We start from the raw sequence: 115343 nt of genomic DNA, 5'->3' as shown, positions 1-115343 counted from the left end.
ACAAATCACCTATGCTCTTAAGCTGAAAAGGTGAACCGTCTCTCTCATTCCCTCCTGGAAATACAATTCTTCCGATTGGTTTGCTTATGATTTGGCCGTTTTCCATTACTTTTGTTCCACGGACAATGGTGGCGACTGGCATTCCTGTAATTGGTGTTTGGTCATATGCGGTTACTTTGCTTTTGCTGTGGAGCTGTTCTCTTGTTATGGTGTGTTTTTTATTCATATCCACTATGGTGATATCTGCATCGGTTCCTATTTGTAAGGATCCTTTTTGTGGATAGATTCCATATTGTTTTGCTGGATTTTCAGAAAGGAGTTTACAGGCATCGACTAAAGAGATTTTCTCTTCACTCACTGCGTTTAAGACTAGTGGTGCCAGTGTTTCAACACCGCACATTCCAGCAGGGATATCCCACAAGCTACCATCCTTTTCTTCCTCCGTATGAGGAGCATGGTCGGAGCAAACTACTGTTACCGTGCCATCTCGAATCCCCCTCCAAAGCTCCTCCTGATCCTTTTTATATTTAATAGGCGGATATACCTTCATCTGCGGGCCAACTCTTTCATAATCCTCATTGGATAAAAAGAGATAGTGTGGACATGTTTCAGATGTAATATTTGTATAGCCATCTGCTTGGGCTTGCCTTATTAACTTCACACCTTCTCCTGTACTTACATGAAGAATATGCAGTCTAGTTCCGAGATTTTTCGCCAAGGCAATACCAGATTGAATCGTCATTTCTTCCGCTAAGTTCGGTCGTCCTTGGAGAAGCGCTTCGTAATCTCTTTTCCCAGAAGCTTCTACTTCCTCTGTTAGCCGTTGGATTATTTGATTATTTTCCGCATGAATAGCTAGAATTTGCCCTGTTTTTTGCACTTCTCGGAAGATACTATAGACCTCTCCATCTGAAAGCGGTGGAATGACCCCTTCATCTCCATCCTTGTAGTTATACATCAACTGATAAGTCTCTTTATTAATGGCATATCCCCAGAAAAACTTAAAGCCAATAACCCCAGCATGATGAAGCGGAACAATATCTTCTCGATTGACATCCCCTAAGCAAATTCCCCATATCGCGAAATCCACATGTGCTTTTGCCGAAAGGTTTTCCTTTTGCTTTTCAAAATTCCCAACATTATTAATAGGAGGATTGGTGTTCGGCATTTCAAAAACAGTCGTGATACCGCCAGCCGCTGCTGCTTGGGTGCTATAATAAAAATCCTCTTTATACGTTGGACCTGGATCCCTTGAATGAATATGGGTATCCATAAAGCCAGGGCAAACATATAAGCCTTCTCCATCTGTTGCTTCCAAAGCTTCTCCCGCTAACTCCTCTTTGGAGATGGCCGCAATCTTTCCATCTTTTATATAGAGATGCCCTTTTTCAAACCCATTTCCGGTATATAAATAGCCGTTTTTAATAACATGATCCCACAACATACTCTCCACTCCTTTTTTTATACGAAAAATTTATATATCAACCAATACGGTGAGGATATCAGCCATACTTTGGGGTTTATCAGCCAAAATCACATTCTTTTCTGCCAATCTCCCATCCCAACGACTACCGAACCACCACCCCACCAATGATTTCTTGTATATCCTTTATTCCATGTACCTTCATATACGCTTCGATTTCGTCTCGTATTGTTATCATTGCTTCTGGATCAATGAAGGAAGCCGTCCCAATTTGTACAGCGGACGCTCCTGCGAGCATTAACTCGATAGCATCTTCTCCATTCATGACACCACCGCATCCTATAATGGGGAGAGAAGTTGCTTGGTATACTTGGTAAACCATTCGGACAACAAGTGGCAAAATGGCTGGGCCGGAATAGCCGCCCATCACATTGCTGATCTTCGGTTTTCTTGTATGAACATCAATAGACATAGCCAAAAAAGTATTGGAAACCGTTAAAATATCGGCGCCGGATGCTTCACATGCTTTCGCAATCTCCACAATACTCGTTACATTAGGAGACAGCTTCGGAATAAGCGGTTTATTTGTCGTCTTTCGAACCTGGCTTACTAATTCATGCGAGATGGATGGATCCATGCCAAAAGCCAGACCATTATTTTTCAAATTCGGACAGGAAATATTTAATTCAATGGCGTCCACCTCATCTATAGCACCAAGCTCTTCACAAACCTCCACAAATTCTTCGATACTATCTGCTGAAACACTAGGAATAAATGGGGTGGAAAAATTGGCATAAAAGGGGATTGTCTTTTCCTTAAAATACGTTAATCCCTCACTTTGAATCCCAATCGAATTAATCATGCCACCTGCCTTTGTTTCACAAATACGCGGAGTTGGGTTGCCTGTGCGGCGATTCTTCGTAATGCTTTTTGGAATAACAGCCCCGATCTCATTTATATCGATATAATTCGTCATTTGTTCCGCAAATGTTCCAGATGCTGGCATAATAGGATTTTTCAAATGTAGCTTGCCTAATGATACTTCCAATCCACTCATGCAAAAACCACCTTTTCTAATGGGAAGACTGGTCCTTCCATGCAAATTCGAACAGGCCTTATGCTCTCCTCTTCTTCTATCTGACAAACACATCCATAGCAAGAGCCAATCCCACACCCCATATTTTCTTCCAAGGCAATTTCCGCAAACAGCTGATGTTCACAAGCTAATTCCTTCATTAATATTGATAGCCTTCTTGACCCACATGTATAGATCCCATCTATCTTTTTTTCGCTTACTAGCGTTTCTGCTAAAAATTTTACATGATGAGGATCACTCGTTCCGTCCTCATCATTTACAAAAACCGCTTCCACACCAGCTGCCTTTAACTCTGCTTCCATTAAATAGTCCTCTTTTGTTCTAGCACTAACAATGGCAAAACACGAAATATTCATCCTTTTCATCTTAAAAGCAAGGGCAGAAAGGGTGGCAATTCCAACACCTCTAGCAACAACAAGAATATTTTCGCTTCCTTCCGCTACGCTAAACCCCTTGCCTAACGGACCTAATATATCTAGCCTCTCTTCTTTCTTTCGCTCTGCTAATGCCATTGTCCCGACACCTTTTACTAGATAAAGAAACTCCAGCGTACTTTCCGCTTCATTTATGCGAAATATACTGAGTGGTCTGCGCAGCAAAGGTTTTGAACCATCACTGCATTTAATATGGAAAAATTGACCTGCTTGAACTGGGAATAGCTGTTTATTGGGGACTTTTACTTTTAGATGAAAATAGCGCTTGCTTATTTGCTTATTGAATAAAATTTCTGTCTTCACTGCCATCCTTTTTCTCCCCTTTCTTTTTATATCCCTCTTGCCTGCTGTAATACGGCTGCCTCTAGAACATCAATTCCGATTAATATATCGTCTAAATCGGTATGCTCATCTGGATGATGACTAATTCCATTTAAAGATGGAATAAAGATTAATCCCACTGGTCCTAAAGAAGTCATATTCATGGCGTCATGCCCAGCTCCACTTTGCATCCATTGATAAGGAAGATTTTTTTCCAGACAAATTTTTTCAACTTCGAGTGAAAGTTCTTTTGATAACTGTACTGGCTCTTCTTTACTTATCTCCTGTGAAAATATCTCCAATCCTCGTCTTTCCTGTATGTCCTCCATTTTTTTATAAAGGACGTCAAGTACCTTATTTCTTGAGGCAATCGAAGTGGAGCGAATATCTACTTTCATTTCTACTGTACCTGGTACGACATTCATCGCTCCCATTGGAATCGAAAGTACTCCTATTGTGGCGACGGTTCCGTTATGCTGTTCCTTTTTCGCTGCTTCTTCTAACGCGAGTGCTAATTCACTTGCCCCAAGTAATGCATCCTTACGCATATTCATAGGTGTTGTACCAGAGTGGGAAGCAGCACCTTTTACTTCAATAATCAAACGAACAGGTGCGGCAATTCCTGTTACAATCCCAATTTTCTTATTGGTATTCATCAGAATCGGACCTTGCTCAATATGTAATTCAAAGAAAGCCTGAAATCGTTCTGTCTCTCTGCTGGCCAAATCTAATTGATCAAATCGCAAGGCACAAAGTGAAAGAGCTTTTTCAAAGGTAATTCCATCCTTATCCTTGAGGTGTTGATATTTCTCTTTTTGTAGCGTTCCTACCATTGCCTTGCTTCCAACCGTAGATACACCGAACCTAGACGATTCTTCACAAGCGAATGAAATAATTTCAATCGGATGTTCCGTTTCCAGATTTTGTTCATTTAGGCGCTTTATCACTTCTAATCCTGCTGTAACTCCTACCACGCCATCGTACTTACCGCCTTGATAAACGGTATCGAGATGGGACCCTATCACCACTGGCGGCAGATTCTTCTTTCCTTCTCGTCTGGCAATAATATTGCCGCAATAGTCCATCCTAATTTCTAGTCCCTCATTTTTGCACAAACGCATAAAAGCATGACTGCATGCCTGCTCCTCATTCGTAAAGGCAACTCTTGTAATTCCTTCACTTCCTGAATTATATTGATTCATATTATTCAAAAGCTCTTCGTATCTTCTTTTTCGATCCATCTTTCTATCTCCTTGATTATGGGCCATGGAGCTCCGCCCTTCTCTTTATAAGCGAATAGAACTTAATAGATGCATAGATTTCATATGTTCACTTGCCTCTTTGGCCACTTCATTTATTTGCTTCACTAATGTTTCTTGCTGCCTCATTATATAATCACTTTCTCCAACAATGCTGATGCTGACATTTGTTTTTTTGTCGTCATAAAATATTGGCGCGGAAATAGCAGATACCCCTATTTCCAATTCTTCGATGCAAAAAGCAAGCTGAGAATGATAAATTTCTTTTAATTCCTTTTTTATATCAAGAGGATTCGTTTTGGTGTAAGGCGTGGTAGCTTCAAATGGTGTCTCTTGCACAATTTTCTCAACCATCGCTTCCTCTTGGTATGCTACAATTACCTTTGCTGCCGCTGCACTATGTATCGGCATCCTTTGTCCCACATGGACAAAATACTTGTTGCGCAAATCGGATGGCTGATGGGTATAAACACAGTAGACATCACCGCCATGATAGCGACAAATGAATGTATAGAGGTTCGTTTCATTAGATAATTTTTCCCCATATCGTCCCAATAGTTTAATTGGATCCTGCAATCTTAAAAACTGACTTCCCCACAGCATCGTTTTCGGTCCTAAATAATATTGTTTAGTGGTTTTATCCTGAATAACAAGCTGTTGTTCACACATACTTGTGAGCATTCGATGAATAGTACCCTTACTTAAATTAGTCTCTCGCGCAAGTTCGCTGACTCCCATCCCCATATTAGCATTAGAAGAGATGCAGTCCATTACAAGTGTAAATCGATTTAACCATTCCAAGCCTTTTCTCTCCTTTGAAAATGAGTTTCTCTAAGCGGAACATTGTTCCATTTTTTTAGAATAAGAGAAGGTGTCATCTAAACACCCCTCTCTTTTAAAATATAGATATAGTGAAACTGTATTTAACCTTAATTGTTAAACAATCTCTTTATCCTTCGATTCAGGAATTAAAAAGATAAACGCTAATGCAGATAAAATATAAACACCTGATAGTAAGCTAAGTGCATAGCTTAAAGAATGATTAAGAGAGATATAGCCAATAATAAATGGCGCAAATCCAGCAATCGCTCGCCCTACATTAAAAATTATATTTTCCGCAGTGGAACGAACTTCTGTATTATAATGTTCCGCTAGAAGTGCTCCATAGCCACCCATCATCCCATTTACAAAGAATCCTAATACTCCGCCAAGAAGCAATAACGCTACCGTAGATGTCACTTGGAAATAAACCCAAACAATAATTGCTGCTGCAATCAAGAAGGTAATATAAGATGGTCTGCGTCCAATTTTATCTGCCAAATAACCAAAGATTAAAATCCCTAAAATCATGCCGATAATCGTCGTTACTGTCCATAACGTTGTTTTATTAAAATCATAACCTAGTTCTGAAGCAAGCATTGTGGGCATCCAAGTCATAATGCCATAAAAGCCGAAATTTTGAACGCTTGTAGCAATGATTAAGCCAATCGTTATCTTCGTTGTGTCCTTAGAAGCAAATAATTGTCCAATTGCTATCTTATTTTTATTTTCTTCTTTTAGCTTTGTCCAAATCTCTGGTTCCTTTAAATTTTTGCGGGACCAAAATGCAAAAATAGCTGGTACAACCCCTGCAAGGAATACACCGTGCCATCCAAATTTCGGTGCAACAAATAATACTGTTAAAGTAGCAAGAACAATTCCTATTTGAAAGCCGACCGCTACAACAGATGTAGCACGAGATCGATACTTTTTCGGCCAAGTCTCACTGACAAGCGTCATCCCAATTCCAAATTCTCCCCCAAGCCCTAAACCAGCTAAAAAGCGGAAGATAGCAAATGTTTCTAAATTAGGAGCTAAAGCACACAAACCTGTAAAAACAGAAAAAATTAAAATAGTCCAAGTAAACACACGTACTCGCCCAAATTTATCGGCCATTACTCCAAACACAATTCCGCCAATTACAGCCCCAAGCAAAGTAATCGTAGAAAGACTTCCCGCCTGTGCTTGATTAATGCCAAAAAAAGCTATAATAAGCGGCAACGTATATGCCAAAATCATCATATCCAATCCATCCATGGCATACCCAATCGTTGAAGACCATAGTGTTTTCCACTGATAACCCGTTATCTTCTTTTCCGGTACCTCTGAAGTTTCATGTACTTTCATATTCACTGAAAAAATCCTCCCCTTATCAAAAATAATGAAAAAAGTTCCTATCTTTCTATCAAAAGAACCACTAACTACTTCCCTTCTCCTCTCCCCAAAATTATCTTTTATGTCTTTCTACCGCCATTCGTTTCACTGAACGGAACGATGTTTCAAAATTAAATAACATATATGAATGATACTACTAACTTTTTTGGAAATCTATAATGTTGTCAGAATATATGACAATATTTTTTATATTCTGATACTTATTTCCGAAGTACATTATACGAAATAACCTCATCTGGTATGGAGATGAGAGAAGGTATTGTCTTACTTAGCTATAAGTAATTCCATAGATAATTATGTTTGATTTAATAGTTGGTTTAGTTCTCTTGCCCAATTTGCTTAAGAATGTCTATTAACTATTAATCTTAGGCTCATCCCTAAGTTGTTTTCACCAGTATTCCAGCTTCTATAGAAGTCCAAAAGCAAAAAAAGAGCTCCCAAAAGTTTGGAAACTCTCATGATACCAGCTATCGCCATCCAATCATAAGTTTTGTCCTTCTGATATGGACAAAATCTAACAACTGTCTTTTTATGGTGCCTGTCACCTATATTCGACACTCTTTACACCGCTTAGGATAAGATAACCCCTTCATCTTATAAAACTGCTGCTCTCCTAATGTAAAAGTAAACCGGTCTCCACATTCCCAGCATTTTAAAAGAATATCTTGCGGCTCCACACCTTTTAGTGCTTTTTTGATATATTCCTTTCTTTCCTTTACAATCGAGCTATCAATCGGCTCATCACTGGTTAATACATTTATCGTTGTACGAATCTCTTCTGTTACTTTTTTATAATCCACTTTCTCCCATAATTCTAAATAAGGGATAAATGATTGATCCCCAGATTCTCTCACTTTCTCTAGTAGCAAGAGAATCATGCTTCTGTTTCGATCCTTTAAATAGCTCATATCTGGATCTTGCTTCCCTTGCTCGATCCATTCCTTCCATTCATTTAACAGCTCATCCGTATATTGATCAGATTCAATGTCCCATCCTCGCTCTGTAAAAATAATCATCGGGAGTTTTCCAGAATACTGAATATCTAGAAAATCATAATCAATCATCCAATCAATTTTCTTCATAATCTCTTCTAGTTTCTCTTTTTTAAAATAACCATAAGCCGGACACTTATCCAGCTCCAGTTGTAATACCTTCTTCTCCCGTGAGCCCTTTAGAATTTTCGCAAGAAGCGTTCTTCCTCCACTGTCAATGACCATATCCGCTGCTCTCAATATGGCTTTTATTTCTTCTTCAGATAATCGATTCGTCTTAGCATTTATCATACTGGTAAATCCTCCTCATCTACCCAACGATGATAGAAATCTCATTTTCTTTCCTATTTAATATTTATAACTACCCCTAACTACTTCCCACAACATTTCTTATACTTTTTCCCACTACCACAAGGACATGGATCGTTCCTGCCAATTTTTTCACGAGTTTGAAAGCTAATAACTTCTCCTTTTTGACTCGATAAAGGCGGTGATGCCTGCTTATCACGTCCTGATAACTCTACTGGTGTATATCCTTTTAAATACCATTGTCTTGTATTATTCATAAAAACAACAATGATATCCATTAGCCTTTTTACTTCTTCTAAGCTTTCGAGTGGTAATTCCAACTGTAAATATTGAAGAATCTGACTAGGGTGTTGGTTTAATTTCACATGTATGATACAGTCATCAATTATTGCCTTCGCTTCGTCCTTTGGAATCTGATACACCTCTGTAAATAGTTCCATAAGTTGAGAATACCCCTTTGGACGCTCCAAATAGTTCGTTTCACCAGCTTCAAGGAGCTGTTTCTTCGTAAAAGGATAATAAGCAATATTTTTTCTCAACGCTTGTTCTGCCAAAATCTCTGCAGGTTCTAGGACTTCCCAGTAAGAATAACCGTACCTGTCATAATGAACTTCTTGGTAATATTCCATTGCATCCAAAATAACACGATTAAACGCAGGAACGTTTGGATGGATCGGTATATATTTTTCCACCAACTCTATTAATTGGTTTGCAGGTATAGTTCCGTAATAATAGACTAATCCGCGCGTTATCTTAATCCATTCTGTATTTCGCTTCACATCGGTAAGAATTGCACTATCTTGAACAATTTCTTCTAAAGAAGGCAATATTTCTACAGGAATCGTTACGAATGGGTTTCGATTATGATAGACAATAAACATGAAACCCGTCTTCGGGAAATACTCCATCTCCTCTATTTCTACATCCTCTTCACTTATTATTCCATTATTAGCAATAATCCTCTTTAGTAAAAAAATTCGTCGCTCATCATACTCACTAATTATCGTTCTAAGATAATTAGGAATTTCCTCCGCTAAATAGGAAATTAATTCTGCCTTTTTTAAAGAGCTTAAATTTTTGATTCCTAGTTTTTTACCAAACTCTCGAAGGTCTGCCACTTTATATACAGTTAGCCCTTCTTTTAATGTAGCCAATCCCTTAACTTTCTCTTTTTGATTCTTTCTTTTATCTATTTTCATTCCATACCCCTTTCATCTACATCGGTCCATATATGACTTCTTATAAATTTTCTACTATTTATATAATTTTCATTGTACCACTCCACTGTATCATTTATAACCTCTAACACATATACAACTGTCCTAAAAGCGGTTCTATCAAAACTCAGACTGGATATTGATCCGATTCTTTCCCTCTTGCATGTAAAAATTGAAGATATTGCTCAGTTTTAGGCTCAGGAAAGTAAGCAAGAATCCGTTCTGAATTTACCAGACTTCCTTCCTTTGCCTCTATATAGTCGAAATAACTACTCCAATGATATTCTTCTAAGCTATCTACCATACCGGCTCGAATTGGATTCAGATGAATATACCGATTTACCTCTAATTCATATTGAGCAGACGTAATCAACTCAGATCCATAACGACTTTCAAACACATGTCCTGTAAAATCGTATTTCTTATTAACATAGATTGCGTAATTAAAATGGAGAATTCTTATAATATCACTTGGGGAATGTTGAAGGGTTTTTATTTGAAGATGAATGTGATTTGTCATCAAACAATAGGTTTGCAGAATAAAAGGCCTTTTTTCCATTGCTTCTGCCAACAATCGCAAATATTCATCTCGATCTTCCTTGTCCCAAAATAAAGAAGTTCGACGAATACCTCGACTCGTAATATGATAACTAGCACCAGGATACCAAATGCGCCTTTTTCTAGCCAACTAACTACCTCCTTTTTTATGAAATTTCATTACTACGATGAAGGATAAAATGGATAGATTTTGCCAAAGCAAAAGGGGAGGGTTATCAATGCTTCACTAAATAAATAGAAAGAATACGAAGAAAGAAAGAACATTAAATTACAACATTCTACCTAACAATCAAAATCCCTGCATTTCCCCACAAAAAAATAGGAAAGAACCAAAAAATGATTCCTTTCCCATTGTCCTTCACAGAAAGACAAAATATTCTTTTTGTCTTTTTATGGTGCCTGTCACTCTAACCAACTTATGCTTTTTGTCTTTTTATGGTGCCTGTCACTCTAACCTAACCCCCACCCCAAAATGATCAGACACAACCGGGGTCTTTCTTCCATCAAAAACCGTTTCATATGAGTCTACAGATAAATTAGCAGAAACGAAGATATAATCAATGCGAAGAAGATCACTATTGTTCTCCCAACCATCAATTTTCTTCTCAACTGTATGGCTGCCGTTTTTAACGGTGGCGTCCAGATAAGCATCCTTTAAAAGCGGATGCTTGGAAACAACGCTATAGCCTTGTTTCTCGATATGGGCAGGGTTATTAAAATCGCCCATCAACAAAATACAGCTACCTTTCTGCGCTTCCGTTTCCCATGCTTCTACTAGCTTGTTCCATTCATACAAGAAAGGATAGCTTTCTGTCTCATCCTGCCACCAAGATAGATGCAATCCGTACACAAAATAGTTTTTATCATTCGCTTGAAAACGAACTTCCAATGCTTTTCTTGTATGATAGTCAGTATAATCATCTTTGCGTGACAGCAATATCCCTCTTGTATTTGTTACTTTAAATCGAGTGAGAATGGCGATTCCTTCATCATATTGGTCGTAACCAATATGACTAGGAACCCAGCTCCAATAATATTCGAGCCCGCTTTTCTTCAGCTCCTGCTGGAGAAGAAAAGCAAAATTATCTTTTTTAATCACCGTATCTGGATTCGGGACTATGAAATAAGAATCTACCTCCGCTTCCTCTGCATCCATCGACTGATTTACCTCCTGCAAGGAAATTACATCATATGGATCAGCCAGCAATTGCTCCTTGATCGCCTCGAGTTTTTCCAAAGGTTTTTCTTCTATCCAGCTATGGGTATTTAACGTTAATAATTTCATTCCCCTTGCTCCAAATAATCATTAATGTCTGATTTCAGAATGTCCGCCTTTGGACCATAGATAGCCTGAACACCGCCATCCTTTTTAATTAAGCCCATTGCGCCAGCCGCTCTCCAGGACGATTCGTCGCCAACTTTATCTATCTCTTTTACAGATACACGCAATCTTGTCATACATGCATCCACATCTGTAATATTAGCTTTTCCACCTAATAATGCTACAATCTCTAAAACTTGGCTGTTAGTAGGTCCAGCATTCCCAGTCTCTGTATTGTTAGAATCTGCATCACTTTCATAATTACCATTACGACCTGGTGTTGAAAAATTAAATTTCTTAATCATGAAATTCGCAATGAAATAGCTCACTATAAAAAAGACAATACACACAATCACAAAGTTTAGAACATCGCCGCCCAAGCCTGCTTTAAAAGCAATTGGTAAGCGTGTGATTAGCTCTAGATTCCCAAAGGAATGCAAGCGTAAATCTACAATATCGGCAGAGGCAAAAGCTAATCCTTGTAAAATAGCATAAACAACATAAAGTAATGGTGCTGCAAACATAAACATGAATTCTAGAGGCTCTGTAACTCCTGTTAAGAATACAGCTATCGCTGCTGAAAAAATCATCGACTTATATTTTTTCTTTTTATCCATATCAACATTTCGGTATATCGCAACAGCCACACCCATTAAAATAGCAGTAGCACCAATCATTTGCCCTACTTTGAAACGTGCTGGAGTAACAGATGATAGCAATTGGTTATATGCAGCAGTGTCCCCTGCATTTTGTAGATTCACTAAATCACTTGCCCATGCTAACCAAAGTGGATCTTGTCCAAATACTTCTTTACCAGCCATCACACCAGACATAATCGTATAGGTTCCACCCAATGATGTATAGTTGATTGGAATCGTTAACATATGATGTAGACCGAATGGAATGAGAAGGCGTTCTGCCGTACCATAGATAAAAGGCGCTAGGATTGGAGCGCTTTCACTTGAGGTAGCAATCCATAATCCAAATTGATTAATTCCTGTTTGGATAGTTGGCCAAATCACTGCAAGCATTAAAGATACGATAACAGACCACAGAATAACTACAAACGGTACAAATCGTTTTCCATTAAAGAAAGCAAGTGCATCAGGCAGCTTTCTGAAATTATAATATTTATTATAGACAATTGCTCCGATAAACCCGGATATAATCCCCACGAAAACACCCATATTAAGTGCGGGCGCTTCCAATACACTTGTAAAATATCCATCTATTAAAATCTTCGTTCCAAATAAAGTATGCGTAAAAGCTCCCTCTTGGGAAAGCATATCATTTGTTACACCAAAGATAGATCCTGTAATTCTATTAATTAATAAGAAGGCAATCCCAGCAGCAAATGCTCCACCTGCTTTTTCCTTAGCCCATGAACCACCAATTGCTAATGCGAATAAAATATGTAAATTACCAATAATTCCCCAACCAATGTTCTCTACAACGCTTCCAATTGTAATAAAAACAGAAGCATCAATCATTGCAATTAACTTTCCTAAACTAATCATAATACCAGCTGCCGGCATAACAGCTACCACTACCATTAGTGCCTTTCCGAATTTTTGCCAAAATTCAAATGAAAACATCTTTTTCATTTTATTACCTCCCATTTTCAATTAAAACGTTTGCACTAAACTTATCTTTGATTATAGTAATATATCTACCATTTTACAAGAAAAAAATTCAAAATTTTAGTATTTAATGCAAAAATAACGCAAACGTTTGCATTTTAAAGAAAGAAGCAACGGAAATCGCTTCCTTCTCTCTTTAATTTATTTCCCACAACACTTCTTATACTTTTTCCCACTACCACATGGACATGGATCATTTCTTCCTACCTTATTTTCTTTACGAATAGGCTCTATAGCACTTCTATTTTGGTTTAAACTTACTTTATGTTCTAACTCTCTTTGCAGTGCAGCCTTTTTCCAATCCCCTAATTTTGGATGATTGAAACCTAAAATGGAATAATAACTGTAGGCAGTATGTTCCATATCAATAAAAAAGGAAAAGTATTCCTTCTTCATATGTTTGCTTATTTCCGGAAGTCCATCTTCTGAAAATTGATGACAAAGAGCTTCTATTACTGTGTCTTGATTTTCCAAATCGTTGAATGTGGAATAAGCTTCTCTTAACACATTAACTGCCAAATCTGTTTTAATATTTTCAACTATAGATGCGGCATAAATAACGGATTCAGACTTCTTCACATAAGGTTCTACAGCAGTCACCACTTTGTCAGATTGAAAGCTAATAAGGGCTGTGGAAACTTCCTCTAATAATGAGTCTTCTTCTCGTTCTAGCAAGCTTGCTAAAAGGGGAATATACTTTTCTATTTTTAGCAAACCAACCATATAGACATTTAGGATACCATTGAAAGAAAACCACTGATTCTCTATTTCTTCTGCGAAAACCATATCTATTTCTTCTTCTGTAATCCAGCCTTTTTTCACTATACAATTCGCGATATATTTAGCTTGCTTAAATAGAAGATACGGGAATGTACTTGCTGTCTCCATAGCATTTATAACTTCTCCATATTTCTCATAAACTTCCTCTTCTTCTCCGCCTACTAATAGTTCAAATAAGGACCAATTATCTTCGGGAATAAACCCTTTTAAGGCCTCTTTATATTTCAGCGCTAGTGCTGGTTCCACATTGTTTAATAATTTCAAAGCCAGATGAACCTTTGTTCGGTCCATGGTCGGTATCTTTTCCATCAAAATTTGTAATGCTTCTTCCGTTATTGGCTGATTTTCTATATGAATTAAAATAGAAGATAGCTTATCTTTATTTGAAAAAGCCTCCTGCAATAAATGAACCGTCCAATCAGCAGGAAGGGCAGGATAATCATTAATCGCGTATAAAATCGTTTCCTGGATTAATAAATCTGGACTGAGTAAGTGTGGTTGTATTTTTTCTAAAAAAGCCATTTATCTTGTTCCTTTCTAACACATAGTATAGAGATTGCTGCTTTTCCTTAATAAAAAGATCAATCAGATGTAACTTCAGAGGATGTACACACCTTCCCCTAAAGTAAATCTATCACCCTACGTTCTCCCAAAAACCGACTTAAAAGTCCTATCCGCAAAAACCTTATTAGGATTCCCCATGTCATATACCATCGTCCAATACAGAGCAATTTGAGCGGTACTCCATAATGGCTGATCACGGAGGACTTCTGCAACCTTGATATGGTCATGGTGGATGAATTCTATCTTGGATAATTCGTTAATGCCATGAATGCCGGATGACTTTAATTCGATAATTTGGCTGGAGGTAAGTTCTGTTTTTACCGTGCCTATGATGTTCCATTGGTAGTATTCTAAATCTACACCAAATCCGAGGAGATGGATTTGATCTGGACTAGCTACAATCCCTAATTCTTGCTTTAATCCCCTAATAGCTACTTTGTAGAGATCGATGGTTTTACGGGAATTTTGCTCTCCGTTGGAATTTTCTACTGCATCTTGATATGGATCAATTGCTTCTACTACACTAACATCCAATTCATTTGGACGAATGCCTGTATCTGCTCTTCTTCTTGTAAGAACAATTTTTTCGTCTGCGGTTACGACTGTTAAGACGATTCCAATCCCTTGGGACAAGACATCGGAAGGCACATGTAAATCCTGTATGGCTTGATCGATATATTTTTCTCTAATCGTTTCTCCACTGCTTAATTGGTAATTGTCTAGGCTTGCCACCGTTGCTTGAAAGTTATAATAATCAGATCTTTTGAAATGTAAAACTGGATATGGTTTTTCAATAATATCCGTGTTTGTTTGAAAAGCATTGGTTAAGGCTACCTGATATGTATTGTACATATGCTTTAGGCCTTGCTCTTTTTTCATTTGTTCTCTTGCTTCAATCTTGTCTCGCAGCTCTTTCAATTCTTGAGGCAATTCGAAATACTCATCATCATACCTTGTCTGGATATAATTTCGATCATAAGCAAATTCTCCAGAACCACCGCTAACGACAAAATTTGTTTTTCGGCCTGCTATCCAAAGTACCCCATCGTCTTGTTGAATGGTTTGATACCTTTTGGACTTCCCCTTTATTTTCCTTTGTAGCCATTTACTAATTCTAGTTTTAAAATGAGTGTAAGTATCCCCCAACAGCTGATCTAACAGCCACTCGACAACCTTAAACAATACTTTCCCCACTGCAACGATTAAATCACTCATGTCCTCATTCCTATCTAACTATTTTACTAATAATATTCCTTACTTTAGTTAGATTAACAAAAATTACTTTAAAATGAAATACGAGTTAGTGAAAAGGAACACTAAACGAAGTATATTTATATAAAAAATCAGAAAATTACATAAATACCCATTATACTTGGTTTTCAATTCCTATTTTTTATAGATAATAGGAGAAAAGGAGGGTTAATATTGTTAGTGAGAAAATAGAGCTAGTACTTTCACCTTTTTTCTATAATTTCATATAGGATTAATTGCTCACCATTACACATACTTTATCTCTGCTAATGAAATTCCTCCATCCCCACCTAAGATAACGGGACACGCCTCCCTACTCCATGAAAAAATCCACTTAAAAAGGAGTATCCAAAATGAAAGAAATTCTTACTACGTACAATGTGAATGAAGAAACAAATGCACTAACACCTGCTTTTCAGCTAGACTATCAGACTATCGTACTGGAGGGAAAGCGAGAATTATTTGTGAAACAAACGCCATTGGAATTAATTAAGCTAGCGGCAAAGCGAGGGGGCGCTGAGTATAATGGCAGGAGGACTTCAATGACTTATTTGACAGGCATTCATAAGAAAATTCCGATTCCCATTAATCCACAAAAAAACATCTATGCATTTCCAACTACCTCCCCAAACCAAGCTCATTGCAGTTGGATATTCTTCCATCATGTCGACGAAATTAAACCAACTAAAGGCAACTATCGTTCTATTATCCAATTTAAAAATGGCAGAGAAATAAAGATGAATGAATCCTTACATATATTAGAAAAGCAAATGTATCGAACTTGGTTATGCAAGAAGGCACTTAATGAGTAGATTGTCTTGTAAGGAATACAATTATTTATTCAGAAAACATTTTATTTGAAAATTTTCTTGTTGAATATGTAAAAATATAGAAAAACACACATTATCCTTTATGGTCATTACTTTTTTCTCTTTAGATAATGAGGAAAAAAGAGGGATAACCGTGTCTAATGAGCTTTATAAAAGCAAAACTTACATGACCGTATTAGGTAGACATATTCGAAATAGAAGAAAAATACGTGATGTAAGCATACAGAAACTTGCAGAAGATACAGGCTTTAGTATCAACCATGTCAACAATGTCGAGCTTGGCCATTCCCATCCAGCCACAGGACTATTTCATGCCATTTGTGATGTATTGCAGATTGATGCAACATCGTTTCTTATGGAAGTGAGGGACGAGGTGGACATGTTGTTTCAGGAAGAGGAAGAACAATAAGCAGTAACCTTATGTAGGTAAATGAAATATCATACGAATAGCTAATAGAGGCTTTTTCTTCTAGGGGCGTTACCATTGCCCCTAGAAGTTTGCAATAAGCTAACTTTCTTCCCTTTGCTTCTTCTATTGATGGCTACTCTGAGGATAGTATTTTACTAGTTTGACTATTCTTGCAGTGGGTTACAGCCGCGAAATATTCCTGTAAAACAAGATTATTCAGCTCATCCCTATAATCAAAAATTCAGAGCGTCTCATCTAGTTTTTGAATCATTGAGCGGGAAATTAAATAGACATTGCCTAAAATGTCGACTTTATCGTCCTTTACACGTACTGCGCAATCTTTGTTCGATGCGTAAATATTCATTTCTTCCGATAAGTGAGATAGTTCGTCTTGAACCAATGGAAGATTATTTTCAAGATCAAAATGAGACAGGACGGAAAAATCGTCCAGACCGATTCCTTCGTAAACAGAACTGGTTTCAATGTTATAGCCAAAGCTTTTCGAGCATAACCACTTAGCAGACATGTTAATTGCACCAGCGCTCGCTCCCATTACAACAGCTCTGCTTTTTTTAATAGCAACAGACAATTCATAATCCCTTAAAAACTCATTTTGTTTAATCGTATCTCCGCCCAATAAGAAAATAACGGAGGCATTTTGAATGATGCTATTGGCCTCTTCCTTCTGTACTCGATAATTTATTAAATGATATTCATCAAACATAATGCCAGCCTGGTCAAACCACGAACGCTCCGTAGCACCATCCATTTCATAAAAAAATGGATCTGAGCTAATCATCACAAGTGATTTTCTATCGGTTATATCCTCCTGTAATACCCTGCTCAACTTCGCTGGGAAAAAATTATTAAACCAGCCTAAATAATAATGAAATTTCATAAGTTCCCCCGTAGTAAAGTGTGAATGATATCCATATTCTGTGTTATTGTAACCAACATAAACTCCGTGAGCTTTTTCTTATTTTCTAATATTCAAAAGCAAAACAGCCAACCAGCCTAGCAATAGTTCAGTCGCTATTTTTTGTGCGTTAAATTTTATTGGGATAGACATTCAAAATCAAACTAATGATTTTAATAAATGACACTATAAGAAAACCGTCTTCCATCTTCTATAATTAAAAAAATCCCAATTTTATAATCAGGATTTTTTTAAACTTAGACAGGAAAAGTCTAAAATTCTCGTGAAACATGATATGCGAGGAGTTGCTGAAACCATCCCTTTATTAGTAGTTTCCTAATCCTGAAACAGGGGTTTGGATAATTACAGGATTTTTTCCTGGATCTAGCCATTTTAAGATGCTTATTACGTTTGCTTGAGATGTACCGGTGCAACCGAGAGTGTAACTACTGCTAACATGGAAGAAAATCGCACTCCCTTTATTTGGAGTTCGTGCTGTATTGTAATTAATCACAAATCCGTAATTGTAAGCTGCAATATTCATGTTTTCGGCACTGTTCCACTGGTCTTGGGTTTTGCTTTTTGATTGCCAAGTGTTGTATAGCTCTGAGTTAGGATCATCTATCCAGACATCATCACTCGTAATTTTCCGATAAGGTAATTTAGTACCAGGGTTATCATAACGCCCGAATGCTGTCCCAATTGTATATTTTCCGATTGGAGCCTTCTTCCCGCCTTCACTCATAGCGGAAGGAGTAGCGAATCCTTTTTTACCAATATAGCCTGCAATGTTAAGTAACTGGGTCCATTTTCCCTTTGAATCCTTTTCAAATGTACGAATGGTTGCGGAACTTGTACTCGATCCATTTGTTGTAACGAGAATTAGTTGTTGGTTTGCATCAATCGTTTTCAGTTGATCCGCTACGTTACCACTAGATGCAGGCGTGCTTTGAGTAGGTGTAGTGGGCTTTTTAGAATCAGAAGTTGAAGTTTCTTTAGGAGAAGTACTTTCTGTAACGACTGGTTTTTTGGTAGATAGATATTTACTAGAAACCCATCCTGTTTTATTATTCACCTTTACTTTACTCCATCCATTAGAACTTGTTTCGATTACTGTAGTTTGAATTCTTTAATAGATAATCTTTCCTCTATCCTTGATTACATTTTAGCAACTATGATTTTTCCTATTATATCTTATAAAGACAAGGATGCAGTAAAACCATCCCTTCAATTCTCTTCATAATAAATAATAAGAACTAATACAAATTTCATAAATATCCAACAATACAATCCATTAACTGGATATACCATCCATTATAATACTGTTTATGGAATAAACCTATGATAATTCAATCGTTTTTCTTCCAAGTAATTATATGGGACAAGGAATCCGGCATCTTGTCCCATATAAAAAAGAAGGTGGGACAAAACTAAATAACTAATCTTTAAAGACGAACAATCTTTAATTTATCTCTTAAATAAGGCTACTTTCTCATGATGGTTATCTATGTTTTTAAATCTAGATAAGTGTAAAAACTAAGTCGTTCCATTGCGCTACGGACGCACGATGCGCCGGGGAGGAAGCTAAGCCTCCTCGCTGCGCTGCGGGGTCTCAGCCTTTCCTCTATTTCCCGCAGGAGTCGAGCGTCCTCCGCTCCATTTCACTTCGTTTTTAAACCTTTTTCTAAAAAACAAACACGAACTATAATGTAATTTAATTACATTATAGTTCGTGTTTGTTGTTGATTGAAATACTTATGTCCCAGCCTCATTTGACAGTCCCGCAAAGGATTGTTATCTGCCCTGAAATCTTTTATAGACACTATCCGGATTATGACAGTGACCAAATCCATGAAGATAGATAACTCCATTATCTTCACGATATCGATATATGGTACGCATATCGGCTGGGTGCTTGTTTACTCTTTTACTTTGATAATGAAAAGAACGATAACCCACATAATTATCTCGGAGCAGCCCTCCGATATGGGGGTTTCTTTTAATTTGAATAATCGATCGAATAACATTGTCAGCGGCGGAATCGAAATCGAAATCGTTCGGAAAAGCATTTGCTAAATTTATAACGTCGGTAATAACATCTGTCGGTACATGTTGAATGCCCGATATGGTAGTAATTTGAGCAATCGTTTCAGCTATTTTGGAATTACTTATCATCATCTAGTGGAGACCTAAACTTTTCTGGATTAGATAAGAAAAGGGCAACCGCATCTTCTGCAGCTTCTTTTCCACCCCTAACATACTCTGCTTCTTTGCGTTTTAAACGATATCCATATAGCTGTTCCACTTCTGCTGTTTCGATTTCTACTTCTAATTCTTCTTTTTTACGTTCTAATAAGGACATATACTCGATCATCGCTTGATACACTTCCGGCTTGAGTAAAATTGCTTTTGTTTCGTTACGATCCACAACCTCCATTGCAGCTAATCGGTCCAAATCTTCACGCCATTGTGTGGATCGACCTAGCTGTGTGACTCCTACTCTGCTCCCCATTTGGAAACCATGACGGATTTTTTGTACTTCTTCGATTGCTTTGGCAGACAATTTACTCATCTCCTTTTCTTTCATAATTGTTTTCACCTCCCATTATATACTATAAATATGAAATTGTGTATTATAATGTGTATTTAAATGTGTATTATTATATGTATTAAATTACATGTGTTTATTATGTTCTATTCTGTTATTTTTTAGTCAATACATGCTGTGAAAGGCTTAAATAACAACAAAAAAGCAGCCCAACGGCCGCGCATATTTCGTTTTTTTGTGACTCTTTTAAATCCGCTTCCTTCACTCAACAATTCTGCTTATTTTTGATGTTTTTCTATAATCTTTATAAGATAGATTAGATCTTCTTCAAACCTTTTTTTCTTTTTTGGATTAGCTAAGATTATTTGGGGGTTAACTGCTCCAATAAAATGACGGAGCTTTTTATTCTTCAAAAACAGCTCTGTATGCTCTGAAAATAAATCTTTAAACCATTGTTCGTTTCTAAGTAATTTTAGATTCTGATTCTTTTGTTCCTCGGTCGGATAATAACTAATATCTTTTCCTGCCCACAGAATGATTAAAGTTTCTACTATTTCACTAAGCATCCGATCATCTCCTTAAAAAGATATATTGTTACTAATATAAAGTTTTCCGAAAGAAACCAAGAGCAAAGGGACATATCTTCAATCCACTATCAGTCTTATGTTTTATTTAGCAGGAATTGGAGCAAAAGTAATAGTATTTATACTACATTAATATATTTAGATTCTACAAGCATAAGTTTTTAACTGTTATAAGCCTTATTTTTATAAAATAAAAGAAAGAATGGGTATAAAAATGAAAAGAAATCCATGGTACACAAAAGAAAAATTTATATACTTTATATCAATAGTAGCACCTATCATTGCGTATATAATCATTCTACTAAACAAGAAGAAATGGCAACATGTTAAGTATATAGAATATTTATCATTTGCAACTATCACAACAAGTATATGGATTATCGGCTTAATACCTGGGTATTTCAGACTAGCATTCCTTTTAACTATACTAATATTTTTCTTACTTCGAAAAATATTTAGAAGACGATAATAATCACGTGGCCATTCATTATTTCACTACCAAGATAACGCAAAACTTCCTCTATGCTTTTCTCGAATAAATAATGAATTGGATTGTTATTTTAGAAATTAAATTTATATTCTAGACAGCCTTCAGAGAAACAAACTGTACTTAATCTGTTCAAGTTCAAAATGCATCACACTATCCCCCTCCCATGAAACATAATTTTTTATGGCATCTCTGTTTCCATAAATTTGTTATAATTATAACAGTCAGTCATTTCAGAATTCTACGTTAATTCCGCGTTGTCGTGATAAATATTCATATACTAGCAATAGGAATGGAGGTTTAATGAGAATGAGCATTTTCATCGTAATGGTTGTAGGTGTACTAGGCATTGCTGGCTTTCTTGCTTGTGACCTAAATTTTGACACATAGTTGAAAGCAATTGTTATAAGCTATATAATAAACGTATATAATGAAAAAGAGAAGTGCGCGAACACTTCTCCCTGCAACCTCTACCGTCAGGGTATGGTTGTCAATTAAATATTATTTTGGTCGAGAACCACCCTTTTGCTTGCGACGGCGTAGGGTGGTTTTCTTGTTTTCTAATATGTTCTTCCGAAAGAAATAGGCGCTTATCTCACGCACAATCCCCTTCAGAACTTCACGAACAAATTCAAGAAATGTTTCCATGATTATCACCTCCTTTCCTAAACGGAAAGAAGCACAACAACCAACCACCCTCACAATATTCAGTTGCTATTTCAGTTTATCACATTCACACAATCTAACTCTCTATCAATCTTCGACAAATTTCGGGCCGTCACTGTGACCAAGAGTAATGGAAATCGTTTTTTGAAAAGCTCCTTATTTGTGATCTACTTCATTTGTATCAAAACCATATTCGAAACTCACTATATTTTCTTTCCGGTGACTGTCGCCACTCTTACACAACTGGCTTCTATATTTGCCAACGGGGCATTATAAAAAACGACTTGATTCTTACTTCTTTTAGCCAGGAATTCGGCCATAGACCTTCCACAATTGCCACCCACTGTGGAAGATCCATAATCGTAAAAACCAATAACAACAAAAATTTATGGAGGGATATTTTATGGATGAAAAAAACGCAAATATTAAGGAACTTGTAGCAAAACATTGGAATAGAAGAGCAAGATTGTACGATTCTACGGGTCATCATGATATTCATAGTGCTGAACAAGAAGAAATATGGTTAAAACTTATTAAAGCAATAAGTGGCGATAAAAAACTGAATGTCTTAGATGTTGGTTGTGGAACTGGATTTCTTAGTTTACTTTTTGCAAAAGAGGGTCACAAAGTAACTGGTGTTGATATAGCTACTAATATGTTAGAAAAAGGGAAACAAAAAGCAAAAGAACGAGGGTACATAATTGATTTTCACATTGAAGATGCTGAATCTCTTTCATTTAAAGATGATTCATTTGATCTTGTTGTTAACCGCTTTCTCATTTCGAATATCTCTAATCCAAATAAAGCATTAATAGAATGGAAAAGGGTTTTAAAACCAGATGGGAAATTAGCCATCATTGAAGGTGAATGGAAGAAACGATTATATCAAAATGAATTTAGTGAGATAGATGATTCTATTCCATTTTATAAAGGTGTCTCTGGAGAAAAACTAAAATCCGTAATGGAGAAGAACTTTTTTCAACATGTTGAACTTAACTACTTACATGACTCTTTATATTGGGATGAAATACCAGAATTTGAACGATATATACTGCTTGCTAATAAATATGGAGAAATATGAAGGGAAAATTAAGATTTCTATCAACGAAATACAAACGAATTAAAGAAGAAAAATGCTCATAAAATTGTCCAAATAGTGTTTACCATTACTTTTTTCCATCTAAACACTTCTTTAGTGTTCTATATTCTTTATTTTATTATAACAATCTGTTTCCACTTTTATATCTAGTATCAAGATACATTAAATTAGCATCCCTATAATACTCATTATCTTAACAAAACCAAATTATTTATATAAAAATGAATTAATCTCAAAATTCGAGTTTTAAAGAAACGTATCTTTGAAAACAAGTTATTTGATTTTAAGTATACATTTCAATATTATTAAAAATAGAGCTATAGAAAATGTATTTTTCTGTACAAATAAATTAAAGGGAGTGTTGATTCAATGAGTAAAGTTGCAGTTATTACAGGTTCAGCTGGTGGCTTAGGTCGTGGGATTGCAGAACGATTAATTAAAGATGGTTTCAAAGTAGTATTACATGATATTAATCAAGAGTTATTGAATGCCACTCTGGAAGAATTAAAATCTCAAAACGCTGATGTAATTGGCGTTGTTGGGGATGTTTCAAATCGAAAAGATCAGTTTAATCTTGTCCAAAAAGCAGTAGAAGCATTTGGACATTTAGATGTGTTTGTAAACAACGCAGGTATTGATGCAGTTAAACCTTTCTTAGAAATCGAGGAAAATGAATTAAACCGCCTATTTAACATTAACGTAAATGGAGTTGTATTTGGTACACAAGCTGCTGCTAAACAATTTATAGAGCAAGGTTCAAAAGGTAAAGTCATTAACGCTTGCAGTATAGCAGGTCATGAATCCTATGAAATGTTAGGTACTTATTCTGCAACAAAACATGCAGTACGTTCATTTACACATACTGCAGCAAAAGAACTAGCAAAATATCAAATTACAGTTAATGCATATTGTCCAGGTATTGCGAAAACAAAAATGTGGGATCGAATTGATGAAGAAATGGTACGTTATAGTAATGGTGCTTTACAACCAGGTGAAGCATTTGCTGAGTATAGTGCAGGTATTGCATTGCAGCGTTACCAAACACCAAGAGATGTAGCGAATTTAGTTTCATTCTTAGCTTCTGATGATTCAGATTATATTACAGGTCAAGCAATCTTAACAGATGGTGGATTAGTTTACCGTTAATTTTCTAAAGTTCGGTTAGTAACTTTTTGAAGCTACTGTTTGTAAATTGCAGACAATAGCTTCAAAATTGTTTCGGAGAGTCATTATGAACAAGAATTCTGTCTATTTCACTTTTTCTCTCTTTTTACTATTATCTTCCTCAATGAGTTAAGATGAATATAACGGGTGACTTTTAACATTCCCTCTTTGTCGTCAATCCTTTTTTCATAAAACCGTTTTTCAAAGACATGGCCAGTTACGGTATTTGGCTTATAGTAATTGTCATAACGTTTATCGATCAGTGCCATTAGCATTGAAATGGGTACTCTACTAGAACGCAATTATAAATGGAAATGATTATTCATGAGGCAATAAGGAGGAGATTTCAAAGGGGTACTTTTCGTAGAGTTCTGTTTAGGATATGAAGAAAAGCTTGAAAATCACTGGCATTTCGAAATAAGGATTCACGGCGATTTCCCCGGGAAACATTATGATAAAATCGTTCTGATATATACACTCTTTTCTTATCGGGCATTATGTCTCCCTCACAATCGTCATTTGTTTATTCTGCCTCCAGCGTCTTAAGGTCACCGCTTCCCAACTGTCTTGATCCGCTTATTCTTTCTTCCCCTGCTAAATCAGAATTGGTCCTTGCGAGTATGATAATTTTAATATGAATATCAATTTCCAACCGCAATCATACATAGAGTTTGGGACAAGGAACCTGACCCCATGTCCCTTAACAGTTTGTTTGGACAATGTATATTGCCGTCCTAAAAAGAATATTTTTAGTTAAGTCACTATTTTAAGATAGGTCCCAAAAGAATGGGAATGATTTCAAAAAAGGAAGTGGTGGTGAATGAATAGTGAGATTCGGGTTCGTGATCCAGCATGGTTAACCAATCATATATTTGGTACCTTGCAATTTTATTATCCAAGATGTATTGATTATCGTAATGGTGGATACTTTCAGTGCTACTTAGATGACGGGACAATCTGCAATAATCAGACGAAACACTTAGTAGGGACATCTCGCTTTATTTACGTGTTTAGTGTTGGAGCCATGTTACGTGGTGATTCATGGTGTCTACAGGCGGCTGAGCATGGTTTATCCTACCTTCAAAATTATCATCTGGATATTAATAACGGAGGTTATTTTTGGAAGTTAAACGATAATCAGGTGTCTGTTTCTAAGAAATATGCATATGGACACGCATTTGCTTTACTTGCAGCTTCCAAAGCCTATCAGGCAGGGATACCTTGCGCTTCTCACCTAATAGACTATATTTATAACATACTCGACCAATATTTTTGGGAGCCAGATCACGGGTTATATCTAAATGAAATGAATTCAGATTGGTCCATTATAAATCCATACAGAGGGCAAAATCCGAATATGCACCTGTGCGAGGCAATGATCTCAGCCTATGAGGCAACCGGTAACCATAAGTATCTAGAGAGAGCCTATATATTAGCATATAATGTTACCTTAAATTTAGCTCAACAATCAGAAGGTTTAATATGGGAACACTATGACCCTAATTGGGTAATTGATTGGAACTATATTGAAACCAATAAAGAGATGCAGCAATTTCGGCCCCAAGGCTTTATTCCTGGTCATTCGATTGAATGGAGCAAACTACTCTTACTCTTGGAAAGATATAAATCTGAATCATGGATGATAGAGAGAGCAGTAGAATTATATAATAGCGCACTAAAGCCCGGCTTAGACACTGAATATGGGGGGATATACTATTCGATTGACCGTGAAGGAAAAGTACTAGAATCAGATAAATACTATTGGGTGATGGCAGAAGCGATTGGTGCATCAGCACTTCTTGGAACACGATTAAAAGCTTTCACATATTGGAGAAATTATGATGCTCTATTTAATTACGCTTGGAACTATTTCATAGATAAAAAACGGGGTGGTTGGTATGAAAAAGTAAATCGATTTAATCAAAAGGTAGGGAATAAGAAAAGCCCCGTAACGAAGACGGATTATCATCCAATTGCAAATTGCTATGAAACCATCCGAGCACTAACGAATCTGTGAGTAAAAGGTTTTAACGAACTTTATCTTATTTAAATGAAATAGGAAAGGGGAATGTCCTATCTATCCTGTTTATAAATTCTTAGGAAAAAAACAAAAGTGTCAAGATATAAATATTGCTTTTCCTCCTCAACACCAAGAACAACATCCAGGTCTTGAACACACTATGGAGCCAAAACCTATTTCGGAAAATCCTTATTACCAAGCAAGCGGAAAACTGAAAGACCGAGTAGCTATTATCACAGGTGGGGATAGTGGAATAGGAAGAGCCATCGCCTATGCTTATGCTAAAGAGGGAGCCGACGTAGTTATTTCCTACCTTTATGAACATCAAGATGCACAAGAAACAAAAAGTAGAATTGAACAAATCGGTAGAAAGTGCCTACTAGTTCCCGGTGATTTACAACAGGAAAAAATGTCATATACCGTCGTCCAACAGGCAGTCCATCATTTTGGAAAAATTGATATTCTGGTTAATAATCACGGAGTACAGTTTATTCAACAGAGCATATTAGATATCACAGCAGAACAATTAGACGTAACCTTCCGAACAAATATCTACTCATTTTTCTATATGACCAAAGCCTGTTTACCACATTTAAAGAAGGGCAGTTCCATTATTAATACAACTTCTCTCGCAGCCTATCAAGGAAATCAAGAATTAATTGACTACTCTGCTACTAAAGGGGCCATCCTGACTTTCACACGCTCCCTTTCACAATCTCTTCTAGACAAGGGTATTCGTGTGAATGGTGTTGCACCTGGACCTATTTGGACACCTCTCATCCCCTCTTCCTACTCAGCAGAAAAAGTAGCAACCTATGGAACCGACACATCCAAACCACCAATGAAACGTGCAGGGCAACCTTTTGAAGTGGCAACCAGCTATGTATTTCTTGCTTCTGATGACGCAAGCTACATGACTGGTCAGATTCTACATCCAAATGGTGGCACAATAGTTTAACGGTGTATTTTGAGGCGTCGCTGTGGTTGTTTGGTCACAGTGACTCCCCGAAATTTGTCGAAGATAGATAGAAAGTTAGATTTTGTGAATGTGATAGAATTTAGACATAAAGAAATGAGGTTGTAAATGATGGAAACAGAATGGAAAAAAATAAACGCTTATTTTTGAAACTTTAAGAGAATCAGAGGTATGGGCTGATTCTCTAGCTAACGAAATACATAGTAGAACAAGAACAATAAATGGATATATAACACCTGATTATAAAATAGCATATGCTCTTTCATTTTTTCTAGCTTCTAATCCTGATTTTGTTGTTCATTCAGAAAAAAGTTTCCGTATTCGTCCAGGAGTAAAGGTTGAGGATTCATTTATTTATAAAGTTTAAGTAACTATTAATAGTTACTAAATCACAAATGAAGTAAAACTATACAATGATTATCCCCCTTTCCTAAACCGAAAACAACACCTCCAATATCCAGCTACTATTTCAGTTTATCATTCACACCATCTAATTCTCTATAAATCTCCGACAAATTTCGGGACGTCACTGTGACCAAGAACTATCTCGGGGCGTCACTGTGACCAAGAATTTATTTTTCTGATAAAATTGAATGGAGAGAAAAGGGGGAGGTCCTATGTGTTATACATTACGAGAAGAAATACAAGAAAAATTAAAAAATAAGAATTATCATTGTGAAAAAGAACTGACGCTCTCTATAATTAGCGGGAAGTGGAAATTAGTTATTTTATGGCATTTAGGTGTTGAAGGCTCACACCGCTTTAGTGATCTTCAAAGACTATTTGAAAATATTTCTCATAAAACTCTTTCAAAGCAATTGAAGGAACTTATAGAAGATGGATTAATTAGTCGAAAAGTATATCCAGAGAGCCCACCAAGAGTCGAATATTCGATGACTAAACTAGGATATACAATATTGCCTATTGTTAAAATGATGTATGAGTGGGGCAAAAATCGCATCTCGCAATTAAGACAAGAAGGGTTACTATAGTGTGGTTATTTCTTCCTTAAAAAGATAAGTGGCCAGTTGTAAAAATCTGGCCACCTCACATTAGTTGTCCAATAATTTTTTTGATTCACGTATAAAAGCGGGAAGATCATCTGGAGTACGACTTGTAACAATATTATGATCAACAACAACTTCTTCATCTTTAAAAATTGCCCCTGCATTAATCAAGTCTTTACGAATTGATGTAAAGCCAGTAACGTTTACGCCCTTTAATAAATCTGTATCGATTAGGAACTGTGGTCCGTGACAGATAGCGAACACTGGTTTTTTTGCTTCAATAAAAGAGCGTGCAAAAGCAGCATTTCTTTCATCAATTCTAAGTAAGTCTGGTGAAAATCCACCAGGCACTAAAAGTGCATCGTAGGTGTCAGCCTTAACCTCATCGATTCCTTTATCAATTTTAAAATTAACCCCGTTCTTACCAGTAATATCTTTGCCTGCGCGTTCCTCGATTAAATCAACCACATGACCAGCACTTACAAAAGAATCTACTGGATCAGTCAATTCAATTTCCTCAACAAGGTTTGTCACAAGTACAGCGATTTTCTTACTCATTTAGATCAACCCTTTTTTAAAATTTTGTTACTATTTCATGATAAACCATCGTACTTCAATTTTGAAGAATGCACATTTTTGTGCGGTAGTTACTAAAAAGTTACTTTTAGTGTTTGGTCACAGTGACTCCCCGAAATTTGTCGAAGATGGATAGAAAGTTAGATTGTGAGAGAATCAGAGGTATGGGCTGATTCTCTAGCTAACAAAATACATGGTAGAACAATAAATGGATATATAACACCAGATTATAAAATAGCATATGCTCTTTCATTTTTTCTAGCTTCTAATCCGATTTTGTTGTTCATTCAGAAAAAAGTTTCAGTATTCGTCCAGGAGTAAAGGTTGAGGATTCATTTATTTATAAAGTTTGGGTATCTATTAAATCATAAATGAGGTAAAACTATATGATTAATACATACTAAAAATGTCTACATGTCAATACAAAAAAATTTAAATTTTTTCACTCATTTAATTTTGACGCTTTTACTTTTTCAACGTCGTTTACTTCACTTCATTTGAAAATACATTTTCAAAACATTAGCATTTCTTTTAATAGTCAATGCTTTTTCTTTTACAAACGAATATTTAGTTATTCAATTCCTAGAAAAAAACAATGAAAAAAATCCTACAGTTTATTGCGTAATCTGTTGGACTTTACTATGCATAGGAAACGAATTGCCGCTATGTGATACATTTATTGGCGAAGACTAGTAAAAAATATGGCAAGCGTGGTAAAATCACCTCGCCGTAATCCTTCCACGAAGAAATCTTTCTATGATTATCCCCCCTTTCCTAAGCAGAAAGCAACACCTCCAATATCCAGCTGCTATTTCAATTTATCATTCATACCATCTAATTCTCTATAAATCTCCGACAAATTTCGGGACGTCACTGTGACCAAGAACTAGGTGTATCTCTAGAGTTTGGGACAAGGAACCTGACCCCATGTCCCTATCCCTATATGTGCGGTTTTTCCTTATAAGCTTTATAATATGAGAAAGGACGGTGATAAGCATGCTAAAAGAAGAAATACAAAAGAAGTTAATTGATAAAATCATTCTAGAAACAAACCCAGCCTTCGTCATTCTATTTGGTTCATTCGCTAAAGGCACGACACATGATGCAAGTGATATCGATCTTGCTTATTTCAGTGACAAGAAGCTATCATCTTATGAACGTTTTATGCTAGCTTCTGAGCTTGCTGCAATTGCCGGTCGGGAAGTCGATTTAGTCGACATTAAACAAAGCGATACAGTATTTACAATGCAGATTTTTGAGCAAGGTAATCCGATTTATATACATGACGAGAACGAATTTACACGCCAAAAAATGCGTGCTTATAGCATGTATGCTACGTTAAGTGAGCAGCGTGCTACAATTATTAGTGCGATCAAAGAAAGAGGGAGTGTATTCGGCAATGAATGATGTTATTTTAAATAAAGCGACGACAATTGAACGTTGTGTTAAACGTATTCATGAAGTGTACGAGGACAATCCTGCAAACTTAACGGACTTTACAAAACAGGATAGTATCATTTTAAATATTCAACGTGCTTGTGAGGCGAGCATCTATTTAGCGATGCATATTGTCAGTAAACGCAAGCTTGGAGTACCAAAAGCGAGTCGTGAAGCATTTAAATTGCTACTAAATGCTGGATTAATTGAAAAAAGCTTAGCAAATACATTGATGAATATGGTCGGATTCCGAAATATTGCTGTACATGACTACCAGACGTTAGAGCTAGATATATTAGAGGCGATTCTAGAAAAACACATTAATGATTTTATAGTTTTTACGAAAGTGATTTTACAATTGGAGGAGAATCATTAATTCATGGTCACAGTGACTACACCAGAGGATGAGGAGAAATTCGCACTTTCCCTTCTACCATCTCAACCTTGCAAAATGTCTAAATGGAAAACAGCGAAAGTACGGTCCGACTATCACCTCTCTGTCGATTGATATTCCGTTCCAAATGAATATCAATCGACAAATCAAAGTGAAACATACCTGTGAAACAAGATTTTTCGGGGCGTTCCTGTGACCTCAAGAAACAGGATCTTTATTCAAGGTGCGATAGTTGAGTAATTAAGATAAAAGGTATACGCAAACATAAACATTTACGTATACCTTTTATCTTTCTTTTGCATGTTTCTCAATCCATTTAGCAACTTCCTGAATATCCATCGGTGGTTTTGTTGCCACCAATTCTACAGTAAAGTCCTCTGCCTCTTTCTGAGGGGCAACGAACTGATAGCTGTTTACCCATAAAAATTGCTTCATTGCAGCAAACGCAGTTCTTTTGTTTGCATTATGAAAAGCATGGTTTTGGGCAATGCTGCTGTATAATGCGGCAGCTTTTAACCAGATGGTAGGATAAGCTTCTTCACCAAAAGCACTTTGTTTCGGCCGGTTGATGGCACTATCCAATAGTGCTGTGTCCTTAACCCCCATTTGCTCTCCAGAACTGTATCTTTTAATTAACATAGCATTGATGAGGATGAGTTCTTTTTGATGTAAATACCTGACCATTTATTTAACGATTCACCAAATTCTTGAGCGTCTGATCGTAGTTTTCGAATAACTCCTGCATACCATCAAGGAAATCCTGGTCAATACCATCTAACGCATCGTAATTCAGTTTCTTTTGTCGTTTAAAGGATACGGTACCATCCTTCTCAAGCTGTAGCTTGATTTCATCGCCCTGTTTCACCTTCAGATGATCAAGCACTTCTTGTGGTAATGTGATACCAAGGCTATTGCCGATACGTACAATTTTACGTTCCACATTAGTCACCGCCATTTTGTTCTCCTCCTTATTATATGCAAGCATCTTACCGTTTATACAATTATTACGTAATACTGTTATAACGTAATAATATACTAATTGAAAGTACATGTATAGTGAGTTGTTTTAAGTAAACATAAACATGTACCTTTATTTGTTTGGTGCACTTCATCTAATTAGCGTAAGAACCATTTCTACTTAACCGTTACAATTGTCTACTTTTTAAATCTTGGTTCGCCATTGGAAAAGGCAAAACGCCAACAACCTCCAAAATTTATCATTCACACAATCTTATTCTCTATAAATCTCCGACAAATTTCGGGGCGTCCCTGTGCAGCGAGCCCCTATTAGTACACATGTATAAATTCGGGGAAAAGTAACCATACCTTTATTTAGAGCATTTTTTGGTTCGGTGCTTATCTTCTTTTTTTGATTCTTTAATTTGAATAAATAAGCTTTTAAAATAAACAGCAGTTTCTCTGATTTTTCTAGTACGATTTGAATATACAAAGTAGTATATAAAAAAATTGTAAATAATAAAATGAAATAATTTTCGGTCCCACTTGAATATATTGCCCAAACAAAGCAGCAAGCAACACCATTAAAGGAGGTACATATTTTGAATGCCCCCCTCCATATTACATTTAAGAAAGGCTCTTAGGTTTTCAGTGAATTACTAAAGTTATCCTACAAGAACAGTTGGCAAGTGATAAAAATTTTTGCTTGCCAACTAAACTAGGCTCCATCTAAATTAATAGGTGGGGCCTAGTTTATTGACGCTTACCTTGTAAAAAGCATGGGCAAGAGTGGTGAAATTATGTGGCTGTAATCACCTTCTGAACTTCATGAAGAAATTTAAGAAATGTTTCTATGATCATCTCTTCCTTTCCTAAAAGGAAGAAAGCTCAACAACCAACCACCCTCACACCATTCAGTTGCTATTTCAGTTCATCACACTCACACAATCTAACTCTCTATCAATCTTCGACAAATTTCGGAGCGTCCCTGTGACCAAACCTGTAGTGGTGTTTTTTAGTAAACGAAAAATTCGTTTCATAAAAAAATTGCAATTTTTAGAACTTTGTTTACTTTTTGTAATTTCTGTCATATATTTAATCTATCATAATTAGGAGGTAATATATGACAAAAATGTTTTTTAAAAAACTATTAATTTGTGCAGTCGTTTTTTTAATTATTGTTTCTAGTAATAATCTAGTAAAAGCAGAAACAAACGAAACACAAAAAGAAGGTAATGTAAATGGTGTTAGTGATGGTGTCGTTATTTCAGATACAGAGAGAAACAGATTAAAAGAGTTAGGATATATAGATGATTATATTAATAACATGACGGAAGAACAATATAATGCCACAAAAGAAGAAGCCGTTTTAGACACACAGGTTGTCACAGAATTCATAAAAACGACTGAATACTTTGAGGATGAAAATTGGGTTAACGAAGAAAACCCTGAAGTTATTGATACGGAACAAGAAATTTTAACACAAGCAGAGTTTAATGAAGAAGTATCTGAATTGAAAGAAAATACTCAAGAAATATTAGAAGATGATAGTAAAGCTGCCCAATCAATTAAACAAAAAGCTTTAAGTAATGATTCTGTTTCACTGTTTGCAGTTGCAGATGATGGAGGATTGGCTTCCAGTACAACAGGCACTAATAGTAACAGTAACTATAAAAAGTTAACTATCACTATAAAAAAATTAACAAGCAATACTTTCTTACTAACTGCTAAAATGGATTGGAAAAAGGTTCCTGCAAATAGACTAAAAGATATTATATCTGTAGCTTGGGATTCAACAGATGATTACAATTATATTTTGTCGTCACTATATGGAACACAAGTAGCAACTGGAGTAAATCCATGGAATGGTAAGAAAAAAGTAATTACATATACGTATGATAGAGTGAATGAAGCTAACCTATGGGATGTTAATAAAACAGGAATTAGTTTAGTCCAGAATTTAAAAGATGATTGGGATGTATATGAAGTACAAGATATTGTTCAAACAATGCAGGTGAAATTAGAAAAAGACACAACTTGGAATACAAAATGGTTAAATGCCGGAGCCGTTTATATGCATCAAACGAAGAATGTAAGCTTTGGCGTTGATTCTTTCTCTATTGGAGCTACTGGTGGAACAAGCGGTGTTGATGGAAGTTTAGAAATATCCTTTAAAGCTCCCGAAGTTAAAAAGAGTTTCGATACACAATTCAAAGCTTATGCACAATTACGTTTAAAGTGGTGAAAAAATGAGAAAAAAAATTAGTGTTTTTAGTGTTGTATTAGAAATACTTGGCTTATTATTGATTTTGCTGAGTCAGAAGATTGGAATGGAATTCACTATGTATTCTGAAGCTGGTGACCCGGCTGTTTTTGCAGGAAACTTGGTAATATTCTCATTAATACCAATAACAATAGGATTTTTACTTGTTTTAGCAGGTATTTTAATTCAAGTTACTAAGTTAAAATAGTATTAAAATATAGAGCTACCTTTCAAATTAATTAGAGGTGGCTTTTTTATTTAATGGAAAGGCTGAAAAATTGAATTAGAAAATATTTTTTAGATAATATCATATCTATGAGAAGAGAAGATGCTATTGCAGATGGTATTTTAGTAGATTTAACAGAAACAGCAAAAGTGAGTGGAATTAATTTTCAGTCGCTGTAAACATTACTTTATTGGCTGATGTAGTAGAATAGTAGAGCCAAATGAACTGGCAAAATCAATGGAGAATCAACTTCAGAAATAATGTGGGATGTCAAATGGAGAAAAATGTTATAGTTATGAATGCAATCAGCACATAAATTATGAACGAAAGGAAAATTGTGTAAATAGAATATAAGTTTTATCAAAAAAAAAAATGATGTTCATGTTCAAATTGATTTGCTAAGATTTTAAATCCTATTCGGGGCGGCACTATGACCTTGAGATAGTTGATTCAAAAATACAAAAAGTTCGATTTACTGATATATAGCAAGATATTTTATGCATATGTATTTACGCGATGAAGTAAGGATTGCAGCGGCAAAAAGGCTCTTTCCCTGCAAATACTGGCTCAGATGTTCGCAAACAGTTGCTCAATCCATTCGCAATACTCAACAAGATTCTTCGAGGCGTCACGGTGACCAAGAGTTCGCTTCACCTCCCCACAATATATTAATTTCTACTAATAATAGTTTCATCATCTCTTACAGTGCGAGAATAGTAAACTTTCTCGCTAGGATTGTCCTTAAATCTCACGAATGCAAAATAAGCATTTTCAGGAGCTTCAACAAAACTATATGACGGTTCAATTTCTAAGATGTCATCTTCCTTATAACCTTCTTTTTCAATCAAGTAATCATATACATCTTTTTTAGCCTCTTCTAATTTTGATTTATTCCCATTAAAGAATTCATTAATCTTGAAACCTCCAAATAACAATAAAATTATACAAATAAATGAAATTATAAACATTTTTTTACTAATTATTATGACCCCCTTTATATTTTTTTGTTATATAATCTAGTATTATAATAATACAAAAAAGGGGAAATAGTAATATAAAAGTGTAAATTTATTTTTCCTTCTAATAGTTTCGTTTAATTTTAATGGAAAAGCTGAGGCGTCTGAAACGGAAGAAAATAATGACGTTATTTCAATCGAAAAGTTTGATAGTCTTCAAGAAGAAGGAGTAATAGATCCCAATCTATCTTACGAAGAGTTTGTAGGTAGTATTGATAGCAATTTAGGTACTCTAGAAGAAGTTGAAGAAGTTGATGTAAATGACGATGAAGAACTTAGTGAATATGGGTTAACTACAACAGAAGAAGGAGAAGTAATATCTGTTCCTGCTCAGTCACCTGGTTCTTTCAGTACTATGGCAGCTGCTACACATACATATCCTGGTACTAAGATTATAGCAAAAGCAGGAGATATCTTAGTTACAAACAGTACAAGTTCAAGTGGATTTTCAGGACATGCGGGAATTGTTACATCCAACGGTATAATGTTTTCATCAATCGCAAATACTAAAGCAAACCCAAGAAATTTGAGTTTAAAAGATTGGTTTAGTAAATATAAAAATACTAAAGTAGTTCGTATAAATAGCTCTACTAAAGCAAAAACGGCAGCAAACTGGGCTACTAGTTATGTGAGAAATCATGCGAATGCTAGCTATTCAATTACAACTAATTTGAAAGGCTTAGACCCAACATATTGTTCGAAAATTGTTTGGCAAGCTTATGTCTTAGGTGGGACTGGAGTTTTTGACAACCGTAGTGTTGGTATAAAGGTTCCTTATAATCTACTATATAAAGGTTACTATAAAGGAGTTACTCCAAAAAGAGTTGCGTTAATTGGAAGTAATTTCGGGGCGAATACAAGCAGTAATTTGTAAGAATGTTTAAGTGAAAAGAAGCAAGTATATCTACAAGGGTGTATTACTTGCTTCTTTTCATTTATAACTATGTATATTCGACGACAGTTTTTCTCGTCAATAAGAAATATATCAAACTCGATTAAATCACTATTCATATCTTCTTCAGAGGCTCCAACCTCCTATATATTAGTGTTATGCTTGAACGCATACAACAAATTATACAAGAAGCCTTCATGAATTTATATTTAAGACTAATCGTTTAACTATAGAGTGGCTCATTTCATCTGCAATAATCACCCTAGTACAATCCCACAAAACACTCTTGTGAAACCTTCCTGTGAATCAAGATTTTTCGGTGGGCGTCACTGTGCAGCGAGAATGAATCTAATATCCAAAATACTTGGTCACCAGACCTTCGTAAGAACCATTTTTTGATTGCCAAATACAAACTACTATTTCAGTTTATCACTCACACAATCTAATTTTCTATCAATCTTCGACAAATTTCGGGGCGTCACTGTGACCTAGAGTTATATGATTAGTTTACTAAACTCATTTCTTAGGTATCATTAAATGCATTCTCAAAACTAAGATAAGAAATAAAAGAAAAAGGGAATTGGCAAGATATTGTTAGAAAAGTCGAATACGAGCTAGAAATAAAAGTAAAATTAGAGATATAACCATACTTACATCAATAATTCCTTCTTTTTTACACCAAATCCCAAAAAAGAGCTATAATTATCCTCTCTACTTATTCCCTTCACAGAGAAATAAATCATAACTTTGTATTATTATGAGGTTTGAACTCAAATTCACGGTCTGACCACATTACCTGGATCTAGCATAAACATACCTCCTTATCATTTATTTAATTATAATTTCCGATATGACGATATACTATTTCTTTTGAACATGAAATCCATAAAATGGTTTATTTCTTCCTTTGTTCGTCTCAGAAACACCATTTATGTTCTTTGTCCTTTTACGGTGCCTGACACCTGGATATGCGGTTTCTTTTTACCACATCTAACACAATGATCTTCGTAATAACTGTATTTATGATGTTTTTTAAAAAAGCAAAATAGTGATTTTAGCATTTCCCATTCCCCCTAAAATATAAAAATATTTCAGGCAGCACAGCCATCATAGTTTACACCTTAGATCTGTTGCTTTGTGTCCCATCCTTTTGAATGGTTTACCTTTACTGAAAATCCACTATCTATATTTTACTAAACATTTGTCCAACAGGGAAAGATGAATAGTTCGACATTATTTTACAATATTCCCAAACTACATGCTTAAGATAATCTGTATTGTATAAAGTAAATAGCAGCAGCTTCACTTAGAATCCATAAAATGAATGGTTTATTTCTTCCTTTGTTCGTCTCAGAAACACCATTTATTTTCTTTGTCCTTTTGTGGTGCCTGACACCTAGATTAGATGTGGTTCTTAAAGAAAAATTAAGCTGGCCTTGATATATTCCATACATAAACAATTACTTACTGCTCTGAAAAACATCATGTTAATAAATATATAGAACAAATTTGGAAGAAAAGGATGGAGAAAACAATGATTAAACTATTACTAGATTTATTTAGTTCTCTACAAGAAGATCAGGATATTTTAGATGAAAAATATTAATGAAAAAGGGACGGTTCATGTGAACTGACCTAGCCAAATGAGACATATATAAAACACCTATCCATATTAAATTTAACACTTTTTCATTAATTTGATATTGGTTCTTTACTGGAAATAGTTCAGGCACTTTGTCACTTTACTTGGAGCCTCTGCGGGCATAGATTCTTTAGCCAGGAAGCCAGATATCTCAAAGAGAATCTGGCTTAGCCATAATAGGCTATCATGCCCGCATCTCCAAATAAAGTGCATGTCTTTTCTACATGCAAAGTGGATAACCCCGAAATCCTTTAAGCTGCCTTTAATCCAAATTCTATTGGAGTTAAGTAGCCTAATTTTGCTTGAATCCTACCCTCGTTGTAATGATGAATGTACCCATCTATTCTAGAAATAACTTCTAAATTAGCTAGGGTATTAAACTTACAATATTGGAATTCCTCTGTCTTTAAATTTGAATGAAATGATTCAATCACCGCATTGTCCCAACAGTTCCCTCGTCTGGACATACTACCTACTAAATGATGTTCCTTCAAATAATTTTGAAAAGTATACGATGTATACACACTCCCCTGATCGGAGTGTATAATAACTCCTTCTGGCTGATTGCGTTTATCCAAAGCATCCTGCAGTGTATCAATTACTAATGTCGTTTGTTGATGATTATAAATCTTATAAGCTACGATTTCATTATTATACAAATCCATAATCGTAGACAGATATAATGTTTCGCTGCCATACTGGATATACGTAATGTCCGTTACCCACTTCTCATTTGGTTTACTTGCACTAAAATCACGATTAAGAATATTAGGTACAATGACTTCACTTTCTCCCTGCGATTTCCACTTGCGTTTTGGTTTCACCTTACACTGCAAATGATGCTTCTGCATAATGTTTTGAACTGTGTTCCTATTAAGATGAATATGATGTTCTCGCTTTAGAATAGCTCTAATTTTCCTATGACCATTTCTATATTTAGTAGCCTTACAGATTTCAATAATTAAATCTTCATGTTCATTCCGATATTCACCAAACCCTTTAGTCCAACGATAATAGCTAGCACGTGGAATCCCTAAAACTTTTAAAATGGAAGTAACGGTATATTTTTCACGAAATTGTTCAACCAATTGTACTACTAGCCCTTTATCGACTCCTTTCTCATCGCCATATACTTTTTTAGAATTTCATTCTCCATTTTTAGGTGAGTTAGTTGATTACTTATTCGCTCGTCCTTACTTAAAGAATCGGGCCCATGCCCAAATGTATATTGTTTACCAATTGGCTGATCAAACCGATACATTTCTCCATTTTTGTACCATCTCATCCAAGTTTCAATTTGAGTTTTATTTTTGATTTTGTATTTGTTCATAATTTCCCGTGTTGTTAATTTTCCTTCAAGCTTATCTCTTACTACCGCCCATTTAATCTCTTTTGTATATACAGTTTTTTTGCCCACGCAAAAACACCTCCGAATAATGTCACAATACTTATCTCAAGTATTGCCATTTTGGAGGTGTTTTATATTGTCTCACTATTTTAGGTTAGTCCAATGTGCTTCAAGAACCGTTCCCTTTTTATTATTTAGTCAAACTCCCACTGTACTGCATCTGTTTGGAGTTGCTCAAATTTCTAAAAATACTCCAACAAAGGCTGGATCACTTTCCAATTCTAAATGAGCATTAATCAATTCTTTCCCTCTGCTTCCAACTCCCTCTTCCAATCAAAAATTGGCCAATAATACTCCTCGAACTTCCCTTGAAAAAATGCATGCTTTTCTTTATTTGGAGTATATACTACTTTCTCCTCAAAGGAATTCTCCGTAACCCATCCCTGCCTGCTAGCTAATGAAAATGCTGCACCTTTCACCACGGCTTCTTTAATTGGATATGCCTGAATTTCACAACCCAATATATCTGCCTTTAACTGGAGCCATAAGGGATTATGGGCAGCTGGGCCAATCACTTTCATAACTGGTGATTCTATTTCGACTAACACTCTAAAATGGTGTAAAAGATTCTTCAATTCGAAACAGAGCCCAATGAACAATCCATAGAATAAGTCTTGGCTTGTTGTTTTGTCGGTTATTCCATACACTAATCCTTTAGATAAAGAGGAGCGGACTGGCGGACCGCTTCCTCTTAAATGAGGGATAAAAAGAAGGAACGGCAATGTTTGAAAATGATTTCGATAGGTTTCCTCCAAGTCAGAAAGCATTCCGGTAAATTCGTTTTCTTCTTCCATCTTCACTATTTTCCTTAACCATTCAATCGCATACCCAGCAGCAGGTAAAGAGGAAAAATAACTATACAAAGGGTTCTGCACATAATGGCCATTACTTATCTTGTATTGAAAGGACTCGTCAGAAAGAATGGGATTCTTATGTGTAAATAATAATCCTTCTGTTGTTCCAGTCGAATTTAATAGTTCCGATGACTCTTTTAAATCAACAGCAAGGGAGCCTACCATATGGTCATGCCCTGCAACGGTAACTACCGTGCTTTGATCTAACCCTAAATCAATTGCAGCCTCCTCAGTTAATTGCCCAATAATGTCCCCAGATTCATGCACTTCGGGAAAAATAGCAGGATCTACATGAAAGGTTGATAGGATTTCTTTTGACCATTCTTTTCTTTGAATATTGTAAGCAAGTGTCCTAGAAGCAAGAGAAGCCTCCATCCCTCTATTTCCCGTTAGTAGAAAACCGAAATAGTTAGCTAAACTTAGCCATTGGACTTCTTTATCATTTGCTTCCTTATATTTATTTTTGATATACAAGATCTTCGCGAGACTATAATTAGTATGGGGAGGGATTCCTGTAATCCTGTACGTTTCATATGCAAGGTCCTTAAGTAAAAGGGGCTGAAGAAATTCTTCTCCCCTTTTATCAAACCAAGCGATGGAAGGTCCAATCACTTTTCCTTCATTATTAACAAGCACTCCGGATTCTCCAACACTCGCTATCGAGATTCCCTTAACTAGCTCTTTATTCCATAAATTACTTGTTACATTATTTATCCCAGTTTGAATCAAGCTCCAAATTGCCTTTGTATCAAAATCTGTTTCATCCGTATCTGATACTATTTTAGGAGTTGGTGCTCTATATAGGTGTGTAAGTGTTAAGGAAGGTAATTCAAATAATGCTACCTTACAGTTAGTGGTTCCAAGATCTATGCCAATAATATAGATTTTCCTTACCTCCTTCTAAAGCCGTACTTATTGTTTTTAAGAATGATAGACTTTATCTTTGGTTGTTTTATATAGCCAGTAAAGAATGCCAGCTATAATCGGAACAAGAAGGAGGGCAAATAGATTAAGCTCTGAAATCTTCATCAGCCAATAGCGGAATGGATTTCCTCCGTCCAAGAAACTTGATACTAGACCAGATGCACCTTCTGGAAATGAGAAGTTAACATCTTTCGCTAGATTAGTAATCCTTGGTGCCAATGCAGAAGCTACCAATAAATCACCAATGATAATGGGAATCCCAATTAATACAGATCTAAATACATTTCCTCTCGTAGCGAGTACGACCATGGAAATCATAACGGCAATATTGGCTAAATCACCTAGAGGCAATGTCTTATTCCCTGGCAGAATAAACGCCAGAATAACAGCTATAGGCGTTAATACTAGTGCTGAAGAAATGATTGCTGGGTTGCCCACTGCTACTGCTATATCTAGCCCGATATAAAGGTCCTTTCTTCCAGGGTATTTATTATTCAAGAATTTCTTTACAGCATCTGATATAGGAAGCAGCCCTTCCATAAGAATGCGTACCATTCTAGGGAGAATAAACATAACAGCTCCGATATTAATCCCCAATGTCAGAATGTCCTTGAATTCATATCTAGCAATAATCCCCAAAAGAATACCTAATATAATACCAACCATCATTGGTTCTCCGAATACGCCGAATCGTTTCTGAATCTTCTCTGGACTGATATTTATCTTATTTATAAATGGAACTTTGTCGATAATTTTGTCTGCTAATAGTCCAATTGGAAAAAATATAACCGAAGAAAGAGTGGGCAATGAAATGCCTTGCAGATTCAAATGCTTCTGTACCATTGGAGCAGACCAGTCTGCTAGTTTCAAAATTATAATACAAGCAATACCTGCACCAACTAATCCCAATAAGAAACTGCCTGTTGCATAGTATACTAATGTTCCAGCTAGTGCAAAATGCCAATAATTCCATAAATCGATATCCACTGTTTTCGTCTTATTGATGGCAAGCAAGCCAATAGTAATCAAGATAGTCAACGGAATAACAAATGGTGCAATTGGCGATGCCCATGTAATTGCTGCAAGCGGCGGCCACCCAAGATCTACTACTGGTAAATCAATTCCTGCATTTTCAACCATTGCTTGTGCAGCAGGGCCAACATTGCCTGTTAATATGTTAAAAATAGCATAAATCCCGACAAAACCTATCCCAATTGTTAAAGAAGATCTAAGCGCCTTTGTAAATTTGACGCGAAAACACAGGGCAAGAATAAAAGCAACAATTGGCAGCATAACAGTTGGCCCAAAGTCCAATACATATTGAACAGCTTCTAGCAGCTTTTCCCCCATCTCATTCACATCCCTTTAAGATTGTCACGATTTTCTCTAGCACCTCGTCTTCACCAATCCCTGTAATTAACGGCAATCCATAAATAACAGGGACATCAAGCTCATATGGCACATTGGTTGTAGAAATAATTAGGTCGGCATCTTTTGCAAAAGAAGGCACGGAAGCTACATTAATTTGCTGATAGTGAAAGGTTATCCCATTTTCAGAACAATGCTCTACCACCTTTTCTGTTACTGCAGTGGATGTAGCAATCCCAGTAGCACACACAAACAAGACATTTTTTGCCATCTATATTTTCCTCCTACTATTTTCGTTTTTTTGTGAAGGTTATTTCTTTATCTTTTGATAAAATATGGTTAATATAGGAAAGAGAAGGTGTTGCCTTTCAATCGCTTCCCAGGCAGATTGTTATTGAAACAGTTCGTTGACGATATGATAAAGTTCCTCTTTATCACTGGCCAACATACTTTGCAATACCTTCTCGTTTCGAAAGACACTCATTAGTTTTTGGAGAATGCTTAAATGCTTCTCTGCTTGATTCAAGGCCAACAAGAACACAAGTTGAACCTGCACCTCTTCCTCTGGGTTTCCCATCATTTTGAATGAAACGGGCTGTTTTAACACCCCTATACTGATAGCGTTTTCAATTACATGAATAGCATCTGTATGCGGCATGGCGACACCGATAGAACTAGTTGGTATGCCTGTTGGAAATTGAAGTTCCCGCTGGTACACATTTTCCGCAAATTCTGGACGGACATAATTATTTTCTAATAGCGGAGCAGACAATGCTTCAAAAAGTTCCTTAATAGAATCTACCTGCAAATTATTCTGAACAGCATCCCTTCCTATTTTCAAATCGATCACCTCCTAATCATTGATCTCTCTTGTTTTTGCCGCAACAGAGCTTGTAACTGATTCCTTTGCAGCCATTAGCACTTTAATCAGATTATGCTCATTGTTATTTTTCTCGTAGAATCTTCCGATCGTTTGAATAAACGTTCTTCTCAGATCACTCGCAATATTGATTTTGACGACATTATACTTAGGCATTTCTCTAAGCAGACTGTTCGGAATTCCAGAACCACCATGCAGAACAAGAGGAACAGGGCTTTCTTCTTTGATCTTTTCTAGCAGTTCGAAATCAATGGAGGGCTCACTCCCCAAACCATGGACATTTCCAATAGACACAGCTAATAAATCACAGCCGCTTTCTTTCACAAATTCCTTGACTAGAGTAGGATCTGTTTTGATATCCTCTTCATTCACTTGATCATCTTCTTTACCAGCAAGTGCTCCGAGTTCTGCCTCAACCGGAATGTTAAAGAAACGGCAATACTCAACACATCTACGCGTTAGCTTGATATTATCTTCGAAATCCAACTCTGCCCCATCAATCATGACAGAATCGAAGCCTGCTTCTACTGCCATTTTGATATCCTCAAATCCCTTCCCATGATCTAAATGGAGACTCATGGGAGTTTCATAAATATTGCTCGATCGTTTCACAATTTCACTAATATAGCTGTATCCAGATAACTTCACATTGGTTGGAGCAATCTGGATAATGCCCGGATACTTGCTTTGTTCAATCCCATCCATAATGGCAAGTGTTGTCTCTAAATTAGTTGTATTAAAGGCAGGAGCGATAGTTTTTCTTGCTTGCACCACATTCAGCAAATCCCTCATCCCTACAATTGGCATTGCTTTTCACATCCTCTTTTGTGTCATCTTTGCAGAATAGAGCCAACCATATAACGATTTGATTTCAGCCAGACATTTCCCCATTCGACCGCTATATCGTTCTCCAAGTAAACGATTTGCTCTAAATGCAGAACAGGAGCATTTTCATTCGTTTCAAAAAACTTTGCTCGCTCTTTTCCGATTACTCTTGCAGCAAAACGAGACTGAGCATACTTGATTTGCTTCCCGGAAAGTTCTTCCATTTTGGAAAACAAAGTGTGACGTTCAAAATCAATTGTTTCAATCCCTTTACATGCATCCATATTAATTCTGTTCTCTATTACCATAATTGGTTCCTTATCCACATACCGGACACGTTCTAAATACAGAATAGAAGCTTCTTCCGGCAGTGACAGCTTCTCTCGAACAGATTTAACAGCCGGTTCTATTCGATGGGCAATCACTTTAGTTTCGAATTCCAAACCTTGTTGATAAAGAGACTCTGCAAAGGAAACTAAGCCTTTATTAAAAGAATGAGAGACGGTAGAAGAAGCAACAAAAGTACCCTTTCCTTGTATTTGAATTAATAAGCCTTCCTTGATTAAAACGGAAATCCCTTTTTTCAGAGTCCCCCTGCTTACATCCAATTGTTTCATCAACACATGCTCTGTAGGTATTTGCTGATCTGCCTCCCATTCTTTTGAATAAATTCTCTCTCGAATCCAATCTGCAACTTGGCTATATAAAGGCGTCGAATTCAACTTATCAATATCTTTCATACACTCCTCTCCTTATCCACCATTCAATTGTCTATAGTTGTCTATAGTCAACTGTATATATCTATAACTATTAGCGTGGTGGGAGAAATATTCCTGGGAGGGTTAGAAAGAGTTGTGACAAATTTCTCATTGGTCATTTACTTAGGTAGTGAAAAATAAGTAAAAAGCAAAAATAAAGGAAGCATAGGGACTATCCCCATGCTTCCTTTTTCTTTACTATCTCTACTATTACTCTCGATAACCATAAGCAGACTAAAATGATGTGTTTTAGTCTGCTTATTTTTATGCTATTTTTAGAAATAAGCTAAACTGCTTACCAATTACCTATAATTGGTTATTCGAAAGTCAGATTGATTATATTTGGATAGCCTTGTCTTTTTAAGGTGCCTGACACCTTTTTTCTTTTGATCGGATGGAGATAGATTCACAACCACCTTCTTATCCGTCAAGGCCAATCAAAATGATTAATCGACGTGAAACATTACTGTGAAACAAGAAAACTCGGGAAGTCACTGTGACCTAAACTAATAGTATTCGTACGTTTTAGAACCAACAACTTTCTTAGTTCTTAGCCCTTCTTCGTCATATTCATATTTTGCCACTAAACTACCTGACACCGTGGAAATACTAGATAAGACGCTCATATCATTATACATATAAGTATAACTGTCATCTTTTGTTAAATTGCCATCCTCGTCATAAGTAAAAGCTATAGAATTATTCTTAGTCTCCACCTGGTTCGCTTCATTATAAGTATAACTACTTATTTCTTGTCCATTTTGTTTAAAGCTTACTCTATTTCCTACTTTATCATAACTATATTCGTTTACAGCACCATTAGCCAAAACTTCTTTTACTAGTTGGTTATTTCCATCATAGGCATAAGTTGATGTACCATCTTTATTGGTTTCTGATTTAACATTACCAGATTTATCATAGCTATAAGAATACGACAAGAAAGATTGAGAGTTCTTTAGATACGCTATCTTGGTTAAGTTGTTACTGCCATCATATTGGTAATCACTATTCATTAATCCGTTATGATAACTCACAGCTGCTTTATTCTGTTTCAAGTTATACGTATAATCCAGGGACATTTTATTGGATTCAGAATCCATTTCAGAAACAACTTTCTTCATTTTCCCTTCATCAGTATAATCGTAATCTTGTTTTATACTGATAGGATCTATACTTTCATTATACTTTAATGTTTGATTATCTACTCTATTCAAAGAATCATATACATAATCTATAACATATTTTCCTTGAGTATAAGTTTTCACTAAGTTATCTGCTGTATATCCATAACTTTTTGTAATGGATCTGTTTCCTGCTATATCTTTAAATGTTAATGTTTCTAATTGTCCCGCATCATCATAAGTTTGGTTCCACTCAAAGGTTGAGATACCGTTCTTATTTTTTACAGTCACCTGTTTCAGTAAATCAACTTCGTCATATTGATAACTCTCCGTAATCCCTGAATGTTGCGTTACTTTTTGTACATTTCCATTTTCATCATATTCACTACTAATATTTATTTTGCTAGTTCCTTTTTTCGGAAAACTAGATGTTAGTAATTCATCATTTCCATTATAGGTATATGTTTTCTTACGACCTAAAGCATCTATCAAAGAAGTCATATTACCGTTATCATCATACTCATAAGTAGTTTTACTTCCGTTACCATCCGTAACCGATGTCTTTAAATCTGGATATAATACATCAAATGTATAACTCTGACTTCTATTTTCACCGTCTACATCCTTCACTACTTGTCCATAATCATTATAATAGGAACTACTTGTAACACCCTTAGCATCGGTAACAGTAATACGTTTATTCGCTTCGTCATATACAGTTTGAGTGTATGTGTTATTAGGATTTGTTACTTTTGTAACTCTACCAATGCCATCGTACTCATAGGACGTAACTTCCTCACCAACAGTTGTACTTGTTAAATTGTATCCGTTATATACATTTACCGTTTTTATACCATCAGGATCGACTTTTTCAAGTAGTTGGTTCTTATCATCGTATTTTACATACTGAGTTTGCTTTCCGTCTTTTTCTATTTCATATTTGACATTACCATTTTCATAATAAGCAGTACTTTCTGTTTTTCCGTTTTCATCTGTTACTGTTAACTCATTATAGTTACTATCATAAGTACTCTTACTGGAAGTACCATCACTATTTATGGTGTCTGTTACAGCAAAAGTTTTGTTCGAGATATCCCTTTTGTAAGTTGTTTCTTTTCCTGAAGTATCTAATACAGTATATTCATTTTTGTCATTATTAAATTGGTACGTTGTTTCAACAGACTCTTTTCCATCTGCTTGAGGTGTTAAAATATTAATTTCATTTGTTGAATAGCTTATTGAATTTTCATTATCTTTGGCATCAATGTATTCCGTCAACAATCCAGATACCCCATCATATCCCAATGAATTAGTGATTGTTTTTGTAGTACCAGTTGCCTTAATAATCGTATCACTAAGTTGATTTTCTTCGTTATACAGATACTCAACTGTTCTATCTACGTAATTAGTTTGAAATAGCATTCCATTTTTATAAACCAAACTAATAGATCTACGTATAGTAGTATTATTACTATCAACTTCAGCTATCTCTCTTAATTGATTATCTGCATACTTAAATAGTATTTGATTGTTATTTCCATCTCGATATGAATATAATCGATACTTATTAGCAGTAGTAGGATCTGTTTCAAATACTTTTATAAATCCTGATTTGTCGGTTAAAGCGAATGCCGCTCGATTATTTAAAGTCGTATCCTGTAATGTTAAATACTTTCCTTTAGGTGAAGTAAAGGTATTAGTAGTGGAATTATAAACAAATTCATGCCTAGTTCCATCTTCATCCCATAGGTAAAAGTTATTATTAGTTGGGGATTTGATTAAATATTCGCTCCCCTCAAAGGACCATCCTTTTCCTAGTACAGAAGCTTGAGTTTATTTAGAATTATAATATCTAGTAAAATCAAACCCTAAATCTCCCTTTGTAAATAAAGAATGATCTGTTTGACTAAGAGTTAAATTACCAGTTGTGACGTTAACAGACACTTCTGTCGTTCCGATTAAATGAGTTCCATAAGTGAAATAATCTTCTAAACCAACTAAGGAACCATTAGTAGAAATGGTTGCATAAACATCTGAAGACTTTGCACTTAAACCCCTGGGTCCTACTAATTTCTCTTTTTCTACATTGTCGGGAGAACCAGCGTCGTTATGGTAATAAGCCTGTACATTGACCAAATATGCTTTTTTATTCAATACATTTGTGTTGGTAGTTCCCAATTTTTGATATATATTAGTTGGATCTACTGGCAGATTTTCTCCAATACTTTCAAATAACTCAATACCTTTTGTACTCCACTGAGTTACATTACCTACATCGTAACTATCAAAATCTTCTCCATTAAAGATATTTACTATATATCCTCCTGCATCTTTCACAGTATCCCATTGAATGTTTAAAGCTCCTAAGTTATTCACATCGTCTACTATTTCTGTGCTAGAAACTTTTACATTTTTAGGTTTCTCTAATGGTAAATATCCATATTGTGAATCGGAATATGGAGTTACTCCTAAACTTGATTCTGCCTTTATACGTATCGAATAACGCTTAAAGATTCCATAACCACCTGAGTTAAGGTAAACAGGATTTGGGTTTACTGCTAATTCTACCCCTGTTTTGTCATGATGAAGAGCAAATTTACCAGCTGCTATTTCGGCGTCAGTTGGCCATAGTTTTTGCCCCTTAGTTGACCACTTTGTTACATTACCCACTGAAAATTCCTCATAGTTTTTCCCATTTAGAATTAAAACTCTATAGTTTGTTGCATTCGGTACAGGATCCCATGAAATGTCAAGCCATCCTCTACCTTTGTTGGTCGCATCTGTTTCGGCATATGCATAACCTTTTACTTCAGGAATATCTGGTGTTTCCACTAAATTAGCTGGTATTGCTTTTTTCACTTCAGAAGATGCAGGACTATTCCCACTACTATATTTAGCGATTACTCTAAATCCGTATTCTTTTCTTGTTGTAGAGGTACCACTTTTGGTAGAATAGTATGCACTTGGATCAACCGGTAACTCTACTCCGCTGTTATCCGTTTTAAAAGTGCTGCTCGTTGAGTATGGGGTTTTAGGGAACCTCTTTTTATCTTTTGAAGTCCAGGAGGTACCTGTACCAGAATACACTGTTTCGAAACTCTTTCCATTAAACATCTGAAGTTCATATCCTTCAGTTGCACCGTATACAGATGGCCATGATACATTTACATATCCAGTTGTTGAACCTGTTGCTGTTTGAGTAGCTTTAACAATTGGATTCTTCATCGTTGGATAGTGATAACTAATTACTATTTTGGCTTTGTTTGAACTTTCTCCAGCAGTGATCTTTTTCCAATACGATTGACCATTCCCATTCGTATGAAACTTGAATCCCTCATTAGCATACTTTGTATCTACCCAATCCTGAACGGTTTGCCTAACATTAAAGCTAGCCCATTGATCTCTTGCTACAGTAGTACTAGCAATATTAGTAGAGCTTGGTTTGTTATTCCATGTTAACTGATCTGCATTCCAATAAGCATTAGCTTTATCTACCCATAATCCTGTTTTTTGCGTTGCGTAGTAAGAATGGGTAAGATATACTTTCAAATCCGCAGAATCTATAATTGCCCCTTTTAAATCTCCAACTATTGCAAATTTAATAAACGCATAGTTTGTTCCTGTAGTACTATCGTATTTCCCTACTTTTAGGACGTATTCTCCCTGTGATGAAACCCATTCTTTATTATAATTAGTTGTAGGATATGCACTAGAAATGAATGTATCTCCTAACATGTTAATCGTAACAGATGGATCAACATAAACAGGAAATACTCGATCTTCGGACTCTAACCATGTCTTTTCAACTACGAGCTTAATTGAATATTGATCTTCACTTGTTTTCTCGAGTTCATAGGCTAAAGCATCAGACTTTTCACCATTTCCTAGACCACTATTAAAATTGGAATCTTCCATCATTGGAGTAGGAAGAGAAAATATTTTCTTTTTAGAATTTTCCTTTTCGTAGAAACTAACGGAACCATCTTCTTCTAACTTCGCAAATAGATCTGTATTTATTACGTAATTGAATTGATTAATCCCTTGATAATCATTAATAATCCAATCTTCTTTAACTTCACTGTTTAACGATATATGACGTAAATCAATACCTGGTAGTACGCCTTCATACGTAATTTTATTATCTTCGTATGTAGTTGTAGCATCCTTTTTAAATTCATATTCCTCTGTCCCATTAGATCCTGTAATGTTAGTAAATTCTAAACTATGATCTCCAAATGTATAAGTAATTTCTTGATTTGAAGATATTTTTGAAGGGTACGCAGCCTGTAATTCTGTAGTTTCTGTTTCTAATTGACCATCTTGTTTATTTAAACTTAGATCGGTGGAAATTTCCTCCCACTCACCATCTACTTCTGTATGAATAGGGTCTGCATAAATTTCCTTTGTAAATTGACCTTGTTCGTCCACATAAGTTTTAGAATAGGCATCTCTTTCACTTTCTACCTCATCTAAGTTATCTAAAGTCATGGTCTCTGTATTCTCTATATCAACCTGACTTTTCTCGACATCATCTCCTACTTCTGCCGATGCAAAAGCTGGCATTATAGAGATTAATAGAGTAATACAAAGAATTAAAGATATAATCTTCTTAAGCAATAGAATTCCCCCTAATATATTAAAATTCAATTAATTATAGCCTGATAGAATTTAAACAGATAGAAAAGTATTTCGACATATAACGACCAAAAAATCAATAATTTCACCACTAGATTATTCTTTAAAACTATATAATTAGTCATGTAAAGATTTGCTTTCCATATATTTGGATATTTTTAATGGGTAATCATTGTCGCAGCTCTATTAACTATCGTCGAAATAAGTCGAATATTCTCGTGTTAATATGGGTTATAATGGCAAAATATCCAATAAACAGTACCTATAACAAGCATTTATTTTATTTGCAAACTTATAATTTTATAAAAAAATCCTTCAATTAGAGAAGGATGTTTACAGATATTTATAATTTTTATTTTCTTGCTGAAAGATATATTTGGATTTATATGGAATAAAGAGAAGTTTTATAAAAACGATGCTGTTGTTCTTAATTGAGGTTATAATTTTTAGGAATACACTCAATGAATCCTGTATCTTTGACAGAACATGATGTACAGCAATCAATATACGATAAACCAATCGTAATATTTAGAAGACTAACTGGTTCCTAGCAATCTGGCAGTACATATGATATGGGTTTAGGCGTTGGTCCTACCTACTAATACTTTTTGTAATGATTCCTGGATACCGCACCATATTTTATACATGAGTGAAGTTATTGTACCTTGTATTCCCCCTCTATTACTAGCTAAATAGAAGAAGGATAGATAGTATTTAATGAAAAGCATCTACATGAACAAAAATAATCATACAAAAAGACAATCATTAGTTATTTTTATATTTATGAACGCCTTGTTCTTCTTATCCAAAATTATTCATAGTTCAACAAACAATAACGACATCGGGGCGTCACTGTGACCAGCAGTTGTATTTAAATAAAAAAATTGTAGAGAAAATGGTACTTTCTCTACAATTTTTTTATAATTCGAGCTTATAGTATAAACATGGAAGGGAGGGTGAAATCGGGTTCCGTAATCAAACGCAACAAACAACCACCCTTACTTACAATATTCAGTTGCTATTTCAATTTATCACATTCACACATTCTAACTCCCTCTCAATCTTCGACAAATTTCGAGGTGTCACTGTGACCAAGAGTTTTATATCATTTAAAGGTTATGCTACTACAATACTTTTCCCGTTTCTGTGTCGATGTTCCTTCATAATAATCTAGTAAAAAATTCACATTCATAAAACAAGGTACTGTCGAATTCTTCTTATAATATTGATAGCTACTCCAAGGATAGTATTCTGCGAGCTTAACCATCCTCGCCTCAACTGGGTTAAGGTGTATATAACGGCTAACTTCTAACATACCTTCTTTGTTCTCAATAATTTTGTCATAAAAACGTTTTTCAAAGACATGGCCGGTTAAACGGTATTTGGTGTTATAGTAATTGGCATAACGTTTATTGATCAGTGCCATTAGCTTTGAAATGGGTACTTCACTAGAACGCAATTGGAAATGGAAATGATTATTCATAAGGCAATAGGAGGCGATTTCAAAGGGGTACTTTTCGTAGAGTTGTGTTAGGATATGAAGAAATGCTTGAAAATCACTGGCATTCCGAAACAAAGGGTCACGTCGATTTCCTCTGGAAACAATATGATAAAATCGCTCTGGTGTATACACTCGTTTCTTATAGGGCATTATTTCTCCCTCGCAATCGTCGTTTGTTTATTCTGCCCCCAGCGTCTTAAGGTCATCGCTTCCCAAATGGCTTGATCAGCTATTCTTTCTTCCCCTGCTAAATCAGAAATGGTCCTTGCGAGTCTGATAATTTTTATCTGAACACGGTTGCTCCAGTTTTGCTTAGAAGAAATTTGGGTGAGTGTCTTTTTCTGTTCTGTTGTCAAGGCACTCGTTTCCACCAAAATGTCAAACGGAACCTTCGCATTGGATACTTCTTGTTGATACCGTTCATACTGGCGCACGCGCGCTTTTTCCACTCTTTTACGAATATCATTAGAAGATTCTTGCGTCGTGGAGGACCGGTTAACATTAACTGACTGTAAGGATAAAAGGATGTCCATTCGGTCATAGATAGGACCGGACAACCGATTTCGGTAGGCTTGAATTTGCTTTTGGGAACAGGTGCAATAATGATGAAGAGAACCGAGGTATCCACATGGACAAGGGTTCATAGCACCTATTAGGATAAAAGAAGCTGGATACGTCACTGTAGAATGCGCTCTGCTAATGGTTACTTCACCTGTTTCGAGTGGTTGACGGAGCATATCAAGCGTTTTTTTGGAGAATTCTGCAATCTCATCGAGAAAAAGAATCCCATGGTGAGCCATCGAAATTTCACCTGGTCGCGGGTTCGATCCACCACCAATAATGGCGACAGCAGAAGCAGAATGGTGGGGATGTCTGAAAGGAACAGATGGAACATGGATGCGTTTTTCACGAGCAAGCTGATACAAACTCATCACTTCGAGTTGTGCTTGATTTGTTAATGAAGGTAGGATGGAAGGAAAAGATTCAGCTAACAAGCTCTTTCCACAACCAGGAGGACCATTCATCAGCAAATTATGCTCACCAGCTGCAGCAATTTCTAATGCTCTTTTTGCTTTCTCATGTCCAATCACATGACAGAAGTCCTTTTGATGTGTGGCAATCTCTGGTGTTAGATGATTCTCTGAGGAAAAAGAAGGTTGAGACAGCATGCTTTCTTGCCCTTCCAAATGCTGAACGACTTCCTCGATATGAGACACAACTATACATTCAATATCCTGTAGCATATGGAGTGGCAGCACCGAATCATAAGGTAAATACACTCGTTTGATCCCAAGTCCCCTTGCCGCAATAACTGCAGGTAGTATCCCTTCTCCACTCACAACCGAACCATCAAGGGATAATGCCCCAATGAACGCCGTATCTGTGGGAATCTCACGCTTCACCTCCCCCAGTTCCTTCAAAGCAGCAATTGCGATAGCCAGATCAAATAGCGAACCATTTTTCTTTTGATCAGGCGGAGATAGATTCACAACTACCTTCTTATCCGTCACATCCAAATCAAAATGAGCAATCGACGCCAACACCCTCTCTCGAGACTCCTTAACAGAAGCATCAGGCAACCCAACAATCACCATAGACTCCGTGTCCTGCGATATCCGCACCTCCACCTGAACACGGTACCCCTCTAATCCTTTCAAACCAATACTTGAAACCTTTACGGTCATACAAAACCCTCCAAACTATTTCGTTTTATAGTCGATGAATGAAAATAATTGAGAAAGAAACAATTCAAGAAAGAATAAAATAGGAAGATAAATCAATCGAGGTTAAAATAGAAGGAATTCTTTTTAGAACAAGAACAACTAACAGAGGGAAAGATATAATCTACCACTTCAATATTCTACAAAATAATCAAATTTCCTGCCAAAAATGAAAATAAAAAGAAAGAAGACAACAATATAACTGCTGTACTTCTCTTTGACAAATTCCATCGGCAATCCCACAAAACACTCTTGTAAAACTTTCCTGTGAAACAAGATTATTCGGGATTTCACTGTGACCTAAACTTTTCTACAATAGTCATTGAGTCAACCTAGATTTATATATCTCTTTATTAACTACCGAGTTCTCATTACTCTGGCTAAATTTAATTTGTTTTTGTTGAATGTTCTTGGAAAATTCCCATAATAACCAATGTCTTTTTTTGCATGTTTCATATTTGATATACCAGCTAATAAGTCATCGAAGTAGGAAAGATGTTCATATACTGCATTCTCTGTATGTTCACTTAAAATTTCATACTCTTGATATAACCTGTGTGCGTACTGCCTAGTTATTTCTTTAGTCGCTTTAGCATCTTTGTTTTCAATTTCTCGTCTATAGTCATCCATAATATTAATAAAAGGCTCATTTTTAATTGGGGTCCAGTGCGGCATAGTATCACTCCATAATTTTTTACTTACTATTTCAATACAAGAGAGAAAAATTCCTGTCGAACTAACTATTCTCTACAGAGAAAAAAGGATTATATTTAACTATTCAAATATAGCACTACTGCTGTACTTCTCCTTTAGCAATTTCACACAAATTCTCTCGTAGAACTTCCTGTGAAACAAGATTTTTCAGTGCCTCACTGTGCAGCAAGAATTTATTATCGGTTCGCCATTGGAAAGGGAAAAACGCCACCCCCCTCCAATATCCAACTACTATTTAAGTTTATCATTCACTCAATCTAATTCTCTACCAATCTTCGACATATTTCGGGGCGTCACTGTGACCAAGAATTCAGTGGTTGACGGAGCATATCAAGCGTTTTTTTGGAGAATTCTGCAATCTCATCGAGAAAAAGAATCCCATGGTGAGCCATCGAAATTTCACCTGGTCGCGGGTTCGATCCACCACCAATAATGGCGACAGCAGAAGCAGAATGGTGGGGATGTCTGAAAGGAACAGATGGAACATGGATGCGTTTTTCACGAGCAAGCTGATACAAACTCATCACTTCGAGTTGTGCTTGATTTGTTAATGAAGGTAGGATGGAAGGAAAAGATTCAGCTAACAAGCTCTTTCCACAACCAGGAGGACCATTCATCAGCAAATTATGCTCACCAGCTGCAGCAATTTCTAATGCTCTTTTTGCTTTCTCATGTCCAATCACATGACAGAAGTCCTTTTGATGTGTGGCAATCTCTGGTGTTAGATGATTCTCTGAGGAAAAAGAAGGTTGAGACAGCATGCTTTCTTGCCCTTCCAAATGCTGAACGACTTCCTCGATATGAGACACAACTATACATTCAATATCCTGTAGCATATGGAGTGGCAGCACCGAATCATAAGGTAAATACACTCGTTTGATCCCAAGTCCCCTTGCCGCAATAACTGCAGGTAGTATCCCTTCTCCACTCACAACCGAACCATCAAGGGATAATGCCCCAATGAACGCCGTATCTGTGGGAATCTCACGCTTCACCTCCCCCAGTTCCTTCAAAGCAGCAATTGCGATAGCCAGATCAAATAGCGAACCATTTTTCTTTTGATCAGGCGGAGATAGATTCACAACTACCTTCTTATCCGTCACATCCAAATCAAAATGAGCAATCGACGCCAACACCCTCTCTCGAGACTCCTTAACAGAAGCATCAGGCAACCCAACAATCACCATAGACTCCGTGTCCTGCGATATCCGCACCTCCACCTGCACACGGTAGCCCTCCAAACCTTTCAAACCAATACTTGAAACTTTTGAAGTCATACAACTCCCTCCAAACTATTTATTTTTATAGTACAATGAATGAAAATTAACCGGGAAAGAAACAATTCAAGAAAGATTAAAATAGGAAGATAAATCAATCGAGGTTAATATAGAAGAAAATCTTTTTTAGAACAAGAACAACTGAACAACTAACAGAGGGAAAGATATAATCTACCACTTCAATATTCTACAAAATAATCAAATTTCCTGCCAAAATGAAAATAAAAAGAAAGAAGTACAACAATACACTTGCTGTACTTCTTCTTTAACAATATCTATAACCATCACAAATAAAACGTCCGTGAAACTTTCCTGTGAAACAAGATTATTCGAGGCTCACTGTGCACCATACATGAAGAAATTCAAGAAATGTTTCTATGATCATCTCCTCCTTTCCTAAACGGAAAAAAGCGCAACAACCAACCATCCTCACAACATTCAGTTGCTATTTCAGTTCGTCACATTCACACAATCTAATTCTCTATCAATCTTCGACAAATTTTGGGGCGTCACAGTGACCATAAGTTCATTCCTAGCGGATACAATTTTAGAGGTTTTACTTTATAAAAAAGGACAAAAACTTGACTCAATCTTTAGCATGACACATAGTTGAAAGCAATTGTTATAAGCTATATAATAAACGTATATAATGAAAAAGAGAAGTGCGCGAACACTTCTCTCTGCAACCTCTACCGTCAGGGTGTGGTTGTCAATTAAATATTATTTTGGTTGAGAACCACCCTTTTTTGCTTGCGACGGCGTTGGGTGGTTTTCTTGTTTTCTAATATGTTCATCCGAAAGAAATAGGCGCTTATCTCACGCACAATCCCCTTCAGAACTTCACGAAGAAATTCAAGAAATGTTTCCATGATTATCACCTCCTTTCCTAAACCGGAAAGAAGCACAACAACCAACCACCCTCACAATATTCAGTTGCTATTTCAGTTTATCACATTCACACAATCTAACTCTCTATCAATCTTCGACAAATTTCGGGCCGTCACTGTGACCAAGAGTTCTTTATCGGGGATATCTTACACCTCTTACTAAATGTGTCTTTTATGTGAATTTTTTACTTACCATCACCTTTTCTTGATTTTATGGTAATATTTACATAATAATAGAAAGGAGTGAAAATATGAGATTACATTCATTAAGTATTAAGGGTTTTAAAAGACACTATAATAGTGAGTTCGTATTTTCGGATGCAACTTTTTTGATAGGTTCAAATAATGCAGGAAAAAGTACCGTTTTTAAGGCATTAAACTACCTTTTGAGCGATAAGAGGAAAATGGAAGAAGGAGATTTTCTACATTTTCTAAATGAGAGTAATGAAAATGAAAGAGTTGCTAATGAAATTGAGTTTACTGCAATATTTCGAAATGTACCTGAACACGCAAAGACTTGGAGAGGGTTTAATAGTCATCGGTTATTTACATATAATGATAAAGAAATTGCTGACGAGTCTAGTTTACAAATTGAGTATAGAAAAACTTATACTTTTAGTAGTGATTGTAAAGTTGAAATAAAACAAAAAAAATTAACATTAAAAGAAAAATACCTTGAATGCAAAAAAATAAGTGATTTTCTTAAGGCTGGATTATCCCAAGACATAAAAAATTTAGCTTTCGGTGACAAAAATGAAAATACTAAAATAAATGAAAAGTTAATAAAAGAATTGCAAGAATTAGATATAGAAGTGTTAGAAGAATTTTTTGATGTAGATAATTCCGAAGTAATTTGGTTTGAGAACCCTGGTGGAATAGCAGGAAATGTAATATCAAAGCTACCAAAATTTTTATTAATTCCCGATATTGCAAACGCTGATGAATTATCAGGAAAAAAAGGAGCCTTGGTTAATACGCTGACAAGTTTATTTGATGATGTTAGAGAATCATCAAGAAATTTTGAACAAGCTCAGTTTTATTTAAATGAGTTAGCGAAAGAATTAGATCCAGATGATGAAAACAGTGAATTTCATAAGTTACTTAACGAGTTAAATAAGGTTGTAGGAGATGTTTTTCCTCAAACAAGTTTTCTAGCAAAGGCAAATTTATCGGATGCTAACCAAGTTATTGTGCCGACATTTGATATAAGCTTAGGAAGTAATATTAGTACTGATGTAAGTAATCAAGGTACTGGTGTTATTCGTTCGGCTATTTTTGCTTTGCTACGTTATCGAAGTATTAGAGAGAATAGAATTAAAAAAGCCTCAAGTGAATATGTTCGTCCTTTAATAATAGGTTTTGAAGAACCTGAAATTTATTTACATCCAAAGGCTGCAATCCAAATGAGGGACACTATTTATGAATTAGCATGTGAAAATAACAATCAAATTATTGCTACAACACACTCACCGTATATGATAGATCTTTCAAAAAAATCTTCACAGGTATTGAATTGTTTTAGTCTTGAAGCTGTCAAAGCAGAAATAAATAATAGAATTGTAGAGTTTGAGCAGGTTAAGGTTCGACCATTGAATGTTACTGAAGCATTTAAAAAATTACAAGCAGAGGAAAAGTCATTCCTAAAAATGCTAATAAAAATTGATGATAGTATAGCAAAAATTTTCTTTGCAAAAAATGTGCTTATAGTAGAAGGAGATACAGAGGAAGTAGTATTAAAAGAATCAATCGCAAGACTGCCAGAGGAGATAAGAAAAGAAATAACTTATAATTGGGAAATTGTTAAGGCAAGAGGTAAAGCAGTTATTATTTCATTAGTAAAATATTTGAAAATTTTAGGTATACATCCCTGGGTTATTCATGACAAGGACAGCAATACTCCAAAAGCAGCTCAGTATAATAATCCGATATTAATGGCTCTAGGGGATCCTAGTAAAAGATTTATGCTTGAAAATTGTATTGAAGATGTTTTAGGATATAAAGCTCCATCTTACGAAAAACCGTATAAAGCTTATGAGTATATAAAAAATAGTTGGACTAATGAATGGGACAGCATTTCTCCAGTTTGGAAAGAGCTACTAGAAACAATTTTTGACTTAGAAGGTTATGTTACTAACCTTGAAGCAGCTGCTACAAAAGAATAGAATTCCCAAATAAACTCACAAAAAAGATTAAGAATCATTAAACAACTTAATCTTTTTTGTTATAATATTATTTAAAATTTCAAATGAATTTTCATTTGAAATTGATACCTTCCTTTCCAATTTTCTGGATAGAGAAATTCCTCAATCCATTTATCTTGTTAGTTGTTGTTACGCTTTTTTCCGATTAGGAAAGGAGATGATAGACATAGAATCATTTCTTGAATAATTCCTGCCACTGAAATGTACCACCCCAGACATAGTTTTTACCATTGAATGACATGTAATGTACCAGTATACGCCATGCTTTTACTACTTCATACCTTTGTATAATTAATGAGCATACCTGCGGGGGTGACATTTTTTATATGGATGTATTTTTTATGATTCATTATCAAAAGATACTAAAGTTACACGATGAGAGAATCATTCTTAGCGGCATCGCTGCAAGTACTGGTAACTCTCGTCAAAAAGTAACAGAGATGATTCATCTTGCTGAAAAGAAGGGATTAGTCTATCCGCTAGACGAAAAAATGACAGATAACAAACTTGCTGTACTTCCTCTTTCACAAACATCAATAACAATTCTTACACACAACCTCCCGTGAAACATCCCTGTGAAACAAGATTATTCGAAGTGTCACTGTGACCAAGAATTTCAGGTGGTTATGTTAATAGCTTATTGAGTTCTCTTTCATTAAACGACCAATCTCAAAAACAGCTGCAATTTCAGCATTTTTAACCGGTGAAATTATAAGCCCATCTTCTTTACGAGAATAATTGATTCCATCACAATGCACATAATCATATACGTCACTTATATCATAAATAGCTTCTGGTTTAATGCTTCCCTTCCCTTGAATGATACCGACTGATATAGAGTGATTTCCTCCATGGACCCATGCAATTCCCATTGGTAACCATAAGTCCACACAATGATTGTAATCTTGTCGCCAAGGCCCATCTTCTCTTCCTTCACCAATGCGAGCAATACAATCAACAATCCTCGTCTTTCTCCAGGACCACGGTAATACTAAATCACGATTTAATAAAATAGTTTTTTCCTCTTTTAACTCTCTAACTACATCATAAAATTCCTTTCCATCCTGCGACAGTATTGCTCGTAAATCAAAAAGAACCTCTTCTGGAAACAGGCTAGGTAAGTCTGACTCATAATTTACATAAAGTAAATTGGTTAAATATTGCGTTTGAATTTTTCTACCAATAAGTCGTATAACATCAACTAACGGATGCTCTGCTTCTTTATTTAGAGGACCGTTAACTTCTTCTAATTTATTTGTCTGATCCAAAACTGATTTAGCAAACTTCATTATACTATCAAAATCTTCTTTATTCCTTTTTTTATTAATTCTTCTGTGCATTTCATTTAACTGTTCTTTTGCGCTTTTCTCCCGCTTCTTTCTTATTTTATGGAACAAATAACCGCCCCCCTTCAAATGATACATATGAATTAAATAGGCAAAAAAGACTTAACATTTCATACAAAAACCATAGGAAAAACACATGATTTGTAATACTAAAGAATACTAGAATACTAGCTATTCTTCAATAATATACATAATTAACTATGAAAAATTGAGGGGCATCATAAACATGGGGATGAAATTAATTTAAATATCAAAAAATGAGGATATCTATGAACAGGATGCACTATTGGCTAAAACAAGAGTTCTTATATTAGAAAATGTGAGTATACGATTTTCAGAATGGGCTTAGATAATTCAATCGAGGTTAAAAAAGAAGGAATTCTTTATAGAACAAGAACATCTATCAGAGGGAAAGAAACATACCACTCCAATATTCTACAAAATAATCAAATTTCCTGCCAAAATGAAAATAAAAAAAGAAGACAACAATACACTTGCTGTACTTCTTCTTTAATAAATTCCATCAACAATCACGCACAAAGCCTCCCGTGAAACTTTCCTGTGAAACAAGATTATTCGGGATTTCACTGTGACCTATAGTTCTTAGTTACTTGACTTTTTTCACTACTAGCGAATACCACTGTTTGATATATTCAATTTGTAAAAAGTCCGGATATTTTTCAACATAGTTCAAGAACCAATGTACCAAGCCATCCCACTCATCTAAATTACCTTGTGGTTGAATCTCCCATCCCAATTGTTTTAGGGTAAAGTTCGATTTGGCACTATTTCGTATCATGGAAGTACAGATAAGATTACTGTCATCATTCGTGCCACCCTGAGCTATTGGCTTAATATGATCGATTGTGGGCATCAGCTCCCAATATGCAATATGGCACTCACTCATTTTCCAGTTCTTGTGAAAAGGAAAACTGTCAGGAAATTTGATTGATAAAAGTCGAAGCACCGGAGGGAAAATTAGCTTATAGCCACTATAACGATCTATAAAACCATCACGCAAAAATATTTCCAGCATTTTTGATTTTGTATAGGAGCGATTTAAATGTTCGATATTTTGAAAGGGATATTGCCTATTAATTATCTCTTCTGCTTTGTTTTCGTTATTTGAGTCTAGTAAATTGCATACCTGTTTTAACACATCTGCTTCCATTACAGTTCCCTCTCTTTATTGTAATATAAGATTTCAACTTGATACTAGTACATAATGATTCTAAAAAGTATAAGTGGAACATTTGAAAAGCATCATTTTTTTCACCCAATCCTATTCGAAATGTCAGGTGTTAGTATTTCTTACTTTTCACTTCTTATTAAACAATCTTGGGAACTTGGAAAATTAAATAGAGAAATATACGAATTAAAATGTCGTCTAGAAATTAATCCATTATAATCATAAAAATCCCCTACCTGAAGAGCCAAGGGAGGGGATTTTCAATCTAATTATGAAGATAAAAGGGGGGGATGAATTGTCACCAATGAGTACATTTCTGTCCTTACTAAGAAAGTGCTCTATTGCTTAACCTAATTAGATTCATTAAACTGATCCGAATTTATATTGTCTACTTTTTAGATCTCGATGCACTGTGACCAAGAATTTGTTTTTCCGAAGACATAAGCGCAACAAACAACCACCATCGTACTATTCAGTTGCTATTTCAGTTAATCACACACATAATCTAACTCTCTATCAACCTTCGACAAATCTCGGGTTGTCACTGTGACCTTACCTTCAAGGAACATCCAGACATGTCTGGAGCACAGATTTTTGATTGGCTGGAGGAAAAATTAAAAGTAGATTCCGTTACCGAGGGAACAGTAAGAAACTATGTAAATGAGTTGCGGGAGGCTTACCATATTCCTAAAGTAGTATCTGAAAGGGAGTTTAGCGTAGTCCCTGAACTTCCTATGGGGCAGCAGATTCAAGTCGATTTCGGTCAAAAAAGGATACCGACAACAGATGGAAAGTACAAAAGGCTTTATTTCATTGGGTTTATACTAGCCTGCTCAAGATACAAATACGTGGAGTGGCTGGACCATCCTTTTCAAGCAAGAGATCTTATCAGAATGCATGAGAACGCCTTTCGTTATTTTGGAGGAATGTCTATTGAAATGGTTTACGACCAAGATCGTTTATTAGCAGTTAGCGAGAATGCGGGTGATCTTATTATGACAGCGGAATTCACTAAGTATCAACAGACAAGGAAGTTCAAAGTTTATCTCTGTAGGAAATCAGACCCTCAGTCAAAGGGTAAAATTGAACAGGTAGTGAAATATGTAAAAAATAATTTTGCGAAGAATCGTACTTATGATAATTTAATAGATTGGCAGGATTCCTGTGCAAGATGGTTAAAGCGCACCGGTAACTATAAGGTTCACCATAATACAAAAAAGAGACCCATTGATGTGCACGCCCTGGAAAAGCAACACTTACAAAAGGTCTCCGGTACTTATATCTTTGAAGATATCTTTGTTTCCAGTATAACAAGAAATATCCATAAGGACAATGTTGTTCGTGTGGATGGGAATAGGTATAGTGTACCTCTAGGTACCTATCGGAAAGATGCCCCCAATATTGCTTACGTAGAAAAAGATGCGGAGCATTTATACATACGTCTGCAGCAAAATGGCCAAGTCTTGGCAAAGCATAAAATCGCAGAAGGAAGAGGACTTATCATATCAGATCCTTCACACAGGAAACGCAATCAAACAAAACGCGACCTGTTAATACAGCAGACTGAAGGGATGTTGGAGGATAAAGAAACAGCAAAGTGGCTTATCGACATATTAGCTGAACAATATCCGCGTCATTTGATTGATCAATTAAAAGTGGTTCAATCTGTCATCTTAAAGTATCCATCTTTCGTGAAGGAAGCCATTCATGAAATGAGACGTCTACGGCTGACAAGTGCTAATGACTTACGAGATATCGCGCAATCTATAGACATCCAAAGTAGAAAGAATAAGCAGGTCACAGGAGTCTTGAATGAGAAATATAAGGACCTCATTGCCCCTGCGCGAAAAGAGGACATATATTTTAGTATTCTTCAAGGAGGTGGAGATCGTTGAGTCAACCATATGAAATCCTTCAAGATAAGTGCCGAACCTTACGACTGGCTGAAACAGCTAAAGAGTTACCTAACCTTTTGAGAGAAGCTGAAGCAAGGGGGTGGACCTATTATGAGTTCATCCATGAGATTCTTAGTCATGAAATGGCCTGTAGAGAAAGAAAGAATAGCGAAAAACTGATGAAGTGGGCCGAGTTTCCAGAAGTTCTAACATTTGATAACTTTCGACTAGAAGAACAGACAGCAATTGGAGAGAAACAACTGAATATATTAAAGCAGTTGTCATGGGTTGATGAATGTTTCACCCTAATCATGATGGGGCCAACAGGTGTCGGCAAGACTCATCTATCAACAGCCCTTGGCATTCACGCCATCGAGCATGGATACCAGGTCTCCTTTATATCCATGGATCGCTTAATCTATGTGTTAAAGTCGAAAGAGTATGTCGGAAAGTCCCGAACGAGATATAAACGTATCACTCAATCTGATTTAATCATTATTGATGATGTCATGTATATGGCCTATGAACCGCAGGACGCTCATCTGTTCTTTCAATTTATTTATGAAATGTACGATAAGGCAGCGTTCATCCTTACATCCAACAAAGGTCCTGGAGAATGGGGAAAGTTTCTAGGAGATACAACGTTAACTACAGCGATATTAGACCGTCTTCTCCACCGAAGTGAGATTTTAACCTTTAGCGAAGAGCAGGATAGTATCAGAATGAAATATCGAAAAGCATTATTCGAAATTCAGAAGGAAGAATTATAAAAGGGAGATAAAAAAATGAGTGGAATAAATGCAGAAGAAGCGATTCGTTTCTTTAGTTCATATGGATTAAGAGTGGATGAAAAGTCGGTAAAGGAATGGGTCAAAGAAAACAATAAGAAGGCAAATTGCAGTGACCGTCGTCCAATCGTTGAGGAGGATCTGCATAGATATAATGATTGGTGTTTGGTAAAAGGAACTGCCTATGAGGAAGGCATAGATGACACAACAAAAATCGCTAGATTGTTAGAGGAAAATTCCCTTCTTAAAAAGGAAGTTGAGAAGTTAATAAATGAGAAATTTCAATTAGAAAATTCACTTGGACTGAATGACTGGATTTGATAGGTAATATGAAATCCCCCTGCCTTTATGGCGGGGGAATGATCAAAGTGTTGAATCTTAATTGATGAAAACTGTTTAAAATTATTTTATAAAAACTGTTTAATTCTACTTGACGGTTACACCGTGCTACCTCGAGCGAGGTAGACACTCTCAATCGTTGATGCATTTAGCATATGGATTGAAGTGTCCTTACCACATCTACAAGCAGCTGGGGATCAAAGCCTTGTTTGACCTCTAACGCTACGTGACCAACATGAACAACTATGTTAGATTGAGAGTCTGTCATTGTTTCATCCATTTCTAATGTAATCCATTGTGAAGGGGTATTTGACGTGTCTTCGGTTGTTTTAAGCTTCTTCTTCCAATACCAGAATTGATGAATACTGACCTCGTTGGCTGCACACCAATTTGAAGCACTTAGTCCGCTTGTCATATAGTTAGCAATCCGTTTTTCCCATTCAACTCTAAGATCGGATCTCTTCATATAGCAAAACCTCCATTATGTGTAATCTCTAGGAGATTATCGCATATAAAAAAGCGTCAAACCATGTGGGTATAGTTTGACGCTTACTTATAAGCTATATAATAAACGTATATAATGAAAAAGAGAAGTGCGCGAACACTTCTCTCTGCAACCTCTACCGTCAGGGTGTGGTTGTCAATTAAATATTATTTTGGTTGAGAACCACCCTTTTGCTTGCGACGGCGTAGGGTGGTTTTCTTGTTTTCTAATATGTTCTTCCGAAAGAAATAGGCGCTTATCTCACGCACAATCCCCTTCAGAACTTCACGAAGAAATTCAAGAAATGTTTCCATGATTATCACCTCCTTTCCTAAACGGAAAGAAGCACAACAACCAACCACCCTCACAATATTCAGTTGCTATTTCAGTTTATCACATTCACACAATCTAACTCTCTATCAATCTTCGACAAATTTCGGGTCGTCACTGTGACCAAGAGTTTAAACTCATCACTTCGAGTTGTGCTTGATTTGTTAATGAAGGTAGGATGGAAGGAAAAGATTCAGCTAACAAGCTCTTTCCACAACCAGGAGGACCATTCATCAGCAAATTATGCTCACCAGCTGCAGCAATTTCTAATGCTCTTTTTGCTTTCTCATGTCCAATCACATGACAGAAGTCCTTTTGATGTGTGGCAATCTCTGGTGTTAGATGATTCTCTGAGGAAAAAGAAGGTTGAGACAGCATGCTTTCTTGCCCTTCCAAATGCTGAACGACTTCCTCGATATGAGACACAACTATACATTCAATATCCTGTAGCATATGGAGTGGCAGCACCGAATCATAAGGTAAATACACTCGTTTGATCCCAAGTCCCCTTGCCGCAATAACTGCAGGTAGTATCCCTTCTCCACTCACAACCGAACCATCAAGGGATAATGCCCCAATGAACGCCGTATCTGTGGGAATCTCACGCTTCACCTCCCCCAGTTCCTTCAAAGCAGCAATTGCGATAGCCAGATCAAATAGCGAACCATTTTTCTTTTGATCAGGCGGAGATAGATTCACAACTACCTTCTTATCCGTCACATCCAAATCAAAATGAGCAATCGACGCCAACACCCTCTCTCGAGACTCCTTAACAGAAGCATCAGGCAACCCAACAATCACCATAGACTCCGTGTCCTGCGATATCCGCACCTCCACCTGAACACGGTACCCCTCTAATCCTTTCAAACCAATACTTGAAACCTTTACGGTCATACAAAACCCTCCAAACTATTTCGTTTTATAGTCGATGAATGAAAATAATTGAGAAAGAAACAATTCAAGAAAGAATAAAATAGGAAGATAAATCAATCGAGGTTAAAATAGAAGGAATTCTTTTTAGAACAAGAACAACTAACAGAGGGAAAGATATAATCTACCACTTCAATATTCTACAAAATAATCAAATTTCCTGCCAAAAATGAAAATAAAAAGAAAGAAGACAACAATATAACTGCTGTACTTCTCTTTGACAAATTCCATCGGCAATCCCACAAAACACTCTTGTAAAACTTTCCTGTGAAACAAGATTATTCGGGATTTCACTGTGACCTAAACTTTTCTACAATAGTCATTGAGTCAACCTAGATTTATATATCTCTTTATTAACTACCGAGTTCTCATTACTCTGGCTAAATTTAATTTGTTTTTGTTGAATGTTCTTGGAAAATTCCCATAATAACCAATGTCTTTTTTTGCATGTTTCATATTTGATATACCAGCTAATAAGTCATCGAAGTAGGAAAGATGTTCATATACTGCATTCTCTGTATGTTCACTTAAAATTTCATACTCTTGATATAACCTGTGTGCGTACTGCCTAGTTATTTCTTTAGTCGCTTTAGCATCTTTGTTTTCAATTTCTCGTCTATAGTCATCCATAATATTAATAAAAGGCTCATTTTTAATTGGGGTCCAGTGCGGCATAGTATCACTCCATAATTTTTTACTTACTATTTCAATACAAGAGAGAAAAATTCCTGTCGAACTAACTATTCTCTACAGAGAAAAAAGGATTATATTTAACTATTCAAATATAGCACTACTGCTGTACTTCTCCTTTAGCAATTTCACACAAATTCTCTCGTAGAACTTCCTGTGAAACAAGATTTTTCAGTGCCTCACTGTGCAGCAAGAATTTATTATCGGTTCGCCATTGGAAAGGGAAAAACGCCACCCCCCTCCAATATCCAACTACTATTTAAGTTTATCATTCACTCAATCTAATTCTCTACCAATCTTCGACATATTTCGGGGCGTCACTGTGACCAAGAATTCTAACCTTTTTTATTGAACACAATGAAGCCAAAGACAAACACCTTCCATTCACAGTATATTGGAAAGTACGTAACCGTGGAGATGAAGCAATAAAAAGAAAACAGCTAAGAGGGGAAATAGTTCGAGGCACTGACCAAAAAGTAGAAAGAACCTCCTTTAAAGGAGGACATTATGTAGAATGCTACATCATTCATAATGGTGTATGCGTAGCCAGAGACTTCCTTGATGTACCTATTTCATATAGTTTCAACAGTGCAATTGCCTCTTACTAAAATGAATTCTTGATTGTTTAATAAGCTCCATAATGAACATGAATCAATGAGTTCAAATGGAGCTAATATTTTTATTATTTCAGTAATCGAGGAACAGTTCCATCTCTCCAGACGATAATTGACTCGGCTTTAAACCTTTTTTCTGACAAAAATCCCACAAGGCTCTAACTTTTACTTTTGGTTCTCCTGTCCTACAACTTATAGCAAAAATTCCGTCTGGGAATGAATCATCAAATTTAATCATTTCTTCAATCATCCTTTTCTTATCAAACATATTCCCACCAACTTTTAAATATTATATCAATTTCCCACTTAGATTTTCACCCCCTTAACGCTTCCCCCTATATAGTTCAAAATCACTTTAGATTTCACTTCAAAAAACTCCTGCCTTCTATGTAGTCAAATTAAGTTCTCCCCCCCTTCTCTCAAACCTTGCCATTCCGGCCTTTCTCCTCTTTTCCCGATTTTTGGAAGTGGATGAGTTCTTCCTTAACTCATTCCTTTTTTTCCTGATTTTTGTCGGAATCATAAAAAATCAGTAAAATTAATCGTGCCGTTTTATGTATTTTTTACTTACCAAATACACCTGGAACATTCCGTATCATTTAGTGATAAATACTATGTCAGGGGTGGTACAAATCACTAGCTCCTGTGAAACATTTCTGTAAAAAACAAGGTTTTTCGAGGAGTCCTTGTGACCTCGAGTTTAAAAAAATGATTAGAGAGTATTTTAAAAATAATTCTAATTAGCAACAGTCTGTAAAAGAAAAGAGCCCTACAGTTTATTAAGCTAGTAATCTGTAGGGTTTTATTATGCTTGGTAAACGAATTGGCATTGTGTGGTACGTTTATTGGCGAAGACTGGTAAAAAACATGGCAAGGGTGGTAAAATCACCTGGCCGTAAACAATTCCGCAAAGGGCGGCTCTTTTCTCCGCAATGACTGGCTCAAAACTCCGCATAAGTGGCTCATTTCATCTGCAATAATCATTGCTATTTAAGTTTATCATTCACACAATCTAATTCCCTATCAATCTTCGACAAATTTCGGGTCGTCACTGTGACCATGAGTTCTTCAATATTCATCAATCGGGCGCGATTGCGGAAAACCATAAGCTTAATTCCTCAGTAAAAATAAGGAGGAATTAGGCTTTTTCACTTTCCAAAGCCTTGACGTTACCTCATTGGTAAACGCGTTGGCAGCACGTGGTAAATTTCATGGCAACCGCTGGTAAAAAACATGGCAGAAGCGGTACATTCTTATGGCTGTAATCACATTCCTAGCGGATACAATTTTAGAGGTTTTACTTTATAAAAAATGGAGCTAAAAAAACTCCCACAAAAACTTGACTCAATCTTAGCATGACACATAGTTGAAAGCAATTGTTATAAGCTATATAATAAACGTATATAATGAAAAAGAGAAGTGCGCGAACACTTCTCTCTGCAACCTCTACCGTCAGGGTGTGGTTGTCAATTAAATATTATTTTGGTTGAGAACCACCCTTTTGCTTGCGACGGCGTAGGGTGGTTTTCTTGTTTTCTAATATGTTCTTCCGAAAGAAATAGGCGCTTATCTCACGCACAATCCCCTTCAGAACTTCACGAAGAAATTCAAGAAATGTTTCCATGATTATCACCTCCTTTCCTAAACGGAAAGAAGCACAACAACCAACCACCCTCACAATATTCAGTTGCTATTTCAGTTTATCACATTCACACAATCTAACTCTCTATCAATCTTCGACAAATTTCGGGCCGTCACTGTGACCAAGAGTTAAGCCTTCTCTTCCAGTATCCAAATTGATGATAACTAACCCTATTGTCCTCACACCATTTAGCTTGGGATTGACCACTCGCTTTGTAGTCAGAAATTCTCTGTTCCCATTCTTTGCGTAATTCTAAATTGGGTTTTTTAGTCATGAAAAAACCTCCTCTAATATTTATTTGAAGAGATTATCTCAAAGATTCTTCTATTTGAATATGTGGGAGGAGTTTGACGCTTACCATTCAGTGGTAAAAATTATGTCAGAGGTGGTACATTTCGTTGGCCGTAATCATCTGTCTATTCGCAATACTCAACTATTTCAGTTTATCATTCACTCAATCTAATTCTCTATCAATCTTCGACAAACTTCGGGGCGTCACTGTGACCATGAGTTAATTCTCTATCAATCTTCGACAAACTTCGGGGCGTCACTGTGACCTAGAGTTTAATTCATTGGCGAACACTGGTAAAAACATGGCAAGGGTGGTAAAATCATGTGGCTGTAATCAAAGTGCTCTATTGCTTAACCTAATTAGATTCATTAAACCATTCGAATTTATATTGTCTACTTTTTAGATCCCGCTGCACTGTGACCGTCCCTTCTGGCTCAGATGTCCGCAAATAGTGGCTCAAAACTCCGTACTGACGGCTCAATCTATTCGCAATACTCAGCGGGTATTCATTAATATTTGACAATTTTATTTACGGTTATTAATAAATATACGGAGCAAAGTATAGTAAACAAATCACTATCCTTATCAAATTTATATTATTCTAAAAGTAAATTACCCTCATCTAAATTTAGATGAGGGTATCGATAAACTTTAAAATATTATACAGTATTATATCAATCAATCTCTACTAAACAAATCTCTAGTATAAACTTTCTCTTTAACATCTGCTAAATCACTAGATAATCGATTAGCAACGATAACATCAGAGATTTCTTTAAATTGATCAAAATCATTAATAACTCTAGAATTAAAGAATGTTTCTTCATCCAATGCTGGTTCATAAACAACAACTTCAATACCTTTTGCTTTAATGCGTTTCATAACACCTTGTATTGCAGATTGTCTGAAATTATCTGAATCCATCTTCATGGTTAATCGATAAATACCAACAACTTTTGGATTCTGTTTAATAATCATGTCTGCTACATGATCTTTTCTCGTTCTATTAGCATCAACAATTGCTGTCATGATATTATTAGGAACATCTTCATAGTTAGCTAATAGCTGTTTTGTATCTTTAGGTAAGCAGTAACCACCATATCCGAAAGAAGGATTATTATAATGAGTTCCGATTCTTGGGTCTAATCCAACCCCATCAATAATTTGCTTAGCATCTAATCCTCTTACTTCTGCATAGGAATCAAGTTCGTTAAAGAACGCTACCCTCATTGCTAAATATGTATTAGCAAATAGTTTAATAGCTTCTGCTTCAGTTGAGTTTGTAAATAATACATCAATATCTTCTTTTTCTGCACCCTGGACTAATAAATCTGCAAATACTTTTGCCCTTTCTGATTGTTCTCCTAATACAATGCGAGAAGGATATAAATTATCATATAACGCTTTTCCTTCTCTTAAAAATTCAGGAGAAAAGATTATATTATCCGTTTCAAACTTCTCTTTTATTTTCTCTGTATAACCCACTGGAACAGTAGATTTGATGATCATTATAACATCTGGATTAATTGAAAGGACATTAGCAATTACAGCTTCAACTGTTCTAGTATTAAAATAATTTTTTTCTGGATCATAATTTGTTGGTGTAGATATAATTACATATTCTGCATCTTTAAAGGCTTTGTAATTATCTGTTGTTGCTATCAAATTTAAATCCTTTGTTGCTAAATATTCCTCAATTTCACTATCAATAATTGGTGATTTTTTATTGTTAATTAAGTTTACCTTTTCTTGAATTATATCGAGGGCTATAACTTCATTATGTTGTGCTAAAAGAATAGCATTAGACAAACCCACATAGCCAGTGCCTGCAACTGTTATTTTCATTAATTATACCTCTCCTTTGATAAACAGCATTCAAGCAAAAAATTATTAATTCTTTAAGCTATACTGCTTCTCAAAATAATTTTGATATTCTCCGCTGATGATTTGCTCCCACCATTCTTTGTTATCTAGATACCATTGAATCGTTTGGGCAATTCCAGATTCGAAGGTGTAGGTTGGTTTCCAGCCTAATGCTTCCAGTTTAGTTGGATCAATCGCGTAACGCTTGTCATGACCTAAGCGATCGGTTACGAATTCGATTAAGTCTTCTGACTTGCCTAGTGTGCTAATGATTGTTTTTACTACTTCTAGGTTTGTACGCTCGTTATGACCACCAACATTGTACACTTCGCCATTTGCGCCTTCATGAAGCACTAAATCAATTGCCGCACAATGATCCAATACATGCAACCAATCACGAATGTTTTTTCCGTCTCCATAAACAGGAATCTTTTGATCATTTAACACACGAGAAATCGTTAATGGAATTAATTTCTCTGGGAAATGATAAGGTCCGTAGTTATTGGAACAACGAGTAATGTTGATTGGCAAGCCAAATGTTTCATGGTAAGCACGAACCAACATATCCGAAGATGCTTTACTTGCACTATATGGGCTATTTGGTTGTAATGGTGTATCTTCTGTGAAGAAGGTTGTTGGATCGAAATCTAATTCTCCATACACTTCATCTGTCGATACATGAACAAATTTCGTTACGCCAATCGCTTTTGCCGCATCCAGTAATACCTGTGTACCAAGCACATTTGTCACCACAAAGATTTCTGGGTCTGTAATCGAACGGTCCACATGGCTTTCTGCTGCGAAATGAGTGACATAATCAAACTTTTCTTTTTCAAAAAGCGCAAAAATAGCGTCTCGATCTGCAATATCGGCCTTTACGAAATGATAGTTATCCTTCTTTTCAATCTCCTTATGCTTCGTTAGATCTCCTGCATAGGTTAATAAATCTAAATTATAAATATCGTAATCTGGATATTTATTGACCATATATTGCACAAAGTTTCCACCGATAAAACCTGCTCCACCTGTTACTAACACTTTCTTTCTTGCCACCTTAGTTCACCTCTTCTTGTAATTCCGCGATATATCGCTTTAATGCATCCTGCCAATCAGGAAGACGGGTAAAGTCATTCTGCTCTAGCTTGTCCTTCGACATGCGAGAGTTCTTTGGTCGAACTGCTTTAGTCGGATATTCTTCGGTTGTAATGCTATTTACTTTCACCTTTTTTCCCGCTACTTCAAAAATTTCTTTCGCGAAGTCTGCCCATGTAATAAAACCCTCATTTGATGCATGATACACGCCGTACTTCTCTGTTTCTACCATATCTAACAAAAGCTTCGCTAAATCAAAGGTATACGTAGGGGAACCATATTGATCTCCTACCACATTTAATTCGTCTCTTGTTTCCGCCAGACGAAGCATCGTTTTAATAAAGTTATTGCCATTGATGCCAAATACCCAAGAGATACGAACAATGAAGTATTTATCCAAAAGGGACTGAACAGCTTTTTCGCCTTCATACTTTGTCAATCCATAGTAACCAACCGGTTTCGCTGCATCTTCTTCTGTAAAAGGCTCGGTACCTGTGCCTTCAAACACATAATCTGTGCTAATATAAATAAATTTAGCATCTACACGTTTCGCCGCAGCTGCCAAATACTTTGTCCCATTCACATTGACATCGAAGCAAGTTTCTTTATCGTCCTCTGCGTTATCCACCGCCGTATAAGCAGCACAATGAATAATCGCATCTGGCTTCACTTTATGTACATAGCTTTCCACTTGTTCTTCCTGCGCGATATCCAGTTCCTTGTGACCGACACCAATCATTTCAAAACCACGTTTTTTTCCTTCTAAAACAACATCATAGCCTAATTGCCCAGAATAGCCTGTCACTAAAATCTTCATTTATTTTCACCAAAAATAAAATTGTTGTCTGCGTCTTTTAGTAATGGCGCTTTTTCATCTTTTTCTGAAAGAACAGGTTTTATGTCTAGCGGCCACTCAATACCAATAGTAGGATCATTCCAAAGAATGCCTCGATCACAATCTGGGGCATATAGGTTGTCTACTTTATACTGCACTTCTACATCATCCGTAATCGTCATAAAGCCATGCGCAAACCCCTGTGGGATTAATAGCTGCTTTTTATTTTCAGCAGAAAGCTCGATCCCAAACCATTTTCCAAATGTTGGACTATTTTTACGAATATCTACTGCCACATCATAAATAGCCCCTTTGGTACAACGGACTAATTTTGTTTGTGCTTTTGGATTTAATTGATAATGCAAGCCGCGAAGTGTTCCTTTCGTTGCCGAAAAGGATTGATTATCCTGTACAAATTTAATGGCAATCCCAGCTTTTTGAAACATCTCTTCATTGTATGTTTCCATGAACCAACCGCGATGGTCTCCAAATACCTTTGGTTCCACTACTTTTAGCCCTTCGATAAATGTTTCTGTTATTTGCATCCTAAAGCACCTCAAATTTACTTAATATTTAATATCGCCTTTTGCCACTTTTAATAAATATTGACCGTATCCTGTTTTGGAATAGAGATTACCTTGTTCGATTAGAGAATCATTCGTAATCCAGCCATTAATATAGCCAATTTCCTCTGGTGCAGCAATTTTAATTCCTTGGTGATCTTCAACTGTACGAACAAAATTAGATGCCTCTAATAAACTTTGATGGGTTCCCGTATCTAACCAAGTGAATCCTCTACCAAGTAATTCTACTTCTAATTCTCCAAGTCGCAAATAAGCTTCATTAATAGACGTAATCTCTAACTCCCCACGATGGGAAGGCTCCACATTTTTTGCAATCTCTACCACACGATTGTCATAGAAATACAACCCTGTTATTGCGTAATTAGACTTAGGCGCTTCCGGTTTTTCTTCCACACTCAAGACTTTTCCATCTGCATTAAATTCCACTACCCCAAAACGCTCTGGATCTTGAACATGGTAGCCAAATACCGTTGCCCCTCTCTCTTTTTGAGCGGCATGTTGCAGAATTTTTCTCATTCCACTACCATAATAGATATTATCTCCTAATATCATTGCAACAGAATCATTCCCGATGAATTCTTCTCCAATAATAAAAGCCTGTGCAAGCCCTTCTGGCTTTGGCTGAGCTTTATATTGCAAGTTAATCCCGAATTGGGAGCCATCACCAAACAATGCTTCAAATCGAGGCGTATCCTCTGGTGTAGATATAATCAAGATGTCTTTAATTCCCGCTAACATTAATGTAGAGAGTGGATAATAAATCATTGGTTTGTCATTTATAGGAAGTAATTGTTTACTTGTCACTAAAGTCAATGGATATAGTCTAGTACCACTTCCACCTGCTAAAATTATGCCTTTCATAATTTCATTCCTTTCAAATTCTAATTTGTTTAATCTGTTTCTTTTAAAAATGTATTTCCTATTGAGTAAAACTGTTTTACTTTTGGATCAACATAAATATACTCTTTATTAGCGTTACTAAACTGGCATCCTATTATAGAAATACCTTGCCCCTTATTAAGTTCAACTAATATATTTGGAGCATCTTTATTACCTACATTCTGCTCATTATTTATTGTAGGTGAATATACATCCCACATTACCGTATTATCATATATATTATCTGTTGTTATAAAATTGGGTTCTTTTGTACCACTAACGCCTGTATTTTTTGCTATATATATATAACCATTTCTATTAGATGGTATTATGAAATCACCTTTTTTATATTTTGTTTTAGCTTGCCAAACATAGCCTATAGTTCTGTCGCCTAAAAAAAATGTATTGGATATTGAAATACCTTTCGCAAAATCATCCACGGTCTGTATATGAGGAGCATTTCCACCATAAAAAAATGAATTTATAATCTCTACTCCTCTCACTTTGCCTATCTCTAACAACGGTTTACTCTTGATTATACCTCCTGTATCATCTGTAGATTCAAAATGAGCACCGGAGAAAAAAATAAATTCTGCATAATCAAACTCATCATCGCTAGTAGCGATTGAAACATCAGTTCCAAAATTTCGTTCAAAATGATTATTGTTTATATTAACAGTATTACTAACCCCATTCTGATTTCCACCTAAATATAAGACAGGAGCGTAATCCGATCCAGATTTATTAAAATGATTATCCTCGATTGTTGCATTTTGTAACGAATAACCTTTAATTGCATAACCCTGTATATTATAAAAATGACAATTTTTTATTCTTAATTCGAATCCACGTTCTATAATTAATCCATTACCTCTAGAACCTTTACCATCAAAGACAATATTTTCTATAGTTAAACCACGGCCCTCAGCAAGAATTAAATCATGATTGGTATTTTTCTTTCTCGTAAGCGTTACACTTCTAGTATCTTTGGTATCAATCCCATAATAGGAGTTATTTGCACTAAGCCCTAATAATTTTACTGCTTTTTGCTCTGGGTGAATTATATTCAATGTTTTATTAATTAAATATTCACCAGGGGGAAAAACAACAATTCCTCCCTTAGTTGAGGCCTCATCAATAGCCTTTTGGATAGAACTCGAACTATCTTTTTTTCCTGTTGGATCTGCACCGTAATTAATTACATTTAATAAAAAATCAGAATTATTATCATCAAAAGATATATACTTGTAAAAAGTAAACACTGCGAAAATTAGCAATAGAAGAATTATTATAAATTGATACCGACTAACACTTTTTTTGAAATTATATCCACTCATAAATTCTCCCATTCTTAAATTATTGCATTCTACTTAATTTAACTCTCTAATTCTTTTTGCAGGCACCCCTGCATATAAACCATTAGGAGAACAGTTTTTTGTAACAACTGAACCCGCAGCTATTACACACCCTTTACCAATTGTTACTCCTGGTTGAATTATTACTCTCGCACCAATCCAACAACCATCCTCAATTCTTATATCTTTTCCATATGTCTGTCCAGCTCTTCGAACTGAATTACCAATTTCATGAGTTGAAGTTATCATAGATACCTGCATTGCAATATCACAATTTTCGCCTATTTCTATTAATCCATTATTATCAAAAAAGCACTGATAATTTACAGTAGTACCTCTACCTATTTTAATGTTATTTCCACCAAGAAAACATTTTGCTTGAATATATTTCGTATTTATTTCTACTCCATAAATTCTATATATTTGCGATCGGATAGTTCTAGGCACTAGAACGGAAGACGCTATTGTATTAATAAATAAATCTCTAAAAATTACAAGTTTAATTCTATTGATAACTTTTGTTAACATTAACTTCAATCCTTGTTTTATATTTTTTCTTTTACTACCTTATAAAATGCAGATTCGTATCTTTTAATAATGTCATCCCAAGAATAATCATCGATAATTCTCTTTTTAGCTTTTTTAGATAGAGTTTCAACATCATCCGAGGATACCCCTTCCAAATTATTCAATACTTCACAAAAATCGCCTTCCTTTTTAGTGAAATAAATGGCAGCCTCCTCCCCTACTTCACGATTAAAATTAACATTTAGCAACAAATTTATGTCAGTACTTGCTAATGCTTCGAGTAAAGAGGGGTTTGTCCCTCCTACTTCATGGCCATGAAGATATCCAAATGCATTTTCTCTTATCTTTTTAAGTAACTCATCATTATAAATTGTACCAACAAACTTTATTCTATTATCATTTTTAAAATTGGTACTTTGAACTAATTCTTTGTAATATTTATTTTCTTCCACATTAGTAATTATTACTAAATCTTTAGTAGTATTAGATTTAATAAATTCTTTAATCATAAGTTCATAGTTATTTTCTGAACAAATCGTCCGACTATTAAATAATACTCTTTTAACCTGATATTATTTTTATTATAAAACGACAATAATTCCTTAGAATCATTTTTAAGAATGGAGGGTTTAATATCAGCTCCATAAGGAATAAATTCAGTATTCGGATTGAATTTACTATATTCCTTTTTTATATATTTCTCTATACTTTTTGAATCGCAAATTACATAATCAACGTATTTTATAGTATTTTTTTCAGAATTTTTCCAATATTTCTTGATTAATGCGTTCCACTTACTTCTTTTCCATTCATTCCCATCAGGGTTTGTAACCAATTTTATTCCCAAATCTTCTATTTGTTTTTTAAACAATTTCAAAAAAGGACCTATTCTACAAGTTAATATATATATTATTGTATTTTCTAGTCTGTTCATTCTAATGTATTTAATCGCTTCTCTTAGACTTAGTAAATCATACAAAACTGCACCAGCACTTCCTATATTCGGTACACGCACGTTAAAACAACGTGAATTATTGTAATAAAATTCCTTATTACTTTCATTACTTAAACAAGATATATGATATCGTATGTCTTCATTTACTCTTTTACTTGTTAAATTTTCAACAAACGTTTCAAATCCGCCATATTTAGCAGGAATTCCTTTTGACCCAATAACAAATACATTATACAAAATTAAATCACCCTACTTATTTAATAATTTTTTTAAAGGTTTGTACAGTTTATCCATTTCATTTTTACTAAACTCTTTTAGAACAGTAATCAAAACAATATATAGTATTATAAAACAAACAAAACCAACTATTAGAACGAAGTACAAATTATGTAAATTCGTTACATCAATAGTTTGAATAGTTAGTAAAGCACTAAGTATGGAAGCAAGCAAAATTTTAAATAAAGATTTCCAAGGTATTCTCCATAATATTAATTTATATGAGGAAATATAAATTGCAATTGGATATGCTATATAACCTAGGAATGTGGCAATTGACGCTCCAATATATCCATACTTAGGTATAAGAAGAATATTAAATGCAATATTAACTATTACAGCTACAACCACATACCAAACCATTTGTTTTGTTTTACCATGTATTTCATGAACCTTATGACCATACAATGAAAAATGCCATATTAAAAAACCAAATAATATAATTGGAATAATAAATGCTCCACTTCTATAATCTTCCCCTAATAATACTGTAGCTATTTCTACTCGAAATATGGAAATAAAAAATGCTAAAGGCATCATAGTAAGCAAAAATAATCTTGAAAAATTACTTATAGTACTTTGAAAAACCTCTTTATTTATCCCATTTTCACTTACCGCATTCATTATGATAGGGTGTGCAGCGTTTAATAACGGACCACTAAGTAGACCCACCCCAAAAAATACAATTGATGTATTTGCTGAATAAATTCCAACTTCAATATTACCTCTATAGTATCCAATCATATATTTATCTACTAAATTTAATAAAGAAGTTCCTAAAAACCAACCGATCATGGGAAAACCATATTTGAAGAAATCTTTAAAAAAATCTTTAAAATTTTGGTTTAAATACTTTATAGTATTTTTAGATTGAATAATACCTGTCTCTTTAAAAATAGGATAAATGATTAGAATAATAGAAATAATTGTTCCAATAAAAATACTAATAATGTCTTTAAACACAAAGAATATTAGTATTAAAGACATACCAAACTTAATTATTGAGTTAATTAATTGATAATATCGAAACTTATTAACCTTCAACTCTGATTGGAACAACACTAAACCAATTTTTAAAAGCCCTTGCAATATTACTAAAAATACAGAAATCCAAAATATAGTACTGAACCTCTCTATAGGCATGTGGTTAAAAAAAAGATTAATTATAAAATATATTAAAATTGAAAAAGCTATTATTATCACTGAAACCAAAATTAACATTTGATATAAATTAGCATTAAAATAAGAAATCATATTGTTATGAACATACTTTGGTCGATAATATTGAATTGATTGCATTATCCATTGGGACATAACCATAGATAATAATTGAGTAGTTGTTAATACTAAATTATAGAGTCCAAAATCAGCAGTAGAAAATAAACGTGTAAAAATCATTACTGATAAAACATTCATGATAGCTGGAATTAAGATTGCAGGTAAATATGTAAGTGCATCTCTACTATACCTATTCGTCATTTTATCTACTAGATTTGTACTACTCATCGGTCAATCCCAGCCCTTTTTTTATTTCTCCTAATTTGCCTTCTTCTCCTAGTTTAATCGCTTTAATAATCAGATCTCTTCTAGTTGAATTTTTATAAATTATCGCTAGTATAGAGATAATTAAAAGGAAGAAAATTTTATTGAGAATATAAATGAATTTATTATTCACCAAATCTTTCTTTTCAAAATAAACCCTGTTTCTAATACTATAAAATATTCTAAAATCTGATTTACTCTTAAATAGAGATAATAAGAAACCACTATTGTCTTTATTAAACCAAGTTTTATCAATATCAGATATTTTACTTTCAGGTACAAGGAATATTTTTCCTCGCCGTTTAGTTACTCTATAACTAAATTCATAATCATCAGAATACAAATAAAATTCTTTATTTGGCAAACCGATTTCATCTACAAGGTCTTTATGGAAGAAAAAACCACCATATGGAGCTAAAGGAACATCTACTATATTTAAGTGTTCTTTTTCTACAAATACATTCTTTTTATGAATTCTATTTATTACTTTCTTGATTAAATCTTTAAAATGAATGCCTAAAAAACTATTATTCGATGGAAAATATTTACTCGAATCTCTAAATTTTGAAGCAAGTATATATTCTTTCCTATCTTCTCTTAAAGAAAGTAACGAAAATTCATTTTTTTATACTTTTCCTTAAAATCATTATAATAAGATATTAATAATTCTAAAGCATTATTCTCTGGTTTATTATCGTCGTCTAATAACCAAATATATTCACAGTTTGAATTTGCTCTAGCCATTTCTATTCCAACATTAAACCCATTAGCAGAACCAGTATTATTTAACAAATCAACAACCCTTACTTTTGAATTTGTCTCAAAATACTTTTTTAAGTCTGTCGATGAACCATTATTTATAACAATTATTTCATTTATATAATTGTCACTTCTCAATACAGAAATCACTTCATCCAGAAGGTTAATACGATTTCCGTAAGTTACAGTTACAACAATAACGTTACCACCTTGTTCCATAGCTAACCCCTATCTCAATAATTGTTTTTCTACATGTTTTAGCATCTCAGATAATCTAATATTCCAGTCTTCATTTTTAACTGAATTCATTATTTCCTCTTTGCTAAATTTCAAATATGGTGTTTTAATACATTCAGATATTTTTTTTGAAAATTCTTTTTTATCATCACTAATATGGATAACATTTTTAAAATCAGAAGAAGGAGGTACTGACGTAGTAATTACTTCTTTTCCTGCAGCCAAATATTCATATAGTTTTAATGGGTTCATTGATTTCGTAAACTTGTTAACTTTATGTGGAATTAAACAAATATCGAAATGGATTAAATACTTAGGAATATGCGAATGATGTTTAGCGCCCAAGAAATATACATTTTGGTAATGCTTAATTGGCTGAAAATATTTTTTTGATAATATCGGTCCCACAAATACGAAATTTATTAAAGGGTTCTTTTCAATACATTCTTTTAAAATATCAATATTTACTCTCTCTTGCATTAAACCTATATACCCTACCAATGGACCATTTGGTAAATCACTTGGTCTGTAATAATCGCTTTTATGATGAATTTCTTGATACTCTCTAATATTTATTGCATTAGGAATATAATAAGCATTATTATGATTTATGAACAGTTTATTTCTCAAATCCTTCGAAACTGTAAAGATAAGTTGTGCATTATCATTAGCTGTTTTATACATATGCGCTAAATATTTTGTATCACTTTTGTTTTGATCATGTTCAAGTAAATTATCAATCGCATCGAAAATCAAAAGTTTATTTTTGAAGTGATTAGCAATTTCTATTCTGGTTAAATCAAAACACCAGGTCAAGTAATTATCAAGACTTAAAAAATTCAAAGCTTTCTCTATTTGTTTTTGTAATTTTCTTCCAAAAAACGGAATCTTTCCAATCTGTTTCCCTTGGGATTAGGCAAATGATAATCAATATCTAAGATATATAATTTCTCACTTATTTTTATCATTTTTGAAAAATGGTTACTATATATAATTTCCTCTTTATTTTCTGAATAAGATGGTGCATCATAAGCACCTCCATTTTTCAAATTTATTAAACCTTTAATATAGGAAGGAACCTTAGATCTATTTACACATAAAATTTTATCTATGTTTGGATTATCTATCATTGCTTTCAATAAATTTGCTTCCCTGGTTCTAAATCCCTCTCTTTTCATAGAATTCCAGTCTCTCCAAGGGAAAAACAATATATTATATCCCATTTCAAACTCCTTCCTTTTTCACACTATTTATACTTGTACTTTCATATCCAACAAGTATCCAATACAATATTGAAATTTGTTCCCAATAATATAAATCAAAAGTAAAACCAATAATACTCCATGCAATAATTATATAGTTAAAAATACTTATATTCCGTCTTGCAAAAATAATTTTTTTTAAAATAAAAAATAATAAGATAATACCTATAATGCCCATCTCTACCATAAATGTTAAAAATGTATTATCCACAACTAAAAAATAGTCTGGAGGCGGGTTATTAATCAATAATTTTTCTGTACTTCCAATTCCATTTCCAAATAGAAAAGTCCATGGATTCCTGGTTATTTCTTCAAATGACCAATAATACATATACATCCTATGAGAAACTGAACCATCTGATGTATTAGATAATGAAGATACTCTCTCAATTAATTTCATCCCGAAAGGAGTAACTGACAAGATTATCAAAGAACAGAACATTATTATCCATGTTTTCATTTTTCTCAAGTGATTTTTTTTATATAACAAATAAATCATTACTATAAAAATTGCTATCCATGATCCTCTTGAAAAAGTTATTATGATACAATAAAGTGTACTAAAGAAAACAATAAGGTATAAAATTTTAAGTGACTTCTTCTTTTCATTAATTAAAGCTGCAAACCAACATAGTAAAGAAGGTACTAGAACAGCCCCTAAAACAACTGGATGCCCAATAGTTCCTGCAGCGCGAATAGAACTAGATGATTCAATCTTATTACTTAGTGATTTGAAAACATCTCTTCCTTCAATCGCAGTAAAATCAAATGGATTAATATACATTGAATATAAAACCAATACTACTTGTATAATCCCTGCAACTTTAATAGCATTAATTAAAACAACTTTTTTATCTAACAATTTCAATATTCTACCTACTATATAACCACCAATTATTATTAAACAAAAATAAAAAGCACTAGATAGTTGACTATAGTTAACAACTACTAAAATTAAAAAGAAATACATAATAATATCTGATTTGTTCAAATAAATACTATTTGAATATTTAACAATTAATATTAAACTTGTTATTAAAGAAACTAGTAATAAGAATCTTGGTATAGAAATTATTCCTATTGGCGTATCGACCAATTTAAAGATTGGTGTAGCTTCAATTGGTGGTACATTACTAATAAATAATATTAAAACTACTATTAATAAACCTAATATTATATTCTTATTGGAAATACCCTCAAAACGTTTGATTTTCTTTCTACTCCTTTATATAAAAAACTGTACTAGATAATTAGTACGCATCTTTCGATCCAAATAATACCAATACGGTTTTCAACATAATCTTACAATCAAAAAATATCGATCTTTCCTTAATATAATACAAATCTAATTCTACCATTTCTTCAAATCCTATATTACTTCTTCCACTCACCTGCCAAAGCCCTGTACAACCCGGAGTTACTAATAACCTTTGTTTGTCATAAGCTGAATACTCTTCAACTTCTCTTGGAAGAGGTGGTCGTGGTCCAACTAAACTCATATCTCCTTTTAAGACATTAAACAACTGTGGCAATTCATCAATACTAGTTTTCCTAATAAATTTCCCCACTTTTGTTACTCTTGGATCATCCTTCATCTTAAACATAGCACCAGAAACTTCGTTAAGTACTAATAATTCTTTCAGTCGCTCTTCTGCATCTGAGGCCATTGATCGGAATTTATACATGTAAAATTTTCTTCCATTTTTCCCAACTCTTAATTGTTTAAAAAATACTTTCCCTTTCGGATCCTCAATTTTGATAAGAAAAGCAATAATAACAAAACAGAAGCTTAATACAACCAATCCACAAAATGAACCAATGATGTCTATCGCTCTTTTCATTACAAGGTAACTACGAGCTGTATTTACAGATATATTCTTTTTCTTTTCCAAATACAGAGATTGATCCTTATAAAACTCAGACATCACCATACCACCTATCTTCCCTTAATTTTTCAAGTCTACTTATTTTCTATCTATATGTATCCTTCAGATAACTAACGATAAAATATATTGATTATTACATTCTATCGTTAGTTATCTAGTAAACTACCTTATTAGAATATCCCTAAAAACTTCTTTCTCTGTATCCGTTCAGGAATTTCCTTCATCACATTCTTATCTTCCAAAAGCAACTCTGCATTCTCTTTAAAAAGATAAACATAATCCACTCCAAAGTTCTCTTCCACTATATCTAATCCTTCCATCATTTTAAAACTACGATTATGGACATTATGAGCATCTGAGGCTAAGAAGTGAGTCAAATTACTCTCAATCAACTGCTCCGAAAACTTCTTTACATTCTTCCCGAAATAACCAGCCACACTAGAAGCCGTCACTTGTGTCAAGGCTCCATTTTTCACAAACTGATAAAGAAGATCAGGTTTCTCCTGCAATTCTTTATTTCTCTCTGGATGAACAATAATTGGAATGATTCCCTCTGTTTGCAGTTCATACAGCAATCTCTCTGCATATCGTGGTACAGAGGAAGAGGGAAACTCAATGAAAAGGTATTTTGTATGATTAAGTGTGAGAATTTCTTCCTTAAAATAATCTTCTAACACTTCTCCATAAATTCTTACTTCCTGTCCTGGAAGTATCGTAAGAGGAATATTTTCTTGTTTTAAAACGGTGTTTAAGTCATTTACTTTTGTAAGAATAGAAGATTTCGGATTACTGAACTGGTTATTCTTATGATGAGGTGTAGCAATTATTGTTGTTATTCCTTCTTGAACAGCCGCTCTTGCCATCACTACGCTATCTTCTATTGTCGCTGCTCCATCATCAACCCCAGGTAATATATGACAGTGAATATCAATCATCAAGCTACACCTCTCTATTTTTAGTAATCTATTATTATTTTCCGATAACACTTCAAAAATAGTAACATTGAACTATTGATTCGTAAATAGCGAAGATTGTCGAATCTCGTCTACTTACTTGTTAATTTGTTCCATAGTAATAATAGTCACCTTTTTTGTCCGCTTTTTTATTATTAAGGACAACTCCTAATACTTTCCCTGAAGTTGCTGAAAGCTTTTCTTTTGTTTTCAAAACCTCTTCTTTATCCGTTTTTCCACTACTAACTACTAATATACTTCCATGACAAAGATTAGCGAGCACTTGTGCATCTGTAACGGCTAATACTGGTGGTGTATCAAATAGAATAATATCAAACTCTTCTAGTGCTCTCTCTAAGAAATGATTCATCGCACGGGATCCCAATAGCTCAGAAGGATTTGGTGGGATTGGACCACTAGGTAAAACATACAGATTCTTCTCTTCATTTTCATGAACAGCTTCCATTAACCCTAACTGATTAGTTAAGACTGATGTTAAACCTGATGTATTATTCAAGTTAAATGTGTAATGAACAGTTGGTTTACGTAAATCAGCATCAACAAGCAGAACTGTTTTTCCTTGTTGAGCAAAAACAATCGCTAAGTTGGCTGTCGTTGTCGATTTTCCTTCTCCTGGTCCAGAAGATGTCACTAAGATAGATCGTATCTCTTCATCAATACTTGAATAAAGAATGTTTGTACGGATTGTTCGATATTGCTCAGAAATAGGAGATCTCGGATCATACTTTGTAATAAGTTTTCTTCTATTTAAGGCTAAACCGCCTTTTTTGCTTCTCTTACTTGCTGCCAAGTAAATCCCCCCTACTTCTTCCTTTTTGACTGCCTCTTAGCTTCGCTTCATGGCTTTCATCAATGGTTGTAATGGCGCCTAATACTGGTAAATCTAGTAGTTTCTCAATATCTTGTTCTGTTTTCACTGTATTATCTAAGTATTCTAGTAAAAAGGCTAAACCGACTCCAATCATTAACCCTACTACCGCTGCAATCGCAATGTTAAGTGGTGGATTTGGACTGATTGGTGCTTGATTTTCTTGATCCTCTGCAAGTGGCAATACTGTCACATTGTCAATGGACATAATATTTTTAATTTCTTTTTCGAACACTTCTGCCGTTTTATTGGCAATTTGCAAAGCTACTGTTGGATCAGGGTCCGTAACAGATAGAGTCATTACCTGCGAATTTTGCGCACTTTCCACGGAAATTTTTTCATTTAATTCTGGAACACTCATATCTAAATTCAATTCTTCTTTTACAATATTTAAGATAGCCGCACTTTTTAGAATCACACTATATGTGCTAATCATTTGCACGTTTGCCTGTACTTCACCTGAATTAATAACAGCTGATGATTCCTCTTTCTTTTGGTTGACAAGAATTTGTGTTGAAGATTTATACTCCGGTGTAATGATGAAATAACTTACTATCCCACTTACAATCATTGCGATTAAAGTGATGGAGATAATAAGGGCAAATCGTTTCTTAAGTGTGTCGAATAATTCTTTTAGACTAATCGTTTCTTCCATGACTTCCTCCTAGAAAAATATAAAAAACTAAAAATATTATATCATATATCATTGCATATATTGTCATTTCTTGTCATAATTTTAATAGATTTGAATTACTACGTTTATTACTATACCAATTAATTGACATTTTTCCTATCTCTTTTTTATAAAAGGGAGAAGTTACCTACATACCTGTAAATTATCGGTATACTTAAATAAAACGATTATACTGAATTCCTGGAGGTTGAAATGAAAGCAGCTATTCTATCTATTCTTTCTATTGTTCTTGTTGTGGTTCTTATTATTGGAAATATTCATTGGAATATTCGGGGAGATAGTCCTTTATCACCGATTCACGATACACATGATTCAACGGTTTCCCAAGAAAAAAGTTCTAATTCAGAGAGCTACTTTAGCCTTGATTACTATATGGGCTTTGCTAAATCTTGGCCAGAACAAGCGCAACAAGTATTAGAAGCGAAATTATCAGACAAAAAGTCCTTTCATATTTTACTAGTCGGCTCAGATGCGATTGGCGATCAAGAGTCTGGTTTACTTACTCCTTTAAAAGAAGCATTGGCTAGTAAGTATGATCAATATGTAACCATCGACAGTATTGCTTATGACGGAACAACATCCGATTATGTAAATGACGAAGAGTATGAATCTCTAATTGACAAGAAACCAGATATGGTTATCTTTGAGCCATTCTTATTACATGATAATGACAAAGCAGTAAATATTTCTACAACATTAACAAATATCAATAAGGTCATTAAAGAAACCAAGGATTCGTTGCCTGATGTTACGTTCGTTTTAATGCCAGCACATCCATTATATGAAGCCAACCTTTATCCTATGCAAGTCAGTGATTTAGAGAAATATGCCGAAGCTGAAGAAATTCCCTATTGGAACCATTGGGAAGCTTGGCCAGATCATAAGGATGAAAAGGTTAAAGATTATTACAAGGAACTAGATGGCGATAAATCGATTGCGAATGAACAAGGGTTTGAAGTTTGGAGCGAATATTTAGCTGATAAGCTCATTTCACAGTAAGTATGTATATAATGTCCTAAATAAGCGAGTAGTACTCGCTTATTTTTTTGTTTAGTCGTTCTATATAACGTACGATTATCTTATCATATTTACTGAATATTCGTAAATACGATTTTTCGATGTGTTTTTATGTAAGCGTTACCTAGTTTCTTCTATTATATATAGTTGAATAATAAAAAGGTAAAGGCATTCCTTTTTTCAACTGTTTTATCACTTTATTTGTTTGATTTGCCTAATTCTCTTTGTCTTCGGGAATCAAATTTCCCATATTATGCAATTTAATCGATAGGTCTTTTTTCTTATTTATACATTTATAATTAAAAATTACCATAATTTAGTAGGAAAATAGTACTTTTTTCTGCCAGAATTATGCTAGAATAGTAGTGTTATACAGATATATTCTGCAAAAAAATGAAGAAGGGTTTTGGTGATGAGGAATAAAGTTTTATTATTAATTGCTGTAATGGTATTTAGTTTGGTGTTTCCTACTAACTTAAATGTCGGCTATGCCACGGAAAACGGGGATACCGATGAGTTAGATATTGCTCCGAGTTATTATTTCATCTACTATAATGGCGAAAAACAAGATATTAGTCTAAATAAGGATGTGGTTTTACACCTAAATGGCTGGACAGATGACACACAGACATCCGTTCAAGGTTATCTATCAGATAGATTAGGTGATCATGAAGTTTTTTCCATGAATGTTGGAGAAGAGCGGGAACAGCTTTCGATTTCTGATGAAGATAGTATTCTTTATCGAATAGCACCCTCTGAATCCTATAAAGCGGAACAAGTAGAACCGGTTACATTCACAGATCAAACTACTGTGGTGACTGAAAATGATAATGGTACTTCTATAGAAGAAATAAAGACAGTGGATGAATATGGTACAATCGTTCACAATCAAGGTTTAACCTACTATTCTACTGACGAAAATCAGCAAAAAACGGTGATTACGAAGGAAGAATATGATGCTTTAAACCTTGTAACAGACCCTTCTTCTTCTGAAGATGCAGAAGAAACGGCGACTCCTAGTGAAGAAGTTTCTGAAGAACTGCCAACAGAAGATAAGGTGGAACAAGAGAAAGATCAAGATGCTTCCTTAGAAAAGGCGGAAACAGAGGAGAGCAAATCGAAAGAGGAACCGACTACTGTCATGCCAAAAGCAGAAGCTTCTCGTGCTCTGAAAGCAGCTGTCGTGAATCCTTCTATTAACTATTCAAGCTATGTAGAAGGAATCAAATGGCAACTTCCCGTTAAAGACGGAGAACTGTCTGGAACAAGCGGACAAGCGAAGCGATTAGAAGCAGTGAAAATTTTCATCGAAAATGCAACTTACTCTGGTGGCGTAACCTATAAGACGCATGTTCAAGGCTATGGCTGGATGGCAGAGGAGAAGGATGGCGCAATCAGCGGTGCACCTGGTGAGAATAAGCGGATGGAAGCTATCCAGATAGAGCTAACAGGTGAGATGGCGAAACATTATGATATTTATTATCGCCTACATGTACAAACATTTGGCTGGCTTGGATGGGCAAAAAATGGCGCATCTGCTGGTACGGAAGGTCTTTCCAAACAAGTAGAAGCTGTTGAGATTAAATTAGTAGAAAAAGGCGCAAAGGCTCCTGGTTCTACCGATAAATCCTTTATTACCAAACCATCTGTTACATATTCCACACATGTTCAAACAATCGGCTGGCAGCCTAATGTTGCAGATGGAGAAATGAGCGGAACTTCTGAGCAATCAAAACGACTAGAAGGCATTAAAATAGATTTAGAAAATAAGCCATACAGTGGAAATATCGAGTATTCCACCCATGTGCAAAACATCGGCTGGCAAAATGCTGTATCAAACGGTCAGCTATCTGGAACTTCTGGACAAAGCAAGCGTCTGGAAGGTATCCGTATAAATCTAACTGGCGATATGGCGAAACACTATGATATTTACTACCGTGTTCATGCCCAAAGCTACGGATGGCTTGGATGGGCGAAAAACGGCGCATCTGCTGGTACGGAAGGTCTTTCGAAGCGTCTCGAAGCGATTGAGATTGTCTTAGTGGAGAAAGGGGCAAAGGCTCCTGGTTCGACAAGTACATCCTTCGTGAAGAAGCCAACTGTCACATACAGTACGCATGTACAAAGCAAAGGATGGCTATCTAATGTCACAAATGGTGCTTCAAGTGGCACAACAGGACAATCAAAGCGATTAGAAGCGATTAAAATTGATTTAGCGAATACCGCATTTAGCGGAGATATTGTTTACTCTACTCATATACAAGGCACAGGGTGGGTAACGAACTCTTCTAACGGAGATATCTCTGGTACGGTTGGAAAAAGTAAACGAATGGAAGCAATAAAAATTAGTTTAACTGGTGATATGGCGAAATATTTCGATGTTTACTACCGTGTTCATGCCCAAAGCTATGGCTGGCTTGGATGGGCGAAAAATGGAATGAAAGCTGGAACAGAAGGATTGTCTAAGCGATTAGAAGCCATTCAAATCAAGCTTGTTCCAAAAGGTAGTGGCTCATCTGTGAGTGCAACAAAAGCATTTAAAAAGGCAAAATCTGTTTTCTTAGATCCAGGACATGGCGGATCTGATCCAGGTGCAATGGCTGGTGGGTATACAGAAGCTGGCTTGAATTTAGCAGTTGCGAAGAAAGTGGAAAAGTTATTGAAAGACCGTGGCTATATTGTCTATATGTCTCGAACATCTGACACCTATCTTTCTTTACTAGACCGTTCCAAAAAAGCCAATGAGCTTAATCCAGACATCTTTGTGAGCATCCATCATAATTCAACTGGATCTGGTTCGACAACAGCGTCTGGAATCGAATCGTATTACTACAAATATAATCCAGCCTATCCTTCTGTCATCAATAGCGATAAGCATAATGATCCAAACCGCGTGATGAAAAGCACATTGCTAGCGGATTTGATACAGAATGAAATGATTAGCGCAACAGATGCCACTAATCGTGGCATTGATGGTGAAACACTTGCTGTTTTACGAGAAACAGCAGTACCAGCTACTTTACTGGAGCTTGGATTTATTAATAATACGGCTGAGCGTAAAAAGCTTGTAACGAGCAGCTATCAGAATAAATTAGCAAAAGCAATTGCAGATGGCATCGAAGAGTATTTTGAAAGATTTTAACTTTAATCAAGGATTAGCAGGAATGCTGATCCTTTTTTCTATGGATAGGCTTGTCATATTACATTTTATTTACTCTTTTTGTGAGTTGCTTGGGTTTGCCCATTCCTATGCTATAATGTTTTTCGAGGTGATTTAGATGGGGGATTTACAAGTATGGTCGCAATGGGAGCGATTTATCGCTGCTTTTGAGCGGTTTAACTGGATGGATATTGGGATTGCCTTGCTAATCTTTCTTGTTTTTTTAGGGTTTAGAAAGCTATTTACGACCTATATTTTCAAGTTAGTGTTAGGAATGGTAAAGAAATTACCAGTAGCTACGGTTTCCAAAGTATTATTAGCGTTTGAAAAACCACTTCGTTGGTTCTGGGTCATTATCGGAACTTACTTGGCTTTAACTTATTTGCCATTTCCGATTACTACTTTCTACTTTGTGCAACAGATATATAAGTCCTTTATTATCGGATTAATCGGCTGGGGAATCTTTCAGTATTTTTCCAATCAATCGAATCCTTTTGAACGACTGGTGTCGCGAACAAAGCTAGATGCTGATAGCATGCTGATTCCTTTCTTAGGGAAGGTATTCCGGATGCTTGTTGTTATCTTTACTGCTGTTAGCATATTGGACATTTGGGATATTCAAATTGGTGCCTTCGTTGCTGGTCTCGGGGTTGCTGGTCTTGCCTTCTCCTTAGCAGCACAGGATACTGTGGCTAACTTCTTCGGCGGTGTTGTAATTATTACGGAAAAGCCATTTTCCAAGGGAGACTGGATTCAATCTCCTTCAGTGGAAGGAACAGTCGAGGATATCACATTCCGCAGTACGCAAATCCGCACATTTGCTGATTCGATTGTGACCGTTCCTAACTCAAAGCTTTCCAATGAAGCGATCACAAACTGGTCTAAAATGGCGAAGCGACAAATCAGCTATGAATTAGCGCTCTCCTATCGCACGCCAAATGAGAAATTACGGGTCGCTTTAAGAGAAATAGAAGAAATGCTTCATGCACACCAAGGTGTACATAAAGATGTCATCATGGTGCGATTCACGGAATTCCGAGATTACAGTTTAGGTGTCTTCATCTATTTCTTCTCGAAAACTACCGTTTGGTCAGAGTTTTTAGAAGTGAAGGAAGATACGAATTTACAAATATTAAATATTTTAGAGAAACACGGAATAGAAATCGCATTGCCTAGTCAGCAGATTTATTTGCCAGAGAAAGAGGAAGGGAAAAAGCTGATGGCTGGGGAATGATGGTTTGGTTTTGGGAGCAGAAGACAAGGCGCTGGTGTGCCTTGTCTTTTTTTGGTTTGTGGGTGGGTGTTTGGCTGATATATTTGTGGTTTGGCTGATTTCCTTTCCTGTTTGGCTGATATATTTGTGGTTGGGATCATTTCATTTACCTTCTTTGTTTGGATCATTATTTGCAATTCGGCTTATTTTCCATGTTTTTTTCTGATTCACTTTCTGCATCCACTTCTCATTCTACTAATTTTAGCTAATCTACCGCGATGCTATCGTTTATTTGTTATTTTTCTGTTTTTGCATCGGGTTGTTGCGACATAGGTAGAAGGAATTTAAGGAAATTCCATATAAACTGTCCTTCCCAAATGTACTTTTCTTAAAGTTTGTCTTTTTATGGTGCCTGACACCGATATTGACAGACACCGTTATTGACACCGATATTCCTTCGGCGACACCCCATAATACTTCCGAAACGCCTTCGAAAAGGCAAGGGAATCTGCATAGCCAACGGATCTGGCGATGATTTTCATTTGATAATTGGTATGTAATAGGAAATCTGCTGCTTTTGCCATGCGTACTTTCATTAAATATTCCTTTGGTGTGGTGCTTGTATGCTTTTTAAATAGTGCTGTTAAGTAATTGGGATGAAGGCCGAGCTTGTTTGCGATTGTGGCTATTTGGATTGGTTGGGCGAAATTTTTGTTGATATAGGTTTGGGCTTGGTAGATATAAGCTTCTGCTGTTGTTTGTTGTGCAAGTGGCTTTGCTGTCTCCACTAAGGCTGCGAGGAGATGGTACATATAGCCTTGGATAATAAAGTGGTTCTTTAGCGAAATGCCGCTTTCGCCAATGTCTACCATTGTTTGAATTGTTTCTTGAAAGGCAGATAGATCCTCGATATCAAGAATGACAGGTGTTTCTCTCGTGTTCATGATTTGATAAATATACTCCCTTGCTTTGATTCCCATAAAGCCGAACCAGTAATATTTCCATGGATTTGTCTTGGATGCTTCGTATTTGGCTACTTTATTGGCGGGAATGAGGAAAGCTTGATTTTTGCCTACTGAATAGGTGATATGATCAATGGTGAGTGTCCCCTCTCCCTCTGTAACGAAATGAATGATATGAAAATCTCTGGATAGAGGTCCGAAATAATGTCCTTTCTGACAGTCTTCTAATCCGCAATTATATAAGACAAGATCTTCGCCTTCTTTTTGATGGTTGCTGCCAAATGTATGGATATATTCTCGCAACTTTCTTTCTTCCCCTCGTTTTTAAAATCATTTGTTTTTGCTATAGATAGCTTTGATTTTGCCATGTTTTATCTTGGCAGTCTCTTGTACGATGTATAGACGTAAGCGCTTATCTTTATTGTATGGGGTATTGGGATTTCTGTAAATAACCTTTCAAAAGGCTATTCGCCTGTGTCCCCTCTGCCCCATTTCCCAAGTAAAGAGAATCTTCGCTAATGACATAGAAATGATATGAAGAAGGAGTGTGGGAAAAGGCATGTCTATTTTTTTCCATGAAAAAGAAAAGGCTTTTCATTTATGTAATGATTATATTAGTTATTTGTTTCGGGTGATGGAGAATGGGCAGCTGGAGCAGTTGTATTATGGGAAGCGTGTGGTGCTTGCTGATTCGGTGGAGCGGTTTGTGGAGCGGAGTTATCGGCCCCTTTCTGTTTGTGAGTTTGAGGATGAGTGGGATCATTCGCTGGAGTTAATTAAGCAGGAGTTGCCGGTGTCTGGGTCGGGGGATTTCCGGGAGGCGATGCTGGAGGTGGCTTTCGGGGATGGTTCGTATGTGGTGGAACTTACATATGTATCCCATGATGTGTTGGATGGGAAGCCGAAACGTCGGGGGATGCCTGCTACCTTTGCGGAGAAGGGTGCGGCGGAAACGTTGGTGGTCCGGTTAGAGGATGATGATTGTGGGCTGCAGGTGGTGCTGTATTATACGATTTTTGAGCATTTGCCTGTTGTTACTCGATCTGTGCGGGTCGTAAATGGTGGGGAGCAATCGGTTGTGTTGGAGCGGCTGTTGAGTGCGAGTGTTGATTTGCCTGGGGATGGGTATGAGATGCTCCATCTATCAGGTGCTTGGGCGAAGGAGCGTCATGTCTATCGGGGGATGACTCGACCTGGTGTGCAGGCGGTCAAGTCGGTGCGGGGTGCGAGTAGTGCGATGCATAATCCGTTTATGGCATTGCTTTCGAATGACACGACAGAGCATGGTGGGGAAGTTTATGGAATGAATTTAGTGTATAGCGGCAATTTCCTGGCACAGGTGGAGGTTGACAATTATGGGATGTCGCGGATGATGATTGGGATTCATCCAGAGCGTTTTCAATGGAATTTGCCGTCTGGGGAGGCATTTTGGTCGCCGGAAGCGGTGTTGGTGTATTCAGATAGTGGCTTAAATGGGATGAGTCAGGCGTTTCATGATTTGTATCACGGGCATTTAATCAATCCTCGGTGGGCAAAAATGGCGCGTCCTGTCGTTATGAATAATTGGGAAGGTACATACTTTGACTTTGATGAAGAGAAGATTGTCGAGATGGTATCTGCTGCGAGCAAGCTTGGCGTCGAATTATTTGTGTTGGATGATGGCTGGTTTGGTAAGCGAGATGATGACCGTTCATCGCTTGGGGACTGGGTTGCATATAAGGAAAAGTTGCCGAATGGGATTAAAGGTCTTGCAGATCGTGTCCGGGAACTAGGGATGCAATTCGGCTTGTGGTTTGAGCCAGAGATGGTCAATGAGGATTCTGATTTGTTCCGGGCACATCCAGATTGGGTTATGGGGACACCTGGCAGAAAACGCAAGCATGGGAGGTTCCAGTATGTGCTTGATTTTGCTAATCCGGAAGTAGTCGATTATGTGTTTACGATGATGGATAAGGTAATTGGCGAGGCAGACATTGCCTATGTAAAATGGGATATGAATCGCAATATTAATGATGCGTATTCGGTCTATTTGGATGGGGCTTGTCAGGGGGAAGTGCTGCATCGATATATCCTCGGTGTGTATGCCCTATACGCGAAGTTGCTTCATAAGTATCCTGACCTTTTGATTGAGTCTTGTGCGTCTGGTGGCGGGCGCTTTGATCCTGGGATGCTGTATTATGCACCACAAACATGGACGAGTGACAATAGTGATGCGGTGGAACGTTTAAAGATTCAATATGGAACATCCCTCGTCTATCCTGTTAGTTCGATGGGTGCCCATGTCTCTGCATCGCCGAATCATCAAGTCGGCCGAGTTACTTCTCTTGGGATGCGTGCAGCTGTTGCCTATTTCGGCGCCTTTGGATATGAGCTCGATCCACGCACGTTTTCAGAAGAGGAAGCTAAATTAGTGAAAGAGCAAATCAGCTTTTATAAGGAAAAGCGCCAGTTGTTGTTGTATGGGAAGTTTATCCGTTTGGCTGACCCTTTTGCGGGATCCACTACCGAGAGTCGTCTTAGTGGCTTAGGCGAGGCTGGAAGTGGAACGGCTTGGATGGTCGTGAAAGAGGATCAGTCGGAGGCAATTGTTGGCTGGTATCAAGTTCTTGCTCGTCCAAATGATCGCTATAAGCGCTTGCGATTAAAAGGATTGGACCGGACAGCGCGTTATCTCGTAAAAGAATTGGATACTGTCTACTCAGGAAGTGAATTGATGGAAATGGGTCTATTCTTATCGGAAACATTATATTCCAAACGGCAAAAAGGGCATGGGCGGAGTGTATGTAAGAATGGTGTTGGCGAGCCTGTGCGAGGAGATTATCAAGCTAGGGTGTTTCAGTTGCAGAAATTAGATTGAGTTTTGAAGTAGGAGTGAGCTAATGTTCACTTCTTTTTTTAATAAGCGAGTAGTAAATTGATGTATTATTCCATGTTGTATTTCGGGCTTTTCCTACTATTTTTCTAATAAGTGGTTAGAATAACTGTTATCAAGGGTAAAGTGGACTTGTCATTATCGAGGAGTGTTTCTACATGGAAAACGAGAAATTTGTTAAAGGCTTCACGATTGGATTAGGCATCAGTATTCCATTATGGACTTCTTTCTTTGGATGGATAAAGATTCTGTTACATGTGTTGGGGAAATAAGGATTGAGTGGTGAATGGAAGAAAATAACGGATGACTGGGAGAAGTGTCTTTTGTTTTGTTTTGCATTCTTTTGCTCGCGTTTTTTGGATATGAACAATCGTTTTTCTGTTTCCTACAAGATAAACACTTTCAACCTAAGTTGGTGTATTCGGCTGAGAACCCTTATTGTCTTCATTCAGTGTCCTTCTCATATGTACAATTCATGCAGTTTGTCTTTTTGTGGTGCCTGTCACCGAAAAACGTCACCGAAAAAAGCTTAATAAATATTTCATATTTGCTAAACATATCGTTCATAATACTTTTATAAAATAAAGGTATAGGGTATATGCGTATTATACTAACGAAATGAGGTGCTTTAAAATGTTGGGAAAATGGATTAATTCTATCATCGAAAAACCTTTAATAAGTGCCGAAGATAATTTAGAGTATGAACATTTGCTAGAAATGGAATTTGAAGATAGTGACATAGAGATAATTAATATAGTATAGGGCGCCTTTTTAGGTGCCTTTTGTTTTGCTCTATAAAGGGATATTTATTTAATGGAAGTCTGCCTTTTCTTATCTATAGAATGTATCGGAAATAAAGTATAACATCCATTAATTTAACAGATAATACCTTCAAGTTGAGGAGGTGTAAGAATGGCATGGAATGGGGCAAAAAAAATAATCTGGTTTTTACTAGCAAGTACCCTTTTATCCAGTTTATTTAGTGGATTTATGATTTATTTAAGTATGAAGATAGATAAGGATGTATCCTTTTTAAGAAGAAAATTAAGTAATTCAGGTGACAATACGATAAGATTTCAAAAGTATCGGCAACCATAGGAAGTCTTGTTAGCTATTCATTCTATTCATCAGTCGGAATAATATTTCCTATCAAAACACCCCTAAATAGTTAGGCCCCCCCCACCTACCTTTCTTTATCGGCGGGGGATTGCCCTTCCTTCCAAGTACAAGCTTAATTAATTCTACAAGTATTTCTACCTAACAATTTATTGATGCCACACTTTTGTGTAAGTCCAGTGATTAGTAAAGGAAGGGAGATTAGGCCAAATAGCTTCCAATACCCTGGTAAAAAATAAAATAGTGATAAAAGGGCAATTCCTAATATGATGCGAAAACCTCTATCAAATCCTCCGACATTTTTCATTGTTAATTCCTCCTTTCAAGATATTTCTATCTTAGCAGGAGGAAGAGCATGAACTCCGTAACTAAGTTACATAACGAATAAAAGCAAAAAAAATTCTTTAACATGTCGTTATTCTACTAATTCTTCTAAGCCTGCTCGGTCTAAAATCATGATTTTCCCTCGCGTCAATGCGATATATTGATCTTTTTCTAGTTGTTTTAGTGTGCGACTAATTACTTCGCGAACAGATCCTAGTTCGATTGCTAATGTATCATGAGTTGTTTTGATAACATTTCCTTCCGCTTGTTCTAACAAATATTCTACTACTCGGCTGCGAATGGATTTGAAATTAATGTTATCGAGTAATTTAGAAAGGGTGAGGATTCTTCCGCAAATCGATTGAAAGATAAATTGGCGGAAGCTCTTATATGTATCAAACCACTCCCGAAAGATTGGTGTCGGAATGAAAAGCGCCAGGCTGTGGGTTTCCACACTAACGGATGCTTCATATTCTGTTCCCCCTAAAATGCTCGAGCTCATTAAAGGACAACACTCTCCATCACTTATTCGGTATAGCGTTATTTCGCGCCCACTTTCACTTACTTTGTACATTCTCACCCTTCCATCTAAAATAAAAACAGCATAATCTAGAATAATTCCTTCTGGTATCGTTTAAGCTGGTTCCAGTTTCTTTACATCAATTCCAGCTTTACGCCATTCTTCTTCTGGCAAATCACTAAATCAGGGAAAATAGAAACAATTTTTGGTAAATGGTCCTGTACGTTATTACTCATCGATTATTCTCCTTTCACCTTCTTCTTATTTATTTCATAGGATAGGATTTATTTGTTAATTCTATATTATAGCATTCGTTATATCTTTTCCTTTTTTTCCAATCAAAACAAATCAGGCTTTAAACATGACAACATGCTGTCAACTTTCCTATGTTATTTTTAGTAAGTGAAGCAGATGGTGGAATCCTCATTCCATCATCTAACAACATTATTAGGAGGATCCTTTACATGAATTTTAAAGAAGCAGTAAAACGCTCTCTTCAAATTAGACAGGCTTATCATCAATTAGAAAAACAATACCATGGTTCAGAGTGGTCTGTTGCGGAAGATGCACTTGCTTTTCTTACAGATGCTGCATTGGTTGGGCGATTATCAATGGCGCAGCAAGAGAGATGGCCAACTGGTGATAATCCAGAGGCAGAGCTTACGCATAAAATTGGCGAATCCATCTGGTGGCTCATTATTTTAGCGGAAAGAATGGGGATTGATAGTAACGAAGCATTGGAACAGTTTTTAGCAAGTAAGGAAAAACAATTTTTTTAAGTAAATAAGCATTCTCGACAGGCCAAAGCCATGTTAACTAGGCGTTGAACATGGCTTCCCTTTTCTTTTACTTTTTCTTCTCTTTTGGCAAAAATAGCACTTCAAAATCTTCTAAGCTCTCGATTCCATCTGCTTCCATCTTCTCGCCCACTGCTGCTACCAATAGCCTTATTCCTTCTTCAACAGTCGCTTGCTCGCTTGGCTGCAAATTATCTAATACCGCACCCATTATTTGCTGAATCGGCTTTGGTGAGGTTTCTTCGATTATTTTTACCATTTCTTCTGTTAACATAATCTGAACAGATCGCTTGTCTTGTGGATTCGGCTTCTTGATGAGAATCCCTTTTTCCGTTAGTCTTTCTACAATATCTGAAACCGTACTCTGTGTCATGCGAAGATTTTGGGTTAGCTCCTTGACACTTATTTTTTTATTAATAAAGACCTCTAGAATGACGCGTACTTGCGGGGCAGTCATTCCATGTTCTTCTGCATGTCTCTGGAGACTCTTCATGATAAAACGATTCAAGAAATCGATGGATTCCCAAATATACGTGGCCCTATCTAGCATTTGTTAACTCCTTTCTTCAAAAGTTATTATGAAGAAAAACTCTTAAAGCCAAACTGCGAGTCTTTCTTGGCTTAGGTAAAATTTAAGACGCTTCTTCAAACTGACTATTATAAAGCTCTGCATAGAAACCATTATTCTCCATTAGTTCCTTATGTGTTCCTGCTTCAATAATATCTCCTTCTTTCATTACGAGAATTAAGTCAGCATTTTTTATCGTTGACAATCTATGTGCAATAACGAAAGAAGTTTTTCCTTCTGTCAGCATATCCATTGCTTGTTGAATCAGCAATTCTGTGCGTGTATCTACAGAGCTAGTCGCTTCATCTAAAATGAGCAATGGTGCCATTTTTACCATCGCACGGGCAATGGTGATAAGCTGCTTTTGCCCTGCCGATAAGCTCGTCTTGTCATCTAAAATTGTATCATACCCGTTTGGCAATGTTTGAATAAAGTGATGCAAGCCAACTGATTTGCAAGCTGCTTCTACTTCTTCATCAGATACGTCTTCTCTGGAATAAACAATATTATCACGGATAGAGCCTTCAAATATCCATGTATCCTGAAGAACCATGCAGAACAGGTCATGAAGAGATTCTCGTGTCATTTGGTTAGTCGGGACACCATCAATCATAATTTCTCCGCCATTCACTTCATAAAAACGCATAAGCAAGTTGATTAATGTTGTTTTTCCAGCGCCAGTTGGTCCAACGATTGCTACTTTCTGACCAGCTTTTACTTTTACGGAAAAATCCTTGATAACTGCTTTATCTTCACTGTATCCAAAGCGTACATGCTTAAATTCCACATCGCCTTTGACATTTTGCAGTTTTTCTTTCTTTTCGTCTTCTTTTACAAGCTCTTTCTCTGCTAAGAATTCAAAAACACGACCACTTGCCGCTGCTGTTTGCTGTAGATTTGTCGCTGCTTGCGCAATTTGCTGCAGGGGCTGTGTAAATAAGCGAATGTACAGCATAAAGGCAACGATGACTCCAAATGAAATATGGCCATTAACAGCAAGCACAGCACCAACAATACATACAACGACATAGCCAAAGTTTCCGATAAACATCATTAATGGCATCATTAATCCTGACATAAATTGCGATTTCCACGCACTTTCAAATAGGCGTGAATTAATGGCAGAGAAAGCATCCTTTGCTTGTTGCTCTCCATTATATGCCTTCACAACATTATGACCGGAATAGATTTCTTCGATATGGCCATTTAGTTTTCCAAGTTCTTGTTGCTGTTGGGCAAAGTATTTCTGTGATTTCGAAATGATCATACCCATAGACGCAAAGCCGATAAATGTAGATAAAATAGCGGCAATAGCCATAATCCAATTTGTATAGAACATCATGATTAACGAACCGATGAACATCGTAATAGCCGTAATTAAGCTACTAACACTCTGGTTCATTGTCTGTCCAACCATATCGACATCATTTGTTACACGGCTAAGGACATCCCCTGTTGTTGTATTATCAAAATAGCTTAAAGGCAATCGATTAATTTTTCCCGAAATATCTCTTCTTAATTGCTTAGAAATCCTTTGAGTGACGGTAGCCATAATAAAACCTTGAACATAGTTGAAAATATAGCCTAAACCATAAAGGAATACGAGAAAAATAGCGACATCATAGACAGCATCCAGGTTAATTTCTCCCATTAAGCCTTCTGTAATATAATCCGTCATTTTGCTAAGCTGGTCAGGACCAATAATGCTAAAGATAGAGGCTGTCATCGCAAGGATTAAAGCAAGTAAAATGATTGGAAAATACGCCTTACAGTAAACCGCTAGTTCCTTCAAGCTAGAAAATTTCATGCCTTTTGCATTTGGAGGAATCGATTTTGTTGATTGATTTTTCGTTTCTTTAACATCCTTTTTCTTAGCCAATTTCGAGCTCCTCCTTTGATAATTGTGATAAGGCAATTTCTTGATAAACATCGCAAGTAACCATCAGCTCATCATGTGTCCCTATTCCGACTACTTCTCCTTTATCTAATACAAGAATTCGGTCTGCATCCTTAATGGTTCCAATGCGCTGTGCAACAATAATGTTTGTAGCATCGTTTATTTCCTCTTTAAGCTTGGAGCGGAGGACACGGTCTGTTTTATAGTCCAATGCGGAAAAAGAATCGTCAAATAAATAGATTTCTGGATCTTTGTAAATAGCACGGGCAATCGATAATCGCTGTTTCTGACCACCAGAAAGATTGGTTCCACCTTGCGAAATAGTTCCCTCATATTGCTGATCCATTTTTTCGATAAAATCCTTCCCTTGGGCAATTTCTACGGCTCGTTTTACTTTATCTTCTGATTGCTTAATCTCCCCACCGAAAGCAATATTGGATGTAACCGAACCACTGAACATAACAGCTTTTTGGGATACATAGCCTATTTTATCTCGCAAAGCTTCCAACTTATAATTTTTCACATTTTGACCATCCACTAAAATTTCCCCGTCTGTAGCATCCATAAAGCGTGGAATCAGGTTGAGAAGGGTACTTTTTCCACTACCAGTTGAACCAATAATGGCTACTGTCTCTCCCTTGGATGCAGTGAAGCTAATATCTCGGAGAATGTAATCACTCGCACCAGGATATTTAAAGCTTACATGGCGGAATTCGATTTCCCCTTTGCTGTCCCCTTCTGTCTTCGTGCCACTCTTTATTTTCACATCTGTATCGAGCACTTCGTTGATTCTTCTTACAGAAACAGCCGCACGAGGAAGCATGACGAATGCAACAGAAACCATCATAAAGGCCATGATGATTTGCATGGCATAGGAAGAGAATACAACCATATCAGAGAATAAAGGCAATCTATCTGCCATAGGAGCATTGTTGATGATCACCGCTCCAATCCAATAGATAGCAAGACTCATTCCAGACATAATAAGGGTAATCGTTGGCATCATAACAGCCATTGTTCTTGTTGTAAAAAGATTCGTATCTGTCAGTTCCTTATTCGCTTTCTCAAACTTATCCTCGTGGTAACGAGTTGCATTATACGCATGAACCACACGGATTCCTGATAAATTCTCTCTTGTTACCATATTAAGATTATCCGTTAACTTCTGGATTACTTTAAATTTAGGCAGGGCCACAAAAACTAGGATGGCGATTAATACTAATAATATAGCGATTGCTACACCTGTAGCAGCAGTCCATTCCCAGCTTTTTCCCATAATCTTAAAAATGCCCCAAATGGCAATAATCGGAGCCTTTATCACAATTTGCAAGCTTAGGATAATTAGAATTTGCACTTGCATAATATCATTGGTAGAACGAGTAATTAAGCTCGCTGTCGAAAAACTAGACAGTTCTTCCATGGAAAAAGATAAAGTTTTATCAAACACTTTTTTACGCAGTCGATTGGAAAAACCAGCAGCAACCTTTGCCGCAAAAAATACAGTTATAATCGAAGCGGCCATACTTCCCACTGCACAAAGCATCATAAAGGCACCTTGTTTGAGAACATCACTTAACTCACTACCTTCTGTCTGTACAAGTCTAGTGATTTCCGCCATATAATCTGGAAGTTTTAAATCAAGCCATACCTGCCCAAAGATAAAAATAAGGGCAAATGTGATAAACATCCAGTCACTTTTTTGAAAATTTTTCAAGATTTTTAACATGGAATCTATTCCTCCTCCTCCTGCAGCAAAACACATTTATTTTTTCGCTGTAAATCCTCTCTGCTATTCTGGACCCTATTTACAAATAATTATCAAACAAAAATTAATCGAATAAGATGTATCGCATCCGATATATCGTATGCGATTATATTAATGATTTTATCGCTAAATGTCAAACGAAAATAATTCCATCTCGTGGGTAAAGAAAAAAACAGCCCCATCGTTGGGAGCTGTTTTTCCTTTATTTTATGATTTCTTTTAACGTACTCTTAAAGCTATTGTACACATATGTCCAAATTGCCGGATCCGTTCGGTACGTTTTTTGTAATTGCATATAAAATTCCTTTTGCTTTTCCGCAAATGCTGGGTCCTCTTTTACTGGAAGCTTAGCTCGACCTTCTGTCACCATCTCTTGTACCTCTGGCGCCCTCGGTCCCCACTTGCCGACTAACTCTCCTTGTTCATTTAAAACAAGGACCATCGGAATAGCTCTGCCGCCGTTTGTTAAATGTCTGTCAATTAAATCCGTGTCCGCGTCCCTAAGTGCCACATGCATCTGAAGATCAGCCGCTTCCACTAATTTGCGAAGAATCGGATTAATCACCATTGCATCTCCACACCAATCCTCTGTTATGGTTAAAAAGTGGAGGTTGTGCTGCTTTAATTCTGCTGCAAAACCATCTTCAGGCAATGTAAAGTTTTGATACACCTCATAGCTTTCCTCTTTTAATGTACTCATATTGTCCATATACGCTTGAATAGTAGAACCTTCTTCGAAATACTGTTGCTCTGTCTTCATTTATATACCTCTCCTTTTTATGTATGCCTTGTCTATTATTTTACTATTTAACTGTTTTTCATTCTATTTTTCAGATTTGGGATAAATTTCTTTTTTTGATAGATGATTGTATAAACGTCTGATACAATTATTTTAGATTAATCAGGGATAGGAGTTATGGCATGAAGAAATTTCTTTCTACACTTGTAATGGTTGTGATTGGCGCTGTATTTGGTGGTGCGCTTTCGCTTCTTATTTTATCAGGGGATGTAAATGTTACTAGTATTATCACTAGCTTGATTTGTTTGATTGTATTTTATATTGTACATATTATTTTGCATGAAGCAGGACATCTTATTTTCGGAAAATTAACTGGCTATTCTCTCGTATCCTTTCGCGTCTTTTCGTGGATGGTTGTTTCGACAAAGAACGGCTTAGAGCGCAAAAAGCTGCATGTCCCAGGAACGCTTGGACAATGCTTAATGGCTCCGCCGCCATATGTTGCGGGCAAGTTTCCATTTAAGCTGTATTTATGTGGTGGAGTCATCATGAATTTTCTTGCGAGTGCTGTCGTTGGGTTGATTGCCTGGATTGCAGGAGAATTCCCTTTAGTTGCTAGTATTTTTATCCTTCTCGGGTTGCTCATCGGGTTAACGAATATTATTCCCGCTGGCTTTAATGATGGCATGACGCTAAAAATGGCTTGGAAGAAGGAAAGCAAGCAGTGGCAGCTTTTTTCCCAGTTTTATATTAACGCCCAAACGTCCAACGGTGTCACTTATCAGGAGCTGCCAGAGGAATTATTTGCATTGCCCCCAGACGATGATGGGAAGGACTATTTTTCACAGTGGACTCTCTGCATCCAGCAAGCACTGGCAATGGACCGCCTTGATTTTGAAGAGGCAAAAAGGATTAATGATATGCTGTGGAAAAGAAAAGAACAGCTTATTTCCCTTTTCAGAGTCGAGATTGCAAAAGAACGATTGTTTTTATTAGCTGTATTAGAGGGCGATAAGGAAGAAGCACGTTCCATCTTTGCTTTGAAGGAAGTTAAACGGTTTTTAGCAATTAAACAGATGAGCAATAAACGAATCTCAGCTGCCTATGAGCTTTACGTGAATGGAGACCGAGATAAGGCGGTTGCCCTTTCTGAAGAGGGTGTTGGGCTGGAGGCTAATAATCCAAATGCGGCGGATGTTGTGTTGGAGAGGAAGATGATGGGGGTTTTGTTGGGGGATTGAGGTTTGGGTGGAGTTGATTATGTTGGTTTGGATCATATATTTAATTTTTGGATCATATCCTCTCCGCTTTGGACAATATATTTCTATTTTGAATCATATCTGTTCACCTTTGGATCATTTATTTAATTTTTGGATCATATCCGCATTTTTTCCTTTCTAATTTAGGCTAACTCTAATATTAAATAGATGAAGTTAATAATTTCCACCTGAAAAAGAGTCATTTTTATTCCATTGTTTTTCGTAAAGATTAAGAATGGGGAAAAATGACTCTTTTTTTATTCAAATGTTGCTTTCGTACAACTTTGGATCATATATCCGTTTTTTGGATCATATCCTCCCTGCTTTGGACAATATATTTCTATTTTGGATCATATCTGTTCACCTTTGGATTATTTATTTAATTTTTGGATCATATCCGCATTTTTTCACAAATCTTCACTCCATTCTCTTCTTGAAAAATCATGGTTTGTAATAAACTCTGCCTTTATTTTCTCCTTTACTTGGTAAATTCATCTTTACTAGCATTTTGGAGGCGATTCCACGTGAGGTAAGCTGGGAGAATTCACGAAACTCCTTATTTGTAATGGTGGATTTTATCAATAAAAAGTAATCCATTACCGCCTTTTGATGGGCAGCTGCATCATATGTCTCACAATGAGGACAGCACCATTTCCGTTTTTGGCGAATCATTGCAAATTTCGCGCATGCTGGGCATTGCACTCCTGTAATTAGATCATTTGGTTGAATTCCATACTGTTTTAATAAATTTAAGGTTTCGGGAGTGTTATTTTTTAAGAGGTTTTTGGATATTTTGCGGAGAATCTTCCAATCAATCGCAATCATTTTATATTTTACAGAGAGTAATTCCCATTTTTCTAAAAAGCTGTGGCTGTGTATGACTTTGTCTTTAATTGCGGGATTTCCTTTTATGATGGTAGATGGCTTGCTGAAAATGACTAAGAAATCGATGGGAATTGGTGGGAAGTTGTGCAGCTTGAAGTATGTTTGCAATTGGTGCTGATGCCTTTTGGCTTGGGATATAGGATCAGAAAATCCCTCTTCCTTTTCATCAACTTTGCGAATCATTTGATTAAACTTAGCATCAAAGTAAACCTCTCCGTAATAATTTTTGCATTCAACAATGAGGCAAAACCGCTGGTTGAGAATGAGATAGTCTATCTGAAAATATGTTTTTCCATCATAAAGGCGGAGATTATGAATGATAAGACACTCTTTTTCCGGCAAAAATTGCAGATAATACTTCATTTCTTTCTCGCCGCGATAACCAGCTAAAAGTTTCCTTAAATCTTCCATTACATTCGGTCTAAGTTTATAAGTTTCTTTTAACCTTCCTACTAGCACCTCTGTTGATCTCAGTCTATCACTCTTGCAAATTTCATTTAAGAACAATTTTCCACTTCCTTTCTTTTTTTCTAGATTAGTTATTCTACTTGATTGCTTGAAAATCCTTTTTGATAATGTGGCGGAATGTGGTTTGGATCATATATTTGTTTTTTGGATCATATCTGCTTTGCTTTGAATCATATATTCGTTTTTTGGATCATATCTGCTTTGCTTTGGATCATATATTTGTTTTTTGGATCATATCTGCTTTGCTTTGGATCATATATTCGTTTTTTGGATCATATCTGCTTTGCTTTGGATCATATATTTGTTTTTTTGGACCATTTCCACTGCTTTCGATTATATATCCACATTTCCGACCATCTCCACCCCACTCCAACCAACAAAAAAATCCCTTATCGCTCAACACAATAAGGGATTCTAACCTCAAAACTCCTCATAAACAGCTGGATCTTGATCCGCAATCCGCCCATCAACACGCGTTAGCCCAGAAATTTGCTGCATTTGTTCTTCTGTTAATTGAAAATCGAATATTTCTAGGTTTTCTTTTTGTCTTTGTGGGGAGCTTGATTTTGGAATTGGCAAGGCTCCTAGTTGGGTATGCCATCTTAGGATGACTTGGGATATTGTTTTGCCGTGTGCTTTTGCTATTTGTTGAATCGTTTCGTTTTCTAGGACATTATTTGCTCGGCCGAGTGGGCTCCATGATTCGGTTACGATTCCGTTCTCTTTGTCATAGGCTAGTTGCTCTTTTTGTGAAAAAAATGGATGTAGTTCTACTTGATTTATGCTCGGCAATACGCCGGTTTCTTTTTTCAAGCGATCGAGATGCTCTGGTAAGAAGTTGCAGACACCGATGGAGCGAATGAGTCCCCATTTTTTGGCGTCAATTAACGCTTGCCAGGCTTCTACGTATAAATCTGTTTTGGGATTTGGCCAGTGAATTAGGAATAAATCGTAATAATCTAGTTTTGTGCGGTAGAGTGATTCTTGGATAGTATAGATGGCTTTGTCGTATTGATGGTGTCTTCCTGGAAGTTTGGATGTAAGGAATAATTGATCTCTGCTAACAGCACTGCGGCGAACGGCCTCACCGACTGCTCCTTCATTTTCGTAATTAAATGCAGAGTCGAGTAAGCGATAGCCCATATCAATTGCTGACGTCATCGCTTGAACACCAGACGCGCCTCGCAAATCATATGTACCAAATCCAATGGCTGGAATCACAAGGCCATCATTTAGCGTTATTTGTGGAATTGTTGTATGCATGATTGATATCCTCCTTCTATAAATTAGAAAAGGTTTCCTCTCTTTAAAAGTATAGACGATACTAGATAACAAATTCTACTGATATGCTTCATCTCTTTCATTAAATTATCTTTACTTCAAAACATTATTCTTTCAATACTTAGCCAATATGTTAAAATATAGTATATATATTAAAAAATGTATCGGAGGGATAAGGGATGAAAAGTACTGGAATTGTTCGGAAAGTGGATGAATTAGGTCGTATTGTTATTCCAAGAGAATTGAGAAGAACATTGGGAATTGAAATTAAAGATCCATTAGAGATTTTCGTAGAAGGGGAAAAAATCGTCTTCCAGAAGTATAAAGCCTTTGAGGAGTGTGCGATTACTGGGGAAGTCTCACCTGATAATATCACCATTGGCAACGGAAAGATTGTGTTAAGTAAAGAAGGCGCCGAAATACTAATGAAAGAATTAGAATCCGTTTTTGCGAATGATTCTCAGAAGTAAGCTTTCAAATTCCATTTATGATAGGACAATTCCCTCTCCATTCACTCGATAGACGGAATTGTCTTTTTTGATTATTTTATTGTCTCGGTGCAAACAGCATCACACCTACTCCTATTAGGCAAATACCTGCACCTATCCAGTCATACAAATCAGGTGTTTTTCGATCAATCCCCCATCCCCATAAAACAGAGAGGATGATAAAGATACCTCCATATGCAGCATATACTCTTCCAAACGACATAAACGATTGAAAGGTTGCAATAATACCATATAAAACAAGAGATACTCCGCCAAATATCCCCCAATAATAAGGCTTGCCCTCTCGAAGCCATTGCCAAATGAGATAGCCCCCACCGATTTCAGCTATACCAGCCAAAATAAAAATGATAATTGTCATCAAAAATCACCCTACTATCCATTTTCCATTCATTATACCAAATAACTAGGGTAATTAATCACTTCTTTCCCGTCTACTTCTTTCAATCATTCTCACTGTTAATTTGTGAAAAAGCATCAAAAAAACATATAGAACTAGATAGGTAAAAATGGAGTAAAATTGCTTCCAGCCATTTAAATAAAAGGTTCCTGTATAGATAAAGAAGGTTTCGTATACCATTGCAATGACTCCCCAAGTGAAAATATAGACTATCTTTTTATGAAGACCACTTTTATACGGAAAGTAATTTAGAAAGATGACGTTAATCGCTGGATAGATTCCCCCAATCTAAATCAAACTTTCCCAATCTACCCCTATTCTAAAATAACCATATAAATCATATTTCAAATCGAGAAAGGTATCAGTTACTAGTTGAAGAAATGTGGCAAACAATGTCGTTGTCAACAATTCAATAGCTGTTAAGCGTTTTGGAATAAAATAAGCAATTGCATTAAATAAAATTACCATCAAGATAAGAACATAAAATAACTCCTGTCTATATTGGCTTGTCCGTTCTTTTTTCCTGCAACTTCATAAATAATCTTGTTATTAGATACCCACCAATATAGAGGAACCAATAAATCAGAAAAATATAGAAGAAATTAATCCATTTATAGGGTTCAAATAACCCGATAGCTGTCAAAAGTGGTTTAAAACCAAAGCCAAAAATAACTGCTAATATGGTTGCATTAAGATAGAAGTTTTTATTATGCTTTAACGTCCATTGAAATACGAGCATAATAGCCACTGGAATAATCGCCCCATCCAGTGAGAAGCTTGGTAAGAATGGCAGAAACTGATACGGGTAGGCCCATAAACCAAAGCGAATACCCGTTGCATCTACATAGGAAAATAACATATGCACAGCAAAACCAAAGAAACCAATAATGAATATATGCTTTCGATCAATAGAAAAAAATATGACAATTAGTGGAATAACTAACATCAGCACTCCCACCCAAAACTGCCATGTATCCAAACCAGAATACTTACTCCAATACTCTATTGCCTCTTTTGTATAATTCTCTTGTATAGAAACTAATCGATCAAAAAAAGATCGTTGTTGGTCATTCATCTGATCACCTCAGGGATTATTTCATTTTTTTAGTATGAACTATTTACTAGAAAATATTTCACTTACTCATCGCTCATTAAATAAAAAGAATGGGGCAGACTTCAATTATTAGAAACTTCTTTCGATTAATAGTAACTAGATGAACACTGGGGGTACTTTATGTATCATCGAATATGGAATAATGCTACTTATTTCCGATATTTTTTCTTTATTCTTTTATTTATTAGTATCATATTGAATCTCTGTATTTTTGAAAATCACGAAAACTATTTTATCTTCTATATTCTATGTTCCATTTTTCTAGGAATCGGCTTTTATCAAAGTCCCTTTTGGGTAATTTTCTTACTTACTTTCTTGGTAGTTTCCTGTAGATTTTTTTTCATCAAAGATCAATCACTCACTATGTCTACCTTTATTACCTATTTATTGACCTATTTACTAATCAGCCTTATTTCGGTTGGCCTTATGTCTAGAGTTCAAAGAGTGCTTGAAGATAACTTAGCGTTAACAAAGGTGCTTTCCAATGCACTAGATTCTAGAGATTCTTATACGATGAACCACTCTAAAAATGTTGCTAAATATGCAATGGAAATTGCAATGGAAATGAATTTACCTTCTTCCTTATGCGATGTTATTCATATTGGAGGACTACTTCATGATATTGGGAAAATTGGTATACCAGAATGTTTATTAACTAAGCCTGGAAAATTGACAGAGGAAGAATATGAATTAATAAAAACGCATCCGATAAAGGGATACGAAATCATTAAACATGTTAAGCAATATAAAAACAATGGCATACTGGATATTGTCCTTCATCACCATGAGCGGTTTGATGGGAAGGGATATCCAAATGGGTTAAAAGGAGAAGAAATTCCATTAGTCGCCCGCATCGTTGCAGTAGCTGACAGCTTTGACGCAATGTCCTCCAAGCGCGTCTATCGAAAGGAACTCCAATTAGACCAAATTCTCGAAGAAATAAAATGCAACAAAGGAAAACAGTTCGATCCACTCGTAGTCGATGCGTTTCTATCTTTAATCGAAGACAAGGATAATCCATTTAAGAATAGAAGAAACTAAGATAGCGAAAATATTTTTCCAGCGTTAAATCGTTCGACCGCCTTTTGGTACAAAATGCTATAGCCTATATAACGAAAGCCAACCCAAATAACTCCTCTTAAGAAAACAATTGACTAAAGTAAAAATATATGCGACAATCCAATAGTTCGTATACGAACAGTTTTAATAAAAACAATAGAAAGGGAGAATTTTCAGATGAACGGGTCGTTAAATAACGAATTAATTCGCTCTTATTCCCGGATTCATAAAGCCTATAACCACCTTGTCCAGCTAGATGCGAACAAATTGGACTTAACAGCCGTACAGCTTAAAACACTGTACAGAATCTACTTCCAACCTGATATCGGAATCGGAGAACTAGCGACAAAGCTCTCTTTAACGAAAAGCACCGTTAGCGGAATTATCGATCGACTATCCCAACGACAATTAATTGAACGAACCATTCCTGAAGACAATCGTCGAGCGGTAAATATCCAACTAACGGAAGAAGGACACAGCATTATGAAACAATACTTTGCTGGAACATCTACTCTATCAAAAAAAGTTAAAGAAGTGATGGAGCTTCCTGAAGAAGAAATAAACAAAATACTAGAACTAAATGGGAAAATATTAGCCATTTTAAGTGAAATTGAGGAGGAACAACTATGAATAGTAAACGCATGATTTTATTAAATATTATCCTTTTAATCGTTTTAGTAGGAGGAGGATTTGCCGGTTATTACTTCTACGACCAATCAATCTCCTATATTAAAACAGACAATGCCCAAATCGCCGGACAACAAATTAGCATCGCATCACCAGCTACAGGGAAACTAACAGAATGGAAAGGCGAAACAGGTACTTCTTTTAATAAAAACCAAAAAATTGGTACTGTAGAAGTTGTAACAGAATCAGGCACAACTGATATGGATATTACCGTTCCAGAAAATAGCACCATCGTTCAATCAAGCGCCGTACCAAATACTTATATTGCAGCAGGAACATCCCTAGCAAAAAGCTATGATTTAGATAATCTTTGGGTTACAGCAAACATCGACGAAACAGACATCAATAAAGTAAAAGTCGGCCAAGAAGTAGACTTATACGTAGACTCCTATCCAGATACAGTTCTAACAGGTAAAGTAGACAGCCTAGGACTTGCAACAGCAGGAACCTTCTCCCTACTGCCAAGCAACAACAGCTCAGGAAACTACACAAAAGAAACACAAGTCATACCCGTAACCATCTCCATCGATAATTACGGCGGCCTAAAACTAATTCCAGGTATGAACGTTTCCGTAAGAATTCATAAGTAGGTGATGGATATGACCACTTACATCACAAGCTATATTATCGGAAGCATTCTCCTGCTCCTAATCATCAATCTTTTTTTACGAAAAAAGAAAATAGTGGCGAAACCAGAAAACGTCCTAGATGATGCAAAGAGGAATAATGACATTCAGCCATCCCTTGAAAAATCGGATCTAGCTAAACCTGTAGAAGCGTCTAAGGAAGCGGATGTGGGAGAAACTCATGAGGAACAAATAGAGTTAATTGAAGAGAAACGGGAGAATGAAAGTGCTGCTGAATCCTCTGTTGAGTTCCATGAGAAAGCTTCAGTAGAGTCGAAAGAGGAAGAGGAACTCTCACAAACGAAGGAAGCGAATAAGGAGAAAGCTCCTTATAAACCACTTGACACTGGCGAAGAAATAAACCGCGGCAAAGTAATTGTTGCCCTGATGCTTGGCGCATTTGTGGCGATTCTTAACCAGACCTTATTAAATGTGGCCATTCCACATATTATGAATGATTTAAATGTATCTACAAGCACCGTCCAATGGCTATCCACTGGATATATGCTAACAAATGGTGTGTTTATCCCAATCACTCCATTTTTGATAAATAAATTTGGAACAAGGAAATTACTTATTGGAGCGATTTCTGCTTTTACCATTGGTTCGGTTGTGTGTGCAACCTCTGTTGGTTTTTCCATGCTCTTAATAGGACGCATCATCCAAGCAGCAGGAGCAGGCTTATTAATGCCACTGTTGATGACCGTTTTCTTAATCATTTTCCCACCAGAAAAACGCGGAACAGCGATGGGCATTATGGGTGTTGTAATGATTTTCGCCCCTGCCATCGGTCCGACTTTATCTGGCTGGTTAATCGGCCATTACTCTTGGAGAGTATTATTCGAGCTAGTTATCCCTATCGGCATTCTCGATTTAATTATTGCCATTATTTGGATGAAGGATGTCACTAAAGTTTCGAATCCAGTCTTTGATACCATCGGCTTTATTACTTGTACTGTTGGCCTAGGATCCTTGCTATACGGATTCAGTGAGGCTGGGAACAACGGCTGGGATAGTAAAGTAGTTGTTCTTTCCCTTGTGATTGGTGTTATTTTCTTATGCCTATTCATATGGAGAGAACTTACAACGGAAGCACCTATGATTGATTTGCGTGTATTCAAATATAGTATCTTTACTTTAACAACCTTAATAAGCATGATTGTAAATATGGCCATGTTTGCAGCAATGCTGCTTCTGCCTATATACTTACAAAATATTCGTGGCTTTACCGCATTGGATTCTGGATTATTAATGTTACCAGGTGCCATCATCATGGGAATCATGTCTCCAATTGCCGGAAAGCTATTTGACCGCTTTGGTGCAAGACCACTTGCAGTCATCGGTTTAATTATCACTGTTTTAACGACATGGGGATTCACCCAATTAACCATGCAGACATCTTATTCACATTTGATGATGCTCTATATTTTCCGGATGTTTGGAATGTCCTTTATTATGATGACCGTTATGACAGAAGGAATGAATCAGCTTCCCTTAAACTTAACAAGCTACGGTACAGCTGTATCCAATACAGCAAGAACCGTTGCCGGAAGTATCGGAACTGCTTTCTTAATCACCGTCATGACAAATCGTACAGCATTTCATTTAGATAACTATAACAACATCATCTCTTCTGCCAATCCGTTTATCGCAGAAAAGTTTGCACAGTTGGGTCAAGGGTTAGCAAGCCTAACTGGACTTCCAGTAGGAGCAGGTCAAACACTTGCCATCTCCACCATCTACGGAAAAGCAGCACAAGCATCTACCATCAGCGGAATAAACGACGCCTTTCTCGTCGCAACCATTATTGCCAGCATCGCCTTAGTTCTTTCCCTGTTTATACGTAGAGCCACAAGCAGTTCTAAAGATAGTTAATAAAGGCAGTGTTTCCATCCCAGAGCATAGTAGTTGCTCTGGGATTTTTTTGGTGGGATGGGGAATGTGGGGTTCATTTCTTCTATAATCTCTGTTTCCATCTTTCTTGCTTTCGGGCTCAGAGACGGCTTCTCTGTTACCTTTTCCTCTACTTTTTCTTGCTTTTGGGCTCAGAGACGGCTTCTCTGTTACCTTTTCCTCTGCTTTTTCTTGCTTTTGGGCTCAGAGACGGCTCCTCTGTTACCTTTTCCTTTGCTTTTTCTTGCTTTTGGGCTCAGAGACGGCTTCTCTGTTACCTTTTCCTCTGCTTTTCCTTGCTTTTGGGCTCAGAGACGGCTTCTCTGTTACCTTCTCCTTTGCTTTTTCTTGCTTTTGGGCTCAGAGACGGCTTCTCTGTTACCTTTTCCTCTGCTTTTCCTTGCTTTTGGGCTCAGAGACGGCTTCTCTGTTACCTTCTCCTCTACTTTTTCTTGCTTTCGGGCACAGAGACGGCTTCTCTGTTACCTTTTCCTCTACTTTTTCTTGCTTTCGGGCTCAGAGACGGCTTCTCTGTTACCTTCTCCTCTACTTTTTCTTGTTTTTGGGCTCAGAGACGGCTCCTCTGTTACCTTTTCCTCTGCTTTTTCTTGCTTTTGGGCTCAGAGACGGCTTCTCTGTTACCTTCTCCTCTGTTTTTTCTTGCTTTTGGGCTCAGAGACGGCTTCTCTGTTACCTTTTCCTCTACTTTTTCTTGCTTTCGGGCACAGAGACCGCTTCTCTGTTACCTTTTCCTCTGCTTTTTCTTGCTTTCGGGCACAGAGACGGCTTCTCTGTTACCTTTTCCTCTGCTTTTCCTTGCTTTCGGGCACAGAGACGGCTTCTCTGTTACCTTTCCCTCTACTTTTTCTTGTTTTTGGGCTCAGAGACGGCTCCTCCTCAAACCGGTCCATCAAAACAAAATCCCATCTTAATCTGGTTTTCAAATTCCTCTAATAACTTCAGCAGTTCTTCCCCCATACACTTTCACACTTCCTCCCACCAAAAAAAGAAACACTCCCCAAAAGAAATGTTTCTCTCCCCGTTTTATTATTGATAATACCCTTTTATCAGCTGGTCCATTACCCAATTCGTTCTTGCTCCACTAACACCTGTGCTTGGGCTAGTTCCTTTTCCTGTTAATTCATCCACCATCAATTGAATCAGATGCTGTTGGATGTGGCGAGGATTTTCGATTACCCACTCTTCTTTTGATTCTGGAGTCGTGAAGGTAATTGGGCCGTTGCCAAAGGTTGCGAAAGTAAGTTTGCCTTTGCTGCCGACGATTTCGTTTTCGTCGATATGGTCATGGGCGCTGAAACACCAAGTGCCTGTCCCGTGAACGCCTGACTCAAATAGATTAGGTGCCGGTTACGATATCTTCCGCTTGGTAGCTGCCATTTTGATTGGATGCGAATCCTTTTGCTTCTTTAATGGGACCAAACAGAAAATCAAGAATATCTAATGTATGACTTGCTAAATCAAGGAAAAGGCCGCCGCCAGCAAGCTCGGGCTGCACTCTCCATGCTTGATCATCTTTTAACGCTGGCTGATATTGGATTGTTCGCACAAATCGAATATCCCCTAATACGCCGCTGTCGATGATTTCTTTTATTTTCAAAAAACGAGGAAGTGCTCGTCGATAATAGGCTACAAATAAAGGTACCTCTGCTTGTTTACATGCTTCAATCATGTCTTGACATTCCTGATAATTTCTTGCCATTGGTTTTTCTACATACACTGGTTTGCCTGCTTTAGCTGCAAGAATCGTGTATTCTTTATGAAAACCTGGAGGGGTAGCGATATAAACAGCATCAACCTCTGGATCATTAATCAAAGCTTTTGCATCGTCATACCATTTAGGAACATGATGACGCTCTGCATAATCTTTTGCCAATTCGCCATTCCGCCTCATTACAGCGACTAGCTTAGAATTTTCAGCGAGCTGAAACCCTGGTCCGCTTTTAACCTCTGTTACGTCTCCACAGCCAATAATTCCCCATCGAACTTCTTTCTCAAATGATTTCATCTTTTTATTCACCTCATTTATTCATTCGCTATCCTCTCTTGAAAACCCTTTATTAATATCATAATTTGTCTAGTCAAATTATATTTTTATTACCTGGCCCACATAGATAAGGTTAATATTCTTAATCTGCGGATTCTTTGCTTGAATCGCTTGAATGGTGGTGCTATAGGTTTTCGCGATTTTCGTTAACGTTTCCCCACTTGACACAATATGAATCGTTTCATGATGGGGATTGATCCAAGATCCCGGCTTGCCCTCCACTTTCGTAACATTTATCATTCCTTGGGAGGTATTAAAAATTGCATAGGTTCCCGGCTTGACGGTCCCTTTTTTATTTTTCCCAGATTTGGCATCAGCAGCTGTCAGAAAAGCGCCCGTTTCCTGTTGAACAGTATACTTACTGGTCTGCACAGCTTCCGCCGCTCCCCAATGTCCTGGACTTTGCATAATTCGATTTCGATCGATATTGACCCCTTCGATGATAATATTATTCTCGTGC

At 36.1% G+C, this 115343-nt stretch carries 114 protein-coding genes, 2 pseudogenes and 1 riboswitch (2 of these 117 cut by a window edge); of the genes and pseudogenes, 34 read left to right on the top strand and 82 right to left on the bottom strand.

Going from position 1 to position 115343, the window contains the following annotated elements; all coding sequences use genetic code 11:
- The 13 genes from ACWNMZ_RS18520 to ACWNMZ_RS18460 all read right to left on the bottom strand — a co-directional run.
- On the bottom strand, nt 1–1444 hold the 5' portion of the coding sequence (locus tag ACWNMZ_RS18520; protein WP_349205243.1) for a dihydroorotase. Its footprint begins 2 nt before the window's first position; 1444 of the gene's 1446 nt are visible here — the first part of the coding sequence; it begins with the start codon at nt 1442–1444; only part of the stop codon is in view: it crosses the left edge, with 1 base visible at nt 1.
- A 124-nt stretch (nt 1445–1568) separates the two neighbouring features.
- Entirely contained in the window at nt 1569–2480 is a 912-nt protein-coding gene (locus tag ACWNMZ_RS18515; protein ID WP_349205242.1) for a dihydroorotate dehydrogenase, read from the bottom strand.
- Nucleotides 2477–3262, bottom strand: a complete 786-nt coding sequence (locus ACWNMZ_RS18510; RefSeq protein WP_284561602.1) for a dihydroorotate dehydrogenase electron transfer subunit — start codon at nt 3260–3262, stop codon at nt 2477–2479. Before ACWNMZ_RS18510 ends, ACWNMZ_RS18515 begins: the two co-directional genes overlap by 4 nt.
- A gap of 20 nt (nt 3263–3282) precedes the next feature.
- A complete protein-coding gene (locus ACWNMZ_RS18505) occupies nt 3283–4542 on the bottom strand; it encodes a M20 family metallo-hydrolase (protein WP_235251935.1) in 1260 nt (419 codons plus the stop codon).
- Nucleotides 4543–4560: 18 nt separating this feature from the next.
- A complete protein-coding gene (locus ACWNMZ_RS18500; protein ID WP_235251936.1) occupies nt 4561–5334 on the bottom strand; it encodes an IclR family transcriptional regulator in 774 nt (257 codons plus the stop codon).
- 135 nt (nt 5335–5469) lie between these two features.
- Nucleotides 5470–6699, bottom strand: coding sequence for an MFS transporter (locus ACWNMZ_RS18495; RefSeq protein WP_349205247.1), 1230 nt, complete (start codon nt 6697–6699; stop codon nt 5470–5472).
- Nucleotides 6700–7292: 593 nt separating this feature from the next.
- Nucleotides 7293–8030: an RQC-minor-1 family DNA-binding protein gene (locus ACWNMZ_RS18490; RefSeq protein ID WP_449598764.1), complete on the bottom strand. Its 738-nt coding sequence runs from the start codon at nt 8028–8030 to the stop codon at nt 7293–7295.
- Between the two features lie 80 nt (nt 8031–8110).
- Nucleotides 8111–9247: an SEC-C metal-binding domain-containing protein gene (locus ACWNMZ_RS18485; protein WP_449598763.1), complete on the bottom strand. Its 1137-nt coding sequence runs from the start codon at nt 9245–9247 to the stop codon at nt 8111–8113.
- A 145-nt stretch (nt 9248–9392) separates the two neighbouring features.
- Entirely contained in the window at nt 9393–9953 is a 561-nt protein-coding gene (locus ACWNMZ_RS18480) for a transposase (protein ID WP_449598762.1), read from the bottom strand.
- Nucleotides 9954–10268: 315 nt separating this feature from the next.
- Nucleotides 10269–11108, bottom strand: a complete 840-nt coding sequence (locus ACWNMZ_RS18475) for an endonuclease/exonuclease/phosphatase family protein (protein ID WP_031538595.1) — start codon at nt 11106–11108, stop codon at nt 10269–10271.
- Nucleotides 11105–12748 (bottom strand): PTS transporter subunit IIBC, encoded by a 1644-nt coding sequence (locus ACWNMZ_RS18470; RefSeq protein ID WP_449598761.1) that lies wholly within the window; start codon nt 12746–12748, stop codon nt 11105–11107. Before ACWNMZ_RS18470 ends, ACWNMZ_RS18475 begins: the two co-directional genes overlap by 4 nt.
- 177 nt (nt 12749–12925) lie before the next feature.
- Nucleotides 12926–14086 (bottom strand): YecA family protein, encoded by a 1161-nt coding sequence (locus tag ACWNMZ_RS18465; protein ID WP_449598760.1) that lies wholly within the window; start codon nt 14084–14086, stop codon nt 12926–12928.
- Nucleotides 14087–14203: 117 nt separating this feature from the next.
- Nucleotides 14204–15343: a hypothetical protein gene (locus ACWNMZ_RS18460; RefSeq protein ID WP_048716973.1), complete on the bottom strand. Its 1140-nt coding sequence runs from the start codon at nt 15341–15343 to the stop codon at nt 14204–14206.
- A gap of 389 nt (nt 15344–15732) precedes the next feature.
- Between ACWNMZ_RS18460 and ACWNMZ_RS18455 the strand changes: the two genes are divergently transcribed.
- Complete coding sequence (locus ACWNMZ_RS18455) at nt 15733–16191, top strand: competence protein ComK (protein WP_031538587.1); 459 nt, start codon at nt 15733–15735, stop codon at nt 16189–16191.
- Nucleotides 16192–16291: 100 nt separating this feature from the next.
- A complete protein-coding gene (locus ACWNMZ_RS18450) occupies nt 16292–16618 on the top strand; it encodes a helix-turn-helix domain-containing protein (protein WP_109768541.1) in 327 nt (108 codons plus the stop codon).
- Between the two features lie 241 nt (nt 16619–16859).
- Here the strand turns inward: ACWNMZ_RS18450 and ACWNMZ_RS18445 are convergent, their stop codons facing one another.
- From ACWNMZ_RS18445 to ACWNMZ_RS18415, 7 genes are all read right to left on the bottom strand, one after another.
- Nucleotides 16860–17516: a Type 1 glutamine amidotransferase-like domain-containing protein gene (locus ACWNMZ_RS18445; protein WP_349205238.1), complete on the bottom strand. Its 657-nt coding sequence runs from the start codon at nt 17514–17516 to the stop codon at nt 16860–16862.
- 343 nt (nt 17517–17859) lie between these two features.
- Nucleotides 17860–18609, bottom strand: a complete 750-nt coding sequence (locus tag ACWNMZ_RS18440) for a L,D-transpeptidase family protein (RefSeq protein ID WP_065429048.1) — start codon at nt 18607–18609, stop codon at nt 17860–17862.
- 719 nt (nt 18610–19328) lie between these two features.
- Nucleotides 19329–19712, bottom strand: a complete 384-nt coding sequence (locus ACWNMZ_RS18435) for a hypothetical protein (protein WP_031540317.1) — start codon at nt 19710–19712, stop codon at nt 19329–19331.
- On the bottom strand, nt 19699–20121 hold the full coding sequence (locus tag ACWNMZ_RS18430; protein WP_031540316.1) for a hypothetical protein: 423 nt from the start codon (nt 20119–20121) through the stop codon (nt 19699–19701). Before ACWNMZ_RS18430 ends, ACWNMZ_RS18435 begins: the two co-directional genes overlap by 14 nt.
- A 239-nt stretch (nt 20122–20360) precedes the next feature.
- Complete coding sequence (locus ACWNMZ_RS18425; RefSeq protein ID WP_031540315.1) at nt 20361–20648, bottom strand: hypothetical protein; 288 nt, start codon at nt 20646–20648, stop codon at nt 20361–20363.
- A gap of 738 nt (nt 20649–21386) precedes the next feature.
- Entirely contained in the window at nt 21387–21539 is a 153-nt protein-coding gene (locus ACWNMZ_RS18420; protein WP_449598759.1) for a hypothetical protein, read from the bottom strand.
- A gap of 115 nt (nt 21540–21654) precedes the next feature.
- A complete protein-coding gene (locus ACWNMZ_RS18415) occupies nt 21655–21801 on the bottom strand; it encodes a hypothetical protein (protein ID WP_192840943.1) in 147 nt (48 codons plus the stop codon).
- 421 nt (nt 21802–22222) lie between these two features.
- Here ACWNMZ_RS18415 and ACWNMZ_RS18410 point away from each other — a divergent pair, with 421 nt between their 5' ends.
- Complete coding sequence (locus ACWNMZ_RS18410) at nt 22223–22900, top strand: class I SAM-dependent methyltransferase (RefSeq protein WP_031540104.1); 678 nt, start codon at nt 22223–22225, stop codon at nt 22898–22900.
- 387 nt (nt 22901–23287) lie between these two features.
- Entirely contained in the window at nt 23288–24064 is a 777-nt protein-coding gene (locus ACWNMZ_RS18405; protein WP_031540103.1) for an acetoin reductase, read from the top strand.
- A 107-nt stretch (nt 24065–24171) separates the two neighbouring features.
- Here the strand turns inward: ACWNMZ_RS18405 and ACWNMZ_RS18400 are convergent, their stop codons facing one another.
- Complete coding sequence (locus ACWNMZ_RS18400; RefSeq protein WP_449598758.1) at nt 24172–24384, bottom strand: hypothetical protein; 213 nt, start codon at nt 24382–24384, stop codon at nt 24172–24174.
- A 518-nt stretch (nt 24385–24902) separates the two neighbouring features.
- Between ACWNMZ_RS18400 and ACWNMZ_RS18395 the strand changes: the two genes are divergently transcribed.
- From ACWNMZ_RS18395 to ACWNMZ_RS18380, 4 genes are all read left to right on the top strand, one after another.
- Entirely contained in the window at nt 24903–26099 is a 1197-nt protein-coding gene (locus tag ACWNMZ_RS18395; protein WP_449598757.1) for an AGE family epimerase/isomerase, read from the top strand.
- Between the two features lie 58 nt (nt 26100–26157).
- Nucleotides 26158–27060 carry an SDR family oxidoreductase gene (locus ACWNMZ_RS18390; RefSeq protein WP_449598776.1) on the top strand — a complete coding sequence of 301 codons (903 nt, stop codon included), beginning with the start codon at nt 26158–26160 and terminating at the stop codon, nt 27058–27060.
- Nucleotides 27061–27220: 160 nt separating this feature from the next.
- Nucleotides 27221–27445, top strand: coding sequence for a hypothetical protein (locus ACWNMZ_RS18385; RefSeq protein ID WP_109769444.1), 225 nt, complete (start codon nt 27221–27223; stop codon nt 27443–27445).
- Between the two features lie 250 nt (nt 27446–27695).
- Nucleotides 27696–28070, top strand: coding sequence for a winged helix-turn-helix transcriptional regulator (locus ACWNMZ_RS18380; protein ID WP_048717726.1), 375 nt, complete (start codon nt 27696–27698; stop codon nt 28068–28070).
- A 60-nt stretch (nt 28071–28130) separates the two neighbouring features.
- On the opposite strand, the gene ACWNMZ_RS18375 is transcribed toward ACWNMZ_RS18380, so the two are convergent.
- Nucleotides 28131–28643 (bottom strand): type 1 glutamine amidotransferase domain-containing protein, encoded by a 513-nt coding sequence (locus tag ACWNMZ_RS18375; RefSeq protein WP_048717727.1) that lies wholly within the window; start codon nt 28641–28643, stop codon nt 28131–28133.
- A gap of 162 nt (nt 28644–28805) precedes the next feature.
- On the opposite strand from ACWNMZ_RS18375, the pseudogene ACWNMZ_RS18370 reads away from it, so the two are divergent.
- The 3 genes and pseudogenes from ACWNMZ_RS18370 (at nt 28806) to hepT (ending at nt 30474) form a co-directional block, all read left to right on the top strand.
- Nucleotides 28806–29032: pseudogene (locus tag ACWNMZ_RS18370) on the top strand (hypothetical protein).
- 625 nt (nt 29033–29657) lie between these two features.
- Nucleotides 29658–30068, top strand: coding sequence for a type VII toxin-antitoxin system MntA family adenylyltransferase antitoxin (gene mntA, locus ACWNMZ_RS18365; protein WP_449598775.1), 411 nt, complete (start codon nt 29658–29660; stop codon nt 30066–30068).
- On the top strand, nt 30061–30474 hold the full coding sequence (gene hepT, locus ACWNMZ_RS18360) for a type VII toxin-antitoxin system HepT family RNase toxin (RefSeq protein ID WP_048717671.1): 414 nt from the start codon (nt 30061–30063) through the stop codon (nt 30472–30474). The genes mntA and hepT overlap by 8 nt, the downstream gene beginning before the upstream one ends.
- 303 nt (nt 30475–30777) lie before the next feature.
- On the opposite strand, the gene ACWNMZ_RS18355 is transcribed toward hepT, so the two are convergent.
- Together ACWNMZ_RS18355 and ACWNMZ_RS18350 are read right to left on the bottom strand one after the other, a co-directional pair.
- On the bottom strand, nt 30778–31176 hold the full coding sequence (locus ACWNMZ_RS18355) for a type II toxin-antitoxin system death-on-curing family toxin (RefSeq protein ID WP_441993839.1): 399 nt from the start codon (nt 31174–31176) through the stop codon (nt 30778–30780).
- Nucleotides 31177–31180: 4 nt separating this feature from the next.
- Nucleotides 31181–31447 (bottom strand): AbrB/MazE/SpoVT family DNA-binding domain-containing protein, encoded by a 267-nt coding sequence (locus ACWNMZ_RS18350; RefSeq protein ID WP_048717668.1) that lies wholly within the window; start codon nt 31445–31447, stop codon nt 31181–31183.
- A 1125-nt stretch (nt 31448–32572) separates the two neighbouring features.
- Between ACWNMZ_RS18350 and ACWNMZ_RS18345 the strand changes: the two genes are divergently transcribed.
- Together ACWNMZ_RS18345 and ACWNMZ_RS18340 are read left to right on the top strand one after the other, a co-directional pair.
- Entirely contained in the window at nt 32573–33694 is a 1122-nt protein-coding gene (locus ACWNMZ_RS18345; RefSeq protein WP_449598756.1) for a hypothetical protein, read from the top strand.
- Nucleotides 33695–33698: 4 nt separating this feature from the next.
- Nucleotides 33699–33920 (top strand): hypothetical protein, encoded by a 222-nt coding sequence (locus ACWNMZ_RS18340; protein WP_016205457.1) that lies wholly within the window; start codon nt 33699–33701, stop codon nt 33918–33920.
- A 686-nt stretch (nt 33921–34606) separates the two neighbouring features.
- Here ACWNMZ_RS18340 and ACWNMZ_RS18335 read toward each other — a convergent pair.
- Nucleotides 34607–34906 carry a DUF3139 domain-containing protein gene (locus ACWNMZ_RS18335; RefSeq protein WP_449598755.1) on the bottom strand — a complete coding sequence of 100 codons (300 nt, stop codon included), beginning with the start codon at nt 34904–34906 and terminating at the stop codon, nt 34607–34609.
- 403 nt (nt 34907–35309) lie between these two features.
- Between ACWNMZ_RS18335 and ACWNMZ_RS18330 the strand changes: the two genes are divergently transcribed.
- On the top strand, nt 35310–35828 hold the full coding sequence (locus ACWNMZ_RS18330; RefSeq protein ID WP_449598754.1) for a YiiX/YebB-like N1pC/P60 family cysteine hydrolase: 519 nt from the start codon (nt 35310–35312) through the stop codon (nt 35826–35828).
- A gap of 1109 nt (nt 35829–36937) precedes the next feature.
- Nucleotides 36938–37020: riboswitch (cyclic di-GMP riboswitch) on the bottom strand.
- Nucleotides 37021–37739: 719 nt separating this feature from the next.
- On the opposite strand, the gene ACWNMZ_RS18325 is transcribed toward ACWNMZ_RS18330, so the two are convergent.
- The 8 genes from ACWNMZ_RS18325 to ACWNMZ_RS18290 form a co-directional block, all read right to left on the bottom strand.
- Nucleotides 37740–38905, bottom strand: a protein-coding gene (locus tag ACWNMZ_RS18325; protein ID WP_109769520.1) for an IS3 family transposase whose coding sequence is annotated in 2 segments (ribosomal slippage) — nt 37740–38590 and nt 38590–38905 — 1167 coding nt in all. Because the reading frame shifts where the segments join, the coding sequence is not laid out codon by codon here.
- 227 nt (nt 38906–39132) lie between these two features.
- A complete protein-coding gene (locus ACWNMZ_RS18320) occupies nt 39133–40620 on the bottom strand; it encodes an FGGY-family carbohydrate kinase (protein WP_449598774.1) in 1488 nt (495 codons plus the stop codon).
- 51 nt (nt 40621–40671) lie between these two features.
- A complete protein-coding gene (locus ACWNMZ_RS18315; RefSeq protein ID WP_449598753.1) occupies nt 40672–42024 on the bottom strand; it encodes a PTS galactitol transporter subunit IIC in 1353 nt (450 codons plus the stop codon).
- A 1-nt stretch (nt 42025) separates the two neighbouring features.
- Complete coding sequence (locus tag ACWNMZ_RS18310) at nt 42026–42313, bottom strand: PTS sugar transporter subunit IIB (RefSeq protein WP_441131389.1); 288 nt, start codon at nt 42311–42313, stop codon at nt 42026–42028.
- Nucleotides 42314–42433: 120 nt separating this feature from the next.
- The gene (locus tag ACWNMZ_RS18305) at nt 42434–42883 is read right to left on the bottom strand and encodes a PTS sugar transporter subunit IIA (RefSeq protein WP_441131388.1); all 450 of its coding nucleotides are present in this window, start codon (nt 42881–42883) and stop codon (nt 42434–42436) included.
- A 12-nt stretch (nt 42884–42895) separates the two neighbouring features.
- Nucleotides 42896–43729, bottom strand: coding sequence for a class II aldolase (locus ACWNMZ_RS18300; protein ID WP_441131387.1), 834 nt, complete (start codon nt 43727–43729; stop codon nt 42896–42898).
- 23 nt (nt 43730–43752) lie between these two features.
- Nucleotides 43753–44487 (bottom strand): UTRA domain-containing protein, encoded by a 735-nt coding sequence (locus ACWNMZ_RS18295; protein WP_441131386.1) that lies wholly within the window; start codon nt 44485–44487, stop codon nt 43753–43755.
- Between the two features lie 524 nt (nt 44488–45011).
- On the bottom strand, nt 45012–46907 hold the full coding sequence (locus ACWNMZ_RS18290) for a hypothetical protein (protein WP_449598752.1): 1896 nt from the start codon (nt 46905–46907) through the stop codon (nt 45012–45014).
- Nucleotides 46908–47154: 247 nt separating this feature from the next.
- On the opposite strand from ACWNMZ_RS18290, the gene ACWNMZ_RS18285 reads away from it, so the two are divergent.
- Entirely contained in the window at nt 47155–47340 is a 186-nt protein-coding gene (locus ACWNMZ_RS18285; RefSeq protein WP_449598751.1) for a hypothetical protein, read from the top strand.
- Nucleotides 47341–47459: 119 nt separating this feature from the next.
- Here the strand turns inward: ACWNMZ_RS18285 and ACWNMZ_RS18280 are convergent, their stop codons facing one another.
- The 6 genes from ACWNMZ_RS18280 to ACWNMZ_RS18255 form a co-directional block, all read right to left on the bottom strand.
- Nucleotides 47460–50243, bottom strand: coding sequence for a DNRLRE domain-containing protein (locus ACWNMZ_RS18280; RefSeq protein ID WP_449598750.1), 2784 nt, complete (start codon nt 50241–50243; stop codon nt 47460–47462).
- A gap of 1123 nt (nt 50244–51366) precedes the next feature.
- Nucleotides 51367–51912, bottom strand: coding sequence for a transposase (locus ACWNMZ_RS18275; protein WP_449598749.1), 546 nt, complete (start codon nt 51910–51912; stop codon nt 51367–51369).
- On the bottom strand, nt 51912–53447 hold the full coding sequence (locus tag ACWNMZ_RS18270) for a YifB family Mg chelatase-like AAA ATPase (RefSeq protein WP_441993847.1): 1536 nt from the start codon (nt 53445–53447) through the stop codon (nt 51912–51914). The genes ACWNMZ_RS18275 and ACWNMZ_RS18270 overlap by 1 nt, the downstream gene beginning before the upstream one ends.
- Before the next feature lie 393 nt (nt 53448–53840).
- Nucleotides 53841–54158 (bottom strand): hypothetical protein, encoded by a 318-nt coding sequence (locus tag ACWNMZ_RS18265; RefSeq protein WP_449598738.1) that lies wholly within the window; start codon nt 54156–54158, stop codon nt 53841–53843.
- A 332-nt stretch (nt 54159–54490) separates the two neighbouring features.
- Nucleotides 54491–55423, bottom strand: a complete 933-nt coding sequence (locus tag ACWNMZ_RS18260) for an ATP-binding protein (RefSeq protein WP_449598748.1) — start codon at nt 55421–55423, stop codon at nt 54491–54493.
- Between the two features lie 764 nt (nt 55424–56187).
- Complete coding sequence (locus tag ACWNMZ_RS18255) at nt 56188–56343, bottom strand: hypothetical protein (protein ID WP_449598747.1); 156 nt, start codon at nt 56341–56343, stop codon at nt 56188–56190.
- Between the two features lie 269 nt (nt 56344–56612).
- Between ACWNMZ_RS18255 and ACWNMZ_RS18250 the strand changes: the two genes are divergently transcribed.
- Both ACWNMZ_RS18250 and ACWNMZ_RS18245 read left to right on the top strand, forming a co-directional pair.
- Nucleotides 56613–58523 carry an AAA family ATPase gene (locus tag ACWNMZ_RS18250; RefSeq protein ID WP_449598746.1) on the top strand — a complete coding sequence of 637 codons (1911 nt, stop codon included), beginning with the start codon at nt 56613–56615 and terminating at the stop codon, nt 58521–58523.
- A gap of 380 nt (nt 58524–58903) precedes the next feature.
- On the top strand, nt 58904–59128 hold the full coding sequence (locus tag ACWNMZ_RS18245; RefSeq protein ID WP_449598745.1) for an integrase: 225 nt from the start codon (nt 58904–58906) through the stop codon (nt 59126–59128).
- A gap of 63 nt (nt 59129–59191) precedes the next feature.
- Here ACWNMZ_RS18245 and ACWNMZ_RS18240 read toward each other — a convergent pair whose 3' ends face one another.
- Nucleotides 59192–59959, bottom strand: a complete 768-nt coding sequence (locus tag ACWNMZ_RS18240; RefSeq protein WP_449598744.1) for a DUF6710 family protein — start codon at nt 59957–59959, stop codon at nt 59192–59194.
- 556 nt (nt 59960–60515) lie between these two features.
- Entirely contained in the window at nt 60516–61079 is a 564-nt protein-coding gene (locus ACWNMZ_RS18235) for an HNH endonuclease (RefSeq protein WP_449598743.1), read from the bottom strand.
- A gap of 54 nt (nt 61080–61133) precedes the next feature.
- Between ACWNMZ_RS18235 and ACWNMZ_RS18230 the strand changes: the two genes are divergently transcribed.
- From ACWNMZ_RS18230 to ACWNMZ_RS18215, 4 genes are all read left to right on the top strand, one after another.
- A complete protein-coding gene (locus ACWNMZ_RS18230; protein ID WP_235251879.1) occupies nt 61134–61316 on the top strand; it encodes a hypothetical protein in 183 nt (60 codons plus the stop codon).
- Nucleotides 61317–61672: 356 nt separating this feature from the next.
- Nucleotides 61673–62992, top strand: coding sequence for an IS21/IS408/IS1162 family transposase (locus ACWNMZ_RS18225; RefSeq protein WP_449598742.1), 1320 nt, complete (start codon nt 61673–61675; stop codon nt 62990–62992).
- Nucleotides 62989–63762 (top strand): IS21-like element helper ATPase IstB, encoded by a 774-nt coding sequence (istB, locus tag ACWNMZ_RS18220; RefSeq protein WP_449598741.1) that lies wholly within the window; start codon nt 62989–62991, stop codon nt 63760–63762. The genes ACWNMZ_RS18225 and istB overlap by 4 nt, the downstream gene beginning before the upstream one ends.
- Before the next feature lie 15 nt (nt 63763–63777).
- Nucleotides 63778–64101 (top strand): hypothetical protein, encoded by a 324-nt coding sequence (locus ACWNMZ_RS18215; RefSeq protein WP_449598740.1) that lies wholly within the window; start codon nt 63778–63780, stop codon nt 64099–64101.
- 166 nt (nt 64102–64267) lie between these two features.
- Here ACWNMZ_RS18215 and tnpA (ACWNMZ_RS18210) read toward each other — a convergent pair whose 3' ends face one another.
- The 4 genes from tnpA (ACWNMZ_RS18210) to ACWNMZ_RS18195 form a co-directional block, all read right to left on the bottom strand.
- Nucleotides 64268–64585 carry an IS66 family insertion sequence element accessory protein TnpA gene (tnpA, locus tag ACWNMZ_RS18210; protein WP_031540353.1) on the bottom strand — a complete coding sequence of 106 codons (318 nt, stop codon included), beginning with the start codon at nt 64583–64585 and terminating at the stop codon, nt 64268–64270.
- A 185-nt stretch (nt 64586–64770) separates the two neighbouring features.
- Nucleotides 64771–64917, bottom strand: a complete 147-nt coding sequence (locus ACWNMZ_RS18205; RefSeq protein ID WP_235252859.1) for a hypothetical protein — start codon at nt 64915–64917, stop codon at nt 64771–64773.
- Nucleotides 64918–65047: 130 nt separating this feature from the next.
- Nucleotides 65048–65827 carry a magnesium chelatase domain-containing protein gene (locus ACWNMZ_RS18200; RefSeq protein ID WP_449598739.1) on the bottom strand — a complete coding sequence of 260 codons (780 nt, stop codon included), beginning with the start codon at nt 65825–65827 and terminating at the stop codon, nt 65048–65050.
- A gap of 393 nt (nt 65828–66220) precedes the next feature.
- Entirely contained in the window at nt 66221–66538 is a 318-nt protein-coding gene (locus tag ACWNMZ_RS18195; protein WP_449598738.1) for a hypothetical protein, read from the bottom strand.
- A gap of 347 nt (nt 66539–66885) precedes the next feature.
- On the opposite strand from ACWNMZ_RS18195, the gene ACWNMZ_RS18190 reads away from it, so the two are divergent.
- Nucleotides 66886–67161: a nucleotide-binding domain-containing protein gene (locus tag ACWNMZ_RS18190; protein ID WP_449598773.1), complete on the top strand. Its 276-nt coding sequence runs from the start codon at nt 66886–66888 to the stop codon at nt 67159–67161.
- A gap of 79 nt (nt 67162–67240) precedes the next feature.
- Here the strand turns inward: ACWNMZ_RS18190 and ACWNMZ_RS18185 are convergent, their stop codons facing one another.
- The 22 genes from ACWNMZ_RS18185 to ACWNMZ_RS18080 all read right to left on the bottom strand — a co-directional run bounded on the left by ACWNMZ_RS18185 (nt 67241) and on the right by ACWNMZ_RS18080 (nt 85651).
- Nucleotides 67241–67435, bottom strand: a complete 195-nt coding sequence (locus ACWNMZ_RS18185) for a hypothetical protein (RefSeq protein ID WP_449598737.1) — start codon at nt 67433–67435, stop codon at nt 67241–67243.
- 1209 nt (nt 67436–68644) lie between these two features.
- Complete coding sequence (locus tag ACWNMZ_RS18180; protein WP_235252859.1) at nt 68645–68791, bottom strand: hypothetical protein; 147 nt, start codon at nt 68789–68791, stop codon at nt 68645–68647.
- Nucleotides 68792–68921: 130 nt separating this feature from the next.
- On the bottom strand, nt 68922–69083 hold the full coding sequence (gene tnpA, locus ACWNMZ_RS18175; RefSeq protein WP_449598736.1) for an IS66 family insertion sequence element accessory protein TnpA: 162 nt from the start codon (nt 69081–69083) through the stop codon (nt 68922–68924).
- A gap of 696 nt (nt 69084–69779) precedes the next feature.
- A complete protein-coding gene (locus ACWNMZ_RS18170) occupies nt 69780–70946 on the bottom strand; it encodes a nucleotide sugar dehydrogenase (protein ID WP_449598735.1) in 1167 nt (388 codons plus the stop codon).
- A 45-nt stretch (nt 70947–70991) separates the two neighbouring features.
- Entirely contained in the window at nt 70992–72017 is a 1026-nt protein-coding gene (gene rfbB, locus ACWNMZ_RS18165; RefSeq protein ID WP_449598734.1) for a dTDP-glucose 4,6-dehydratase, read from the bottom strand.
- A gap of 1 nt (nt 72018) precedes the next feature.
- Nucleotides 72019–72873, bottom strand: coding sequence for a dTDP-4-dehydrorhamnose reductase (gene rfbD, locus ACWNMZ_RS18160; RefSeq protein WP_449598733.1), 855 nt, complete (start codon nt 72871–72873; stop codon nt 72019–72021).
- On the bottom strand, nt 72870–73436 hold the full coding sequence (gene rfbC / locus ACWNMZ_RS18155) for a dTDP-4-dehydrorhamnose 3,5-epimerase (RefSeq protein WP_449598732.1): 567 nt from the start codon (nt 73434–73436) through the stop codon (nt 72870–72872). Before rfbC ends, rfbD begins: the two co-directional genes overlap by 4 nt.
- Nucleotides 73437–73457: 21 nt before the next feature.
- Complete coding sequence (rfbA, locus tag ACWNMZ_RS18150; protein ID WP_449598731.1) at nt 73458–74336, bottom strand: glucose-1-phosphate thymidylyltransferase RfbA; 879 nt, start codon at nt 74334–74336, stop codon at nt 73458–73460.
- 29 nt (nt 74337–74365) lie between these two features.
- Nucleotides 74366–75691 (bottom strand): glycosyl hydrolase family 28-related protein, encoded by a 1326-nt coding sequence (locus tag ACWNMZ_RS18145; RefSeq protein WP_449598730.1) that lies wholly within the window; start codon nt 75689–75691, stop codon nt 74366–74368.
- Between the two features lie 33 nt (nt 75692–75724).
- Complete coding sequence (locus ACWNMZ_RS18140) at nt 75725–76237, bottom strand: acyltransferase (RefSeq protein WP_449598729.1); 513 nt, start codon at nt 76235–76237, stop codon at nt 75725–75727.
- 17 nt (nt 76238–76254) lie between these two features.
- Nucleotides 76255–76746: a hypothetical protein gene (locus ACWNMZ_RS18135; protein WP_449598728.1), complete on the bottom strand. Its 492-nt coding sequence runs from the start codon at nt 76744–76746 to the stop codon at nt 76255–76257.
- Nucleotides 76743–77429, bottom strand: coding sequence for a DUF1972 domain-containing protein (locus tag ACWNMZ_RS18130; protein WP_449598727.1), 687 nt, complete (start codon nt 77427–77429; stop codon nt 76743–76745). Before ACWNMZ_RS18130 ends, ACWNMZ_RS18135 begins: the two co-directional genes overlap by 4 nt.
- A 12-nt stretch (nt 77430–77441) precedes the next feature.
- Nucleotides 77442–78974 (bottom strand): oligosaccharide flippase family protein, encoded by a 1533-nt coding sequence (locus ACWNMZ_RS18125; protein ID WP_449598726.1) that lies wholly within the window; start codon nt 78972–78974, stop codon nt 77442–77444.
- Nucleotides 78967–79374 carry a hypothetical protein gene (locus ACWNMZ_RS18120; protein WP_449598725.1) on the bottom strand — a complete coding sequence of 136 codons (408 nt, stop codon included), beginning with the start codon at nt 79372–79374 and terminating at the stop codon, nt 78967–78969. The genes ACWNMZ_RS18125 and ACWNMZ_RS18120 overlap by 8 nt, the downstream gene beginning before the upstream one ends.
- Before the next feature lie 233 nt (nt 79375–79607).
- A complete protein-coding gene (locus ACWNMZ_RS18115; protein WP_449598724.1) occupies nt 79608–79988 on the bottom strand; it encodes a glycosyltransferase in 381 nt (126 codons plus the stop codon).
- Between the two features lie 9 nt (nt 79989–79997).
- Nucleotides 79998–80849, bottom strand: coding sequence for a glycosyltransferase (locus ACWNMZ_RS18110; protein WP_449598723.1), 852 nt, complete (start codon nt 80847–80849; stop codon nt 79998–80000).
- A gap of 8 nt (nt 80850–80857) precedes the next feature.
- Nucleotides 80858–81229: a hypothetical protein gene (locus ACWNMZ_RS18105; protein WP_449598722.1), complete on the bottom strand. Its 372-nt coding sequence runs from the start codon at nt 81227–81229 to the stop codon at nt 80858–80860.
- 1 nt (nt 81230) lies between these two features.
- Nucleotides 81231–82364, bottom strand: coding sequence for an O-antigen ligase family protein (locus ACWNMZ_RS18100; protein ID WP_449598721.1), 1134 nt, complete (start codon nt 82362–82364; stop codon nt 81231–81233).
- 154 nt (nt 82365–82518) lie between these two features.
- Nucleotides 82519–83193, bottom strand: coding sequence for a sugar transferase (locus ACWNMZ_RS18095; RefSeq protein ID WP_449598720.1), 675 nt, complete (start codon nt 83191–83193; stop codon nt 82519–82521).
- 131 nt (nt 83194–83324) lie between these two features.
- Nucleotides 83325–84089, bottom strand: coding sequence for a tyrosine-protein phosphatase (locus ACWNMZ_RS18090; protein WP_449598719.1), 765 nt, complete (start codon nt 84087–84089; stop codon nt 83325–83327).
- Between the two features lie 121 nt (nt 84090–84210).
- Nucleotides 84211–84918, bottom strand: coding sequence for a CpsD/CapB family tyrosine-protein kinase (locus ACWNMZ_RS18085; protein WP_449598718.1), 708 nt, complete (start codon nt 84916–84918; stop codon nt 84211–84213).
- A complete protein-coding gene (locus ACWNMZ_RS18080; protein ID WP_449598717.1) occupies nt 84905–85651 on the bottom strand; it encodes a YveK family protein in 747 nt (248 codons plus the stop codon). Before ACWNMZ_RS18080 ends, ACWNMZ_RS18085 begins: the two co-directional genes overlap by 14 nt.
- 231 nt (nt 85652–85882) lie before the next feature.
- Here ACWNMZ_RS18080 and ACWNMZ_RS18075 point away from each other — a divergent pair, with 231 nt between their 5' ends.
- From ACWNMZ_RS18075 to ACWNMZ_RS18065, 3 genes are all read left to right on the top strand, one after another.
- Nucleotides 85883–86689: a hypothetical protein gene (locus ACWNMZ_RS18075; RefSeq protein ID WP_449598716.1), complete on the top strand. Its 807-nt coding sequence runs from the start codon at nt 85883–85885 to the stop codon at nt 86687–86689.
- 430 nt (nt 86690–87119) lie between these two features.
- Nucleotides 87120–89849, top strand: a complete 2730-nt coding sequence (locus ACWNMZ_RS18070; protein ID WP_449598715.1) for an N-acetylmuramoyl-L-alanine amidase — start codon at nt 87120–87122, stop codon at nt 89847–89849.
- Nucleotides 89850–89985: 136 nt separating this feature from the next.
- The gene (locus ACWNMZ_RS18065; RefSeq protein ID WP_449598714.1) at nt 89986–91101 is read left to right on the top strand and encodes a mechanosensitive ion channel family protein; all 1116 of its coding nucleotides are present in this window, start codon (nt 89986–89988) and stop codon (nt 91099–91101) included.
- A gap of 416 nt (nt 91102–91517) precedes the next feature.
- Here the strand turns inward: ACWNMZ_RS18065 and ACWNMZ_RS18060 are convergent, their stop codons facing one another.
- Nucleotides 91518–92345: an AraC family transcriptional regulator gene (locus tag ACWNMZ_RS18060; protein ID WP_449598713.1), complete on the bottom strand. Its 828-nt coding sequence runs from the start codon at nt 92343–92345 to the stop codon at nt 91518–91520.
- A gap of 256 nt (nt 92346–92601) precedes the next feature.
- Between ACWNMZ_RS18060 and ACWNMZ_RS18055 the strand changes: the two genes are divergently transcribed.
- Entirely contained in the window at nt 92602–94899 is a 2298-nt protein-coding gene (locus ACWNMZ_RS18055) for an alpha-galactosidase (protein WP_449598772.1), read from the top strand.
- Between the two features lie 927 nt (nt 94900–95826).
- Nucleotides 95827–96012: a hypothetical protein gene (locus ACWNMZ_RS18050; RefSeq protein WP_349204297.1), complete on the top strand. Its 186-nt coding sequence runs from the start codon at nt 95827–95829 to the stop codon at nt 96010–96012.
- A 133-nt stretch (nt 96013–96145) separates the two neighbouring features.
- On the opposite strand, the gene ACWNMZ_RS18045 is transcribed toward ACWNMZ_RS18050, so the two are convergent.
- Both ACWNMZ_RS18045 and ACWNMZ_RS18040 read right to left on the bottom strand, forming a co-directional pair.
- A complete protein-coding gene (locus ACWNMZ_RS18045) occupies nt 96146–96337 on the bottom strand; it encodes a YgaP family membrane protein (RefSeq protein ID WP_031536171.1) in 192 nt (63 codons plus the stop codon).
- Between the two features lie 108 nt (nt 96338–96445).
- The gene (locus tag ACWNMZ_RS18040; protein WP_435406657.1) at nt 96446–96928 is read right to left on the bottom strand and encodes a helix-turn-helix domain-containing protein; all 483 of its coding nucleotides are present in this window, start codon (nt 96926–96928) and stop codon (nt 96446–96448) included.
- A gap of 410 nt (nt 96929–97338) precedes the next feature.
- Between ACWNMZ_RS18040 and ACWNMZ_RS18035 the strand changes: the two genes are divergently transcribed.
- Nucleotides 97339–97653: a nucleoside triphosphate pyrophosphohydrolase family protein gene (locus ACWNMZ_RS18035; RefSeq protein ID WP_349204298.1), complete on the top strand. Its 315-nt coding sequence runs from the start codon at nt 97339–97341 to the stop codon at nt 97651–97653.
- Nucleotides 97654–97720: 67 nt separating this feature from the next.
- Here ACWNMZ_RS18035 and ACWNMZ_RS18030 read toward each other — a convergent pair whose 3' ends face one another.
- The 4 genes from ACWNMZ_RS18030 to ACWNMZ_RS18015 form a co-directional block, all read right to left on the bottom strand.
- On the bottom strand, nt 97721–98221 hold the full coding sequence (locus tag ACWNMZ_RS18030) for a MarR family winged helix-turn-helix transcriptional regulator (protein ID WP_251629187.1): 501 nt from the start codon (nt 98219–98221) through the stop codon (nt 97721–97723).
- Between the two features lie 82 nt (nt 98222–98303).
- Nucleotides 98304–100067, bottom strand: coding sequence for an ABC transporter ATP-binding protein (locus ACWNMZ_RS18025; protein ID WP_349204322.1), 1764 nt, complete (start codon nt 100065–100067; stop codon nt 98304–98306).
- Between the two features lie 43 nt (nt 100068–100110).
- The gene (locus ACWNMZ_RS18020; protein ID WP_349204299.1) at nt 100111–101862 is read right to left on the bottom strand and encodes an ABC transporter ATP-binding protein; all 1752 of its coding nucleotides are present in this window, start codon (nt 101860–101862) and stop codon (nt 100111–100113) included.
- Nucleotides 101863–102103: 241 nt separating this feature from the next.
- A complete protein-coding gene (locus ACWNMZ_RS18015; protein ID WP_031536165.1) occupies nt 102104–102661 on the bottom strand; it encodes a thioredoxin family protein in 558 nt (185 codons plus the stop codon).
- Nucleotides 102662–102822: 161 nt separating this feature from the next.
- Between ACWNMZ_RS18015 and ACWNMZ_RS18010 the strand changes: the two genes are divergently transcribed.
- Nucleotides 102823–103881 (top strand): hypothetical protein, encoded by a 1059-nt coding sequence (locus ACWNMZ_RS18010; RefSeq protein WP_235252679.1) that lies wholly within the window; start codon nt 102823–102825, stop codon nt 103879–103881.
- 459 nt (nt 103882–104340) lie between these two features.
- On the opposite strand, the gene ACWNMZ_RS18005 is transcribed toward ACWNMZ_RS18010, so the two are convergent.
- Nucleotides 104341–105291: a nuclease-related domain-containing protein gene (locus ACWNMZ_RS18005; RefSeq protein WP_048717868.1), complete on the bottom strand. Its 951-nt coding sequence runs from the start codon at nt 105289–105291 to the stop codon at nt 104341–104343.
- 381 nt (nt 105292–105672) lie between these two features.
- Nucleotides 105673–106515, bottom strand: coding sequence for an aldo/keto reductase (locus tag ACWNMZ_RS18000; RefSeq protein ID WP_349204301.1), 843 nt, complete (start codon nt 106513–106515; stop codon nt 105673–105675).
- 197 nt (nt 106516–106712) lie between these two features.
- On the opposite strand from ACWNMZ_RS18000, the gene ACWNMZ_RS17995 reads away from it, so the two are divergent.
- Entirely contained in the window at nt 106713–107003 is a 291-nt protein-coding gene (locus ACWNMZ_RS17995) for an AbrB/MazE/SpoVT family DNA-binding domain-containing protein (RefSeq protein ID WP_031536161.1), read from the top strand.
- A 76-nt stretch (nt 107004–107079) separates the two neighbouring features.
- Here ACWNMZ_RS17995 and ACWNMZ_RS17990 read toward each other — a convergent pair whose 3' ends face one another.
- The 4 genes from ACWNMZ_RS17990 to ACWNMZ_RS17975 are packed head-to-tail and all read right to left on the bottom strand — an operon-like array spanning nt 107080 to nt 108514.
- Nucleotides 107080–107400 carry a YnfA family protein gene (locus ACWNMZ_RS17990; protein WP_031536160.1) on the bottom strand — a complete coding sequence of 107 codons (321 nt, stop codon included), beginning with the start codon at nt 107398–107400 and terminating at the stop codon, nt 107080–107082.
- A gap of 54 nt (nt 107401–107454) precedes the next feature.
- The gene (locus ACWNMZ_RS17985; RefSeq protein WP_331280219.1) at nt 107455–107706 is read right to left on the bottom strand and encodes a hypothetical protein; all 252 of its coding nucleotides are present in this window, start codon (nt 107704–107706) and stop codon (nt 107455–107457) included.
- A 21-nt stretch (nt 107707–107727) separates the two neighbouring features.
- On the bottom strand, nt 107728–107907 hold the full coding sequence (locus ACWNMZ_RS17980) for a hypothetical protein (RefSeq protein WP_231512515.1): 180 nt from the start codon (nt 107905–107907) through the stop codon (nt 107728–107730).
- A 28-nt stretch (nt 107908–107935) separates the two neighbouring features.
- Nucleotides 107936–108514 (bottom strand): hypothetical protein, encoded by a 579-nt coding sequence (locus ACWNMZ_RS17975; RefSeq protein ID WP_349204302.1) that lies wholly within the window; start codon nt 108512–108514, stop codon nt 107936–107938.
- 402 nt (nt 108515–108916) lie between these two features.
- Here ACWNMZ_RS17975 and ACWNMZ_RS17970 point away from each other — a divergent pair, with 402 nt between their 5' ends.
- The 4 genes from ACWNMZ_RS17970 (at nt 108917) to ACWNMZ_RS17955 (ending at nt 112800) form a co-directional block, all read left to right on the top strand.
- A complete protein-coding gene (locus tag ACWNMZ_RS17970) occupies nt 108917–109594 on the top strand; it encodes an HD-GYP domain-containing protein (protein ID WP_449598712.1) in 678 nt (225 codons plus the stop codon).
- Between the two features lie 195 nt (nt 109595–109789).
- The gene (locus ACWNMZ_RS17965) at nt 109790–110242 is read left to right on the top strand and encodes a MarR family winged helix-turn-helix transcriptional regulator (RefSeq protein ID WP_031536157.1); all 453 of its coding nucleotides are present in this window, start codon (nt 109790–109792) and stop codon (nt 110240–110242) included.
- Nucleotides 110239–110889, top strand: coding sequence for an HlyD family secretion protein (locus ACWNMZ_RS17960; RefSeq protein ID WP_031536156.1), 651 nt, complete (start codon nt 110239–110241; stop codon nt 110887–110889). The genes ACWNMZ_RS17965 and ACWNMZ_RS17960 overlap by 4 nt, the downstream gene beginning before the upstream one ends.
- A gap of 9 nt (nt 110890–110898) precedes the next feature.
- Complete coding sequence (locus ACWNMZ_RS17955; RefSeq protein WP_349204306.1) at nt 110899–112800, top strand: DHA2 family efflux MFS transporter permease subunit; 1902 nt, start codon at nt 110899–110901, stop codon at nt 112798–112800.
- A 1065-nt stretch (nt 112801–113865) separates the two neighbouring features.
- On the opposite strand, the pseudogene ACWNMZ_RS17950 reads toward ACWNMZ_RS17955, so the two are convergent.
- Together ACWNMZ_RS17950 and ACWNMZ_RS17945 are read right to left on the bottom strand one after the other, a co-directional pair.
- Nucleotides 113866–114844 (bottom strand): annotated as a pseudogene (locus ACWNMZ_RS17950) (Gfo/Idh/MocA family protein).
- Nucleotides 114845–114922: 78 nt separating this feature from the next.
- On the bottom strand, nt 114923–115343 hold the final stretch of the coding sequence (locus ACWNMZ_RS17945) for a glycoside hydrolase domain-containing protein (RefSeq protein WP_048717698.1). Its footprint extends 491 nt past the window's final position; only the last 421 of its 912 coding nucleotides appear in the window; its start codon lies beyond the right edge, outside the window — the gene reads right to left on this strand; it ends in the stop codon at nt 114923–114925.

This window comes from Niallia sp. Marseille-Q9988 (assembly GCF_976954375.1).
The sequence above is the reverse complement of the archived record's forward strand: the minus strand, read 5'-3'. Positions and strand labels throughout refer to the sequence as shown.

What these genes read in the sequence shown, in the direction of transcription:
- ACWNMZ_RS18515 (WP_349205242.1), bottom strand. Translation starts at nt 2,480, where the DNA reads ATGAGTGGATTGGAAGTATCATTAGGCAAGCTACATTTGAAAAATCCT.
- ACWNMZ_RS18510 (WP_284561602.1), bottom strand. Translation starts at nt 3,262, where the DNA reads ATGGCAGTGAAGACAGAAATTTTATTCAATAAGCAAATAAGCAAGCGC.
- ACWNMZ_RS18505 (WP_235251935.1), bottom strand. Translation starts at nt 4,542, where the DNA reads ATGGCCCATAATCAAGGAGATAGAAAGATGGATCGAAAAAGAAGATAC.
- ACWNMZ_RS18495 (WP_349205247.1), bottom strand. Translation starts at nt 6,699, where the DNA reads ATGAAAGTACATGAAACTTCAGAGGTACCGGAAAAGAAGATAACGGGT.
- ACWNMZ_RS18490 (WP_449598764.1), bottom strand. Translation starts at nt 8,030, where the DNA reads ATGATAAATGCTAAGACGAATCGATTATCTGAAGAAGAAATAAAAGCC.
- ACWNMZ_RS18485 (WP_449598763.1), bottom strand. Translation starts at nt 9,247, where the DNA reads ATGAAAATAGATAAAAGAAAGAATCAAAAAGAGAAAGTTAAGGGATTG.
- ACWNMZ_RS18475 (WP_031538595.1), bottom strand. Translation starts at nt 11,108, where the DNA reads ATGAAATTATTAACGTTAAATACCCATAGCTGGATAGAAGAAAAACCT.
- ACWNMZ_RS18470 (WP_449598761.1), bottom strand. Translation starts at nt 12,748, where the DNA reads ATGAAAAAGATGTTTTCATTTGAATTTTGGCAAAAATTCGGAAAGGCA.
- ACWNMZ_RS18465 (WP_449598760.1), bottom strand. Translation starts at nt 14,086, where the DNA reads ATGGCTTTTTTAGAAAAAATACAACCACACTTACTCAGTCCAGATTTA.
- ACWNMZ_RS18460 (WP_048716973.1), bottom strand. Translation starts at nt 15,343, where the DNA reads ATGAGTGATTTAATCGTTGCAGTGGGGAAAGTATTGTTTAAGGTTGTC.
- ACWNMZ_RS18455 (WP_031538587.1), top strand. Translation starts at nt 15,733, where the DNA reads ATGAAAGAAATTCTTACTACGTACAATGTGAATGAAGAAACAAATGCA.
- ACWNMZ_RS18450 (WP_109768541.1), top strand. Translation starts at nt 16,292, where the DNA reads ATGGTCATTACTTTTTTCTCTTTAGATAATGAGGAAAAAAGAGGGATA.
- ACWNMZ_RS18445 (WP_349205238.1), bottom strand. Translation starts at nt 17,516, where the DNA reads ATGAAATTTCATTATTATTTAGGCTGGTTTAATAATTTTTTCCCAGCG.
- ACWNMZ_RS18435 (WP_031540317.1), bottom strand. Translation starts at nt 19,712, where the DNA reads ATGATGATAAGTAATTCCAAAATAGCTGAAACGATTGCTCAAATTACT.
- ACWNMZ_RS18430 (WP_031540316.1), bottom strand. Translation starts at nt 20,121, where the DNA reads ATGAAAGAAAAGGAGATGAGTAAATTGTCTGCCAAAGCAATCGAAGAA.
- ACWNMZ_RS18425 (WP_031540315.1), bottom strand. Translation starts at nt 20,648, where the DNA reads ATGCTTAGTGAAATAGTAGAAACTTTAATCATTCTGTGGGCAGGAAAA.
- ACWNMZ_RS18415 (WP_192840943.1), bottom strand. Translation starts at nt 21,801, where the DNA reads ATGGAAACATTTCTTGAATTTGTTCGTGAAGTTCTGAAGGGGATTGTG.
- ACWNMZ_RS18410 (WP_031540104.1), top strand. Translation starts at nt 22,223, where the DNA reads ATGGATGAAAAAAACGCAAATATTAAGGAACTTGTAGCAAAACATTGG.
- ACWNMZ_RS18405 (WP_031540103.1), top strand. Translation starts at nt 23,288, where the DNA reads ATGAGTAAAGTTGCAGTTATTACAGGTTCAGCTGGTGGCTTAGGTCGT.
- ACWNMZ_RS18395 (WP_449598757.1), top strand. Translation starts at nt 24,903, where the DNA reads ATGAATAGTGAGATTCGGGTTCGTGATCCAGCATGGTTAACCAATCAT.
- ACWNMZ_RS18380 (WP_048717726.1), top strand. Translation starts at nt 27,696, where the DNA reads ATGTGTTATACATTACGAGAAGAAATACAAGAAAAATTAAAAAATAAG.
- ACWNMZ_RS18375 (WP_048717727.1), bottom strand. Translation starts at nt 28,643, where the DNA reads ATGAGTAAGAAAATCGCTGTACTTGTGACAAACCTTGTTGAGGAAATT.
- mntA (WP_449598775.1), top strand. Translation starts at nt 29,658, where the DNA reads ATGCTAAAAGAAGAAATACAAAAGAAGTTAATTGATAAAATCATTCTA.
- hepT (WP_048717671.1), top strand. Translation starts at nt 30,061, where the DNA reads ATGAATGATGTTATTTTAAATAAAGCGACGACAATTGAACGTTGTGTT.
- ACWNMZ_RS18355 (WP_441993839.1), bottom strand. Translation starts at nt 31,176, where the DNA reads ATGGTCAGGTATTTACATCAAAAAGAACTCATCCTCATCAATGCTATG.
- ACWNMZ_RS18350 (WP_048717668.1), bottom strand. Translation starts at nt 31,447, where the DNA reads ATGGCGGTGACTAATGTGGAACGTAAAATTGTACGTATCGGCAATAGC.
- ACWNMZ_RS18345 (WP_449598756.1), top strand. Translation starts at nt 32,573, where the DNA reads ATGACAAAAATGTTTTTTAAAAAACTATTAATTTGTGCAGTCGTTTTT.
- ACWNMZ_RS18340 (WP_016205457.1), top strand. Translation starts at nt 33,699, where the DNA reads ATGAGAAAAAAAATTAGTGTTTTTAGTGTTGTATTAGAAATACTTGGC.
- ACWNMZ_RS18335 (WP_449598755.1), bottom strand. Translation starts at nt 34,906, where the DNA reads ATGTTTATAATTTCATTTATTTGTATAATTTTATTGTTATTTGGAGGT.
- ACWNMZ_RS18330 (WP_449598754.1), top strand. Translation starts at nt 35,310, where the DNA reads ATGGCAGCTGCTACACATACATATCCTGGTACTAAGATTATAGCAAAA.
- ACWNMZ_RS18315 (WP_449598753.1), bottom strand. Translation starts at nt 42,024, where the DNA reads ATGGGGGAAAAGCTGCTAGAAGCTGTTCAATATGTATTGGACTTTGGG.
- ACWNMZ_RS18310 (WP_441131389.1), bottom strand. Translation starts at nt 42,313, where the DNA reads ATGGCAAAAAATGTCTTGTTTGTGTGTGCTACTGGGATTGCTACATCC.
- ACWNMZ_RS18300 (WP_441131387.1), bottom strand. Translation starts at nt 43,729, where the DNA reads ATGCCAATTGTAGGGATGAGGGATTTGCTGAATGTGGTGCAAGCAAGA.
- ACWNMZ_RS18295 (WP_441131386.1), bottom strand. Translation starts at nt 44,487, where the DNA reads ATGAAAGATATTGATAAGTTGAATTCGACGCCTTTATATAGCCAAGTT.
- ACWNMZ_RS18275 (WP_449598749.1), bottom strand. Translation starts at nt 51,912, where the DNA reads ATGCCCTATAAGAAACGAGTGTATACACCAGAGCGATTTTATCATATT.
- ACWNMZ_RS18270 (WP_441993847.1), bottom strand. Translation starts at nt 53,447, where the DNA reads ATGACCGTAAAGGTTTCAAGTATTGGTTTGAAAGGATTAGAGGGGTAC.
- ACWNMZ_RS18265 (WP_449598738.1), bottom strand. Translation starts at nt 54,158, where the DNA reads ATGCCGCACTGGACCCCAATTAAAAATGAGCCTTTTATTAATATTATG.
- ACWNMZ_RS18255 (WP_449598747.1), bottom strand. Translation starts at nt 56,343, where the DNA reads ATGGAAACATTTCTTGAATTTCTTCGTGAAGTTCTGAAGGGGATTGTG.
- ACWNMZ_RS18250 (WP_449598746.1), top strand. Translation starts at nt 56,613, where the DNA reads ATGAGATTACATTCATTAAGTATTAAGGGTTTTAAAAGACACTATAAT.
- ACWNMZ_RS18245 (WP_449598745.1), top strand. Translation starts at nt 58,904, where the DNA reads ATGATTCATTATCAAAAGATACTAAAGTTACACGATGAGAGAATCATT.
- ACWNMZ_RS18235 (WP_449598743.1), bottom strand. Translation starts at nt 61,079, where the DNA reads ATGGAAGCAGATGTGTTAAAACAGGTATGCAATTTACTAGACTCAAAT.
- ACWNMZ_RS18230 (WP_235251879.1), top strand. Translation starts at nt 61,134, where the DNA reads ATGATTCTAAAAAGTATAAGTGGAACATTTGAAAAGCATCATTTTTTT.
- ACWNMZ_RS18225 (WP_449598742.1), top strand. Translation starts at nt 61,673, where the DNA reads ATGTCTGGAGCACAGATTTTTGATTGGCTGGAGGAAAAATTAAAAGTA.
- ACWNMZ_RS18215 (WP_449598740.1), top strand. Translation starts at nt 63,778, where the DNA reads ATGAGTGGAATAAATGCAGAAGAAGCGATTCGTTTCTTTAGTTCATAT.
- tnpA (WP_031540353.1), bottom strand. Translation starts at nt 64,585, where the DNA reads ATGAAGAGATCCGATCTTAGAGTTGAATGGGAAAAACGGATTGCTAAC.
- ACWNMZ_RS18205 (WP_235252859.1), bottom strand. Translation starts at nt 64,917, where the DNA reads ATGGAAACATTTCTTGAATTTCTTCGTGAAGTTCTGAAGGGGATTGTG.
- ACWNMZ_RS18200 (WP_449598739.1), bottom strand. Translation starts at nt 65,827, where the DNA reads ATGACCGTAAAGGTTTCAAGTATTGGTTTGAAAGGATTAGAGGGGTAC.
- ACWNMZ_RS18195 (WP_449598738.1), bottom strand. Translation starts at nt 66,538, where the DNA reads ATGCCGCACTGGACCCCAATTAAAAATGAGCCTTTTATTAATATTATG.
- ACWNMZ_RS18185 (WP_449598737.1), bottom strand. Translation starts at nt 67,435, where the DNA reads ATGTTTGATAAGAAAAGGATGATTGAAGAAATGATTAAATTTGATGAT.
- ACWNMZ_RS18180 (WP_235252859.1), bottom strand. Translation starts at nt 68,791, where the DNA reads ATGGAAACATTTCTTGAATTTCTTCGTGAAGTTCTGAAGGGGATTGTG.
- tnpA (WP_449598736.1), bottom strand. Translation starts at nt 69,083, where the DNA reads ATGACTAAAAAACCCAATTTAGAATTACGCAAAGAATGGGAACAGAGA.
- ACWNMZ_RS18170 (WP_449598735.1), bottom strand. Translation starts at nt 70,946, where the DNA reads ATGAAAATAACAGTTGCAGGCACTGGCTATGTGGGTTTGTCTAATGCT.
- rfbD (WP_449598733.1), bottom strand. Translation starts at nt 72,873, where the DNA reads ATGAAGATTTTAGTGACAGGCTATTCTGGGCAATTAGGCTATGATGTT.
- rfbC (WP_449598732.1), bottom strand. Translation starts at nt 73,436, where the DNA reads ATGCAAATAACAGAAACATTTATCGAAGGGCTAAAAGTAGTGGAACCA.
- rfbA (WP_449598731.1), bottom strand. Translation starts at nt 74,336, where the DNA reads ATGAAAGGCATAATTTTAGCAGGTGGAAGTGGTACTAGACTATATCCA.
- ACWNMZ_RS18145 (WP_449598730.1), bottom strand. Translation starts at nt 75,691, where the DNA reads ATGAGTGGATATAATTTCAAAAAAAGTGTTAGTCGGTATCAATTTATA.
- ACWNMZ_RS18140 (WP_449598729.1), bottom strand. Translation starts at nt 76,237, where the DNA reads ATGTTAACAAAAGTTATCAATAGAATTAAACTTGTAATTTTTAGAGAT.
- ACWNMZ_RS18135 (WP_449598728.1), bottom strand. Translation starts at nt 76,746, where the DNA reads ATGATTAAAGAATTTATTAAATCTAATACTACTAAAGATTTAGTAATA.
- ACWNMZ_RS18125 (WP_449598726.1), bottom strand. Translation starts at nt 78,974, where the DNA reads ATGAGTAGTACAAATCTAGTAGATAAAATGACGAATAGGTATAGTAGA.
- ACWNMZ_RS18115 (WP_449598724.1), bottom strand. Translation starts at nt 79,988, where the DNA reads ATGGAACAAGGTGGTAACGTTATTGTTGTAACTGTAACTTACGGAAAT.
- ACWNMZ_RS18105 (WP_449598722.1), bottom strand. Translation starts at nt 81,229, where the DNA reads ATGGGATATAATATATTGTTTTTCCCTTGGAGAGACTGGAATTCTATG.
- ACWNMZ_RS18095 (WP_449598720.1), bottom strand. Translation starts at nt 83,193, where the DNA reads ATGTCTGAGTTTTATAAGGATCAATCTCTGTATTTGGAAAAGAAAAAG.
- ACWNMZ_RS18090 (WP_449598719.1), bottom strand. Translation starts at nt 84,089, where the DNA reads ATGATTGATATTCACTGTCATATATTACCTGGGGTTGATGATGGAGCA.
- ACWNMZ_RS18080 (WP_449598717.1), bottom strand. Translation starts at nt 85,651, where the DNA reads ATGGAAGAAACGATTAGTCTAAAAGAATTATTCGACACACTTAAGAAA.
- ACWNMZ_RS18075 (WP_449598716.1), top strand. Translation starts at nt 85,883, where the DNA reads ATGAAAGCAGCTATTCTATCTATTCTTTCTATTGTTCTTGTTGTGGTT.
- ACWNMZ_RS18070 (WP_449598715.1), top strand. Translation starts at nt 87,120, where the DNA reads ATGAGGAATAAAGTTTTATTATTAATTGCTGTAATGGTATTTAGTTTG.
- ACWNMZ_RS18065 (WP_449598714.1), top strand. Translation starts at nt 89,986, where the DNA reads ATGGGGGATTTACAAGTATGGTCGCAATGGGAGCGATTTATCGCTGCT.
- ACWNMZ_RS18055 (WP_449598772.1), top strand. Translation starts at nt 92,602, where the DNA reads ATGTCTATTTTTTTCCATGAAAAAGAAAAGGCTTTTCATTTATGTAAT.
- ACWNMZ_RS18050 (WP_349204297.1), top strand. Translation starts at nt 95,827, where the DNA reads ATGGCATGGAATGGGGCAAAAAAAATAATCTGGTTTTTACTAGCAAGT.
- ACWNMZ_RS18045 (WP_031536171.1), bottom strand. Translation starts at nt 96,337, where the DNA reads ATGAAAAATGTCGGAGGATTTGATAGAGGTTTTCGCATCATATTAGGA.
- ACWNMZ_RS18040 (WP_435406657.1), bottom strand. Translation starts at nt 96,928, where the DNA reads ATGTACAAAGTAAGTGAAAGTGGGCGCGAAATAACGCTATACCGAATA.
- ACWNMZ_RS18035 (WP_349204298.1), top strand. Translation starts at nt 97,339, where the DNA reads ATGAATTTTAAAGAAGCAGTAAAACGCTCTCTTCAAATTAGACAGGCT.
- ACWNMZ_RS18030 (WP_251629187.1), bottom strand. Translation starts at nt 98,221, where the DNA reads ATGCTAGATAGGGCCACGTATATTTGGGAATCCATCGATTTCTTGAAT.
- ACWNMZ_RS18020 (WP_349204299.1), bottom strand. Translation starts at nt 101,862, where the DNA reads ATGTTAAAAATCTTGAAAAATTTTCAAAAAAGTGACTGGATGTTTATC.
- ACWNMZ_RS18015 (WP_031536165.1), bottom strand. Translation starts at nt 102,661, where the DNA reads ATGAAGACAGAGCAACAGTATTTCGAAGAAGGTTCTACTATTCAAGCG.
- ACWNMZ_RS18010 (WP_235252679.1), top strand. Translation starts at nt 102,823, where the DNA reads ATGAAGAAATTTCTTTCTACACTTGTAATGGTTGTGATTGGCGCTGTA.
- ACWNMZ_RS18000 (WP_349204301.1), bottom strand. Translation starts at nt 106,515, where the DNA reads ATGCATACAACAATTCCACAAATAACGCTAAATGATGGCCTTGTGATT.
- ACWNMZ_RS17995 (WP_031536161.1), top strand. Translation starts at nt 106,713, where the DNA reads ATGAAAAGTACTGGAATTGTTCGGAAAGTGGATGAATTAGGTCGTATT.
- ACWNMZ_RS17990 (WP_031536160.1), bottom strand. Translation starts at nt 107,400, where the DNA reads ATGACAATTATCATTTTTATTTTGGCTGGTATAGCTGAAATCGGTGGG.
- ACWNMZ_RS17980 (WP_231512515.1), bottom strand. Translation starts at nt 107,907, where the DNA reads ATGGTAATTTTATTTAATGCAATTGCTTATTTTATTCCAAAACGCTTA.
- ACWNMZ_RS17975 (WP_349204302.1), bottom strand. Translation starts at nt 108,514, where the DNA reads ATGAATGACCAACAACGATCTTTTTTTGATCGATTAGTTTCTATACAA.
- ACWNMZ_RS17970 (WP_449598712.1), top strand. Translation starts at nt 108,917, where the DNA reads ATGTCTACCTTTATTACCTATTTATTGACCTATTTACTAATCAGCCTT.
- ACWNMZ_RS17965 (WP_031536157.1), top strand. Translation starts at nt 109,790, where the DNA reads ATGAACGGGTCGTTAAATAACGAATTAATTCGCTCTTATTCCCGGATT.
- ACWNMZ_RS17960 (WP_031536156.1), top strand. Translation starts at nt 110,239, where the DNA reads ATGAATAGTAAACGCATGATTTTATTAAATATTATCCTTTTAATCGTT.
- ACWNMZ_RS17955 (WP_349204306.1), top strand. Translation starts at nt 110,899, where the DNA reads ATGACCACTTACATCACAAGCTATATTATCGGAAGCATTCTCCTGCTC.